This window comes from Pasteurella sp. P03HT, assembly GCF_054052285.1.
This window is the reverse complement of record NZ_JBSIUM010000002.1, coordinates 115,344-230,686: the sequence shown is the minus strand read 5'-3', so window position 1 is coordinate 230,686 and position 115,343 is coordinate 115,344. Positions and strand designations below refer to the sequence as shown.

Genomic DNA, 115,343 nt, shown 5'->3' with positions numbered 1-115,343 from the left:
TGTTGCTTCTAAAATGGGCAAACTTCTTTCTCAATTAACTGTTATTACTTTGGATAAACCTCGTCACCATGAAATGATAAAAAAAATGCAACAATTAGGCGTAAAAGTTCTTGCTATTCCAGATGGCGACGTGGCAGCCTCTATTTTATGTTGTTTGCCTGATGGGGGAGTTGATATGCTCTATGGTATTGGAGGTGCGCCAGAAGGCGTGATTGCTGCGGCTGCAGTACGTGCTTTAGGCGGTGAAATGCAAGCGCGTTTATTACCTCGTCATCAGGTAAAAGGTAACACACCTGAAAATCAAGCGATTGCTGCAGATGAAATTCATCGTTGTCAGGCAATGGGAATTGAAGTTAATCAGGTATTAAAATTAGATGATTTGGTTCGTGATGATAACTTAGTTTTTTCTGCGACAGGTATTACAAATGGTGATTTATTGAAAGGAATTCATCGTAAAGGTAATTTAGCTACAACAGAAACGTTATTAATTCGTGGTCGTTCACGTACTATTCGTCGTATTCAATCTGTTCATTATTTAGATAGAAAAGATACTGCTCTTTATCGTATTATTGGCGCTTAATTATTTTTGAAAAATGAAAAAAAGCACTATTTAAGTAAAATAGTGCTTTTTTTTAAGTTGTTTATGGTATTAATTGTTTTTTTCACAGAAGAACTTATGTAAAAGGTGCATAATTTCGAGCACTTTAGGATCAGCAATATAATATAATCTTTCTCTATGGCGTTTTTCACAATCAATTAAATTATTTTTTCTTAATACGGAAAGCTGATTTGATACCGAAGCTTGCGGTAGGCCTGTTAGTTTGGTGAGATCAGTTACATTGCGTTTTTGGTCTAGAATGCAACATAAAATCATTAGTCTATTGGGATTAGAGAATGATTTTAAAAAAGATGTAGCTTCATCACATTTCGAGAATATTTCTTCCATTATTTTTACTATACTCCAGTATGGTTTTTATTTTCTGTATTCTTTTTCTTTATTAAATAAGCATATTCGACTTTTCTCAAATGGGAATAAATTTGGCTATTTAGATTAATTAAATAGAGTTTTTTATTTATTTTGTTCATTTGATTGTTAATTGAAATTAAGCTTTTTAAACAAGATAGATCAAGATAATTGACTTGCGATAAATCTAAAATAAAACAAACTATTTTTTTATCTTTATTTAAAATGGCATTAATTTTATTTTCGATATAATCAGCGTTAGCAAAATATAAATTACCTTCAATTTTTAGAATAACGCTCTCTTCTTCACAGCAATCATATTGTTTGTATGATATGTCATTTTGGTTAATTTGACTAATTTTAGGTTGGATAGTTCGATAAATATATCCTGCTAAAGAGATGAGCATACCCGTTGCAAGCCCTATTTCCATTCCTTTAATCAGAGTTAAAACAATGGTTGTAAGCATAACAAATCCTTCTATCTTATCGTAGCGAAAGGCTTGTTTTAGTGCTGAATAATCGACCATTGGGATAACCGCAATAATAATAGTCACAGATAGTATGCTTAGTGGCATATAGTATAAGAAGTCAGAGAGCCATAAGATAATCATTAATGTGCCGAGTGCAGTAAAAATACTCGCTAATTGTGTTTGAGCACCAGCTTCTTCATTAACTGCAGAACGTGAAAATCCGCCTGTTACGGGCATTCCGCCACTTAATGCAACGCCAACATTTGCTATACCTAAGCCAAAGAGTTCTTGGTTAGGTTTAATTTGTTCTTGTTTTTTCGTTGCTAATAATTTGCCAATTGAAATACTGCTCGCGAAGCTAACAAGACTAATTAAGAATGCGCCAGGTAAAAGTGCGCTAAGTTTTTCAAGAGAAACGCTATCCCAGTGAATAACATCAAATTTAGAAGGGATTTCTCCAACAATTTTGACATTTTGAAAAAATAGCTGCCAGTGCCATATGAAAAATGAAAGTAGTCCTATTACGATGACAGGTGAAAAGCGTTTTAGACTTTGTGAGAGTGTGTTGTTTGATATATAACGTGAAAAATGCTTGATTGAGTAAAGCAAGCCAAATCCAATCAAACTTAGACAAAACGTGATCCAATCAATATGCTGCAGATCTGCATATAAAGAAACGATAAGAGCGTGTAAGTTATCCCCTTGTGCCTGGATGCCTAGTAAATGTTTAATTTGACTAAAGATAATGATAATTGCGGATGCAGTAGTAAATCCAATATTGACAGGATGACTTAAGAAGTTAGCTAAAAACCCTAGACGCAAACTGCCCATGATAATTAAGATTATGCCTGATAATAGTGCTAATAAAATTACAGTTGTTAAATAATCCGCGGAATTAGGGGCTGCATAAGTACTGGCAATGGAAGCCGTCATTAACGACGTAATGGCAATAGGACCAACAGAAAGTGTACGACTACTACCAAATAAAGCATATAAAAGCAGCGGTGCAATACTGGAATAAAGACCAATGTACGGTGGAACACCTGCCAAAAGGGCATAAGAAAGCGATTGTGGTACTAACATCAGGGTGACCACAATGGCAGCTAATAAATCTTGTCTAAATAGTGTAATATTGTAGTGAGAAAGCCAATGTGTAATAGGCAGATAACGTAACATAGAGAATTAGATAAGAAGAAAGTAGAAGTCGAAAGACTTCTACTTTTTATATTTTTATTGACGATTCCAAGGCATAACCGCTAACAAACGCGCCATTCCACAGAATCCTGTTGCTCCTGCTAATAATAACCCTGCACCAACAAAAGCGCATAAGCCATAAAATGCAGGTGATACTTGCCAACCTAAAATTGCACCAAGTAATGTTAAGCTTCCTGCAGCAATTTGAACTTGTCTCATCATTTCTAAAGGTTGGGAACGATTAAGGCGAGTGGGTTGGTTATTTGCTTTCCAACCATCAATTCCGCCTTCTAAAATAAACGCTTGTTTACCTGAAGTAAGTGCAGAGAGTAAACTGCTTGCTTGCTGTGTACGACGTCCAGAACGGCAATGGAAAATTACTACATCCGCGCTAGCCGCATTTCCTTTTAATCCTTGGCTTTCTAGTTGTGATAATGGTTGAAGCTCTGCCGCTTCAATATTTTCTCTTAAATATTCATCAGGTTGGCGAATATCGACTAATACCGCACCTTGTTTAAGTTTTTCGCATACTTCATTGACGCTAATTGTTTGAATAGTCATATATTTTTCCTATATAAGTTAAGATTTGAATAAATTAATTGGAACTTTGAGATAAACTTGACCATTATCTTCTGCTGGTGGTAGTGCTCCTGCTCGCATATTGACTTGCACTGAAGGAATGATCAATTTTGGCATCGAAAGTGTTGCATCACGATCTTGTCGCATTTTAACAAATTGAGCTTGTTCAATCCCATTATGAATATGGATATTTTGCTCTTTTTGTGCTTTGACCGTAGTTTCATAGCAATATTCTGTCCGACCTTGTGGTAAATAGTCATGACACAAAAACATACGTGTTTGTTCAGGTAATGTAAGCAATTTTTGGACAGATTGGTATAACACATTTGCATCACCGCCAGGAAAATCACAACGTGCAGTACCATAGTCTGGCATGAATAATGTGTCTCCCACGAATACGGCATCACCAATTAAATAACTGACACAGGCAGGTGTATGACCTGGTGTGTGTATGACAGTTACATGAAGATGACCAATTGAAAATTCATCACCATCACAGAATAATTGATTAAACTGACTGCCATCACGAGCAAATTCTGTTCCTGCATTAAATGCTTTTCCGAACACATTTTGTACAGTGGTAATATGTTGTCCGATACCCGTTTTTCCACCTAGTTTTTCTTGTAAGTAAGGTGCTGCAGATAAGTGATCTGCATGAACATGCGTTTCTAAAATCCATTCAACCTTCAGTTTATGTTGCTTAACATAATCAATAAGGTGGTCGGCAGATTCAGTACTGATATAGCCTGCTGAATAATCTAAATCCAAGACTGAATCAATAACTGCACATGCCTGACTTTTTGGATCGCTTACAATATAACTGTAAGTATTTGTGGCTTTATCAAAAAAAGCTTTTACTTCAGGTGCAATGACGTTTTTCATTATCTTGTCCAATCGTTAATCTTATTTACAAGAACAGCGACCTACTTTTAAGAAACCAGCAATGGTATACAATAAAATGGCGCTCCCTAAGAATCCACCAATATAAGCCAAGATAACCAAGATCAGATCGATTGGTCCACCTAAATTGCTAATTGAGGATTCAGAAATTGAAAATAAAAAGAACAGCGCAATGACCCCACCAAATAAACCTAAAAAGCTGCTACCTTTTAAACGGCAAGACACAACGCCTTTTTCTTTGATTAATAAATAAAAGAAAGAACCTAAGACCACCACTACAACGAAGAGAAGTGGCCAAAAGAATGAGCCTAACATAATTTGGGTTACCGCCCACAGTGTATCAAATTGCATTTCTTTCATTGTTAATTCTCCTTAAGCTAATCCGCGTAACATGCCTAAATAAGTTGGTTTTAAACCTAGGGTTTTAATTGCCCATGTTGCCCATAATTCTTCTAATGGGGCAATGACGCCAGGGAAAGATGGAGTCAAATGGTTGTTATAGTCAAATTCAATTAACATTCCTTTACCCAGTTGAGTAATCATTGGGCAAGAAGTGTAACCATTGTAAACTTCATCACAAGGTTTTCCCGCTAACTCGGCTAATAAATGTTCTACTGCAACAGGTACTTGCCATTTAACACTGGCTGCCGTTTTTCCTTTCGGTACACCTGCGACATCACCTACTGCAAACACGTTTTTATAACGGCGATGACGTAGATTGTGTTTTTCAACTTCAACCCAACCATCTGCTGCAAATCCGCCTTCTTGCCAAGCTAGTGGTGAGTGACGCACTGCATCTGGTGCTCTCATTGGAGGTACAACGTTAATGAAATCATAATTAACGTCCACTTTTCCTTCTGGGCTGTTAAATGTTGCAATACGTTTAGCAGGATCAATCGCGGTTAACACGCGGTTATAATCTACGTGGATATTTCTTTCAGCAAAAAGCATTTTTAATTTTGCATCGACGATAGGTACGCTGAATAATGTGTTATTGTGAGCGTTATAAAGCAGTTTAGATTTTTCGAGTGTGCCTCTTCTTTGTAAGTAATCACGAACAATAAAGGCATATTTTAACGGGGCACCAGCACATTTCATTTCTGTTGCAGGACGTAGGAAGACGGCGTCTCCTCCTTTATTTGCAAATTCATCTAATAATTGCCATGTTTTATAGGCACTAGATGGGCTGTGATAAACACTGCCTAATCCATTTTGACCAATGAGATTAACATCCATCCCTTCGATTGCGTCGTAGTCTAGTTTTAAGCCTGTTGCAACAAACAAATAATCGTAAGTGATTTTCTCGCCTGTTGAGGTTGTTAGACTGTTGCTATCTGGATCGAATTCATTCACTGACGCTTGAATCCATTTTACGTTTTCAGGCAAATAGTCGGCTGTTTGAGATACAACGTAATTTTCAGGTTTGATTCCCCCTGCAACAAGGGTAAAACCTGGTTGATAATAGTGTGCGATACGAGAGTCAATTAAGGTAATTTTAGCCGTAGGTTCAAGTCGAGCTGCAAGTCGAGAAGCAATTGTCAATCCTGCAGCACCTGCCCCCGCAATAACGATGTTGGCAGAAGAAGAAATTTTAGGCAAGTTTGCTTGTACACTGGTTGGGACCAGTAGTCCTGTACTTCCAATTGCCCCGACAGTTCCCATTGCTAAACCTGAACGAATAAATTGGCGTTTACTTTGGTTAATCTGATCATATTGACTCATCATTATCTCCTTTTATATAGAACTATTTTAATATGCAGATTCTTAAATATGAAATATATATCATATGAGAATTAAATCAATAGAGATGTAAATAAATTGTTTTAATTTTGTTAATTTTTATTTTTAAAATAATGTTTAGTGGGGATATTATGGGTTTGTCATTGTATTGTTTACATTGAAATAGTACTGCTTCTGTTTTTTTAAACATTCATGGGATTTGTTTCAACATTGCAGCAAAACCGACCGCACTTATTTTTAGCCATTTCTTCAAATTTTTGCTATAATCACAGCAATTTTTTACCATTTTGAAAGAGAGAAACAATGTCAAATAATACCCCTGAAAATTATGGTGCGAATAGTATCAAAGTCTTGAAAGGACTGGATGCTGTACGTAAACGTCCTGGTATGTACATTGGGGATACGGATGACGGCACAGGCTTACATCATATGGTTTTTGAAGTGGTGGATAACTCCATTGACGAAGCATTAGCAGGCTATGCAAAAGATATTACCGTCACTATTCATACGGATAACTCAGTTTCTGTGCAAGATGACGGTCGTGGAATTCCAGTGGATATTCACCCAGAAGAAGGGGTTTCAGCCGCAGAAGTGATCATGACGGTATTGCACGCAGGCGGTAAATTTGATGATAACTCGTATAAAGTCTCTGGTGGTTTGCACGGTGTGGGTGTATCGGTTGTAAATGCATTATCTGACAAATTGCAATTAACTATTCGTCGTCAAGGCAAAGTACACGAGCAAATTTACCATTTAGGTGAACCTGAAGCGCCATTAGCAGCAATCGGTGAAACAGATCAAACAGGAACTTCTGTGCGTTTCTGGCCAAGCCCAACGATTTTCAATAACATCGAATTTGAATACGACATTTTGGCAAAACGCTTGCGTGAATTGTCATTTTTGAATTCAGGTGTGTCGATCAAATTATTTGATAAACGTAACGACCGACAAGATCACTTCCATTATGAAGGTGGTATTCAAGCCTTCGTTGAATATTTAAACCGTAATAAAAATCCAATTCACCAAAAACCATTCTATTTCTCAACAGAAAAAGACGGCATTGGTGTGGAAGTATCAATGCAATGGAATGACAGCTTTAACGAAAACGTATATTGCTTCACAAATAACATTCCACAACGTGATGGTGGTACTCACTTAGCCGGTTTCCGTGGTGCATTAACCCGTAGTTTGAATAACTATATGGAAAACGAAGGCCACAACAAAAAATCGAAAGTGGCTACGTCAGGTGATGATGCGCGTGAAGGGTTAGTGGCAATTATTTCGGTGAAAGTGCCAGATCCAAAATTCTCTTCACAAACGAAAGATAAATTAGTGTCTTCAGAAGTGAAAAGTGCGGTTGAATCAGTGATGAATGAATATTTACAACAATATTTATTAGAAAATCCAGCGGATGCAAAAATTATTGTCGGAAAAATCATTGATGCTGCACGCGCACGTGAAGCTGCACGTAAAGCACGTGAAATGACTCGTCGTAAAGGGGCATTAGATTTAGGCGGATTACCAGGTAAACTGGCTGACTGTCAAGAACGTGACCCTGCGTTATCTGAATTGTATCTGGTGGAGGGTGACTCTGCGGGCGGCTCGGCAAAACAAGGTCGTAACCGTAAAAACCAAGCGATTTTGCCATTAAAAGGGAAAATTCTGAACGTAGAAAAAGCACGCTTCGACAAAATGTTATCTTCTGCAGAAGTGGGCACCTTAATCACTGCACTGGGTTGTGGTATTGGTCGTGATGAATATAACCCTGAGAAATTGCGTTATCACAGCATTATTATTATGACCGATGCTGACGTGGACGGTGCGCACATTCGTACATTGTTGTTGACCTTCTTCTATCGTCAAATGCCAGAGCTTATCGAACGTGGCCACGTTTATATTGCGCAACCGCCTTTATATAAAGTGAAAAAAGGTAAACAAGAGCAATACATCAAAGACGATGAAGCGATGGTGCAATATGAAGTAGCGCTTGCATTAGAAAATGCCGCACTTTATGTGAATGCAAATGCTCCCGCAATGAACGGTTTAGCGCTCGAAAACTTAGTGTCTGAATACAATGCAGTGCAGAAAATGATTGGTCGCTTGACTCGTTATTACCCTGATGCAGTCTTAAAAGAGCTCATTTACCACCCAGAATTCACCACTGGCTTAATGGCGAAAGAAGCTGATGTGGACGCTTGGGCGAAATCATTAGTAGAAAAATTAGTGGCGAAAGAAAGCAACGGTAATCATTACAGCTATCGCACTGTATTTAACAGTGAACGCCAATTATATGAAGCCGTATTAACTGTTCGTACACACGGTATCGATACAGATTACTTCTTGAACTTCCAATTTGCGACAGGTAGCGAATACGGTCGTATTATGAAATTAGGCAAACAGCTTGTGGGCTTAATTGAAGAAGGCGCATACATTATGCGTGGCGAACGTAAACTTGAGATTACCTCGTTTGAACAAGCGGTTGAATGGTTAGTGAAAGAATCTCGTCGTGGTTTAATGGTACAGCGTTATAAAGGGTTAGGTGAAATGAACCCAGAGCAACTTTGGGAAACCACAATGGATCCAAACGCACGCCGTATGTTAAAAGTATCGATCAAAGATGCGGTAGCAGCAGATCAACTCTTCACCACCTTAATGGGTGATGAAGTTGAGCCTCGTCGTGAATTTATCGAAAGCAACGCATTACACGCAAATTTAGATATTTAATCTAAAAATCTGCTTTTCATTTCATCAAGTGCGGTTAAAATAAATGCAATATTAACCGCACTTTTCATAACTAAAAATGCTATACCAAATCATTGCCATCTTTATTTGGGCAAGTTCTTTCGTTGCCGGCAAATATGCCTTCACCATGCTTGATCCTGTTCTCACCGTTCAAACCCGTTTAATCATCATCTCTTTTCTCATTTTTCCTTTATTTCTGCGTCATTGGAAAAAAGTGGATAAAACCGTTCGCCCACAATTATGGTGGCTTGGCTTTCTTAATTACCCTGCAATTTTCTTATTACAATTCATTGGGTTACATTACACTTCAGCTGCCAGTGCGGCGACCATTATCGGCTTAGAGCCTTTACTCATCGTCTTTATGGGGCATTTTTTCTTCAAAGATAAAGCGGCTTGGTATCATTGGTTTTTCGGTGCAATGGCATTTGCTGGGGTTGCGATTTTAATTGCAGGCGGACGCAGTGAAGGGGAGATCACGTTATTTGGTTGTACACTCATTTTATTAGCAGGATTGCTTTTCGCCAGCTGTTTGCGTTGGACAAAATCGATGATCGGGCAAATTACTGCCACCGCCTACACTGCTATTTCAGTCGTATTAGGCACGATCACTTGCTTACCTTTCACGCTGATTTTCACGCAAAACTGGGATATTCACTTCAACTGGCAAGGATTGCTCGGCTTACTTTATCTTGCGATCTTTTGTAGCTGGATTGCCTACTGGCTCTGGAATAAAGGGCTAAACTCCACCAACACCAATTTAAGCGGATTATTGACCGCACTTGAGCCTATTTTTGGTGTTGTTCTAGCAATTTTGCTATTGGGTGAATCCGTTTCATTACTCTCTTGGATCGGCATTTTAATCATCATTGCGGCCACTGTGATTGCTAGTATGATGCCAAAACTCACAGCCAAAAAATAATCTCACTCTTTTACTTAAAAATGACGGCGTATTAAGCAAAATATGCCGTTTTTTTCTGTGTGTTTTTAATAAAACCTATTCTCATTTGTGCTAAAATAGCGCACTTGAAATTCACTCTCAGCTTTTTTAAGGACAAACCTTTTATGATGATCGATAAACGATTAATTAACACGGTCTCCGATAGCAAAAAATGGATTGCTAAAACGGTGTTATGGAACTGGGTTGCGCTGGTGGCAGGCATAGTAAGTGCGGTCATTTTTGCGCTGTGTTTAGAACAAGCCTTTGCGCAAACCTTGACGCTCGGCACGCTATTTAGTTATGCCATTAACCTTGTTGTTGCCCTTGCCGTGCGTGCTTTCGCTGGCAAAATGTCGGTAAAGGCCTCTTACCAAGCCAGCACCAAGGTTAAACACGAATTGCGTACGTTGATTTTCCAAAAATTAGCCGCAATGCCGTTAAACCAAGTCAACCAACAATCCACCTCATCGATTATCCAAGTGGCATCAGAAGGGGTTGAGCAACTGGAAATTTATTTCGGTCGTTACCTACCACAACTGTTTTACAGCCTACTTGCGCCGTTAACCTTATTTATTTTCCTCGTTTGGTTTAGTGCACCCACTGCCTTGATTTTATTGGTGTGTGTGCCATTAATTCCAATGTCGATCATCGCAGTGAATAAAATTGCAAAACGTTTATTACATAAATATTGGTCAATTTATGTGGGCTTGGGCAGCAGCTTCTTAGATAACTTGCAAGGTTTGATCACCTTAAAAATCTATCAAGATGACGACTACAAAGCGAAAAAAATGGATATTGAGGCAGAAAAATTCCGTACCATTACGATGAAAGTACTCACAATGCAGCTCAACTCAGTGTCCTTGATGGATTTGTTAGCTTACGGTGGTGCAGCAATCGGTATTTTGACCGCACTTCTACAATTCCAATCGGATAATTTAGGCGTTTTCGGCGTGATTTTATTTATCTTATTGGCTTCAGAATTCTTTATTCCATTGCGTTTGCTCGGCTCGTTCTTCCACGTGGCAATGAACGGCAAAGCCGCCTCAGACAAAATTTTCACGTTATTAGATACGCCAGTAGAAACCAACGAAAGTGCGGTAGATTTTAACGCAGAAAATCAAGTTCAAGTGGATATCCAAAATTTACACTTTGCCTATAACGCTGAAAAACAAGCGATTAATGGTTTAGATTTGACGATTCAACCAAAACAATTAACGGTGTTTGTAGGTAAAAGTGGCTGCGGTAAATCCACTTTAGTGTCCTTATTAATGGGCTTCCACAAAGCACAGCAAGGCAAAATTTTATTTAATGGACAAGAAATCCAAGACCTCGATCGCCACTCGTTCTATCGTCACGTATCATTAGTCAGCCATAGCTCTTATGTGTTCAAAGGCACGTTGCGTGAAAATATGCTAATGGCGAATTTAAATGCCACAGATGAACAAATTTACGATGTGTTAGAACAAGTTAACCTTGCCAACTTCGTGCGTGAAAACGGCGGTTTAGAGATGGCATTGTTAAGTCGTGGCAGTAACTTATCTGGCGGACAAATTCAGCGTTTGGCTCTTGCTCGCGCGTTATTACACAACGCAAGTTTCTATATTTTCGATGAAGCCACCAGCAACATTGATGTGGAAAGCGAAGAAATTATTTTGAATTTCATTCAACGTTTAAAAGCAGAGAAAACCATTGTGATGATTTCCCACCGTTTAGCGAACGCCGTAAAAGCGGATCAAATTTACGTGTTGCAACAAGGGGTATTAGCAGAACAAGGCAACCACGAAAGCTTAATGGCAGCGAATGGCATTTATGCGGAAATGTTTAATCAACAGCGCAACTTAGAAAATATCCGCAACGGAGGGCAACAATATGCGTAAAAATGGTTTTGCGATTATGTGGCAATTATTGAAGTTAGTGACACCATTAGCCCATATTATGAGCTTCACTATTATTATGGGCGTGCTCGGCTTTTTAGCAGCGATTTTCATTATGGTGCTGGGGGCAATGGGGTTATCCAATTTATTAGAATTTCCAACCCATCTCAGTTTTTCGCAAATTTTGACCGCACTTATCGTGTTAGCCGTGGCGCGCGGTATCTTGCGCTACCTTGAACAAATGTCAGGGCACTACATTGCGTTCAAATTGTTAGCCTTATTGCGTGACAAAGTGTTCAGTGCATTGCGTAAACTAGCATTTGTGAAATTACAAGGTAAGCAATCAGGGCAATTATTGTCCTTAGTGACCAACGACATTGAGTTGTTGGAAGTGTTCTATGCACACACTATCGCCCCAATTATGATTGCGTTTTTAACTTCAAGCATTTTATTGGCCGTGTTTGCACATATTTCTTTGTGGTTCACATTAATTGCCTTTTTAGCTTATATCACCATCGGTTTAATTCTACCGATCATCACCACCAAAATGGCGCGTGAAGACGGTCGTATTTATCGCGAATTAGTCGGTGAAATGAACGATTATTTCCTCGATAGCATTCGTGGTATGAAAGAATTGCAACTGTTTGGCAATGAAAAAGAGCGTTTAACGGGCATTCACCAACGCAGTGAAAAAATCGACCAAGCATTCTTAAAAATCAAACAGCAAGAAGGCAAAGTCCGTTCTTATACTGAAATCGCCGTTTCAGCCTTTAACATTCTGATTTTAGTGGCGGGTATTGTGTTGTATTTGGATCAACAAATCAACTTTGCAGGTTTATTAATCGCAGTGATTTTATTGATGTCGAGCTATGGCCCTGTGATTGCGTTAAGTAACTTATCCAATAACTTGTTACAAACGCTGGCAAGTGGTGAACGTGTACTGGGTTTACTAGCAGAAGAACCACACTTAAAAGACGTAGTGAAAGGCGTTGATTTAAACGATGTACACCAACTTGATGTTGAGCAGTTAAGTTTTGCTTATGATAACGAACAGATCCTTTCTAACGTGAATTTACGTTTAACCAAAGGTGAAATTTTAGGGATTCACGGGCGTAGCGGTAGCGGTAAAAGTACCTTGTTGAAATTGATTATGCGCTTTTACGATCCACAAGCTGGGGCAATCCGCATTAATGGCAAAGATCTGAAAGAGATCAATACCTTAAGTTTGCGTGATCATATCGCTTACATCACGCAACAAACCTATATTTTCAATGAGACTATCTATGAAAATATTTTGATGGCAGACCGTAGCGCAAGTAAAGAGCAAGTGATTGAAGCCGCCAAAAAAGCCTCAATTCACGACTTTATTATGAGCCTACCAGAAGGTTATGACACCAAAGTTACTGAGCTAGGCAGCAACTTATCGGACGGTGAAAAACAACGTATCGGCATTGCGCGTGCGTTCCTACACAATGCACCGATTATCTTGCTTGACGAGCCAACAAGTAATCTCGACAGCTTAAACGAAGCGATTATTTTGCAATCCTTGCTCAATGTGAAATCGGAAAAACTGATTGTGTTAGTCAGCCACCGTGCTTCTACAATGGCAATCTGCGATCAAGTGATTCATATTGAGAACGGACGCATGTCGTAAGCGCACGTCATCATTGTTTCTCAAGTCTTAACACAAGGTGCGGTTTAGTTTTCGATAGGGTGGAAAACCAAACCGCGCCTTCTTTTTCTCCAGTTAAAATAGACTTATTTGTTTTATCAGTTGCCTTTTGAATCATTAAGATCATGTCAGCATGGTACAGGAAGAATGCTGTTGTTATTGCGAGATTTATTTTTCATCAGGTATTTTGTGTGTTATTTTGTCACCTTCCTGCCATGAATTTATTATTGCATTTGGCAGTGAACGTTGACTTATTTACTTTTTATTAACCCGTTATGATCGAAAAATATCAATTAAACCAAGAAAAACTTCTCCCTTTTTTAACAACGCAAGTTGAGCAACAACAAGCATTTACCCTCTTAAATGGGTTGTGCCAATGGTTACGTTTGGGTGGGAAAAAAGAGGCGCCACAACGTTTATCGTATTTAATCCAATGCTTAAATCATGATACGCAATTAACCGAAAAAATTGCCTCATTGTTGTGTCAATGGATCTGCCAGATGCGCTTGTATCCCCTTTTCATTAGCTGTGGCTTACTTGCACGAGAAGGATTTGGACGTGAAATTCAAAAGCGATTATATGAACGTTTTAATCCCTCTTTTAAAGATTTGAATGATTTACGAGATATTTTCTTTGTCCTGTTTTATGAAGAACGTGATGAAGAATGGTTACAAGCAACCGCTATTCAAGATTGGATAACATTATTGGACACCTTGCAGCGACACAGTAGTGAGCGAGAGCGCAAAAATGTGCATAATCATTTACGTTATGAAGGTTTTTTTGCAATTGAAATGTTGGCAATTTGGATTGCTGCAGAAGAGCTGGAACCTGAGTTAATGCGTCTTGATCCAACGTTACTTGATGCCGATTCCCCTTTTGTTGCTTTGCAGCGTGAAGTGACGAATTGGTTGACTGCCCGTCGTCAAGATCGGCAATATGATGATGCCCATTTACAAGTGATGTTCGAGCAATGTCGCGAACAAATTGACCGAATTCATCGTCGCGGTGCAAGTGCAGGCTCAACATTAGGCGTCGCACATTTATTGACACGTTTAGATCAAACATTAACTCGGTTGACGACGTTAATGGAGATTTTTCAACAAGATCGCCTTTTACCACATCGTATCCTTGTTTTTACTGGCGAGTTAGCCGTCGCTTCTGCACGCCGTCATAGTGCGGTCGATTTATGGAAACAAAGTGTCAAAATGCTGGCGCGTAGTATTACACAAAATAAAAGTGATCATGGTGAACACTATATTACACGTGATAGCAAGGCTTATCGTGCGATGTTTTTTTCTGCGGCGGGGGGAGGAATCCTCATTGCTCTGATGGCGTTATTTAAACTTTATCTTGGTGATCTGATTGAAGATCGTGTTTGGCGTGGGATTGCTGAAGGGCTGAACTATGGGATTGGTTTTACGCTGATTTTTATGTTGCATTGTACTGTAGCAACGAAACAGCCTGCGATGACGGCGGCACGTTTTGCAGAGACGGTAGATAGTGGACAAGGTAAAGCTGTGAATATGCAATTAGCACAATTATTGATTGATGTATTCCGTTCACAAACCGTTGCTGTATTAGGTAATGTCAGTTTAGCGATTGGTGTAGCGTGTTTATTGGCTATGGGTTATCAACACTATTTTGGTATGCCATTATTGACTGAGGCAGAGATTGCTTACCAGCAACAAGCCCTTGATCCCATGAAAGGGGCTTTATGGTTTGCAGCCATTGCGGGTTTCTGGCTATTCTTTTCTGGCATCATTTCAGGTTATTTTGATAATCGCAGTAATTATTTGAACTTAACTATGCGATTGCGTCATCACCCGCTTCTACGTTGTGTTTTAACACAGAATCAACGTGATAAGTTTGCAGCATATTGGCATGATAATTATGGTTCAATTATGGGTAATCTCTGTTTCGGGTTATTGCTTGGCTTCACAGGGTTAGTGGGTGATATGTTAGATTTACCGCTAGATATTCGTCACGTGGCATTTTCTTCTGCCAATTTAGGCTATATGGCAATCAGTGGCGAATTTACTTGGCAAATGTTTTTACATGGTCTGATGTTGGTATTACTGATCGGATTGGTGAACTTGATTGTGAGTTTCTTTATTGCGCTATGGGTTGCGCTACGTTCGTTAGAAACGGAAATTGACAGCTGGTGCGATATTGGTCAATGCGTTTGGAAACTGATTAAACAACGTCCTTTATCACTGTTTTTGCCTTAGTTGATGAGGTAATTGCAAGAAAAAAGACCGCTTTTGTTAATGTGCGGTCTTTTTTATTTGCATCTTAATCTTTGACAGCGATCGCTTCGATTTCAATACCAACATCTTTTGGTAAACGAGCCACTTCCACACAAGAACGGGCTGGGAAATTTGGGTGATTGTTTTCTTTGAAAAAACGTTCATACTCAGCATTCACCACAGCAAAATCATTTAAGTCTTTCACAAATACTGTCGTTTTCACAATATTAGCAACACATAATCCTGCTTGTTCAACAATGGCTTTGATATTTTCTAAGGATTGACGTGCTTGTGCCACGATATCTGCAGGGACTTCCCCCGTTTGAGGATTCACTGGAATTTGTCCCGAGGTCAACAGCATATTACCTAACTCTACGGCTTGAACATAAGGACCAATTGCTGCGGGTGCCTTATTAGTATGGATCACTTTAGCCATTTCACTCATCTCCTGTTATTAAATTGAAAAAGAAGGTCATTGTACGATTTTCACAAAAAATTTACAGCGGGTTTAACGCATTTATTAAGCGAATTTCATCAAAATGTGCCACATCTTCGAGCAAAATCGGACATTGTTGAATTTTGTTTTCGGCTAATAATTTCGCCCGTTGTGTTCCAGCCAACAATGGCGTATCAGAAGTGAACCATTGCGCACCTTGACGAAAAACCAAATTGCCAATACTACAATCGGTCACCTTGCCTTGCTTGATGATCATAATCTCGTCGCAATCGCCTTTTTGCTGTAATAAGTGGTTTAAATAAGTCCGATCAGCATATTTCAACCCGTATTCAATCTCATCGCACATCACAGGCTGAAAAGTGCGGTAAGTTTTTCGTTGATAAGCAAAATACTGCACTTGATAATCTTGCTGATTGTAATCCACTCGGCAGCGAATTATCGGCGAATGTTGAGTTTGCTGAAGTGCGGTCGAAATTTGAATAATTTCAGCAAGATCGTGCATTTTCGCCACATTTTCGCCATAAAACTTCGCTAAACTTGCTTCATAACGCTGTTGATGCAACGCAAGCTGTTGAATCTCGCCATTCACAATGGCAATAGTTTCAAATAAAGGAAATGTCATCGCTTATCCTACTGGCACATAGACTTTTTGGATTAACTCTTGGTACTCGTCGTCTAACTCGCTCAAGATCGTGATGCCACCACCACTGCGGAAAAGATATTTCTCGCCCACTTGCTCAATAAAACGAATGGCTACCGCACTTTGTAGCGACTCGCCATCGAAAATACCAAAAATCCCTGTGTAATAACCACGAGGTTGTTGTTCAGCCGCTTGAATAATTTGTACGGTTTTTTCTTTCGGCGCACCGCTAATCGACCCTGCGGGTAATAATGTAGCCAAAATCGTGCCAATGCGTGTTTGCCAATTTTTAGCAAGATTGCCACAAATCTCCGAACTTGTCTGCAAAATCGCGCCTTTTTGCGTATGGATTTTTTCCACATAACGGAAGCGCGTCACTTCCACGTTTTCTGCCACCGTCGCTAAATCATTGCGCATTAAATCCACAATGGTGTAATGCTCTTGACGTTCTTTGTCGGAATCTAACAAGCGTTTTTCCGCTTCAGGCAACGTGGCATCAATCGTGCCTTTCATCGGGTAAGTATAAATTTGATTGTGATGAATATTCACAAAACACTCTGGCGAAAAGCACACAAAGTGATCGCGGTAATACAATTTATAAGGTGCGGTCGTTTGTTGGAAAATCTGTGCAAGACTAAAATTAATATGAATTTCAGTCGGATAAGTTAAATTCAACAAATAGGAATTGCCTTTTTGCAACTCGTCTTGCACCAAGTCAAAGCCACGCTGATAATCCGCTTTTGCCATTGGAAATTTCTGCAACTCAAAAGGCTCACAAGGCATTTCTGCCTGCCAATTCACATTCTGTTGACCTCGAATTTCAAAAAACAATCCCAAATCAGCCGCTTGTTCTAACGGGCAAAGTATCGGTTGTTGCTGTTCAAAATCAATCAGAAAGAAAAAAGGTTGGCGTTGCTCGCCGTAATGATTGGCTTGTTGAATAAAAGAATCGAAGCACATAACTTATCTGTCATTGAAAAAATAAGTGAAAGTTTAACGGAAAATGACACAAAAATCCGCATTTTCCTTTATACTTTGCCTCTTTCCTCACAGAGAATGGCACAGATATGAAACGACTTCTGATTATCAATAATCAAGATTCTTTTACCTACAATTTAGTGGATTTAATCCGCCGATTAGACGTGTCTTTTGATGTGGTTGACGTGCAAGAATTGGATTTAAACGCCGTCGCCAATTACAGCCATATTCTGATTTCGCCAGGCCCAGATGTGCCTCGCGCCTATCCGCAACTGTTTGACATGTTAGAAAAATACTATCAGTCAAAATCCATTTTAGGTGTGTGTCTAGGGCATCAAACGCTGTGCGAATTTTTTGGTGGTGAGTTATACAATTTAGATAAAGTCCGCCACGGACGCATCCAACGCCTCAAAGTGCGGTCAAATTCAGTATTATTTCAAGGACTACCGACTGAATTTCAAATCGGCTTATATCATTCTTGGGCAATTCGTGAGCAAAACTTCCCAGATGCACTCACGATCACCGCTTATTGTCATGAAGGCGTAGTGATGGCATTTCAGCACAATCACTTATCTATTTATGGGGTACAATTTCACCCAGAATCCTTTATGACGGAATACGGCGAGCAGCTATTACGCAATTGGCTAGAACATAAAGTATAAGATTAAATAAGTCCCATAAAAAAGCAGTCAATTTCTCAAAGCCTAAAACTTTTCTGAAATTGACCGCACTTTTTAAGAGTTACACAAGCTGGCTCATTCCAACATTCACAAAAAATCCACCAACAACTAACCAACATAACACCAATGCACCTAAAATCAGCGGTTTAAGACCAGCTTGCTTGATGGCGTTGATATGTGTGGTTAAGCCTAAAGCGGTCATTGCTGCGATTAATAACAATCCGTCGAGTTCGACAATCCAGCGCACAATATCCGCAGGAATGAGAGAGAAAGAGTTGATGATCGCCATTAAAATAAATAAAAAGGCAAACCAAGGAATCGTGATTTTGCGCGTTTGTGGGTTATCGCTTTGTTTTGCAAGTAACCATGAAATAAAGAGCAAGAAAGGCGCAAGCATCATGACACGAATCATTTTTGAAATCACGGCTGTATCCGCTGTTGCAGGGCTAATATTGCCCGCCGCCGCATAAACTTGAGCCACTTCGTGCACGCTCGAGCCGATATAAATACCAAATTGATGTTCACTTAACCACGCCGAGAGATAAGGGTACATCACTGGGTATAAGAACATTGAGATCGTCCCAAAAATCACGATAACCGCCACCGCAACTGATACTTGGTGTGATTCGGCTTTGGTCACTGGCTGCATTGACATAATCGCTGCGGCACCGCAAATACTACAACCACCCGCCGTGAGATAGACAATTTGTTTATCCATTTTGAGATAACGTAGCCCGAGCCAAAGTGTAATCAAAAAAGTCCCAATCAGCATAATGGCATCGGTCAAAATCGCATTCACACCGACCGCACTGATATCTTGAAAGGTCAGACGGAAACCATACAAAATAATCCCTAAGCGCAACAAAGTGCCTTTTGCGAACATCACGCCTTGTGAAGTATGTTGTGAAATTTTGGGATAAAGCGTATTGCCTAAGAGGATACCCAGTAGAATTGCGATGGTGAGGGCGCTGAGTTTTGCATGCACTGCAAATGCGCTTTTGGCAAGCATATCAACAATAAAAGTTAGTAATGCGACAAAAGCCAATCCAATATACATGGTTTTATTTTTCATTAGCATTTCCTTAGTGGATAAGGCGAGTAAAATAAAAGTAATTCAAAAGGATAAAGCGATTTGCGGTGGATGTAAAATTGATTCTATCGATATTTTCAGCAATAATTTGGCAAAAAACAACCGCACTTTGATTTGGACGGTCAAAGTGCGGTGCATTTTTTCATTATTTAAGTGTTAATATTGTTCTTCCTTATAGCCATAGTACGCGTTGGTTAAAATCACTTCCATATCGGCAACAACAGGTAAGCGAGGATTGGCTGGTGAGCATTGGTCTTCAAATGCGAGTAATGCGATTTGACGACGTGCATCCATCCATTCTTTTTCATCAATGTCTTGCTCTTTGAAAGACATTTTGATGCCCACGCGCACTGCTAAGTCGTAGCACGCTTTCGCGAAAGATTTCACGCCTTCTTCTGGTGTTGAACAAGGTAGGCCTAACATACGTGCGATGTCTTGGTATTTCACATCGGCTTTGTAGTAGTTATATTTCGGCCACGTTGCGGTTTTTTGTGGGCGAGTACCGTTATAGCGAATCACGTGTGGCATTAATACTGCGTTGGTACGACCGTGTGGTGTGTGGAAACGGCCACCAATTTTGTGCGCAAGTGAGTGGTTCATCCCTAAGAATGCGTTGGCAAATGCCATCCCCGCCATTGTTGAAGCATTGTGCATTTTTTCACGTGACTCAGGATCTTTCTCTTTCACTGAGCGTTCTAAATGTTCAAACACTAATTTAATCGCTTGTAATGCAAGACCGTCGGTAAAGTCGTTAGCCAGTACTGACACATAAGCTTCAGTTGCGTGCGTTAATACGTCTAAGCCCGTATCAGCAGCAACGTGTGCTGGCACGCTCATTACGAACGCAGGGTCAACAATTGCCACTGTTGGCGTTAATGAATAGTCTGCGATTGGGTATTTTTTATCGCCTTCAGTGATTACCGCAAATGGGGTCACTTCAGAACCAGTACCCGATGTGGTTGGGATACCCACAAAGCGTGCTTTACGGCCTAATTGTGGGAATTTGAATGCACGTTTGCGGATATCCATAAATTTCTGAACTAAATCACGGAAGTCCACTTCTGGTTGTTCATAGAATAACCACATCACTTTTGCGGCGTCCATTGCTGAACCCCCACCTAATGCAATAATGGTATCTGGTTGGTAATTGCGGATTAACTCAGCACCACGACGAACAGTTTCGATTGATGGATCTGGCTCAACATCAGCAAATAATTGGTAAGTCACGTGATTGCCACGAGCGGTAATTTGTTTTGCGATTTTTTCAACGAAACCTAAATCCACCATCGTGCGATCGGTCACAATCACCACGCGCTCCATACCTTTCATTGATTGTAAATATTGGATTGAGTCGCGTTCAAAATAGATTTTTGAAGGCACTTTGAACCATTGCATATTATTTCTCCGTCTTCCCACTCGTTTAATATTTAATAAATTGACCGCACTGACGTTGTTGCCTACGGAGTTTTTACCGTAAGAACCACAACCAAGGGTAAGAGATGGAAGGAAAGCGTTATACACATCACCGATACCACCGAACGTTGAAGGTGAGTTCCAAATCACACGAATCGCCTTCACACGATCGCCATAGGCTTTTGCAATCGCAGCATCTTTAGTGTGAATTGCCGCAGAGTGACCTAAACCGTGGAAATTCACCATGGCTTCTGAAAGTTCAAAGCCGTTTTCAGTTGAAGTAGATTTTAAAATCGCTAACACAGGTGATAATTTTTCACGCGTTAATGGCTCTTTTTCGCCCACTTCTTTACATTCTGCCGCAAGAATGTTGGTTTTTTCAGGCACTTTAAAGCCTGCTTGTTCTGCAATCCAAGTCGCGGGTTTACCGACCACATTGGCATTTAATTTTGCGCCACCGCAGTTTTCACTATGGGCTTTTACGCCAAACAGAAAGGCTTCTAGCATGGCTTTTTCTTTTTTGTTCACGAAATAAACGCCGTAAGATTTCATTTCTGCTACGAATTCATCGTACACCTCCTGATCGACAATCGCCGCTTGCTCAGAGGCACAAATCATACCGTTATCAAAGGCTTTTGACATCACAATATCGTGTGTTGCTTGTTTGATATCAGCCGTTTTTTCAATGTAGGCAGGCACGTTACCCGCCCCTACGCCTAATGCTGGTTTTCCGCAAGAATAAGCGGCTTCCACCATCGCATTACCACCCGTTGCAAGAATGGTTGCAATACCAGGGTGTTTCATTAATGCCGCAGTGCCTTCCATTGATGGATGTTCAATCCATTGGATACAGTCTTTCGGTGCACCCGCTGCAACTGCCGCTTCATAAACGACACGAGCCGCATGAGCAGAACATTGTTGTGCGGAAGGGTGGAAAGCAAAGACGATTGGGTTACGCGTTTTTAAAGAGATGAGGGCTTTGAAAATGGTCGTGGAGGTTGGGTTAGTGGTAGGGGTGATACCGCAAACAACACCAACAGGGTCTGCGATTTCAGTGATACCAGTGACATCGTCTTCACTGATCACACCGACTGTCTTCAGATTGCGCATATTATTGACCACATATTCACACGCAAACAAGTTTTTGGTGGCTTTGTCTTCAAACACACCTCGCCCTGTTTCTTCATACGCATGCATAGCTAATACACCGTGTTGATCGAGTGCAGCAACAGAGGCTTTTGCAACAATATAATCCACTTGTTGTTGGTTAAGCTTGCGAAATGCTTCTAATGCCACTAACCCTTTTTCAACCAGTGCATTCACTTCCGCTTGTGCTGGACTGATATTCGTTTCAGCAGTATGACTCATGATGATTTCTCCTCAATATTGATAAAAATAAATTATTTAAACTTAAAAAATTATAGTCATTTAACTACCTAAAAAGTAGTGTATTTAGGGAAATCAGCCTAAATTGTGATTTTGATCAACTTTTTTTGGTGTGCTGCTTGGCGGTTTATTATTTTTACGTTCTCCTCTTTATTTCTACGAGCAGATCGTTGATACTATCGCCCTTTTTATCACTTGATTTTTTATTTATTTTTAAGGAAACGTTATATGTCATCTGTGAAAAATTATGCCAATCCTGGTCCATTAGGTTTATGTGGGTTTGCTTTAACAACGTGGTTATTAAGTTTAATTAATGGCGGTTTTTTTGATGCACAAAATTTAGGCTTAGTATTCGGTATGGCGTTTGCATTTGGCGGTACGGCGCAAGTTATCGCAGGTATGTTCGAGTTCAAAAAAGGTAATACGTTTGGTTTTACTGCATTTATTAGCTATGGTGCGTTTTGGTGGTCTTGGGCATTATTTGTAATCTTTTTTAAAGGTAATGTGGCGCCACAATTTGTTGGTTGGTACCTTGCCGCGTGGGGCACGTTTACGCTGATGATGTTCTTCGCTTCTTTTAGTAAACCCCGTGCATTGCAAATCATCTTCTTCTTTTTAACTTTGACTTTTTATACGCTTGCAATCGGAGACGCGACCGAAAATCACAGCATTGTCAATGTTGGTGGATATTTAGGATTAGTGACAGCATTGTGTGCTTTTTACTTAGCAGCGGCTGAAATGTTAATTGATTCTTATGGGCGTGAAGTGTTGCCAATTGGATCAAAAAAATTGTGATGTCACAGGGAGGGTAACCTCCCTTTTTTATTGTATGCACGTTTGCCGTGAAAGTGCGGTATGTATTTTCTCTATTTTGAGCCCCTAGCGCCCCTGTCTTTCCGTGTTATTTTATGTGGTAAGCATAGTAAATTGTTTGCTTTATAGACATCACAGGACTATATTGCTTATTGAGAATCGCAGGTTGTATCTCAGCATTGGATGTTAATTCTTTAATACAAGAGGGTAGCATTTATGAAAAAAGTGATTTTAATTTCTAGTGTTATGCTAGGACTTTGTTATTCCGCCTCTGGCTTTGCGTTTACTGAGAAAAATATTGACGTGTACAGCCAATCCATGAATAAGAATATCCCCGTCACTGTTGTCTTACCTGATGGCTATGCCAACACTCAAAAATACAGCACAATTTATACATTACACGGCTGGTCTGGTAATAACCGAAATTATCCAGAGAAAACAGGCTTAGGTGAATTAGCTGACAAATATAATGTGATTTATGTTTCGCCCGATGGTAACTATGACAGTTGGTATCTCGACAGCGAGTTGAAAAAAGCATCGAAATATTACACCTTTGTGTCGAAGGAGTTGGTGGACTATATTGATAAGCACTATGCTACTCACGCGGTAAAAGAACAGCGTGCAATTACTGGATTGAGCATGGGGGGATTTGGTGCACTGTATATCGGCATTAAGAACCAAGACGTATTTGGACAAATGGGAAGTATGAGTGGTGGTGTTAATATTGAGCAATTTAAAAATAATTGGGGGATTTCAGCAGTCGTCAATGATCGTTGGAGCGACTATAACATCAAGGATTTAGCGCATGGACTTTTGTTTACAAAAAGTCATCTGATTATTGACTGTGGTATCGATGATTTTTTCATTGAACCAAATCGAGAACTCCACCGCAAATTACTCGATTTGAATGTCCCGCATCAGTATACGGAAAAACCGGGCGGACATTCTTGGGTATACTGGAAAGACTCAATTGGTCAACACACTTATTTCTTTACACAACATTTTGCACAACATAAAGCAAAATAATCATCTTGATGAGGCACACTTTGTGCCTCTTTCTCGTTATTTTTCATACCAAATTCGGTTGATATACAGCATGATCAAACCCGATGGGGTGTCGACTTTGATTTCATCATCAATTGTTTTACCAATAAGGGCTCGTGCTACAGGTGAATCAATCGAAATCCAGTTTTTCGCGGGGTCAAATTCATCGCAGCCCACAAGACGATAATGCTTTTCTTCACCTGCTTCATTTTCTAGTGCAACCCATGCCCCAAAAAACACTTTGCCTTCTTGTTTTGGATGATAGTCAACGATCTGCAAGACTTCTAAGCGTTTAGTTAAGAAACGCACACGACGATCAATTTCACGCAAACGACGTTTACCATAAATATACTCTGCGTTTTCGCTGCGATCGCCTAATGCCGCCGCATCGGATACAGCCTGTGTGACTTTAGGACGTTCTTCTTTCCATAAAAATTTGAGTTCTTGATCGAGTGCATTCCATCCAGCACGAGTGATATAGTTTGATTTTGCCATCGTATTAACCTGAATAAAAAGTAAGTCAGTGCATTTTACCTCATTGTGTGCAGTCCGACTAAGTGCTAACTATTTTTTATTTTACGCTTTTATGTATAATGCGTATTTCGTGACAGATCACAACGCTCCAATAAAAAAGGAACTTACATGAAAAAAATTATTGCATTAACCGCCGTGTTAGCTTTGTCATTCACCGCGATTAGCGAAGCAAAAGGCGCGCGTGGTGGACGTTCTGTAGGGCATTCTCGCCCTGTTGCGACGAAACCCGCTCCTGTAAAGCAAGCGCAGCAACAGCAGCAAACAACACAACAACCTGATGCGACTTTTAACCAACAAGCGATCAACGCGGCAGCAACCAAAGCACCTGTTGCGAATCAGGGAAACCGTTTAGCAAGCTTTGCAACTGGTGCAGCAGCGGGGTATTTATTAAGCGAAGTGTTAGCACCAACAGAAGCGCATGCACAAACGCCACTCCAGACTAATACAACACAAGATGCATCGTTAGCGACTGCGCCAGCTGGACAGCAGCCTGTGACGACATTCAAAGCATTTGATGCAAGTAATCCTGCTTTAGTTGGTATGACAGGTGAACAAAGTTTGTTCTGTTTAAACGGTGCACTTTATTTAGTGAACAAAAATAATAACCAAATGGGTCCTGTTACGGATAATCAAGCAAAACCAATCGCTTGTAGCGTAGCACAGTAATTCCTTATAAAAGCGGGCTTAGCTCGCTTTTATTGTCTTTATATTCTTCTCAGTTTTTAAAAATTATGCTTAATCAACAAATTAGCCAACTTATTGCAACGGAACTTAGCGTTCAACCCCAACAAATTCTCGCCGCCATTCAACTGTTAGACGACGGTAACACCATTCCATTTATTGCGCGCTATCGTAAAGAAGTCACAGGTGGCTTAGATGACACCCAATTACGCCATTTTGAAACTCGTTTAATGTATTTGCGTGAGCTTGAAGATCGCCGTCAAACCATTTTGAAATCCATTGAAGAACAAGGCAAATTAACAGACGAGCTACGCACTCAAATCCAGCAAGTCCAAAGCAAAACCGAATTAGAAGATTTATATTTACCTTACAAACCCAAACGCCGCACCAAAGGACAAATTGCGATTGAAGCAGGGCTTGAGCCATTGGCTGATTTACTTTGGAACAGCCCAGAAAATGATCCAGAAACCACCGCACTTTCTTTCGTAGACAGTGAAAAAGGCGTCGCTGACAGCAAAGCGGCGTTAGACGGGGCAAGATATATTTTAATGGAGCGTTTTGCCGAAGATGCGACACTTTTAGCGCAAGTTCGCCGCTATTTACAACAAAATGCGGTATTAGTTTCAAAAGTTTTAGAAGGCAAAGAAGCGGAAGGCGCAAAATTCCAAGACTATTTTGATCATCAAGAGCTTTTCAAAAATGTGCCTTCACACCGCGCATTAGCGATGTTCCGTGGTCGTAATGAAGGTTTTTTACAGTTAAGTTTAAATGCTGATCCTGAACAAGAAGATGGTGCGCGTCAAAGTTACTGTGAAGAAATTATCCGCCAACATTTAGGTGTGCGCTTTACAGGGCAGCCAGCGGATAAATGGCGTGAACAAGTGATTGCTTGGACGTGGAAAATCAAAGTGGCATTGCACTTAGAAACCGAATTAATGGGCAGCTTACGCGAAAAAGCGGAAGAAGAAGCGATCGATGTTTTTGCCAGAAATTTAACCGCACTTTTAATGGCAGCACCAGCAGGGGCGAAAAACACAATGGGCTTAGACCCAGGCTTACGTACTGGGGTGAAAGTGGCTGTTGTGGATAACACTGGTAAATTACTGGCAACGGATACGGTTTATCCACACACAGGACAAGCAGAGCGTGCAGCCCTTGCGATTTATCAGTTGGGTAAAAAACACAATGTGGAGCTGATTGCGATCGGTAACGGTACAGCATCGCGTGAAACAGAACGCTTTGCCAAAGACATTATGAAACAATTCACTGACTGGCAAGCGCAAACTGTGGTGGTGAGTGAAGCGGGTGCATCGGTGTATTCGGCTTCTGAATTAGCAGCGGCTGAGTTCCCAGAATTAGATGTTTCCTTGCGTGGTGCGGTGTCCATTGCTCGCCGTTTACAAGACCCATTAGCCGAGTTAGTTAAAATCGAACCTAAAGCCATTGGTGTGGGACAATATCAACACGATGTCAATCAAAGCCAATTAGCCCGTAAGTTAGATGCAGTGGTGGAAGACTGCGTGAATGCGGTGGGCGTGGATTTAAACACAGCTTCTGCGCCATTATTGGCGCGTGTCGCGGGAATGACCAAAACCCTTGCACAAAATATCGTGGCATATCGTGATGAAAACGGGCGTTTCGACACTCGTGAGCAACTGAAAAAAGTGCCTCGTTTAGGGCCAAAAGCCTTCGAACAATGTGCAGGCTTTATGCGTATTGCGGAAGGTAAAAACCCACTGGATGCGTCGGGCGTTCACCCAGAGGCTTATCCTGTGGTTGAGAAAATTTTGCAAGCGACTGAGCAATCAATCCAAGATTTAATGGGCAATGCGAGCGCCGTTCGTCAACTGGATGCGAAGAAATTCATTGATGAACAGTTTGGTTTGCCGACAGTGCAAGATATTTTCAAAGAGCTTGAGAAACCGGGGCGTGACCCACGTGGAGAGTTTAAAACCGCCACCTTTATGGACGGCGTAGAAGAAATCAGCGACTTAAAGCCAGGTATGATTTTAGAAGGGACTGTGACTAACGTGACTAACTTCGGTGCATTTGTGGATATCGGTGTACATCAAGACGGTTTAGTGCATATCTCATCACTTTCTGACAAGTTCGTGGAAGATCCTCACCAAGTTGTGAAAACTGGCGACATTGTGAAAGTGAAAGTATTGGAAGTGGATGTGCCTCGTAAACGTATCGCCTTAACCATGCGTTTAGATGAAAGTGCGGCAAAAAATTCAGAAAAAACGGACCGCACTTTATCGGCAAAACCGCGCTCAAACCAACCTGCGAAAGGGCGTGATCGCTCAGCTGGTAACAATGTAATGGGCAATGCCTTTGCTGATGCGTTGAAGAATTGGAAGAAGTAAGGGGACTGACGTGGACTTAAACAAAATCACCTTCTTCACTCGCTTTGAACAAGACATTGTGGCGGGGCGTAAAACGATCACGATTCGTGATAAATCCGAGTCGTATTTTCAGCCAAATCAAGTGTTGGCGGTTTACACTAACGAGACTGATCGCTTTTTTGCCAACATTAAAGTGTTGTCGGTAACGCCTATTCATTTTGATGAGTTATCTGAACAACACGCCCAGCAAGAAAATATGACCTTGCCGGAGTTGCGTCAGGTGATTAAAGAGATTTATCCACAAGATGAGTGGTTTTGGGTGATTGCGTTTGAGTTAGTGAAATAATTACTCAATATAAATAAAATGCGGTCAAAATTCTTAACATTTCGACCGCACTTTTTATTACATCAGTTGGTGGCTATTTATTTTTCTTCAAAAACGCGACACCAGTATCTGGGAAGTCTGTGAAGACTCCTGTTGCTCCTGCTTTGTTTAATAGTGCATCATACATTTGGTTCACGTCAGTGAAGAATGCAGGTAAGGCATCTTTACGTACGGTGTACGGATGAAGTTCCATTTTGTAGTTGGCCAATTCTTTCACTAATGGCGTGTAAACAATGTTACCCGCTTTTGATTTTTGATCGTCAATCAGCATATACCAGCCTGGACCAACACCATCCGCATATTTTGCGACTTCTGCCATGGCGCCTGGTTTAAACATCCAATCGTAATCGTAGTTCACCCATTTGCCCTGTGCATTTTTCTCTTCAGTTTCGTGCCAATCAGTATAGGCCACTAACTGAACAAGTTTAATGTCCATGCCCATTTTTGGGAGAAGTTCAGTTTTAATACGTTTTAATTCATTAAAGTCGAAGGTTTGGAGGTAAACCATATCGTCTTTAGTATCATAACCATATTGTTTTAGCACTTTTAATGTTGCGGCAGCAATGTCTTTGCCCTCTTGGTGATGTAACCAAGGTGCTTTGATTTCTGGGTAGATACCAATTTTTTTACCTGTTGATTTTTCTAAACCTTGGATAAATTCAATTTCTTCTTCAAAAGTGTGAATACGGAAATGTGATTTCCAAAGAGGGAAACGGTTTGGATACACTTGAACTTGTTTGCCGTTTTCCATTTTGAAGTTTTCAGTCATTTCAAGGCTTTGAATTTCTTTTAATGTGAAGTCAACGACATAATAACGACCATCTTTTCTCGCACGATTTGGGAATTTTTTTGCAACATTGGTTAAACCATCTAAGAAGTGATCGTGAATCACGATTAAACGGTTGTCTTTGGTCATCGCAAGGTCTTGTTCTAAATAGTCTGCTTTTTGACCAAAAGCCAAAGCTTTCGATTCAAGCGTGTGTTCTGGTAAATAACCACTTGCACCACGGTGAGCAATAATTAATTTATCACTGCTGCTCATCATAGATTGGCTTGAACAAGCTGCTAAAGTTGAAACCGCAACAGCGGCTGCGATTGCTTTTAATTTCATAGACGAGTCCTCTTATTTATCGGAAAGTTATTATTTACAGCTTAGGGTGATAGGGTGAAATGCTGCGCGTGATTTCCACGCCTATCGTTAAATGTTTTGACATTTACTCACTTTTTAATCAAATTCATCTTAATTGCGTAAGTGAATGTAGATAGCGAGTATAAAAAAAGGAAGACTATGCTTTTACATATCTTCCTTTTTGTTGTGCTTATTATTTACCGTAGTGATCGTCAAGTTTAGCTTTGTGTTTACCTTCTTCAATCATCGTGATAAACATTAATAGGATAGCTAATACACCGCCAGCAATCATGACATAGAAACCGCCGTCCCAGCCGTAGTATTCTGCTGCCCAACCAACAACTGCAGAGGCTGATACTGTACCACCTAAGTAACCGAATAAACCAGTGAAACCTGCTGATGTACCTGCTGCTTTTTTCGGTGCAAGCTCAAGAGCGTGTAAACCGATAAGCATAACTGGACCATAGATTAAGAAACCGATCGTTGTCATTAGGATGAAGTCCATTAATTGATATGGGTTTTCATACCAAGCATGACCTGCATATTGTGCTAATTCGTGTTCTGGAGTGGCTGGGTTTAACCATAATGCTACTACTGCTGCAGTGGTTAAAATCATGAAAATGAAGCCTGTTAAACCACGTTTACCTTTGAACACATGGTCAGATACCCAACCACAAAGTAATGTTCCTGGAATCGCTGCTAATTCATAAATGGTATATGCCCATGCGGTACCTTTGATGTTGAAGTGTTTAACTTCACCAAGGTAAACTGGAGACCATTTCAATACACCGTAGCGGATTAAGTATACGAAGACGTTAGCAATCGCGATGTACCATAATAGTTTGTTTTTCAATACATAAGTCACGAAAATTTCTTTTGTTGTTAAATCGTGCTCGTATGTTTTTTCATTATAGTCATCTGGATAGTCGTTACGCCATTTTTCGATTGGTGGTAAACCGCAAGATTGTGGAGTATCTTTCATCACGAAATAGATAGGAATTGCAGCGATCATTGCAGCGATACCTGGATAGTAAAGTGCTTGTTGCCATACGTCTTTTGCAGTTGCCTCTACACCGTGAGTGCTGAAATAGATGGCACTTGCGAGTAACACCATCGCACCAGGAACCATTCCCCCTAAGTTGTGAGCGGTATTCCAAATAGATACGATAGAACCACGTTCAGATTTAGACCACCAGTGTACCATTGTACGACCACATGGAGGCCAACCCATCCCTTGAAACCAACCGTTTAAGAAGATCAGTACGAACATGACCGCAATGCCCGAAGTTGCCCATGGCATTAAACCCATCATGGTCATACATAAACCAGAAAGTAAAAGACCAAAAGGTAAGAAGACTTTTGGATTTGAACGGTCAGAAATGGACGCCATAAAGAATTTAGATAAGCCGTATGCTAAACCTGCCCCTGTACCGATAATACCAAGTTCAGCTTTGTTATACATACCTGCTTCAATTAATCCTTTTTGTGCTAAGTCGAAGTTTGCACGTACGAAGTAATAAGCTGCATAACCAAAAAAGATACCCGCAAACACTTGCCAGCGCAAGAAACGGTATCGAGCATCTATTTTGTCCGCAGGGAGCTCCGGAATATGCGGAGCGGGTTTAAATGGACCAAACATACAATTCTCCAATAGGTTAAACAAACAAATAAACAGCATTCTTTTAACAAGAATCTTACACAGATAATAAGGGAAAAGAAAAAAGTGGAAAGGAGAATTGTGCTAATTTGTGAGTGATTTCACAAAAAATATTTCACGGTTGCACATTTTAGAAAATAAATTGTGATATTTGTCACATTTAAACTTTCTTTTTCAATCAAATGATTGTTTGTTTGTGCGTGTTTAGCCTAAAATGTCAGCATAAATATCGTTTTTTTGATCGTTTTGTTGTTTGTTGTGGGAGAGGAAAGATGAAAATATCACCTCAAATGTATAAGAATACCGCAGATACAAGCCCTATTAGTACGGATGTGATTATTATTGGTGGTGGAGCCACGGGTGCAGGCATTGCTCGTGACTGCGCATTACGCGGTATTAATTGTGTGTTATTAGAGCGAAGAGATATCGCGACAGGTGCGACAGGACGCAATCATGGATTATTGCACAGTGGTGCACGCTATGCGGTAAATGATCAAGAGTCAGCGAAAGAGTGTATTGAAGAAAATAAAATCTTACGTCGAATTGCTCGCCATTGTGTTGATGAAACAGAGGGGCTATTTATTACCCTACCTGAAGATGATCTTGATTATCAGAAAAAATTTATCGAAAGTTGTACAGCGTCTGGGATTGAAGCTGTGCCGATTGAACCTGATCTTGCCAAACGTTTAGAACCTTCTGTCAACCCTGAGTTAGTGGGTGCCGTAGTGGTGCCTGATGGCTCTATCGACCCTTTCCGTTTAACTGCCTCCAATATGCTCGACGCCACAGAAAATGGTGCACGTGTTTTTACTTATTGCGAAGTGACGAACTTAATTCGAGAAGGTGGTCGCGTGATTGGCGTGAGCGTTTACGATCATAAATATAAAGTCCAACGTCAATTTTTTGCTCCCGTTGTGGTCAATGCGGGGGGCATCTGGGGACAAGGCATTGCAGAATATGCCGATTTAAAAATCCGTATGTTCCCAGCCAAAGGGGCATTATTAGTCATGGGGCACCGCATTAACAAAATGGTAATTAACCGTTGCCGTAAACCTGCGGATGCCGATATTTTGGTTCCTGGTGATACGATTTGTGTGATTGGTACGACATCAAGTCGTATTCCTTATGATCAGATTGATAACATGATTGTGACCCCAGAAGAAGTGGATATTTTATTCCGCGAAGGTGAAAAACTGGCGCCTTCTTTGCGTCACACTCGTGTTTTACGTGCTTATGCTGGGGTTCGCCCACTCGTTGCAACGGATGATGACCCATCAGGACGTAATGTGAGTCGTGGTATTGTACTGCTTGATCATGCTGAACGTGATGGTTTAGACGGTTTTATTACCATTACGGGTGGCAAATTAATGACGTATCGCTTGATGGCAGAATGGGCAACGGATTTAGTGTGTAAAAAACTGAATAAAACGGCGTCATGTACGACGGCTAAACAAGCATTACCAGGTTCAAGTGAAAGTCGATTAGAAACTAATAAGCGAGTCATTTCCTTACCAAGTACTATTCGTTATTCAGCGGTTTATCGCCATGGCTCGCGTGCAACTCGCTTATTGCAAACAGAGCGTTTGGATCGGACGTTAGTGTGTGAGTGTGAAGCTGTGACGGCAGGTGAAGTGCGTTATGCAGTGGATGAATTAAGTGTTAATAATTTGGTTGATTTACGTCGACGCACTCGTGTGGGGATGGGAACTTGTCAAGCCGAGTTGTGTGCATGCCGTGCGGCAGGCTTAATGTCTCGTTTCGGTGTGGCAACACCTCGTCAATCGACGACTCAATTAGCATCTTTTATGGAAGAACGTTGGCGTGGTATTGAGCCAATTTGTTGGGGAGAGGCAACACGTGAAGCTGAATTTACCTCGTGGGTTTATTACAGCTTGCTTGGTCTCAATAATGTGAAACCGCTTGAACAACAAGCACAGCAAGGGACAGATGACAATGAATTTTGATGTAGTAATTATTGGTGGTGGGCTTGCCGGTTTAACATGCGGGATTGCTCTTCAACAACAAGGCAAAACATGTGCCATGATTAATAACGGACAGGCAGCAATGGACTTTTCATCTGGCTCAATGGATTTACTTGCTCAATTGCCGAATGGTCGTCAAATTCAGAATTTCGAGCAAGACTACACTGCGCTTGATCAACAATTACCACAACACCCTTATTGTATCATCGGTAAAGAAACAGTACTTGCCAAAGCTCGTGAGTTTGAACAATTAGCTCAGACATTACATTTAGGTTTAATGGGAACATGTGAGGAAAATCATTTACGTGTTACTCCATTAGGCAGTTTACGCCGTACTTGGTTGTCTCCAAACAGTGTGCCAACGGTAACAGAAGCAGGCACGTTCCCCCATCGTCAGATTGCAGTGCTTGGGATTGAGGGATATCACGATTTTCAACCACACTTATTAGCTGATAATTTAGTACAAAATTCACAGTTTGCGCATTGTGACGTGACAACGGGTTTTTTGAGCATTCCTGAGCTTGATCATCTGCGTCATCACTCGCGTGAATTTCGTAGTGTGAATATTGCCCAGTTATTAGAGCACAAGTTGGCGTTTCATGATTTAGTCCGTGAAATCAAAGAAGCAGCTCAGGGCGCAAAAGCGGTCTTTTTACCAGCCTGTTTTGGACTAGAAACACAAGAATTTTTTACCGCACTGAAAGAGGCAACAGGACTTGAGTTATTTGAATTGCCGACGCTACCTCCTTCTCTGCTCGGTATGCGCCAACATAAACAGTTAATCCAATATTTTAAACAATTGGGTGGTTTGATGATGAATGGTGACAAAGTGGTAAGAGCGGATGTAGAGAATAATCGAGTTAAACGCGTTTATACACATTTACATCAAGATGTACCGATTACGGCTGAACATATTGTGCTTGCTAGTGGCAGTTTTTTCAGTAAAGGATTAGTCGCAGACTTTGATAAGATTTATGAACCAATTTTTGATGCTGATATCGTTGGTCAGGCGCCATTTGATGTAACAAATCGTATGACGTGGACGCATCATCGTTTTTCTGAGCCACAACCTTATCAAGCAGCAGGTCTAGCGATTAATGCACAATGCCAAGTTCAAAAGGGCGGCCAATTTTTTGAGAATTTATATGCAATCGGAAATATCCTAGGCGGCTTTAATGGCATTGAATTAGGCTGTGGTTCGGGTGTGGCAGTGGTGACAGCATTAGTCGCTGCAGAGCAAATTGGGAGGGCTGCATGAATATTCAACAGTTAATCGAAAGTGCGAAACAAGGGGTTGCTGCGCCAGTAGGACATCAACATGTTGATGAAAGTTTTGAAAGTTGTATTAAATGTACTGCCTGTACTGCTGTTTGCCCTGTTTCTCGTCAAAATCCGTTTTATCCAGGACCAAAACAAGCAGGTCCAGACGGTGAGCGGTTGCGTTTAAAAAGTGCGGAATTGTACGATGAAGCATTAAAATACTGTACTAACTGTAAACGTTGTGAAGTGGCATGCCCTTCTGATGTGAAAATTGGTGATCTTATTGTTCGGGCAAGAAATAATAATCTTGAGCGTCAAAATAAACCTCTCATGCACAAATTGCGGGATGCGGTGCTAAGTCATACGGATATGATGGGGAAAATGAATACGCCATTTGCCCCTATCGTCAATACGATTACAGGTTTAAAAGCTACTCGCTTTTTACTTGAGAAAACATTGAGTGTAAGTCAACACCGTACGTTGCCTAAATATTCTTTTGGATCTTTCCGCAATTGGTATTTGAAGCATGCTATGGAAGATCAGGCTCGCTATCAGGATAAAGTGGCTTATTATCACGGCTGTTATGTCAACTACAACAATCCACAGCTAGGTAAAGAACTTATTCAGGTTTTTAATGCGATCAATATTGGCGTAGTATTGCTTGAAAAAGAAAAATGCTGTGGTTTACCTTTGTCGGTGAATGGTTTTCCAGAGCGCGCCAAAAAGCAAGCTGAATTTAACTTAAAATATTTGGGTAAAACCGTTGATGAACGTGGTTTAGAAGTTGTGGGAACCTCATCCAGCTGTACGATGAATTTACGCGATGAGTATCATCATATTTTAGGTATGGATAACCAAAAAGTACGCCCACATATTCATATCGTGACACGTTATTTGTATCAATTAATGCAAGCGGGTAAAACGTTCCCATTTAAACGACTACCATTACGCCTTGCTTATCACACTGCATGTCACGTGGAAAAAGCGGGTTGGGCACCTTATACTTTAGAAGTACTAAAACAGATCCCTGGTGTAGAAGTAGTGGTATTACCATCGCAATGTTGTGGTATTGCAGGAACGTATGGCTTTAAAGCAGAAAACTACGATGTTTCGCAGGCGATTGGAAACCCACTCTTTAAGCATATCAATGAAGGCGGCTTTGATTATGTGATTTCTGAGTGTGAAACATGTAAATGGCAAATTGATATGTCAACCCATCTCACGTGTTTGCACCCAATCAGCTTATTGGCGATGGCATTAGCGTAATGAATAGGAACTTGACTCAATGTATTGGAGTCATTTAAGGGGGCAAAATGCCCCCTTTTTTTATTATTGGCACACGTGTAGTTTAACGTGGTTCGCCTTTAAAATTTCTAGGATGGGATCAGGCGGTGTTGCATCGGTGAAAACATGTTCAACATCTGCAATTGAGCCTAAACGAACCATGGCACGACGAGAAAACTTAGAATGGTCAGTCACTAAAAACGTTTTACGTGAACTTTCAATGATCGAGCGTTTGACTTGGACCTCATGGTAATCGTAGTCGAGTAGCGATCCATCTAGATCAATTCCGCTGATCCCTAAAATGCCAAAATCTAAACGGAATTGTGAGATAAACGCCACAGTTGCTTCACCAATAATTCCGCCATCTTGGCGTAATGACCCACCTGCTAAAATAATATCAAACGTGTCATTCTGCATAAGAATATAGGCTGCATTGATATTGTTGGTCACAATGCGTAATTTCTGGTGATTGAGTAACGCATTGGCGACGGCTTCTGGTGTCGTACCGATATCAATAAATAAAGATGCACCATTCGGAATTAAGCTTGCGACTTGTTGTGCAATACAATTTTTGCCTTTAAAGAAAAAGTTTTTACGTTCAGCATAATCACTGTTTTCTGCCGTAGAGGGAGAGGCGGCTCCACCATGATGGCGACGAATTAAGTTTTTCTCAGCAAGTTCATTCAGATCTCGGCGAATCGTAGGAGGGCTGACATTTAATAAAGTAACCAGTTCTTCCGTACTGACATAGCCTTTTTGTGTGACTACATCAATAATTTTCTGATGACGAATGGATTGTTTCATATTGCACCTTTCGCTTGTTGAGATTAAATCCGTCGACATTTTATTCTATTTTAGGCATGAGATCATCTTTTTACTGTACGTTTGAAGGTTGCCCAGCCAATGAATAACCCAATTATTAATCCTGTGATATGTGCTGTGTTACCCATCTCAATACCAAAAAATGGACTAATAAATCCTGTTAGAATCGCCACAATCAGCATCATGGCAAAACCAATTGGCAAATTAAAATAACGAGTTGGGCTCAATTTGTCGTAAATCAGAACATAACCAAGGATGGCATATACGACGCCAGATAACCCAAAGAAATAAGGATTTGAGGCGATATTCTGGGCAAAACCAGTGACGAATGCAGAAATGAAAAAAAGCTGCAAGACTTTCCATGTGCCAAAATGACGTTCGATCGTATGTGCAAATAACCACCACCATACTAAATTAAATAAAATATGGAGGGGGGATAAATGTACGAAGGCATGTGACAAATAGCGCCAGCCCTCTCTTGATTCTATGGCATCTTCAGGGTAATGGAAATGCGTCAAAATCCAATCTTCGTAGCCAGTTAGTTGACAGAGGTACACCACAATGCAGAGTATGGTGACTAATAATGTGAATTTTCCTGTGTGTAGCAGCTCATTAAATGAACAGGATTGTAAACCTGATTGGCTTAACATGGCTTTTAATGAGTATTTGCTTGATCGGATATCACCACTAGTCCAGCTAGCTTGTTCGTATTTTTTATTAAACGGGTCAGCAAGAAATTGGTCTTTCTCTATCATGATTTCTTGAAAGTGTGGTGATTCTTCACAAAGAAAAATATCGATGCGTTTTCCTTTTTCATCATTTATTTCACGTAGTTCAACTTCTACATTAAATTGGGCTCGAATATAATCTCGAAAACGAAAGGCTAAAAGTGAGATTTCACTACCAAATAAATATTGCATTTTTGTTCCTTAATTTTATTTTTTGCTACATTTTAAATGTGAGATATTTTGAAATAGAAAACAATGGGAATACCCATTTACATTAACTTGATTATTTTACTGCGTATTGTATATATGAAAACAGCCCAAGATGGGCTGTTTTTGATGATTATTTTTACCAAGCAAAGTTGATTGCTGTATTATACGACAAACGACTGTTTGGACTAAACGCAATTCCAGCACGAGTGGCGACATTACGATTAAAACGGAACCCCATTCCCATCGCTAGCGCAACATCAGTATGATAGCCGCCGAGCGACGCAGTAAAGTTAATCGTATCGTCTTCATTGGGTTGGAATAAACCACTGAGTGCAGATTGTGCAGCAAGACCTGAGTTCAATTTTTTATCAAACTTTCTCATGTTGTGTTGCAATGTTTGAATTTGTTTACTTACTTGTTGCATGATATCTACATGGTCCACTGAAAACGTGTTAAGGGCACGATTAACACCCCAAATACCAGGTAACTCTGGTGATGACGTTTTATCCGCAAGTTGTTCTGTGGTATAGAGTGAAAGTTGTGCGAGATTTTCAGTGTTTTCAGTGATGCGGCTGTTGTGGGAGGCAATATCGGAGGAGAGGTTATTAAGAGTGGTTTCAACGCCTTTCATTGTATTTGATGTATCACGACTGAGCGTATTGACCTGATCTTGTAAGTCTTTCAGACTGTATGCTAGCTCTTTAGTATAATCAGTTAAGGAATCGATTTGTTTGTCTTTAGGTTGTCTTTTTATGTCATTAATTTCTGCAGAAATGGATTGAGTTTCCGTACCATAAGGTTCACAATAGCGCGATTTTTCACACTCATCCATTACGTCGATTTGATGTAACGTATAATCTGGATAATAAGTTCCTGCACTATAAGTTGGTGTTGGTTTAGCAACGAGATGATTTGAGAGTGAAAGGGCTAATAAAAAAGCGGTTTTTGAATGTTTCATTTGCAATAATCCATATTATAAATAATCCATAAATTGTGAGTCTCAGATTATACCATTTTTTTACAAAAAGTGATATTTATTAATATGTTATGAGAGGGAGTTATGAGAAAAGATAAGATGCCAACGGGATTCAGTAGTTTTAGTTGGGCAATTGCCATATTTTGTTTACCCATTTTATTGTGGCCTTTGGCACTAACGATTTCCCCCAATTTGTTAAAAAATCCACGTTTAACAGAGAGTGAAATGACGTTGATGTCAATTTTTTTATGGGTATACCCTTTCTGTTTGGGGGGGATTGCTCGTATTGCATACCGTCTTCATGCCAGCCGTCCTCGCCTTGCGCGCAATGTTTTGCTGGTCAGTGCGGTCTGTTTTTATGGATTTGTGTGTTATGTTGGGAGTGGGTTTAATTAACCCACACTTTCTATTGGCAACCCTGCTCGTTGCCATGCTTCAAAGCCTCCCGTCACGCTGTACACTTCTGTATAACCTTGTTCGATTAAATAAAGTGCAGCCCCTCGACTACTGACGCCATGATAACAGATAACCAGGACAGGATGATCATCATCGTAGTGCAATTCAAATTGACCGTATGTTTGATTGGTTAAATGAAAAGCGTGCTGTGGGTGAGCTTGTGCAAAATGCAGTTCGTTACGGATATCCAATAAGACGGCGTGGCGTTCTTGCATTAGTTGCCAAGCTTGTTCGGGGGAAATTTCTGCGAATTGGGACATGGTTGTTTCTTTATTAGCCGTTAAAAGATTGCAAATATAGCATTTTTTAGAGCAAATCAAAATGTGGTGTCATGATGGAATGAATTTGTGAGAAATTTGCGTTTTTTTACGCGCACTTTTTGACCCTGTTTTATTTTTTTCTTATCATGCTCCCATGATCTTGGGTTAAGGACGATTTACTATGCAATATTTTTTATCGCAAACAGAGCAAGGGCAACAATTAGGCATTACTGCGAAAATGGCGAACCGCCATGGTTTAATTGCGGGCGCAACAGGAACAGGAAAAACCGTGACGTTGCGTACGATGGCAGAGGCCTTTAGTGATGATGGTGTGCCTGTTTTTTTAGTTGATGTAAAAGGTGATCTATCAGGGTTAGTGAATGCGGGGCAATTTCAAGGCAAAATCGCGGAAAGGATCACTCAATTTGGCTTAGGTGATGAAGCCTATTTGAAGGGGTATCCTGTTTCGTTTTGGGATGTGTTTGGTGAAACGGGTATTCCCCTAAGGACGACGATTTCGGAAATGGGTCCGTTGTTGCTCTCGCGTTTGCTCAATCTCAATGCGACACAAGAAGGATTGCTCAATTTAGTGTTTCGTGTGGCCGATGATAAAGGGCTGCTACTCATTGATCTAAAAGACTTACGTGCTATGTTAAAGTACGTAGCAGAGCATGCCAAAACATTCCAGTTGGAATACGGCAATATTTCTGCTGCAAGTGTGGGGGCTATTCAGCGTGCGTTATTAACTTTAGAAAATGAAGGTGCAGCAAATTTATTTGGTGAGCCCGCATTAAACTTAGAAGATTGGTTACAAACTCGTGATGGACGTGGCGTGATCAATGTCTTGAACTCCGAAAAATTAATGAATTCACCAAGAATATACAGTGCCTTTCTGTTGTGGTTAATGGCGGAATTATTTGAACAATTACCTGAAGTGGGAGATCTGGATAAACCGCGTTTTGTGATGTTCTTTGATGAGGCACATTTGTTGTTTGATGGTGCACCTGCGGCATTAGTAGACAAAGTAGAACAAGTGGTGCGTTTAATTCGTTCAAAAGGAGTGGGGATTTATTTTGTGACGCAAAATCCATTAGATTTACCCGATACAGTTTTAGGACAATTAGGTAACCGTGTTCAACATGCTTTGCGTGCGTTTACTCCGCGTGATCAAAAAGCAGTTAAAGCGGCTGCAGAAACGTTTCGTACTAATCCTACTGTGAATGTCACAGAGACAATTACCACACTGGGTGTAGGACAAGCGTTAGTATCGTTCTTAGATGAAAAAGGGATGCCTTCTCCTGTTGAAGTTGCTTATATTTTCCCACCTCGTAGTCAGTTAAAACCCATCACAGAACAAGCGCGTCGTGCTTGGGTAGAGGAAGATGAGCTTTATCCATTTTATCGTGATTTGGAAGATAATGAATCTGCTTTTGAAGTGTTACATCACCAAGCGGATTTGGCTGCAGTGGCACAAAAACAAGCAGAGCAAGCGCAAGCAGAAGAGGAAAATGGACTGATGGGAAGCTTGAGTCGAATGATTTTTGGAACGAAAAAACGCGGTGAAAAACTCACCGTGACAGAAGAGATCGTTAGCGGTGTTGCAAAATCAGTCGGACGCAGTATTCGTAGTCAAGTCACTAAACAAATTATGCGTGGGATCATGGGTGCGTTGAAGAAATAATGTGCGGTTTGATTAACACCAGTTTTCTGAGATGATGAGCGAGAGATAGAAAAAAGCGTGCTGTTCAATTGAGTAGCACGCTTTCTTTTTTATCCTATCTGATTAGAGGAAGAGATTAGCAAAGAGTAGACCAAAACCTAAGCAGAATGCCATACTTAATAAGCCTGGTAACATAAAGCTGTGGTTGAAAATGAATTTACCAATGCGTGTTGTTCCTGTTGTGTCAAAGTCAATAGAAGCAATGATAGGACCGTAGTTTGGAATGAAGAAATAACCGTTTACGGCAACAAATGTCCCAATCAAAATCGGGGCAGGGATGCCTAACGCGATACCGAGTGGGAAGAGTGTTGCAACAGTTGCCCCTTGGCTGTTAACTAATACAGAGAGTGCAAATAACGCGAATGCAAAAGCCCAAGGTGCAGTTTCTACCAAGTATTTCACGGATTCTTTTACTTCAGTCATGTGTGCTTGCATTAACGTATCACCCAACCATGCAATACCGAAGATTGCGATAACCGCACGCATACCCGCATGGAAAACAGAACCTTTGGTTACTGCTGTTCCATCAGGTTTGCAAAGCAACATAATTAATGCACCCGCGGATAACATCACAATTTCAATAGTGTGTGCCATTCCCATTGGTTTGCCATCAAAAGCAGGGCGTAACTCTTTGAATGTTCCCATTAATACGACAAGTAATGCCGCAGTTAAGAAGATGACCACAGAGGTTTTTGCGGTTTTTGAAATTTCCATTTCACCAATGCTAGATTGCATTTGGCTTTCTTTCACATATTCTGGATCTTGAAGTTTTGCTAAATAAATAGGGTCTTCGTGTAATTCTTTACCCATTTTATTGACTAATAGACAAGCAACAAAAATACCTAAGACAGTTGCTGGCATAGTGACGCTAAGTACATTACCTAATGTGATGCCTTGAGGCTCTAAGTAGTTCACTACAGCAACAACCGCTGCGGCAATCGGACTGGCAACAATCGCGAATTGTGAGGCAATAACAGCCATGGATAATGGACGTTCTGGGCGTACACCATTATGGCGACTGACTTCTGCGATAACAGGTAATACAGAATAAGCAACGTGTCCTGTACCTGCTAATACGGTGAATGTCCAAGTAACAGCAGGAGCCATAAAGGTAATATATTTTGGATTTTTACGTAAAATACGTGCTGCGATTTTGATCATGTAGTCTAAACCGCCCGCAGCTTGCATTGCGGCTGCGGCAGAAACGACCGCCATAATCATGAACATCACATCAATAGGTAAACCCGCTGGTTTTAGACCAAAGCCAAATGAGAGAATAGCAAGACCTAATCCCCCCATGACACCAAGTCCGATACCACCAATACGCGCACCGACTAAAATACATAGTAATACTATGCCGAATTGAATAAAGAACATAATGTATCCTTATGTTGTAAGTTTGAACGAAGATTAAGACAAGACATTATAGGTCGTATTCATACTTGCGTAGAATTGTGACTAATATAGCAATAAATAGGTAGGCTATCTATAATATAGATCAATTAAAATTTGAATACTTTCTTTGAAAGATGTATAAACAACGGTTATACTTAAGACCTTATTTTAAAAATTTCACCTTGAGAAAGAACTGAGAAAAACATGCAAGAATTTATTCCAATGGCAAAAGACTTTGCTCAAAATCACACATTAATGGTGATGGCTTGGGTTATGGTTTTTTTGACTGTTATTTATACTTTTATTAAAGATTTTACTTCAAAAGTGAAAGTCGTCACTAACTCTGAAGCCGTCAGTTTAATGAATAATGAAGACGCGGTTGTCATCGATTTACGTTCGATTGATGAATTTGCCCATGGTCACATTATTAATAGTTTGAATGTATTACCTGCAGAAATTAAAAAGCAGAATGTTGGTAAAATTAGCCAACATAAAGACACGCCTGTGATTCTTGTTTGCGCAACAGGCATGAGTGCGACGGCTTCTGCTGAATTGCTAGCGAAACAAGGTTTTAACCGTGTTTATAGTTTAAAAGAAGGCATCGCAGGTTGGCGTGCAGCAAATTTACCTTTAATTAAAAAATAAATCATAAGGACTTAAAAAATGGCTGAAGAAAATAAAGCAGTAGAGAAAGAAGAACAAGAAGTTCAACCCGTATTACAAATTCAACGTATTTATGTCAAAGACGTGTCTTTTGAAGCACCAAATTTACCTCATATCTTTCAACAAGAGTGGGCACCTAAACTAGGCTTTGACTTAAGCACGGAAGCCAAACAAGTCGGAGACGATTTATATGAAGTGTGCTTAAATATTTCTGTTGAAACCACAATGGAAGGTTCTGGTGATGTTGCCTTTATTTGTGAAGTGAAACAAGCAGGTGTGTTCACTATTAGTGGTCTGGAAGATATGCAAATGGCACATTGTTTGACATCGCAGTGCCCGAACATGTTATTCCCTTATGCGCGTGAATTGGTTTCAAGTTTAGTTAACCGCGGTACATTCCCAGCATTAAATCTTTCACCTGTGAATTTTGATGCCTTGTTTATGGATTATTTACAACGCCAACAACAAGCAGAACAAAACACAGAAGAAGAAAACAAAGAAGTTCATTAATCTATCTATTTTCGCTCTCGTTTCGGGAGCGAAATTTTATCACTTAATGTCATTAAGATGATGTCAATTTTCCTCATGCAATTCCATTATTTTTCAGGAGTATAACTATGAATACCACTGTTGCTACTTCTCCAATCACAGTACTTGGTGCAGGGTCTTATGGGACGGCATTAGCTATTGCATTTTCTCGCAATGGTTTTCCTACATATCTTTGGGGACACGATCCTGTCCATATGCAACGATTGCGTGAGGAAAGACAGAATAATGCGTTTTTACCGAATATCGATTTTCCTGATGCGCTACATATTGAAGCGGATCTGGCGACAGCAATCAGCCATTCTCGAGATTTGCTTATTGTTGTTCCTAGTCATGTTTTTGGTGAGGTGATTAGTAATATTAAGCCGCACTTACGTCCAGATCATCGTATTGCTTGGGCAACCAAAGGGTTAGAGCGCGATACGGGGCGTTTATTGCAAGAGGTGATCGAAGAAAAGCTTGGGACACACTATCCCTTAGCGGTGTTGTCGGGTCCGACGTTTGCTAAAGAATTAGCCGCAGGATTACCAACCGCAATTGCATTGGCGTCTAATAATGAACAGTTTGCATTAGAGTTTCAGGCGCGTATTCATTGCAGTAAGCATTTTAGAGTATATATCAACCAAGATATGATTGGTGTACAACTCGGCGGTGCAATTAAGAATGTCATTGCGATTAGTGCAGGGATGTCTGATGGTATGGGGTTTGGAGCAAATGCGAGAACGGCCTTGATTACGCGTGGTATTGCTGAGATCAGTCGCTTAGGGGTGTCATTAGGTGCGAATCCTAATACGTTTATGGGAATGTCTGGCTTAGGTGATTTGGTATTAACTTGTACTGATAACCAATCCCGTAACCGTCGCTTTGGTATTATGCTAGGGCAAGGTTTTTCCGCTCAAACAGCTATGGACAACATCGGGCAAGTAGTTGAAGGCTTTTATAACGCAAAAGAAGCGTATTTATTGGCGCAACGGCAAGGTGTTGAAATGCCAATAACCGAACAAGTGTATCAGGTGTTATTCTGTGGTAAAAATGCACAAGATGTGGCAGCAAGTTTATTAGGACGTGAACGTAAAGGCGAATAAATTCAGCAGTAGAAAGGACGAGGAAAAGAAAAATGCCATTAGAGGTTTGGAACCATATTCGTCAAGAAGCAAAAGAGTTGGCAGAGAATGAGCCTATTTTGGCGAGTTTTTTTCATGCAACGATTTTAAAACATCATAATTTAGGTCATGCATTAAGTTATATTTTGGCGAATAAGTTGGCGAATCCCATTATGCCAGCAATTGCATTACGAGAGATTATTGAAGAGGCGTATCAGGCACAACCCGATATCATTGCCAGTGCAGCCTGTGATATTCGAGCAGTCCGTCAACGTGATCCTGCAGTGGAGTTATGGTCAACACCGTTGTTGTACCTTAAAGGCTATCATGCTTTGCAAAGCCACCGTATTACGCATTATTTGTGGCAGCAAAATCGTAAGGCACTTGCTGTGTATTTACAAAATCAGATTTCGGTTGCATTTGACGTGGATATTCACCCTGCTGCGAAAATTGGCTGTGGCATTATGTTTGATCATGCGACAGGCATTGTGGTGGGAGAGACCTCTGTGATAGAGAACGATGTGTCAATTTTGCAAGGCGTCACACTAGGTGGCACAGGGAAAGAGTGTGGCGATCGCCATCCTAAAGTTCGTGAAGGCGTGATGATTGGCGCAGGAGCAAAAATTTTAGGGAATATTGAGGTAGGGCGTTATGCTAAAATTGGCGCAAACTCTGTTGTTTTACAACCTGTTCCCGAGTATGCGACAGCGGCTGGTGTTCCTGCTCGCATCATTGGACAAGACAAACAAGCAAAACCCGCTTTTGAGATGAACCAATATTTTAATGAGGACGGTGCCTCTAAAGCAGACTAATTAGGATAAAAAGTGCGGTTTGTTTCCGCACTTTTTTTATTCAGTGAGGAAAAGAATATGATTAATAAAGATACACAGCTTTGTATGTCTTTAGCTGGACGTCCTGGCAATTTCGGTACCAGATTTCATAACTATTTGTATCAAAAATTGGGGCTGAATTATATTTATAAAGCTTTTACTACAACAGATATTGAACATGCAATCAAAGGGGTTCGTGCCCTAGGGATTCGCGGGTGTGCGGTCTCGATGCCTTTTAAAGAAAGTTGTATGCCTTTTCTTGATGAGATTGCTCCCTCCGCACAAGCTATTCAATCCGTCAATACGATTGTGAATCATCATGGTTATTTAAAAGCCTATAATACGGACTATATTGCGATTGTGAAATTGATTGAAAAATATCAACTTAATCCAGCGTCATCTGTACTGGTACATGGTAGTGGTGGGATGGCAAAGGCGGTGGTGGCAGCATTCAAACATGCTGGGTTTCAACAAGTTAAGATCTATGCCCGTAATCGTACTACAGGAGCAAATTTATCTGAGTTATATGGTTATACTTATCTCGCTGAGTTAGATCAGCATGCTGCTGATATTTTAATTAACGTCACACCGATAGGGATGTATGGGGCGGTTGAGGAGCAATTACTTGCTTTTCCAGCATCGTTGATTCATCAAGCGAAAGTGGTTTTTGATGTGGTGGCATTACCTGCGGAAACACCGTTAATTCGTTATGCCAGACAACAAGGTAAACAAATTATTTCGGGAGCAGAAGTGATCGTGCTGCAAGCAGTTGAGCAATTTGAGTTATATACTCAACAGCGTCCAAGTGAGGCATTAATTGCGGAGGCTGCGCAGTTTGCTCGATCAGAGCGTTAAATAGCCCCTTTCTTATTGTAATAGTTCCTTTCTTTTTGACGTTGAGCATCTTGTTATGCTCAACGTCTCTATTTTGTTCCATTGTTAAATTTTTGAAAATTTTTTTGTTTTTTGCTTTCCTTTTTATGACTCAAAGAGTAATATGCAAAACTTATTTTTTATAGAAAAATAAGATGACTTTTCTTTATCAATACCTATTTTCTCCTGCGCATTATTTAGAAGGGATTACCATGCAACATCAACAAATTAAGTTTACGTTGAAGCCAATTACGTTATTATTATCCACCTTATTTGCAACCAGTTCAGTACTGGCAGATGTGGGATCTGAGGATGTTATTTCACTTGACGAAATTAGTGTGACTTCACGTGTCGCAACATTTTCGAGCGATCCGTTGTCTGCTGTACCCAAAATGAATGACATTGTGGTCGCGAAACAAGCATTGAAATCACGTTCAAGTACACTCGGTAATGCATTAGCGGGTGAATTAAGCGTACACAGTAATCAATTTGGTGGTGGCTCAAGTGCCCCAGTTATTCGTGGGCAAGAAGGCGTACGTTTAAAAATTTTACAAAATGGTGCGGATGTTATCGATATGTCGCAGCTGTCTCCTGATCATGCGATTGGAGTAGATACATTATTATCAGAACAAGTAGAAGTCGTACGTGGCGCATCAACCCTATTGTATGCAACCGCATCGCCTGCGGGGGTCGTGAATGTGATCGATCGTCGTATCCCAACTCAACTGCCAGCAAAAGGCTATGAAGTGGATTTAAATACGCGCTATAACACTAATAGTAATGAAAAATTAGCCACAACGGGTATTAGCCTTGGTTTAGGTCAGCATATTGCGTTTCGTTTTGAGGGACTTGCTCGAGATTCGAATGAGTACCATGTGCCAGGGATTAATTTAGGACAACGATTGAATTATGTTCCCGATACGCAGAATAAAACCAAAGCCGCAAATTATGGCTTGTCTTTCATTGGTGAGCGCGGTTATTTAGGGTTTGCTTTGAATGAGCGCCATGAAAAATATGGCTTGCCAGGTCATAACCACAAGCTTGATGGTTGTGCGGCACATATTTGGGGCGGTAATTTAAAACATAATTATTATTTATCACTTTATCCGCATTTAATGGATGATACTGATTTAGTAAATACTCACTTCCATTGTGGCTCGAGCCATGAAAACGATGCGAAACACAGCCATGATAATCCTTATGGACATGAACATGACCATACGCTTGGCGGACCATTGGTGACGTCTCATTCTAAGCGTTATGATATTCGTGCAGAGTTAAAACAGCCGTTGAAAGCCTTGGATAAAGTCAAATTAAGCTACTCTTCCACTGCCTATAAACATGATGAAAGTGATAGCAATATTCCAATTAATTTATTTAAAAATAATGGCTATAACCTTCGAATTGAATTTTTCCACACGCCAATAGGTAATTTAACGGGGGTGTGGGGCGCCCAGTATCAAACGCAAACCAGCAGTGCGAATATTCCTCGTATCCGTGCGTGTTCAAATAATGCGTCAGATCCTTGTCACAATAACAAAAAGCGTGATCCTTCTAAAATTTCAGAGAACGATCGTAAACTGTGGGCATTGATTGAAAATACACAGTCACAAGCCAGTTTCTTCTTTGTTGAGCAATTACGTTGGAAGGATTTCTTGTTTGAAGTGGGGGCGCGTACAGAAAAACAAAAAATCAAAATTGATTATGATGTAGCGAAGTTAGCAAAAATAAAAGAAGGGATGGAAGGATGTGATAAAGACAGCTTCTTCTATGACCCAAGAACCTGTAAGCCAGGCAGTTTCCCTGCACCTGATCTTTCACCTTATAATGATCGTGCAAACTCGTATTCTGCCGCGGTTACTTGGAGTGTTACCCCTGATTATACGTTATCGTTTACTTATTCTCATAATGAGCGTCATCCAACGCCAATGGAGCTGTATTATCATGGTAACCATTTAGCAACGGTGTCATTTGAACATGGTAATCGTTATTTGACGAAAGAAATTTCCGATAACTTTGAGGTAGGTTTAGCCTATGCAGGTGAGAAACTTAGCTATAAAGTGAACGCGTATTATAATGATTTTGAGAACCGTATTTTTAATCAAACATTAAGTAAAACAGGGAACTTGTCTTTAAATCGTTACAGTCAATCCAAAGCCACTTACTATGGCGTGGAAGGTCGTGTTGACTATGCGTTCACACCAGAGTTAACGATGGGGTTATTCGGTGATTATGTAAGAGGAAAATTATATGATTTACCGCCAACTTATTATGTTGATCATGCGACTGAGTCCAGAGACCCAGTTCCACAAGCGGATCAAAATGCACCTCGCGTCCCACCAGCGCGTTTCGGTTTCAGAACGACGATGCAGGTTACGGATAATTTAGCCAGCTCATTAGAATATACTTATGTTTATCAGCAACATAAAGTTGCGCCATTAGAAAATCCGACCGCAGCACATAGCTTGTTAAATATGGGGCTGGATTATTCGCGTACTTTTGGTGGTGTAGATTATCAAGTCTTTGTACAAGGTAATAACCTGTTAAATCGTAAGATTTATTCACATACATCATTCTTACCATTTGTTCCACAAATGGGACGTAATGTGACGCTTGGGTTAAATATTCATTTCTAAGTCAGGTCAGCGAGTCTAATCAAAAGCACAGCGTCATTGAGCTGTGCTTTTTCTTTTTTGGATCAACATCCTACTAAGTACGGAAAAATGAGCAAGAAAGTCACTGCACATTATTCTAGTTTAAATGGCGTCGTGTGGTTTGCAATGGTGCGTTTATGTTCGCGAATCAACGCGATAAATGGTTGTGCAAAGCGCTCAAGTTTGATTGTACCTACGCCATTGATTTCCAACATTTCGGCGTTAGTCGTCGGTTGATACTGTGCCATTTCTTGTAATGTCGCATCATTGAACACAATGTAGGAGGGAATATTTTCTTTATCTGCAATTTGCTTGCGTAAGAAACGAAGACGAGCAAACAGATCTTTGTCGTAAGCATTGAGGGCGTGTTTTTGTGGTGCAACCACGGCTTGTAAGGAGGAAAGACGTGGCATTGCCAATTGCAATGGTTGTTCTCCGCGTAAAAAAGGTTTCGCGTTTTCAGTTAATTGTAATGTGGTATTGAAATGATCAAACACTTGTTTGACTAAGCCTAAATGAATCAGTTGGCGAATGACAGCTTGCCAATGTTCTTTGCTTTTTTCTTTACCGATGCCGTATACACTGAGTTGGTCATGTTGATTATCTTGGATTTTTTGATGGCTTAATCCACGTAAAACGCCAACAATATAATGTGTGCCAAAACGTTGTCCGACACGATAAATGGTCGACATCACTTTTTGCGCATCGACTAAACCATCATATTGCTTCGGTGGGTCAAGGCAGATATCACAATTCTGGCAAGGGGTTTGGCGATGTTCACCAAAATAGTTGAGTAAAACTAAGCGACGGCAAGTTTGGCTTTCTGCAAATTCGCCAATGGCTTGTAGTTTAAGTTCTTCAATTTGACGTTGTGCACTTTCTGGTTTTTCTAATAAGCATTTATGTAGCCAAGCATAATCAGCTGGTTCATAAAATAATACAGCTTCGGCAGGTAAATCATCGCGCCCTGCACGTCCTGTTTCTTGGTAATAGGCTTCGATACTGCGTGGCAAATCAAAATGTGCGACAAAACGTACATTAGATTTATTAATGCCCATACCAAAGGCAATAGTCGCGACGACGACTTGTATATTGTCGCGTTGAAATGCACGTTGGACTTGTTCACGCTGACTGGCTTCTAGCCCCGCGTGATAGGCTTGGGCGGAGATCCCTTTATTGCGTAAACTTTCTGCGACACGTTCGACTTTATTACGGCTGTTGCAATAAATAATGCCACTTTTTCCTTTTTGCCCAAGAACAAAACGACATAGTTGTTCCATCGGTTTATATTTTTCGACGAGAGTATAGCGAATATTAGGACGGTCGAAACTTCCAATGTAGACATAAGGTTGTTGCAAATCGAGGTGCAAAAGGATGTCTTGTCGAGTGGCATGATCCGCGGTGGCGGTTAATGCCATGAGAGGTGCGCGAGGAAAACAGCGCTTTAAGCCGCCTAATTGCGTGTATTCTGGGCGAAAGTCATGCCCCCATTGCGAAATACAATGGGCTTCATCAATTGCGATAAAGCTAATATGGCAATGAGAAATTAAATGGAAAAAGCTGGTTGTCATCACTTTTTCAGGCGAGACATAGAGCAATTTTAATGTACCAGACAGGATTTTATTTTGTACTGTTTGTTGCTCTTCAAGGGTTTGGCTTGAATTTAGATAGTCAGCTTCAATGCCATGTACTCGCAATTGGTCGACTTGGTCTTTCATCAAGGATATCAAAGGAGAAATCACTAAGGTTAACCCCGAAAAACATAATGCAGGGATTTGATAACAGAGTGATTTTCCATTGCCCGTTGCCATAATGACAAGGCTATCTTGACCTTGTAAAGCCGCGTGGATCACTTCGGCTTGTCCATGACGAAAGCTTTGGTAACCAAATGTAGCATGCAACACATCAAGTGCGGTCTGTTTTAACGAGATTTCATCAAGGTCGACCGTACTTGTTGTAATTTGCTGTGGTACGGCATCAGAAGACATTATTGAGTGAAATACCTATACCAATCCGCTGAATGTTTTTCTGATAATCGACTAGAGACTCGCCATAGCCCGTATAATATTGCGTATAGAAACGAATATTCGGTGTGATAGGATAGCTGTAACTTGCTTCTAAGCCACCTTTATTGGAGGCGGGATTATAGTGACCCGCAATTTTGAATTGGTGGTCTTGGTAGTAATAACCCAGTGCCATATCCATATAACCACGGTATTTGCTGATGTCAGGGTTGTCGTCTTTTTTCGCTTTTTCAGGAATGCGCCACCATGGTTTCAGTTCAATCGTCCAATTTCCATTTGTTGCTGATGCGCGAGCATACAGGCGGTTCCAGCTACGCGATAACTTTTCTTGATCATCTCGTCCATTTGATTGATGGTTAATCCCTGTTTCAATGTCTTGCATTGTCCAACCAAAAGGTAATGCAGTTTGTGTTTTCCATGCCACAAAAAGTTGCGGCTCATAGTTTGATTCGCGGAAAGGGGAAGAATCATCAACATTACTTAATTGGAACCACGATTTTTGCGTATAAGAGGCGGCTAACACCGAGTCTTGCCCAAAGATACCGCGCCAAAGTGGCAGGGCTAAGCTGATTTTGAATTTAATTTCATCACGGCGTGTTTGGTCTTTTTTCTGAAAATTTCCGTTCGAGTAAGTACCGAGTAAGTAGTTTTCTTCATAACCTAACAAGCCCACAAATTGATCTGATTTGGTTAATAAGACTTGGGTTTTACTTTGGTAGGGACGTGTATGGTCTAGGTGTTGTGCAAAGGCGGTCGTACCGACAAGTGCGGTCATACATCCTACCAATGTAAGCGCGTATTGATTTATTTTCATGCGTTATCCTTAGCGAAAGTGCACTGATTCTCCATGCGCAGCGCACGCTTCTTCTAAACAACGCCAAAACGTTTTACCATCGCTGCTCATCCATTCATTATGTTGGAAACGGAAATGGAAACCACCTACTCGGCTAGCCAACCATAATTCTAATAGTGGTTCTTGCTTATTGATAACAATTTGACTGCGATCAGCAAAGGTAATACTGAAAACTGAGCCTTGCGTATCACAATCTACATCGCAATCTTGTGCTTCCAATTGTTCTTCAATTTCTGTCCAAACTTGCTCAATATTTTGATGAAATTCTGTTACGTTCATAATTCTCTCTTCTTCATCGTGCTAAAATAAAGATTATAAAGATTTTCGCATTATTGTGATAGCACAAAGGCGGATTTAATGGTAAAAAGTGTACTCGATGTGACCAAGAAGGAGAATAAAATGAAAAAATGGGTTTCTACATTACTCGTCACGACAATGTGTGTGTTCAGTATCGGTTGTGGGGTAAAAGGTCCGCTTTATTTTCCAGACAAAACACCAGTACAAGACACAGTAAAATAGCAGGATGTCATGGATTATTTTCAATATCAACAGCAACAATTAATGGCAGAACAAGTTGCGGTACAAAACATTGCACAGCAATTTGGTACGCCACTTTATATCTACTCGCGAGCGACATTAACGCGTCATTGGCATGCTTTCGATCAAGCATTGGGTGATCATCCCCATTTAATTTGTTTTGCAGTGAAATCTAATCCGAATATTGCGATTCTCAATGTCATGGCACAGTTAGGATCAGGGTTTGATATTGTGTCACAAGGCGAATTAGAACGTGTTTTGGCGGCAGGTGGAGATGCCAGTAAAGTGGTGTTCTCTGGTGTGGCAAAAACGAAGGTAGAAATTCATCGTGCTCTTGAAGTGGGGATCCGTTGCTTTAATGTGGAGTCCGTCGCGGAATTGCTGCGTATTAATCAAGTCGCAGGTGAGATGGGTAAAATGGCACCTATATCATTACGTGTGAATCCTGACGTTGATGCACATACTCATCCTTATATCTCTACGGGTTTGAAAGAAAACAAATTTGGCATCAGTGTTGATGAGGCACGTGAGGTTTATCGCTTGGCAAGTCGACTCCCCCATATTCGTGTGACAGGAATGGATTGTCATATTGGTTCTCAGCTCACGGAATTACAACCTTTCTTAGATGCAACTGATCGTTTAATCGTGTTAATGCAACAATTAGAACAAGATGGGATTGTGCTTAAACACTTAGATTTAGGCGGCGGATTAGGCGTAACCTATACTGACGAGACACCGCCTCACCCAACAGATTATGCAGCGGCATTATTAGCAAAATTAAAGCCTTTCCGTGATCTTGAGATTATTCTTGAGCCAGGGCGAGCGATTACCGCAAATGCAGGGATTTTGGTCACCAAAGTGGAATACTTAAAAAGCAATGAATGTCGTCATTTTGCGATTGTGGATGCGGGGATGAATGATATGATTCGTCCAGCATTGTATCAAGCCTATATGGAGATTATTGAAGTAGATCGCAGGTTAGGACGTGAAACGTGCGTATATGATGTTGTGGGACCAATTTGTGAAACGTCTGACTTTTTGGGTAAAAATCGTACCTTGGCGATTGCTGAAGGGGATTATCTCGCACAACGCTCTGCGGGTGCCTATGGGGCAAGTATGTCGTCTAATTATAATTCACGCCCACGTACCGCAGAAGTGATGGTGGATGGTGATCAGGTTCATGTGATTCGTCGGCGAGAAGCATTGAATGAATTGTGGGCTTTGGAACAGCTTTTACCTTAATACAAAGTAAAAAAAGTGCGGTTAAAATCGGGAAAATTTTAACCGCACTTTTTATTTTAACAGCACTTTCTCGGCGTTATGTGTTACATGAGGGCTGACACATATTTTAACATTACACCAGCTGCAATAGCGGAGCCAATCACACCCGCAACGTTTGGACCCATTGCATGCATCAATAAGAAATTTTGGTGATCTTCTTCTAATCCCATTTTGTTAGCAACCCGTGCTGCCATTGGAACTGCTGAGACGCCAGCAGCACCAATTAACGGATTGATTGGGTGTTTACAAATTTTGTTCATAAACTTCGCCATTAATACGCCACTTGCTGTACCGATACCAAATGCGATGACACCTAGTAATAAAATGCCCAGTGTCTGTGGTTGAAGGAACTTATCTGCGACGAGTTTTGAACCCACAGATAAGCCTAAGAAGATAGTGACAATATTAATCAAAGCATTTTGTGCCGTATCATTTAAACGTTCCACTACACCACTGACCCGCAATAAGTTACCAAAGCAGAACATACCTAAGAGAGGTGCTGCATCAGGCAAGAGTAAAGCAACGAGTGTGACTAACACAATTGGGAAGAGGATCTTCTCACGATTGCTCACGTTACGTAATTGCACCATGCGGATTTTGCGTTCTTCTTTAGTGGTCAAGGCTTTCATGATTGGTGGTTGAATCAATGGTACTAATGCCATATAAGAATATGCGGCTACAGCGATCGCACCTAATAATTCAGGGGCTAATTTACTGGCTAAATAAATCGCAGTTGGACCGTCAGCCCCACCAATAATCCCAATTGCTGCTGCTTGTGGTAGGGTAAAGCTAATCACACCTGTCCAGTTTAGCAATAAAGCGCCGATAATTGTGGCGAAAATACCGAACTGTGCGGCTGCACCTAATAAGAGAGTACGCGGATTGGCTAATAATGGACCAAAGTCCGTCATTGCCCCCACTCCCATGAAAATGACCAGTGGCGCAACGCCATAACCAATCGCGACTTTATAGAATAAGGCTAATACTCCCGCGGTATAGCCCATATCTCCCGCCATGATCTCTAACTCATTTTGCACAGATGGCAAGGCGTTATTGAGCGCGGCTTTAATTGCCGCAGGATCTGCCATGGTGTTTAATTTTGCAGCGATGATGGCTAACTGCTCTGTGCTACCGTGGTGTAAAAGGTTGTCTAATGCACTCATCGCGAGCCCAGCTTCTGGGATATTGGATAAGAGTCCACCGAAACCAATAGGTAACAGAAGCAATGGCTCAAATTTTCGGGCAATGGCAAGCCAGAGCAACACTAAGCTTATCAGCATCATAATTGCTTGACCTAGCTCCAAGTGCATAATGCCCATGCCACGTAATAATGAAAGAATACTTTCCATAACAACCTCGTTAGCTTAATGTCATGAGCGTATCACCAACCGCCACGGTATCACCCGCTTTTACACTAATGGTTTGTACTGTACCTGATTGAGCGGCACGAATTTCGGTTTCCATTTTCATGGCTTCTAAAATTAATAATACCTCTCCTTCCGCTACTTTTTGTCCTTCTTTGGCGATCACTTTCCAAATGTTGCCAGACATCGGTGCGGTTACAGGGGTGCCTGTTGCGGCTGGTGCCGCTTGAGGTGTTGCTACTGGAGATGCAGTAGGTTGAGCCGCAGGCACAATATCCCCTACTTCACCGCCATCAGTGACTTTCACAACAAATGATTTGCCATCCAATTCCACTGTGTAGACAGCAGGTCCTGTACTTGCTGCTTTCGGTGCTGGTGCGGTTGGTTTTTCAGCTGATTTGGCTGGTTGAGCGGTTGGCGCTGGCTCAAAGGCGTCTGGGTTGCCACGGTTTTCGAGGAATTTCCAGCCGACTTGAGGAAAGAGGGCGACAATGAGTACATCATCGATTTCATTTTCAGCCAGTTTAATGCCTTTTTCTTTGGCTTGTTGTTTGATTTCTGCGGCGAGTTTGTCCATTTCTGGTGCAATATGATCTGCTGGACGATCAGTGATTGGTTGTCCACCTTCAAGCACACGAGCTTGTAATTCCGCATTTACAGGGGCGGGTGTACGACCATATTCACCTTTTAAAATTCCAGCTGTTTCTTTTGCGATTGTTTTATAGCGTTCGCCCATTAAAACGTTAATAACAGATTGGGTACCCACAATTTGTGAGGTTGGGGTGACCAATGGAATGAAACCTAAATCTTCGCGCACGCGAGGAATCTCTTTTAAGACTTCATCTAATTTATCTGAGGCATTTTGTTGTTTTAATTGACTTTCTAAGTTGGTGAGCATACCGCCTGGGACTTGTGCAACAAGAATACGGCTATCTGAACCTTTAAGTTGCCCTTCAAATTTAGCGTATTTTTTGCGCACTTCGCGGAAATAGGCAGCGATATGTTCCAGTTTATTGATATCTAAGCCCGTATCGTATTGCGTACCTTGTAAAGTGGCGACTAATGCCTCGGTTGATGGGTGACCATAAGTGCCACTCATTGACGAAATAGACGTATCAATACCATCAATTCCCGCTTCGACAGCTTTTAAGAGCGCCATTTCTGCCATACCTGTTGTGGCGTGGCAATGCAAGTGAAGTTGGACGTCATAACGTTGTTTGATTTCGCTAACTAATTTGTAGGCTTCTACTGGGGTTAAGATCCCTGACATATCTTTAATCACAACGGAGTCTACGCCAATTTCAAGGAGTTGTTCAGTAATGTTTAGCCAAGTTTCTAAGTTATGCACAGGGCTAGTCGTGTAACTCAAGGTCCCTTGTGCGTGTCCACCGTTACGTTTTACTGCTTGGAGTGCTTGTTTCATATTGCGAGGGTCGTTCATCGCATCGAAGACGCGGAATACTGACATCCCATTTTTCACTGAGCGCTCAACAAAGCGATCCACGACATCATCGGCGTAATGGCGATAACCTAGTAAGTTTTGACCACGTAATAACATTTGTAACGGAGTATTTGGCATCGCTTGTTTTAGTTCACGTAAGCGAACCCAAGGGTCTTCACCTAAAAAACGAATACAAGCATCAAAAGTGGCACCGCCCCATGCTTCCAGTGACCAATAACCGATTTGGTCAAGTTCATGTGCGATAGGTAACATATCATCAAGGCGCATACGTGTAGCGAAAAGCGATTGATGCGCATCACGTAGCACAACATCAGTAATAGCAATTTTTTTGTTTTGAGTAGTCATTTTTTATTTCCTTTTTAGTTATTTGAGCCCTTGTTGGCGACGATGGTGTGCAATCGCGGCGACGATAACAGGACGTAAATGTGCTAAATCATGCGGATCAGATTGTGTTGTTTTTGTAATCGGTGTGGAAACAGGTTCAGGGAAAAAACGATTGACCAGCTTGGACATAAATTCAATGGCATAAATGAGGATAAAGAGAAATAGCATTACAAATCCGACGCCAGCAAACATCAAGTTTAAGCCTTCTTGCAGCAGTTCTGCATTTGTCATTTTTGACTCCTTTATTGTGATAATAATGTGGAATATTACTTGTTTTTAGTCAGAAAAAAGTTGATGTGAGTCACAAAAAAGAAGTGCGATTCATTTAATCCATGTTTTCTTGGTCTAGGTCAAAATTTAAGCTTGTGGGAATCATCATATTAGTTTCTTATTCTTATTTATTATAATGGCTTGATTTGATTATATTGCATTGAAATGAAAGAAGTTTATTAGCTAAATGCGATATTTTTTAGAGAGAGTTTAGTTTGATTTTTAACCTGTTATTTTTGTGATTACCCTCACAACTTTAATATTTGGGTGATGACAAATTCACCTGTCATGGTTACTTTATACAGGAGATTAATGCTCCCCCATAAGTTGTTATCTTTTACTAAACAAAAGGATAATTTTTATGATGTCAATTTTATCTCCTAATCAAGTTTGGATTATTGTCGATCCCAAATTATCATTCTTTTTCCCCATAATGCACTAGTCCGTTATTTTTTATTTAATTATGATGTTAATTACGTTTTAGAATAACAAGTTGTTTATTCTGTTTTCGTCTCTATGTCAATTTTAAGGATTTGATTATGGAAAACTTTAAACATTTACCTGAACCCTTTCGTATTCGTGTGATTGAGCCTGTGAAAAGAACCACGCGTGCGTATCGTGATGAAGCGATTTTAAGAGCTGGTATGAACCCTTTTTTATTAGATAGTGAGGATGTATTTATTGATTTGCTTACCGATAGTGGAACAGGCGCGGTAACACAAGACATGCAGGCTGCTATGCTGCGTGGTGACGAAGCGTACAGTGGTAGCCGTAGCTATTATGCGCTTGCGAATACAGTAAAAGACATTTTTGGCTATGAATATACCATTCCAACCCACCAAGGCCGTGGTGCAGAACAAATTTATATTCCTGTGCTGATTAAAAAACGTGAACAAGAAAAAGGGCTGGATCGCAGTAAAATGACGGTTTTTTCGAACTATTTTTTCGATACCACTCAAGGTCATAGCCAAATTAACGGTGCGACTGTTTGTAATGTTTACACCAAAGAGGCGTTTGATACGAGTATAAATGATGATTTCAAAGGGAATTTTGATTTAGAAAAACTGGAGCAAGGCATTAAAGATGTGGGACCAGAAAATGTGCCTTACATTGTTTGTACCATCACTTGTAACTCGGCAGGAGGGCAACCTGTATCACTTGCGAATATGCGCGCGATGTATGAGATTGCACAGAAATATGACATTCCTGTTGTAATGGACTCTGCACGTTTTGCAGAAAACGCGTATTTCATTCAGCAACGCGAGCCGGGTTATAAAGCGTGGACTATTGAGCAAATTACCTATGAAAGTTATAAATATGCTGATGCGTTAGCCATGTCTGCCAAAAAAGATGCCATGGTGCCAATGGGCGGTTTGTTGTGCTTTAAAGACAAACGCATGGAAGATGTCTATAACGAATGCCGTACACTCTGTGTAGTACAAGAAGGTTTCCCAACCTATGGTGGTTTGGAAGGCGGAGCGATGGAACGTTTAGCTGTCGGTTTACGTGATGGAATGCGCCAAGATTGGTTAGCCTATCGCATTAACCAGATTGAATATCTTGTGAATGGCTTAGAGGCAATTGGCGTTGTTTGTCAACAACCAGGTGGTCACGCGGCATTTGTCGACGCGGGTAAACTCCTTCCGCATATTCCTGCTGATCAATTTCCTGCACAAGCATTAGCATGCGAATTATACAAAGTCGCGGGTATTCGTGCGGTAGAAATTGGTTCATTCTTATTAGGTCGTGATCCAAAAACAGGTAAACAATTGCCTTGTCCAGCGGAATTACTCCGCTTAACTGTTCCTCGTGCAACGTATACGCAAACGCATATGGACTTTATCATTGAAGCGTTTAAACATGTGAAAGAAAATGCGGAAAATATTAAAGGATTAACCTTTACTTATGAGCCGAAAGTCTTGCGTCATTTCACAGCACGCTTAAAAGAAGTATAAATACTTCATGCAGTTTCTCTGCAATGGGAAACTGCATTTTTTATTTCATTGAGAAGGACACACATAATAAAAAGGCGCCTTTAATTTGGGGGAGTTTGTATTATTCGGTGTCTCTGTTCTGCATTCATCTTCATGGCGCTTTGATTTATTTTCAGTGTATTGAATGTGAATATTGATTTCATGATTTTATGCGTGATGGGGCGATGTTGTAATGAAGGGAAGAAAAGCCAATATGTCCCCTACCAAACAAAATAAAAAAAGGGCAGATAAACTCTGCCCAAACATTGCTATTCATAGCTATTCATAAATGTTCCTAAAATAAAACGCACATTAACGGCGAAAATGCAAATATGTGCTAACTTAAATCCACATCCTTAGTGGCAAAGAAATACGTAGTCACGAAACCTGTAATGTAAGCGACAACAGTACCTAATAAGTAGGTCGCAATCGCAGGGAAGACGCCGAGTGGCGAAGTCATTAACGGTGTAGCTAATAAGCCAGATGGACCAAATACGGTATTCAAGCCCATTGGGTAACCTAAATAAGCTACTAAGCCGATCGTGAAGCCCCCTGCGGCACCACCGATACAAGCTGTAATAAACGGTTTGACACGAGGTAAGGTGACACCATAGATTAAAGGCTCACCGATACCTAAGAAGCCTGGAATAATTGCCCCTTTAATTTGTGTGCGTAGTACTGACGTTTTATTCGCTTTAAAGTACAGGGCTAATGCCGCACCGACTTGTCCCGCACCCGCCATGGCAAGTACAGGGAAGAGTGCGTTGAAACCTTGTGTTTCCACTAGGGCAAAATATACAGGTACAAACCCTTGGTGGATACCGAGCATAACTGAGATTAAGAATAAGCCAGCTAAGACAGCGGTACCGAGTGGGTTACCATTTAAGTTTGAGAATAACCAAGACATTCCATCAAACAAATATACCCCAACAGGCATAATAAAGAGGAAAGTAAAGCAGCCCATGATCAGCAACGTGACAGTTGAGGTCAATGCCATGTCTAAGCTATCAGGAATGAATGTTCTCACCCAACGTTCGACCTTAGCACCGACAATGGCTGCAATTAGCACCCCGATAATGTTACCGCGAGGATCAATGGTTAAGCCAAAGAAGTCGCTTAAACCAGAATAAATGCCTTTTGTTGCTTCTGGGTTATACCCAAGAATAAAGAGCGAGGCTAAAATCGCACCATTGACGCCTGAGCCACCGAAGGCTTTCGCAGCATTGTAGCCAATTAAAATGCTCAAGAAACTAAACAATCCTTTACTGAACACTTTCATATAGGCGATGACATCAACTAAAAAACTATTTGGATTTTCTACACCTGTCACGAAGGCTTGTTGTAAAACTGTTGCTAGCCCAAGCAATAGACCCGCCCCGATAAAACCTGGAATCAGTGGCGTAAAGATCGTGGCAAACTTAGCAAAAAATTGATGGATGCTACTGGTTTGCGTTGATTTGATTTGTTGCTTTTGTTCTCGAGCAATGTCTTTCAGTGAAGGTGAAGTTAATTCGCCGTCGACCATCCCCTTCATCAATTCTGCGGCTTTGGTTGCTTTTCCAGGACCAAGAATAATTTGAAGTTGCTCATCAGCTTCTACGACGCCGAGAACTCCTTCGACTTTCTTGATTTCGTTCATCTCAACAATAGACGAGTCTAGCAACGTGACACGTAGACGTGTCATGCAGTTTGTGACGGTTTTTATGTTGCTCTTTCCACCTAATAACTGCATCAGTCTGTGGATCATCGCATTATCGATTACTGCCATAATCTTCTCCTTATGTTAACTTGCCTTACTTGACTGAAGTTAATGCTTGGTGAATGAAACCGTTGGATTCAGCCAAACAGGTTTTGGCTTCTTCCGCCGAAATATTGAGCAACAGCATCACAATAGCCACTTTACATTGACCACCAGACTGTTCTAATGCCTGCTCTGCTTGATTGCGATCACACTGTGTTACTTGCATCACAATATTCTTTTGCCGTTCGACCAGTTTTGCATTTGTCGCAACGACATCAACCATTAAATTGCCAAACACTTTGCCCGTTTTGATCATCGCGCCAGTTGTTAGCATATTTAAAATCAATTTTTGTGCGGTCCCAGCTTTCATACGCGATGAGCCCGTGATAACTTCGGCACCAACAATCGGAGTAATCGCGATTTGTGCGAGGTTTGCAAGTGCCGAGTCGGGATTACAGCTAATACCAACGGTTATACAGCCACATTGTTTTGCATATTCAATGCCTGCTAATACATAAGGTGTGCGTCCACTAGCAGCAATACCAACGACCACATCTTTTTCAGTTAAATGATGATTTTTGAGGTCTTGCACGCCTGCGTCGCGATCATCTTCTGCATTTTCGACGGCTTTTAAAATAGCCTGATGTCCACCTGCGATTAAACCAATAACTTGTTCATGTGGTGTACCAAAGGTGGGCGGGCATTCGCTCGCATCTAAAATTCCTAAACGCCCAGAGGTCCCTGCGCCGATATAAATTAAACGCCCCCCTTTCATAAAGGCGGCTGCAATCGCATCAACGGCATTCGCGATATCGGGTAAGACTTTTTCAACGGCGGAGGAAACTTTTTGATCTTCTTGATTAATTACTGTTAACATATCCAACGTTGAAAGTTGGTCAATGTTCGTACTAAATGGGTTGCGACTTTCGGTAACTAGTCCATTAATTGAAGTTTGCATAAAAAATTCCTCCCATGGTGTGCACTTGGATTATTTTATTCCAAAATAGAATCATGTGGGGAATTATTTATTCATTCTGTGAGCTCGCTCACTTTTTGTGCGCAATAGAGGAAGAATGCCATGGGATTTTTAATTAAACTTAAGCATGCTTATCATACGTTTTCACCTAATGAACAGCGGATTGCTGATTTTATTTTGAAAAATCCTGCACTAGTTAAAACAGCTTCCTCAAAATCTTTAGCAGCACAAATTGACGTGAGCCAGTCTGCGATCATTAAGTTTAGCCAGAAACTCGGGGCAGATAAATTTAGTGATTTTAAGCTGGCAATCAGTGAGGCGCTTATTCGTCAAGAAGCCCAACAAGAAAAGCGAATTCATCTACATGATAATATTACGGATCAGGATGACTTAGCTGAGATTGCTGAGAAACTTTTTTTAGAAAAGCAGCAAGCATTAAAGGAAAGTTTAAGTTTAAATTCGACGCAAAATTTGGCAGTAGTGATTGAAAAATTATTACAAGCCAAGCGTATTCAATTGATGGGAATTGGCAACTCTGCTTTGGTTGCGAAAGATTTATTTTATAAATTAACTAAAATTGGGTTACCTGCAGTGACAGAAACAGATACCCATGCACAACTTGCCATGAGCCAAAGTTTGACGCCTCAAGATGTGTTGTTTTTGATCTCTTTTTCTGGCGCTCATCGTGAAATTCTTTTAGCTGCAGAAAATGCACGCACACATCATGTCAATATTATTGCCTTGACCGCATTACAAACTAATCCTTTACATCATTTAGCCGATCACGTGCTGTATTCTGTCGCGGATGAGTCCAAATTCCGCAGTTCTTCTATCGCTTCACGTACAGCACAACACGCCATTACAGACTTATTGTTTATGGGAATTGTGCAGAAAAAAGGCGATGCTAATGAATTGATTCTAGAAAGCCGAAAGTTAGTCGGACAGTTAAATAAACATCGTTAAGCATAGAACGCTGCAAAAGTGCGGTCCGTTTTGGTAGCAGTTTGATGGGCGCGTCACTTTCTTTCTTGTGTTAACAATTTCTTTACAAAAAAACACAGTCATGATAAAAAGCAAACGTTTGCATAGGGTAAATATTACATGGATTGCAAATCACCACTTGGTTTACCTACTTATACAACATAGGAGTAATACATGAAAAAGATGAAACTTACCCTCACCGTTGCCGCAACTGCGTTATTTGCCCTTTCCCTTTCTGGTTGTGATGATAAGAAAACTGAATCCGCACCATCAACGAGTACCCCTGCTGCGACAGAAGCTCCAGCGACAGTACAAAGTAAATTTGTTACTATCGCTACAGGTGGAGCGTCGGGTCCTTATAATATTATCGCGACAACGTTATCCGATATTTACAGTAAAACCTTACAAACTAATTCAAAAACACAAACAACAGGCGCCTCAGTAGAGAACTTGAATCTTCTCGCACAGAAAAAAGTCGAAATGGCGTTTGTGATGAGCGATGCGTTAAATGATGCGTTGAATGGTACGGGCAGTTTCCCTGCAAAATTAGACAATGTGAGCCAAATGGCCGCGTTATATCCCAACTATGTTCAGATAGTGACCTCAAAACGCTCTGGTATTCAAACTATTACCGATTTGAAAGGGAAACGTGTTGCAACAGGCGCGCAAAACTCAGGCGTAGAAGTGAATGCGCGTAATTTACTTGCTGGATTTGGCATTACTTACAACGACATTACCGTAGATTACTTAGGTTATGCAGAAGCTGCAGATGCGTTGAAAGCTGGCTCAATTGATGCAGCGTTCTTAACCAGTGGCTTACCAAACTCTTCTTTACTGGAATTACAACAAAGTTTTGATTTGCAGTTAGTGGCGATTCCTGTTGAAGGTGTGCAAAAACTCGCGCAAGAGAAACCGTATTTTAATGCTATGGAGATTCCTGCGAATACCTATGGAAATGCGCAACCTATTCCAACGGCTGCCATTAAAAATGCGCTCGTTGTGCGTAAAGATCTGAGTGATGCAGATGTCTATTTGCTGACCAAAACGTTCTTTGAGAGTTTACCACAATTACAAACCGCACATCAGGCGGCAAAAGCAGTCAGCTTAGAAGGCGCAGTACAAGGTACTGTTGCACCATTACACCCAGGTGCAAAAAAATATTATGACGAAGTGATCAAAAAATAATAGCGGATAATCATGAAGCGGTTCAGTAAGTATGCTTGTGTGCTGGTATGCCTTGGCATGCTTACTGGATTATGTCCAATCACCTATTTGGTGATTCAAACAGAGCAACAGACTTGTTATCTACGCACAACCACATTTAGTTTACAGTGGCGTCACTCTGTTGAACACCAATTATGGCAAGAGCATTATCGTCATGATGGGAAGCGTATATTACTCCACCAAACTTGGCTACAAACATTTGGTGCTGGCACACCTTCCTTCGCTGAACCAGTAAAAAATGTGCCTGCAGGATATGTGGGCTATAAACAACATATTCATTTTCATGAGTTAAATTGGGTGGTATCTCGTCGTATGGAAGGGGTGATAAAGAGTGAAAAAGGTGACATCCCTATTTATCAAACTATTCCAGATTATTCTATGATCACGATAAGACCTGCTCAATCTTTGCTTCTCGTTTATTTATTAGGGAGTTCATGCTATGACTGACAAACTAGATACCACAAGTATCGGTCGCCGCGAACAAGACATTCTAGAAAAATATGATCGTGAATCGGTGACACGTCAATCTACTCACCGCTTTCATCAATGGCTCATTACCCTGATTGCTGTTTTTTATTCTTTATTTCACCTTTATATTACGTTCTATCCTTTGCCAACCTTATTACAACGCGCAATTCACGTTGGTGTCGGGGCGGTGCTGATTTTTCTGATTTATCCTGCTAGCCAAAAACGTCGTCAAGGAAGTGCCGCATGGTATGACTGGATTTGGATCGCTATTGCATTAGCTGGGATGGGTTATTTAATCCATCAATATAACGACATTATGACGATTCGTGGTGGCATTCCGAATACCACAGACATCGTAGTTGCGATTTTAACGGTAGCCGCTGTGTTGGAAGTGACCCGTCGAGTGACAGGATGGATTTTAGTGTTATTTGCCCTTGTCTTTCTGACTTATCCTTTTATCAGTTCAATGGATTTTATGCCAGATCGTTTATTAACTCGTCCTTATGATATTGGTGATATTTTTGGGCAGTTGTACTTAAAAACAGAAGGATTGTATTCTTCTGCAATTGGTGCATCGGTCACGTTCATTTTCTTGTTTATTTTGTTTGGTGCATTTTTAGCAAAATCGGGTATGGGACAGCTATTTAATGATATTGCCTTAGCGATTGCGGGAGATAAACAAGGAGGCCCCGCCAAAGTTGCCGTAATTTCAAGTGGATTTATGGGCAGTATCAACGGCGCAGCTGTAGCGAATGTCGTCAGTACAGGGGCATTTACGATTCCTTTAATGAAAAAAATTGGTTATCACCGTAATTTTGCGGGGGCGGTTGAGGCAAGTGCATCTGTAGGTGGACAAATTTTACCACCAATTATGGGCGCGAGTGCCTTTATTATGGCGGAAACTACTGGTGTGAGTTATGGCACTATCGCCTTAGCCGCACTTTTCCCAGCCGTGTTGTATTATCTTGGTGTAATTGCTCAAGTGCATTTTCGTGCAGGAAAACAAAATTTAAGAGGATTGTCTAAAGATCAATTGCCACAATTCAAAGCCATTATGCGTGCGCGTGGGCACATGTTATTACCGATTGTGGCATTAGTGTGGTTTTTAATTGAGTCTGTGCCGATTGGCTATGCTGCCGCTTATACCATCGCGATTACGGTGTTAGTCAGCCAATTACGTCGAGAAACACGTATGGGACTGAAAGAGATTATTGCTGCCTTAGAAGATGGCGCGAAACAATCCCTTTCGGTGATGGCGGCTTGTGCAGTCGTCGGGATTGTGATTGGGGTTGTTAATTTAACCAGCTTTGGTACGGTGATTACTTCCTCTATCGTTACCTTAGGCGCAGGATCATTATTCTTAACATTATTTCTCACCATGTTAGCTTCGATGATTTTAGGTATGGGGTTACCGTCTATTCCTGCTTATATTATTACCGCTACTATGGCAGCACCTGCATTAGCGACCTTTGATGTTCCTGTATTAGTAGCACACATGTTTGTGTTCTATTTTGGTATTTTTGCGAATATTACCCCACCTGTTGCATTAGCAGCGTTTGCTGGAGCAGGCATTGCACAAGGCGATCCGATGAAAACAGGTTGGCAATCACTGCGTTTGGCGCTAGCAGGGTTTATTGTTCCTTTCATGTTTGTGTACAATCCAACGATGTTGATGATTGATGTCACTCACGTGGCAGTAACCGCAAAAACGTTCCCCTTACCAGATTTCCTCGATATTATGAGCGTATTAGTGTCTTCGACGATCGGCGTATTGGGACTATCGGCAGCAACGGAAGGATTTTTTAAGCAGAGCATACCTCTCTGGCAACGTATTATTTTAGCCGCAGGGTCATTCATGTTAATTATCCCTGAGTTGATGACAGATGTAATCGGAATCGGGCTGGTTACGATTGTGGCATGGCTCAATTTACGTAAACGTTAGTTAGCGTGCTTAATCAACAATAAAGGCTATCTGGAAAGATAGCCTTTTTGTTCTACGTTGAAGAGGGTATGCCGATATAGTGTACGATAAATCCCTTTTTTAGACGACTTGGGTAAAGAAGTCACGGATACCGACCAACATATTATTAATCGCTACTGCAGCAAGAATTAACCCCATTACTCGACTGATCACCGCAGCCCCCGTATTGCCAATTAAGCGTTGAATCCGATTCGCCATCAAAAATAATAAATAAGTAATCAATAAAATAGAAAGCATAATTACTGTCGTGATCGCTTGATCAAAAAAACTAAAACGGTGATTATCAGTTAATAACACAATTGCCATCATCGCACCAGGCGAGGCAATTGAAGGAACTGCGAGTGGATAGACTGCCAATTCACTGAGACTGGAAGACATTCGCATTTCATTTTCTGGTTTGCCCTCTCCAAAAATCATGGTTAAAGCAAACAATAAGAGCACTAATCCTCCTGCGATTTGAAACGCAGTAAGAGGAATTTGCATTGCTTCCAGTAATCCTTGACCTAAGACCAAGAAAAACATCAAGATGCCAGTTGCAATGAGCACCGCTTTTAAAGCAATTTTGCGTCTGTCTTCAATGGATAACCCGACGGTTTTTGTGAGATAAACGGGGACCGAACCGATAGGGTCGATGACCGCCCATAACACCACAAACTGTACGATCAGTGAATCAAACATTGGCAACTCCGATAAAAAAGTAGAAAATACCCCATTCTATAATAAAAGTTGAACGAGACCTACTGAGAAGCTATGCTTTTTTTCACAAATTTAACCTTAAAACGTGGGCAATCTATTTTGCTCGATAATGCGTCTGCCGCGATTAATCCTGGACAAAAAGTGGGCTTAGTGGGCAAGAATGGTTGTGGTAAATCCTCTTTATTGGCGTTATTGAAACAAGAAATTAGTGCAGAGGCGGGAGATGTCAGTTTCCCATCTAATTGGGCGATCGCTTGTGTTAACCAAGAAACCCCTGCATTATCGACATCGGCTTTAGATTATGTGATTGAAGGGGACCGTGAATACTGCCGTCTACAGCAGGCACTCATGAGGGCGAATGAGCAAGAAAATGGACATGAGATTGCGCATATTCATGCGCAATTAGATGCGATTGATGCGTGGACGATTCAAGCACGTGCAGCCGCCTTGTTGCATGGTTTAGGGTTTAGCCAAACAGAATTACAGCAGCCTGTGAAATCTTTCTCGGGTGGTTGGCGTATGCGTTTGAACTTAGCGCAAGCGTTGCTTTGCCCGTCTGATTTATTGTTATTGGATGAACCGACAAACCACTTAGATTTAGATACGGTAATGTGGCTTGAGCGTTGGTTGGTGCAATATAAAGGCACGTTGGTGCTGATTTCTCACGACCGTGATTTTCTTGACCCGATTGTGAATAAGATTTTGCATATTGAAAACCAAAAGCTGAATGAATATACGGGCGATTATTCTTCCTTTGAAGTGCAACGTGCGACGAAATTAGCGCAACAAACCGCACTTTATCGCCAACAGCAACAAAAAGTCGCGCACTTACAAAAATATATCGATCGTTTTAAAGCAAAAGCAACTAAAGCGAAACAGGCGCAAAGCCGTGTCAAAGCACTTGAACGAATGGAGCTGATTGCACCAGCTTATGTGGATAATCCGTTCCACTTTGAATTTCGTGAGCCACTTGCCTTGCCGAATCCATTGCTTTCTATGGAGCACGTCAGTGCGGGTTATCCAAGTGCAGACGGGCAAAGTGCGGTGGAAATTTTAGAAAAAATTAAATTGAATTTAGTGCCCGGCTCACGCATTGGTTTGCTAGGTAAAAACGGTGCGGGTAAATCTACTTTGATTAAATTATTAGCTGGAGAATTGCCTGCGTTATCAGGCACCGTGCAGTTAGCTAAAGGCGTACAGCTCGGCTATTTTGCCCAGCACCAATTAGACACATTACGCGCAGATGAAAGTCCCTTGTGGCATTTACAAAAATTAGCCCCACAACATACCGAGCAACAACTGCGTGATTACCTCGGCGGTTTTGCATTCAAAGGCGATAAAGTGAATGAGACGGTGAAATCTTTCTCGGGGGGCGAAAAAGCCCGTTTGGTGTTGGCGTTAATTGTGTGGCAACGCCCGAATTTATTGTTACTCGATGAGCCAACCAACCATTTGGATTTAGATATGCGTCAAGCTTTAACCGAGGCGCTGGTGGATTATCAAGGGTCGTTAGTGGTAGTCTCGCATGACCGTCATTTATTGCGTAATACCGTGGAAGAATTTTATCTAGTACATGATAAAAAAGTCGAGCAATTTTCGGGCGATTTAGAAGACTATCAAAAGTGGCTGAACGAATTAAATCGTACACCTGATTTGAAAGACGATACCAAAACTGTACAAGAAAATAGCAACAGTAGTGCAAACCGCAAAGAGCAAAAGCGTCGTGAGGCAGAATTACGCCAACAAACTGCACCATTACGCAGAAAATTACAGCAATTTGAAGTGAAAATGGATAAATTGTCTAGCCAGCTTACTGATGTTGAGGTAGAATTAAGTCATGGCAACATTTACCTTGCTGAGAACAAAGAAAGACTGGGTATAATTTTAGCTGAACAAGCAAAAGTTAAAAAGCAGTTAGAACAAGTTGAGATAGAATGGTTGGCCTGTCAAGAAGCGTTAGAAGAGTTACTTTCGGGCTAGATACGCTTATTGCGTTAAAAATATAGGGTGTAGTGAGTCAGGGAGCCATTAGGCTCCCTGATTTTTTTTGTTATTTTTCTACACTTTCCTCTGGATGACTGTTGCATAATATTGTGCTCAATGTAGTGTAATGGCAAATCTTATTCTGTTTTTTACTAGCCAACTACTTGAGGTAAATAACCTGCACGTGTAATAAAGGGGATCACTGTGATTGTGATACCTAACAGTAAAACGAGGAGCAACATCGGAGTACCCCCGATGACTCGATAAGGCAAGTTCGGATGAATTTGGCGGGCTTTCCAGACTAATGCAACAGGTAAAACAACAGCATAGAAAGCAAACATCTGACCCGCGTAGCTTAATGCTAAAATAAACCCTTGTGGATAGAAAAAGGCAAACAATAATGGGGGTAAGAAAGTTAATAAACCGAGACTAATACGCCCAGTTGAAAGGGCAAGAGAACGCTTTAATAAGTCTTGAATACATTCAAATAAACCCAATGCGACGCCTAAAAATGAGGTGATCAAAGCGAGTGCCGAAAAGATTTTTACTGCTTGTGCTAGCATTGGGCTACCCGTGATCTGTAGGCTGGCATTGACTAATCCATTTAGTGTCGGATCTTGTTGTAAAATGTGTAAGAACAGCGTTTGGCTTAATACGCCGTGTGTTGAGAGTTGCCATATGATGTAAAAGACTAATGTGATGGAGGACCCCGTTAAGATTGCGAAACGCAATGCTTTTACATTACCTTGTAAATACGCATTTAAGCTCGGGATCGAGCCATGGAAGCCAAAGGAAGTAAAGAAAATCGGGCTGGCAGACAGCAAGAGTGCTTTATCAATAGGCATTGCCATTAGGTTTGCTAGAGTGACTTTGGGTACCATTAAAAATAGCACAAAGAGAAATGTGGCTAGCATAATAAAAAAGAGAAGACGGTTGATTCCATCAACACTTTTTGTACCAATAATAATGAAAATACCAAAAAATAGCGTGAATAAGCCAATTGCCACATTTGAGGTGGTATTTTCATCCACAATAGTGGGTAAACTGGAGGCAAGAATGCTTCCTCCACCAGTAATGTAAGCAGATAATAGCGCATACAAGAATACCAATAACACGGTTGTCGCAATAATGCGTCCCGTGCGACCAAAATATTGGGCGGCGAGTGTGCCGATACCCGCATCTGCATCGGCTGTTTGATAGACTTCGACAAATAAAAGTGCGGTACAAGTGAGCAATGCCCATAATGCAACCAATAATATTAACGTAAAAGTAAAGCCGATGCCTGCGGATGTGAGTGGCATTGCGAGCATTCCTGCTCCAATCATTGTGCCAGAGACAAGCAGTGTACTGCCAACTGTTTTATTCACAATCTTGTCCTTTTAAAAGTAAATGAAATAGAAAAATGTAAAGATTTTATTACATCTGTTGTGTAAATATACGACTATGTTAGCAATATAGACAGGATAAAGCCAGTTTTATTCTGAATGAGCCGTCATTCAAAATGAGAAGTGTGATCTTTGTGTAACGAAATCTTGACATTGTGACGTTAGGAAATAAAAAAGCCAAAGTAGGTTACTTTGGCTTTTAGCATAAGATTAAATGTTGTTAAAAGTTGACTGCACTTTTGAGTTTTTTCAGTGCGTTAGTCTCAAGCTGGCGCACACGTTCTGCAGAAATGTTGTATTTTGCTGCTAAGTCTTGCAAGGTAGCTTTATTTTCATCGAGCCAGCGTGCTTTGATAATATCTAAACTACGCGCATCCAATCCTTCAAGTGCGATACTTAATTGCTCTGTTGCTTGAGTTTCATAATTTTCATTTTCAAGCTCAGCTGCAAAATTAGAACTTTTATCTTCTAAGTAGAGTGACGGTGAATAAGTTTCTTCACTGTCATCTGTTGGTAAATCAAATGCCACATCAGCCCCTGTCATGCGTGATTCCATTTCGATCACATCTTCAGGTGAAACGCCTAATTCATTGGCGACCATTTCTACTTCATTTTCGTTAAACCAGCCTAAACGTTGTTTGGTTTTACGTAGATTAAAGAACAATTTGCGTTGTGCCTTCGTGGTTGCCACTTTAACGATACGCCAATTGCGCAAGACATATTCATGAATTTCTGCTTTGATCCAATGCACTGCAAATGAAACTAAGCGTACCCCTACTTCTGGGTTAAAACGTTTCACTGCTTTCATCAAGCCGATGTTACCTTCTTGGATTAAATCAGCTTGTGGTAGCCCATAGCCTGAATAGCCACGTGCTACATGAATCACAAAGCGAAGATGAGAAAGAATCAGCTTTTTCGCTGCTTCCAAATCTTCTTGATAATACAAACGCTCCGCTAATTCCTTTTCTTCCTCAGCGGTGAGCATTGGATATTCATTTGCAGCACGAATATAGGCTTCGATACTGCCTTGTGGAACCAACATCATAGTTTGTGTTTCTTTATTCATCGCTTTCCTTCTTAAAATAATGAAAGATAAAATGCCATCTTATTTATAGCATAAAATCCAATAAGAGCCAATCTTTCGAGTGGATTACTATTGGTTGAAAATTAGACTTTAAAAAATGAAGAAAGTTCCAAAGAAATACACATGTTGGGTGAGTCATGGTGTTCGCTGAGATGCAAACCGCACTTTAATGTAAAAAGTGCGGTCTATTTTACTTGTGTTTTGAAAGACACCGAGAGAGGTTATAAAAACGTCGATAAGGCGAGTATCCATAAAATACTTAATACTGGGCCTAAGAAGCCGATGACGACTCCACCTAAACGGAATTCAGCCTGTTTGATCAAGCCTGTACTAAATGCAATCGCATTTGGCGGAGTAGAGACAGGTAAGAATAATGCACAAGAAGCACTGAGACCAATAATAAGCGGTAAAACCATTGGATTGACTTCTACGCCTCCCACCATAGCTAATAATGAAACACCCATCGGAATTAAAATTGTCGTTGCCGCGGTGTTACTCATGAAATTCGACAAAATGACGGTAATAAAACCAAATAAGACCAGTAACATAACAAAGCTAACTTGAATATGGCTGATTTGTTCTACGAAGTGTGCTGCGATGCGTTGCTCTTCAATCGCTAAACCTAATGCAAGCCCTCCCGCAACTAACATTAACGTATCCCAAGGGAGTTGACGAATGTCTTTTTCACCCAGTACACCTGTCATGGTCAAGGCGACAATCGGGATACCAGAAGCGGCAGCGACAGGAATGCCGATCCATTTTGATGTGAGCCAACAGAAGAGGGTGACAGCGAGTACGACTAATACAATTGTTTTGTGTAACATCTCAACACGGTTTGAATGGACGGATGTCGTCTCTTGTAAGAAACTGAAATCTAAGTGTTCTGTTTTATTGACTTGGTATTTTTTGACTAAAACGCGCCAGAAAATGAATAACAAGGCAAATGCAAGAGGAGTGCCAACCATCATCCATTCTAAGAATGAAATTGGGTGACCGAGTTTTTCTAACGCACCAACTGCAATGGCGTTCGGCGCAGAGCCAATAATGGTTCCCATTCCCCCCACTGATGCTGCGGCAGGAATCCCCAATAGAAGTGCTTTTGATAAATTAGAATTTTTGTCTAGTCGTGTGAATAAAGGGCTAATAGTCGCAATCATCATGGCGGTTGTCGCGGTATTACTCATTAGCATCGACATCATCGCAGTAACAAGCATTAACCCCCATAAGACATAGACGGGATTATTGCCGAATTTTGGTAGGACAGCTTTTAGTAATAAGAGGTCGAGTTTGGTTTTTTTCATGGCTTCAGCAAGAAAGAAACCACCAAGAAATAACCAAATTACACTGTCAGACCAAGTTTGCAGGTATTGAATCGCATCATATGCTTCACTTTTTCCCATCACGAAAACAAGAAAGCCGACAATTAAAATACTGACAGAAAAAGGCGGAATGGCTTCGGTCACCCATAAACTAATGGCAAAGAAAAGCAAGAAAAGGACATAATTTTGTACACGGGTAAAACTGGTATCTGACAATAACATTGTCATGATTAAGGCAAAAACAATCGAGAGACAGAAACAAATAAATTGCCTGTTTTTTGCGATTTTTATCATGTGTGAAAATGCGTTGATGTTCATGGATGACCTCTTGAATAAAATAATTAATTAAAAAAACTAAGTCTGATTGTAATCAAAACAATTGCGCCATTTCCTGATCTTGTTCAAAGAAAACATCACTTTTTGAACAGGTACTAAAGAATTTTGTATGAATACACCAAAAAAATGACAAATATAGACCTTTACTCCAAAATGAGTGTGTTTGATTAAGAAGAAGGCGCATGTATTGGTTTTACAATAAGTGTTCGACGGGCAGTAATGATAATAATCGAACAGTTACGCGCTTAAAGAAACTGCTATGGGGTTCTGTTTGATATAAGACGGGTTTTCCATTTTCTTGTGTTGCCCAGTAAATCTGCCCTTGTGGGTTAAGAGAGACCGAAAATGTATAGTTTTGGTGGTGGGTATATAATCCATTGACAAGCATTTGGGCGAGCGTTGGGCTGTCAATGAGTAGTCCCATTTCGGTGTTTAACATAGCTGAACGGGGATCCATGTTAAATGAGCCGACAAACAAATAGCGGTCATCCACACTAAATGTTTTGGCGTGTAAACTCGCCCCACTTCCCCCTTTTAGTAAAGCATGAGGTGTTTCCATGTGTACGGTTGCATCAGGTTTTAATTCGTATAGGCGAATCTGATTTTCAAGCAGTGCTTTACGATATTTGGCGTAGCCTGAGTGCACGATGCTGACATCTGTTGCTTCTAGTGAATTGGTCAGAATTGAGATTTGTGTTCCTTTTTGCGCGATGCGTTTTAAAAAAGCCACCCCAATTTTAGTTGGGACAAAATACGGTGAAATAATGATCAGGTTGTGTTCTGTTGCTTGCATCAGTGGGGCAATATGCGCGAGGACACTGTTTTCTTGGTTAGGCTTGCCCAAGGCTTTTGCTGGGTCATCGCTAATAAATTGTGCTTTTGCCCAAGTAAACGTGAGATCACCTGTTTTTAATGCTTTAGCAAACGGCAATTGGGCTAATTGTGTTAAATACGTTTGGGTAGTTTCATCATCCGATGGCGTACTGTCAAAATCCATTTGGTTTTTTTGAACGATCAATTCGAATGGGTAAACGGATTCACTGTTCCAATAGCGATCAAAATCGTTTTCTATTTGTTCGACAACATGACCAATGACTGAGACATCTAAATCGGCAAATAAGATACCGTTACCCACATCGAAATATTCATCACCAATATTCCGTCCGCCTACGATACTGATTAAGCTGTCTGCGGTGAGAGATTTATTGTGCATGCGACGATTAAGGCGAAAGAAGTCATTGAGATAACCGAATATACGATAATGACGTTGCATAAAAGGATTAAAAAGCCGTACCGAAATGTTTGGGTGGGCATTGATGGCTGCTAATAGGTCATCTAGTCCCTTTGTATTATTGTCATCGAGCAATAACCGCACTTGCACACCCCGTTGTGCTGCATGATAGACACGTTGTAGTAGCAAACGACCCGAAACATCGTGATGCCATATATAATATTGTAGGTCGAGGCTGTGTTGTGCGGATTCGACTAATGCTAAACGCGCTAGAAAAGCATCCCGCCCGTCACTTAATGGGTAAATTCCTGTCCGTTCTGTTTGTTGTGTTATTAATGGGAGCAAGTGTTGTGCAAGTGGACTTTCAGGATCGACCGCACGATATGTTTGTGTTTCTTGATGTGGCTTATTCGGTAAGGCTCGATAAGTGAGTGCTGATAAAATAAGTATGCTGATAAGCAATATTATGAATAACATCATCCACGCTAGAAGCATCATCCTCTTGCCCTCTCTTTCGTCGTGCCTGGTAGGCTAATTTGTTTTTTGAGCTCTATCTCATTGTAATGGTTATGGTTGGAATTGCATCTTTTTTGTACTAGTCAGAGCAGTAAGGGAGAGAGTGAACATCATTGATGTTCACTCAAACGAAAAGCAGAGAGGCTATTTAATAAAAAACTTGCCTTTTAACAGTAAATATATAGTGCTGATTAACATGAGACCAATGCTCAGATTAGCGAACCAGAATAAGCTGAGTCCGAGTCCTGCAAAGAGACTTTCCTGTGCCTGTTGATACATCAGTAAACTGACTTTTGCCATGGAAGCGAGACCGAATGAAAATGCCCACATTGCAGGGGTAAAGCCTTTTGTCACGATCCACGGAAGTAAGCGAAGTAAGAACAGTAATTGTAATAATCCATAGCCGATGAGCATGTTGGCAAAGAGGTCAATTTTCCCGCCATTAATCGCAAGATAAGCAGAGCACCCCACAAAAGCGGGCGCCAGTTGGATCCCCATGCTTGGTCGTAAAGGCTCAGGGATAGGTTGTAATGTACGTAGGCGTTGTAATACGGTCGGTTCTAAAATTAACCAAGAGAAAAACCCAGCACCAAAGAAGATCATACCTAAATCGGCATAACCTAAGGTACCCAAAGCCGTCGCGGCAACAAAGTTTGTTGCAACAGTCGGTAGGTAAATCACGGGGGTCGTCAGCTCGGCCTGATGTGTGCCTCGCCACATTCCTGCAATATAATAAGCGGAAAAAGCCAGTTGACAGAGGATACCGATACCAATTAACAAAGTAGCAAGCGACTTTGTATAAGGAATTGCCCCTATGCCAATTAATGTTGTCGTGATCGGAATCAGGCTCACAAAGCTGCCCAATAAAGGATGTTGAAAATCAGTTTTGGCTTGATCTGGGTGGCGTGTCCATTTCCAAAGGTATGCACATAGGAAACTGATCCAAATTACGCCAGCTAGCCCAAATAAGCTTTCACTCAGGAGTGTTGCCATTGACCAAGTAGATGCGGCATAACGCCAAGCGAGGCTCAGTGCAGATAAGCCGAGAACAATCCCAAAATAGTTAATGGGAATAGGAAATGGTTTATGTAATGGTGTTGTCATGATTGTGGTACTAATTGGTATGTAAGATTGTGTTCAATAATATGCAATAACAAATCAATGTTAGGGTGTTTCCCTTTGTGTTGTTTTGCTTCTTCTGTATGTTCAGCAAACAATTGTAATCCTTTTTGTGCTGAAGTGCGGTCTAATTTCCCATTAAATTCACATGCAAGGGCATAATAAACGCGCAATGAACCGAGTTTTCCTGCTACTGCTGGAATATAATGGTGTTGAGTTGTCCCTTCCATCACCGCAAGACCTGTTAAATGCTCAATCGAGGGTAATGTTGCTAAAATAGTACTGAAATTCATTTGTTTCTCATTAACTAATGGCATGTTCACTGTCCACTTCCCCCATTTCATCGATGAAACGAACCTCAGGTTGTAACCAGACAGCAAAACGCTGAGCAACTTTTTGGCGTACATGATGAGCGAGTTCAACAATGTCGGAGCTGGTTGCATGTTGTTTGTTAATTAATACTAACGCTTGCTGTTGATGTACAGCGGCACCACCGATTTGGTATCCTTTTAAGCCACATTGATCGATTAACCAGCCAGCCGCTAATTTGATGTCCCCATTAGGTTGAGGAAAATTCGGGATATGGGGGTATTCTTGTTGCAAACGTATAAAATCTGTCTGTGACACGACAGGGTTTTTAAAGAAACTCCCCGCATTACCAAAGGCATTAGGATCAGGCAGTTTACTGCGGCGTACAGCACATACCTCATCAAAAATTTGCTCCGCAGTAACAGTATGCTCATCAAAATCGGCTAATGAACCATATTTCAATACAGGTTGCCACGCTTTAGCCAGTTTTAAGCCAATGGCGGTAATCACATAGCTGTTTGCATATTCATGTTTAAAAATGCTATCACGATAGCCAAATTGGCATTGGGCAGCAGATAGGCGAGATAATGTCCCATTTTGTAGGTCAAGTACATCGACGTAATCACACACATCTTTAAACTCGACTCCATATGCACCGATATTTTGAATAGGGGCAGAACCCGCACAACCTGGAATTAACGCAAGGTTTTCTAGCCCACGGATACCTGCTTGTAATGACCATGCTACTAGTTGATGCCAGTTTTCTCCGCCATTTACATGGAGGTAATGAAAATCGTCATCTTCTCGTTGTTCAATTCCGCGTAAGCGATTGAGTAACACCGTCCCTTTGAAGTCGCGTAGAAACAGGACATTGCTGCCTTGTCCTAAAAAAAGGACAGGCTGGTTTTTGGCTTGACACGCTGCCCATTGCTGTTTGAGTTGTGCGAGATCAGTGATTTCAATAATGTTTTGTGCACTAACAGGCAGCGCGAACGTATGAAAGGGCTGCAAACTTTGCATAGTTTATCCTTTAATGTTTAGTTTTTATTTCAATTTGACCATTATGTACCATAATAGCTTGATCATTCGTGATTGGGATTAAATTTAAATGTGAGCCGTATGTTTCCAGTATGTGCTGTGTGGCTTCAACAAATGGAAAATTGGTGTAATGTGGCACAGGATAAAAGTCAACTAAATTTAGCGCATGATAATCCGTTAAGTGAGGTGCCGATGCAGCGTCATCCATTAGCTTTACATACTCAATATCGGCTGCCATGATCATCGCACCAGCCGATTCACCAATATAGCTTTTCCCAGCGTTTACGTGCTGAATAATGCGCTCCCTTGCTCCTGTTCTGTTTAATTCTTGCAATAAAAAGAACGTATTGCCTCCACTGACATAAATGATGTCACTTTTATTGAGTTTTTCATCGATTTCAGTCTGGGTCGCTGTCGTTAACTCAAGCTCGTCCAATTCGGCACCGTTATCGATGAGCGCTTGTTTTGCCTCGTCTACATAAAAACGGATCGTTTCAACTTGACTTGCGGTAGGAATGAAGGTGATTTTTTTTCCTTTGATACTGCCCATTTCTGCCAGAAAAAGATCGATGATATTGGCAAAATAAGCCGTTAAAAATACTGTTCTCATGTTACTTTCCTATTATGGTTTAGTGTGATCTTCACTTCTGTGCCTCCTGTGATGCGGTTGGCAATCTGTAATTGCGCATTTAGCTTGTTTGCTCGCTCGTGCATAATGTTTAACCCATAATGCCCGTCAGGTTCGTCTAAACTTGGAATACCAATTCCATCATCGCGTACGATTAACTCATATTCTCCCTCATCGTTCGTGTGGGCAATTACTTCAATGAGGCTTCCTTTTGAGTGTTTAATCGCATTCAAAACGGATTCTCGTACGATTTGTAAAATGTGAACCAATTGTTGCGCACTAAAACTCTGTGAAGGTAAGGCACACTGCACTGTCATGTGAATCGTTGTTTGATTACGTAATGAGTCAATCACTTGTTCTAGCGCCAGTTTAAGATTTGCCTCTTGTACAGTTAGGCGGAATGTGGCTAACAATTCACGTAATTGCACATAGCCATCACGCAGTGCCTGTTCAAAGTTCGCAATAATCGTGAGGCTTTTTTCTTTCGCTTGGGCATGATCTTGTTTTAAATTGTGTTTTAGTAACGTTAATTGGATTTGCAGGAACGCTAATACTTGTGCCAAAGAGTCATGTAATTCACGCGCGATAATTGACCGCTCTTCCATCAGTAAAAGTTGTTGTTGCTGGCGTTGGGTGCGATGAAAGTAAAGTGTTCGACTGAGTATTTGCGCAATATTACGCATTGTCCGTGGATCTGGGCAAGGTAGCCCAGCTTGCCAGTAAAATGTTGCCAACTTCTCATTTTCAATTGTTAATGCCACTTGCTGACACTCTTGATTGGTTTGCTTTTCACCAACGGTCAGTTGCCAATGTTCTGCGCCTTCGACAACTAAGGAGATATAGCGTAAGTGTTCACTAATAAAGATATTTTTTAATACTTGTTGTAACGTCAATTCGTCAACGGTGTTAGTGGTTAATTGCTGTGAACTTTCGTATAACATCGTCAAAGAGCGATTTGTTTGGCGTAATTTTTGGGTTTTTTCATTTACGCTTTCTTCTAGTGACGAATACAGCTTTTCGAGTTCACTCGACATTTGAGTGAACGCTCGTGCCAAACTGCCTAATTCATCCTGCGTTTCCGTATTTAATTTTACGTGATTAAATTGTCGCATTTGGATTTGAATACTGGCGCGGGTGAGTTGTTTTAGTGGCGTGACAACTTCTCGGCGCGCATACCATACGACGTAGGACACCATAATAATAATCGAGAGCATGGATAAGGAAATGATCAAGACAGCAATAATCCATTTTTTTTCTGCAAAACGCTGTAATGTGAACACAAATTTATCCACCTGTGAGACATAATCTGCAATTTGATTTTTATACGATGTGATATCCCTTTCTCTTGCATAGCGTTCCATGCTTTCCCAACGTTTTATCAAATTGTGATAAGACTGTTTCACTTCATCAGGGACAAACCATTGATGATCAATTTCTAAGAGTGCTTGTGAGTGTAAGCTTACACGATATTGTCGCAAGCTGAGTTCTACGGATTCAGGTTGCTGTTCTAACTCATACAATAAACGATAACTTTGCATTCGTAGCGAACCTGATACGTTGATTGATTCCGCATCTGACTTATTACTCGCCATGATCATCAAGCTTAATGATGTAATGACGCCAGCAAAAATCATGATGATAAATAAATAATTGGCGAGTTTAGTGGAAACCGAATGTTTGATGTTCACAAATGGCCTTTCAAGGTGGAAAACATGACCGTAGTGTAACAAAAAAATGTCTGTTTTTTTACCGCTAAATAAAAATTGATCTAGCACAAGAAAAGTGAACGTTTTTCGCTAAATACTCAATTTGGGTAGTATGAATATTGCCCCCTCTCTTCATAATTGCAGCACTAGGAAAAGCAAAAGAAAAGGAACGGATCATGACTGTTGAAAACTTGCCTCGTCGTCATTTTTTACGTGGACAGTTTTTGACGTCATTGCAATCAGAGCAGGTTAAACAACAAGGTTTTCAAGGCATTCGTCCACCTTGGTCTGTAGAAAATATGCTTTTTATACAAAGTTGTACACGTTGTGATGCCTGCATTCAGGTGTGTGAAACGCATATTCTAATTAAAGGCGACGGTGGGTTTCCTGAAATTCAATTTAGTCGCGGCGAATGTACCTTTTGCCAAAAATGCGTTGCAGTTTGCCAGCAACCTGTTTTTAGACCGCTCAGTGAGTCTGCGTGGGCACACAAGGTTGAAATCACTGCTCATTGTTTGACACAGAAATCGGTGGAGTGCCGAAGCTGTGAAGACAGTTGTGAGTCACGTGCGATTCGCTTTACGCGTCAAATTGGTCGTGTGTCACAACCGATGATCATGCTTGAAGCCTGTAATGGCTGTGGAGCATGCATTAAAAGCTGTCCTGTTTCTGCGATTAAAGTGTTATTGACTGCCGATGAATTGGAGCAACGTAATGACTGAACAAATCACAATGGAAAATGCAAAAGATTGGCATGTATGTGGGCTGATTGTGCAGGGAAATCCAGACAAAATTGAAGAAATTCAGACCGCACTTTTAGCTATGCCGCATACTGAAATTCCTGTCTTTGATGCAGAGAAAGGTAAGTTGGTTGTCGTCATGCAATCTCACGACAAACACCTATTACATGAGCAAATGGAAGCGACAAGAGATATTGATGGCGTAATCGATGTATCACTGGTTTACCATCAACAAGATGAAAATTAAAAACATAACACGATTCAATATAGTGGGGGAAACGCTATGAATATGAAGTTAAGTCGTCGTGACTTTATGAAAACCAATGCTGCGGTTGCTGCTGCAACTGTGGCAGGTTTAGCTATTCCAGTCAAAAACGTGGAAGCAGCGACCGATAAAACAATTAAATGGGATAAAGCACCTTGTCGTTTTTGTGGCACAGGGTGTAGCGTTTTAGTGGGGACGCAAAATGGTCGCGTAGTGGCGTCACAAGGTGACCCTGATGCAGAAGTAAACCGTGGTTTGAACTGTATTAAAGGCTATTTCTTACCAAAAATCATGTATGGTCAAGACCGTTTAACCGTCCCAATGTTACGGATGAAAAATGGTAAATTTGATAAAAATGGTGAATTCACCCCTGTTTCTTGGGATCAAGCCTTTACCATTATGGCGGAAAAATTCAAAAAAGCGCTGAAAGAAAAAGGTCCGAATGGTGCGGGGATGTTCACCTCTGGTCAATCAACCATTTTTGAAGGAATCGCAAAATCAAAATTATTCAAAGCGGGTTTACGCTCAAACAACATTGACCCAAATGCACGTCACTGTATGGCGTCTGCTGCGGTTGCGTTTATGCGTACGTTCGGTATGGACGAACCAATGGGCTGTTATGACGATATCGAAAAAGCCGATGCGTTCGTACTTTGGGGCTCAAATATGGCAGAAATGCACCCAATTTTATGGTCACGTATTTCTGATCGTCGTTTATCTCACCCAAATGTCAAAGTGGCAGTGCTTTCGACTTTTGAACAACGTTCATTTGAGTTAGCAGACTTAGGCGTGATCTTCAAACCACAATCAGACTTAGCAATTATGAACTACATTGCTAACTATTTGATTGAACACAACGCACTTGATAACGACTTCATCCAAAAACACACTAAATTCAAACGTGGTGAAACTGATATCGGTTACGGCTTACGTGACACTCATGCGCTAGAAAAAGCGGCGAAAAATGTAAAAACTGCGGGCAAAATGCACGACAGTGATTTCGAAGAATACAAAAAACTCGTTGCGCCATACACTCTTGAAAAAGCACATGAAATTTCGGGCGTGCCAAAAGATCAGCTTGAAGCATTAGCGAAAATGTATGCGGATCCGAAACTCAACATCGTGTCTTTCTGGACAATGGGTTTCAACCAACATACGCGTGGTGTATGGGCGAACCACTTAATCTATAACATTCATTTGTTAACGGGCAAAATTTCAAAACCAGGTTGCGGTCCATTCTCATTAACGGGTCAACCATCTGCTTGTGGTACGGCGCGTGAAGTAGGGACTTTTGCTCATCGCTTACCTGCAGACTTAGTGGTAACCAATCCAAAACACGTTGAAAAAGCAGAACAATTGTGGAAATTGCCGAAAGGCGTTATCCAAACGCAAGTGGGATACCATGCTATCGCACAAGACCGTGCTTTAAAAGATAAGAAAATGAACGTGTTATGGCAAATGTGTACCAACAATATGCAAGGTGGTCCAAACATCAACCAAGAACGTTTCCCAGGCTGGCGTGATGAAGAAAACTTTGTGATTGTCTCTGATCCTTATCCAACAGTATCGGCATTGGCAGCGGACTTAATTCTTCCAACTGCCATGTGGGTGGAAAAAGAAGGGGCGTATGGTAACGCTGAACGTCGTACTCAATTCTGGTATCAACAAGTGAAAGCACCAGGTGAGTCAAAATCTGACGTATGGCAATTAGTGGAGTTTTCTAAATACTTCACCACAGATGAAATGTGGCCAGCAGAAGTATTAGCTGCAAACCCTGAATACAAAGGCAAAACCCTTTACGAAGTGTTGTTCCGTAATGGTCAAGTGGACAAATTCCAAGTGCCAACAGATAAAGCGGGTTACTTAAATGACGAAGCGGAACACTTTGGTTTCTACTTACAAAAAGGCTTATTCGAAGAATATGCAGCATTTGGTCGTGGTCACGGTCACGATTTGGCAGACTTCGAGGTTTATCACAAAGCGCGTGGCTTACGTTGGCCAGTGGTTGATGGCAAAGAAACCTTATGGCGTTACAGCGAAGGGTATGACCCGTATGTGAAAGAAGGTGAAGGCGTGGCGTTCTATGGTTACCCAGACAAACGCGCAATTATTTTAGCCGTACCTTACGAGCCACCAGCAGAAGCACCAGATGCAGAATACGATTTATGGTTATGTACTGGACGTGTACTTGAGCACTGGCATACCGGCACAATGACTCGTCGTGTCCCTGAATTACACCGTTCATTCCCAAATAACTTGGTTTGGATGCACCCATTAGATGCGAAAGCACGTGGTTTACGCCATGGTGACAAAGTGAAAGTGACTTCACGTCGTGGTGAAATTATTTCTCACTTAGATACACGTGGTCGTAACAAAGTGCCACAAGGCTTAGTATACACCACCTTCTTTGATGCAGGTCAGTTAGCAAACTACTTAACATTAGACGCAACAGACCCGATTTCCAAAGAAACCGACTTCAAAAAATGTGCGGTAAAAGTGGAAAAAGCGTAATTCGTTAACTTTAATGAGGAACGACCGCACTTTCTGTCATTCAGAAAGGTGCGGTTGAAAAATCAAATGAAAAAACCAGTTGTGAATCCCGAACGTCGTCGCTTTTTTAAAGAGGCTACTCGCACTGCCTGCGGGTTGGCGGGGGTTGGCTTGTTACTTGGGTTGCAACAAAAGCAAAGTTTAGCACGTGAAGGTGTGGCATTACGTCCGCCATTTGCCATTGCAAACGATCAAGAGTTTTCTGCGGCGTGCATTCGTTGCGGACAATGTGTGCAGGCTTGTCCATATGATATGTTGCATTTAGCCTCGCTCTTATCACCAATGGAAGCGGGAACGCCTTATTTCATTGCGCGTGATAAACCTTGTGAAATGTGCGAAGACATTCCTTGTGCCAAAGCCTGTCCAACAGGGGCATTAGATAATCAAGCGACAGATATTAACGAAGCTCGTATGGGCTTATCAGTGTTACTCGATCAGGAAACTTGCTTGAACTGGCAAGGTTTGCGTTGCGATGTGTGTTATCGCGTTTGTCCATTAATTGGCAAAGCGATCACCCTTGAAATGCAACACAATGATCGTTCTGATAAACACGCAAAATTTATTCCAACTGTACATTCCAATGCTTGTACGGGGTGTGGTAAATGCGAAGAGGCGTGTGTGTTAGAAGTTGCAGCAATCAAAGTGTTACCGATGGATCTGGCAAAAGGTATGCTTGGTCAACATTATCGTCTAGGTTGGGAAGAGAAAGAAAAAGCCGGTCATTCACTTGCACCAGAAGGCATTATCACCCTTCCAACACGTTTACCGGAGAGTTTGTAATGGCAAATTCACCAAAATATACCGGCAAAGAAGCACGCGAAAAATGGGGCTGGTGGTACGCGAATCGTTTCTTGTTTTGGCGACGTTTAACTCAGCTCAGTATTTTAGCGATGTTTCTAAGTGGTCCTTATTTAAGTGTCTGGATTTTAAAAGGTAATTACAGCGGAAGTATGCTGTTTGATCTGATTCCTATGTCAGATCCCTTGATTATCGCAGAAAGTCTGGCGACAGGATTTCTTCCAACAATGACCGCACTTTTAGGGGTTATCATCGTCATTGCAACCTATGCAATTTTAGGGAGCCGTGTTTTCTGTGCATGGGTTTGCCCATTGAACGTGGTCACTGACACAGCGGCGTGGCTGAGACGTAAACTTGAAATTCGTCAGTCAGCAAAACTCCCACGTGGATTACGTTACGCGATTTTAGTCATGATCCTCGTTGGCAGTGCGGTCAGTGGCGTATTGCTTTGGGAATGGTTAAATCCTGTAGCTGCTTTAGGACGTGCATTGATCTACGGTTTTGGCGCAACAGCTTGGCTTGTACTTGCAGTTTTCTTATTTGATTTATTTATTGTGGAACACGGTTGGTGCGGACATTTATGCCCAATTGGTGCAGCTTACGGCGTGATCGGGGCGAAAGGTATCCTTCGTGTCAAAGTCGAAAACCGTAGCAAATGCGACAATTGTATGGACTGTTATAACGTTTGCCCAGAGCCACAGGTGTTACGTGCACCCTTACACAGCAAGAATAACGAAAGCCCACTTGTGCTTTCAAAAGATTGTATCAGTTGTGGACGTTGTATCGACGTTTGCCCTGAAAAAGTATTTATTTTTACAACTCGATTTAATCATTCAGTTAATCATTCGGGGGAGTGATCAAAATGAAAAAAACTATCTTAATTTTAACCGCACTTTTTGCTTTCTCTGCGCAAGCAAATGAGGTCAAAGTCGGTCATGGTATCGAAGATTCACCTGAGCATGTTGCGCCTGCGTTTCATAACGCCCCAAAAGAAAGTGGATTAGCACCATTAAACTATGTGAATCAACCACCGATGGTGCCGCATGCAACAAAAAATTACCAAGTCACCAAAAATACTAACCAATGTTTAACCTGTCATAGCCCGGAAGCATCGCGTGTGACTGGCGCGACGCGTATCAGCCCAACACACTTTATGGACCGCGACGGTAACATCGTAGGTGGCACATCCCCACGCCGTTACTTCTGCTTACAGTGCCACGTTTCTCAATCTGATGTTGAGCCAATTGTACAAAACGAATTTAAACCCATGGCTGGCTTCGGCAAATAAGTTAAGGATTGAATTATGTTGAATTTGATTAAACGCTTTTGGAGATGGTTTCGTACGCCAAGTCGTATCGCGGTAGGAACCTTAATCACCCTCGCCTTTATTGCAGGAATCGTTTCTTGGGTGGGTTTTAACTACGGTCTAGAACAAACCAACACGGAAGCTTTTTGTGTGGATTGTCATCGTAATGACGTTTACCCTGAATATTTACACACTGCGCATTACCAAAACCGCAGTGGTGTAAAAGCCACTTGTCCAGACTGTCACGTACCGCACGAATTTATTCCAAAAATGATGCGTAAATTACAAGCCAGTCGAGAAGTGTATGCGCACGTCATGGGCTATACCGACACGCTAGAAAAATTTAACTCTCGCCGTTTACATATGGCGGAGCGTGAATGGGCAAGATTGAAAGCCAATGATTCACAAGAATGCCGCAACTGCCATAACTTTGAAAATATGGATTTCAGCCAACAAAAAACCGTTGCTGAAAAAATGCACGCATTAGCAGTGAAAGAAGGCAAAACCTGTATCGACTGTCATAAAGGGATTGCTCACCAATTACCAGATATGAGCGGTGTCGCATCGGGTTTCACTTCTGAACAAAAATAACCCATTCTTGTCTTTCTCCCATTTTTTAATCTGCATCTTATCGGGTGCAGATTTTTTTATTTTTCCGATCTTGTTCACATCTTACGTCCTTTCACATCAGTTTAAACTAGACCGCACATTATGCTCTGTCTTTTTATGAGAGGAGCATGCCATGGAACAGCTGACAACAGCCTTATTACGTCTCGCTCAATTGCCCCGCTTAGGCGCAACAAGTATCCAACGTTTACTGAAACATGTGAGTATCGAGGATTTATTGTATTATGATGCCCCGACATTAAAGCGTATTGGATGGACAGAAGGACAGATTAAACGTTGGTTTCAACCTCATCAGCACCACATTGACTCTGCATTACGTTGGGCGGAAAAGCACAATCATCATATTGTACATTGTTTTGATCCCGCTTATCCTCATTTACTCGCACAAATTGATGCGGCTCCGCCATTATTATTTGTAGCGGGAGAGTTAGCGCTACTCTCTGAACCACAACTTGCGATCGTAGGCAGTCGACAGTGTTCAAATTATGGTGAATATTGGGCAAAACACTTTGCGGTTGAGCTTACACTGGCGGGGTTGATCGTGACAAGCGGACTGGCACTAGGAATTGATGGTTTTTGTCATCAAGCTGTTGTTGAAATTCAGGGTAAAACTATTGCTGTACTTGGGAGCGGTTTAGCGCAGATTTATCCTCGTCAACACAAAGGATTAGCGCAAGCGATTCTTGAACAGGGTGGTGCATTGGTCTCAGAGTTTTTACCTGAACACCCTCCTATTGCAGAGAATTTTCCACGTCGAAATCGGATTATTAGTGGGTTAACACTTGGTACCTTAGTGATTGAGGCAAGTGAACGAAGTGGGTCATTAATTACCGCACGTTATGCGCTCGAGCAAAACAGAGAGGTGTTTGCACTACCCAGTAATATTCAAAATGAAGCCAGCCGAGGATGTCATCAACTGATTAAACAAGGGGCAATGTTAGTTGAAACGGTACAAGATATCGTTGAGAATCTCCCCCCGTATCATGTTATGCCGATGAGTCTACAGTCTTGTTCGACAGCAGATTCCCCACAATTTCCTCATATTTCGTCACCTGCTCATCTCCCCGCACCTGTTTATCCTACGGTCTTTGCAAAGATCAGTTACCAACCGATAAGCATTGATCTGCTGTCACAACAACTGGCTTTACCGATTGATACTTTGTTGGTGCAATTGTTGGAGTTAGAGTTACAAGGATTAATTATGCTTGAGGACGGCGGGTATAAACGGACTTAATATTTTATTTGATATGGGGGGGAGCTAAGGCACAGTTTGTTGTACAGCAAGATGATGTGGCGCGTTAATATAAACTAAGGCACAGTCTGTGCTGTGCCTTATCGTATTACGCTTACTTCGGTTAGTATATGCTAAATGCTTGTAAATAAGGTAATTTTCCTCGTTTTAACATTTTTTCAATGTTACCTTTGTGGTCATTTGTCCCTAAGCCACGTAGTTCAACATTCACCCCGATACTTTTATCATAGACGATTTCATGTTCAGCCTGATGCTGTCTACTGGTCACACTGCGTTTTGCACCCACATTAATTGCCCAGCAACATGTGCTGTACTCTATACCGAGATATTGTTCCACTGGTTTTTTCAAGGCAAGATCTTGATAGTGACGTGCAACCACTGCCCAATGATCAGTGAGTTCCCATGCCAGTGTAATACCAAGTTGTTTAATATCTTGCCCGTAACGGTTTGCTTCTGCAGTCAAGTTCTGGTCGATATATTCTTGACTGGCGTAACGGTAACTTAATTGAATGAGATTATTCTTCATTGGGTTGTACTCAAGGGTAAAGTTGCCCAATGAGGATTTATCTAAGCGTGTATCATATTGATAACTGCCTCGCCAACGCCATTGATCATTAATTTTCCAATTTGCTTCTAATGACCAAGAAGATGAACGACCATACGTACTGTTATCTGGATTTGAGTCAATCCGTGAGTCACGTAAATAATAAATTTGTCCAGCAGATAAATTAAAGCGTTCCTCTCCTGCGGTATCATAAAAGCGTGTCGTACCGCCTAATGTAAACTGGTTAGCCGATGCAATGCGATCTAAACCACTATAACGACGATCACGGAACAAGGCAAAATAGTCTTGTTGCAATAATGAGGAATCATAACCAAAACCTAAATAGGCATTATTTAATTTTGAACCAATATTACTTTGATCTTTATAAGGACGATACAAATATTGTACATGCGGTTCGAGCGTTTGGGTGTACCCGTCAATAACCGTTTGATGGCTTGCTAAGACAGTCTGTAAGTCGATCTTCAGTTGCGGTATCATACGATTAAGCGTGCGTCGGACTTCTTCTGCGCGGCTTTCATCCCCTTCTTGTTGTTGGTAATGGGTAGCATAAAATTTTGTTTCAATATTTAAGCTACCATACTGATTGGAAAGGGGAAGATTTACACTTGGTTCAAGATGAAAACGCCATGCTTTTGGCATTAATGGACTGTCATTATCAAAATGTACTGCTTGGGAAAATAATTTAAAATCCAGTAGCCCATCCAATAAATTATTTTTGTAGTAATTGAAATCAATTTGCGGTAAAGCACGATAAGGTCCGATATCGACTTCGTCAAATATCTGGAATTGTTTTACAGACACCGCCAAGTTGTAGTCTGGTTGATAGTAAGCAATACGGAGATATTGATCGGCATATCCATCGGTGCTTGAACCATAGTTTGAATCAAAATCAGCAAAATAACGTTTATCACTGACTCGCGTATAGTCTACATTCAAACGCCAGTGTTGTAAGAAACTGGAGTGGTGAGTCCAGTAAAAAAGATGGCGTGAGCGGTTATCGTTTTGATAATCCATAAGCCGATCAGAACCAAGATATTCGCCTGCAATTTTGCCTTCACCAATTGGACTTAAATAGCGAAATTCACCATTCAGTTGCCAGCCACGATGTGACATGTATTTGGGAGTAAATGTCGCATCCAGATTTGGGGCAATATTCCAATAAATTGGTTGTGCATAAAAATAACCATCACGGCTTGAGGTTCCAAAATTCGGAATTAATAATCCTGAACGGCGGCGATCGCCAATCGGTAATTGTAAATAAGGTGTATAGAAGACAGGCACGCCTTTTACTTTCAAATGTGCATGCCACATTTCTGCATATTCATCTTGAATATATTGACGAATTTCTTTAGCTTCAATTGACCACGCATTATCATTCGGTAGGCAAGACGTAAATGAGGCATTTTTCATCACTCGGTAGTCATCCCGTAGTGTGACATCTTCTGCCTCCCCTCGTCCTTGTCTATTCACTAACTGATATTTTGCTTGTTTAATATCAGTGTCTTTATTATTTAAGTTAATGCGTGCTTCTTGCCCTGTTAAGTGAATCTGATGATCACGATAATCAAATCCACCTTGTATGTTGACACGACGGTGTAGTGCCTCATTTTCATGCAACTGAGAAATTTCTGCCGTATGTGCTGTTAAGTGACGATTACCTTGCTGAACGTCTACATTACCTTCATAAGTTGCACGACCCGATTGTGTTAGCGTAGCGCGATCTGCTTCAATATATACAGGTAAGTCATTGAGGTTTTCTGTCACGATTTCACCTGAAAAATGAGGCACACCTGCGAGGCATTGCAGTTTAAGATCTGCTCGACTTGCCGTACTATAAAGTGCGCTCAGAATGGCGACAGAAAGGAATGTATAAGAATTTTTTTTCATTGGATAACCGTATTTAAGCTAAAACTGCATCGATTATACTGGAAAATGATCTAAAGGCATATTATTTACACCAACAATCGTTCTGGTGATCATTCACTAACCCCATGGACTGCATAAACGCATAGCAGGTGGTTTCGCCGACAAATACAAAACCACGTTTTTTTAGTGCCTTGGACATCGCAATTGAGGTGGGCGTTTTGGTGGGTACGCAGGATAAGTGCGGCACATCATTGCGTTGAGGTTGATGATGCACAAACGCCCAAATAAAATCGCTAAAATTTTCACCGCACTTTTGCATCTCAAGATAGGCTTTCGCATTGGTGATAATCGCTTCGAGCTTTTTACGATGACGAATCAGCCCTGAGTCTTCCATCAGTTTATCCACATCAAGTGCGGTCATTTTGGCGATTTTTTCGGGATCAAATTGATGAAAGGCATTGCGATAGTTTTCACGCTTTTTCAACACTGTAATCCACGACAACCCCGCTTGTTGTCCTTCTAAACAGAGCTTTTCGAATAATTTCAAGCTATCGTATTCTGGCTTTCCCCATTCTTGATCGTGATATTCGGTATAAATCGGTGTATTTCCAGCCCAAGCACAGCGAATTTTCATCTCTTTTTTCTCCTACTTGATAAGGGATTTTTGTCAGCGTGCGAGCAAGCGTTTGCTCATTAAAAAGGGAAATAAAGATCATTCCATTTTTGCTTTGATATGCTATTGTATACAAGTTAACAGCAAATGAATCGTAATTCAAAGTAGAGGAAAATTATGACTACACAACTTGATGCTCTTCGCAATATGACAGTGGTGGTTGCAGATACTGGTGATATTGATGCAATCAAAACATACCAACCAGAAGATGCAACAACCAATCCGTCCTTAATTTTAAGCGCAGCGGCATTGCCACAGTATGCACCATTAATCGATGATGCCATTGCTTATGCCAAAGCGAAAAGTCAGTGTTCCAAACAACAATTAATCGATGCTGAAGATAAATTGGCAGTAAATATCGGTTTAGAAATCTTAAAAATCGTCCCAGGACGCATTTCAACAGAAGTTGATGCACGCCTTTCTTATGACACTGCAGCAACGATCGAAAAAGCGAAAAAACTCATCGCACTTTATAACGAAGCGGGCATTGCAAATGATCGCATCCTAATCAAAATCGCGTCAACCTGGCAAGGTATCCGTGCGGCAGAAGAACTTGAAAAACAAGGTATCAACTGTAACCTAACCTTACTATTCTCTGAAGCACAAGCACGCGCCTGTGCAGAAGCGGGCGTTTACTTAATTTCGCCATTCGTTGGTCGTATCCTTGACTGGTACAAAGCAAACAGCGACAAAAAAGAATACGCACCAGCAGAAGATCCAGGTGTCATTTCAGTGACTAAAATCTACAACTACTACAAACAACACGGTTACAAAACCATCGTAATGGGGGCAAGTTTCCGTAACGTAGGTGAAATCACTGAATTAGCAGGCTGTGACCGTTTAACGATCGCCCCTGCGTTGTTAAAAGCGTTACAAGAAAACAACAGCCCACTTGAGCGTAAATTAAACTACACTGGTGAAGTAAAAGCGAAACCACAACCATTAACTGAAGCCGAGTTCTATTGGCAACACAATAGCGATGCCATGGCGGTGGAAAAATTAGCAGACGGTATTCGTAAATTCGCTGCTGACCAAGAAAAATTAGAAGCGATGTTATTAAGCAAATTCTAATTTCACACAAAACCCCAAAAAATGCGGTCAAATTTGACCGCATTTTCTTTTTCAGCCCTGCTCGTATGTTGTAAACGGATCACTCAAATGCTTTCAACAACGCAATCGGTGAAAATTCGCCTTTTAAATAATCCTTGATTGACTCAATTACTAATGGACTGCGCTCACATTGACCTTCTTTTTGAATATAGTCATAAAATTCGTCTAAAGTGAGCCATAAACCACGGGTAATGTCGGGATCTTGTGGTTGAATTGGGTACCAATCATCAAGCTCAATAGCAAAAGTAAAACGGAGAAAATCCGTTTGGCTGCGTGGGGCATGCCATTGGTAGATTTTAATTAGGCTTTGCATCTCTGCTTGAATGCCGGTTTCTTCAAACAGCTCACGTTTTGCGCCTTCCAATAGGCTTTCATCTGCTTCTAAATGTCCTGCGGGTTGATTTAAGGTGAGTTTGCCGTGTTCTGCTTCTTCTACAAATAGAAATTTGCCTTTGCAATGTACGACGCAAGCAAGTGTCACATTCGGTTTATGCATGAGATGTCCTTATTTTTTTAATTGTAGTTGGTGGTAAAGTGCGGTCAAGTCTGCTTCAGAAAGTTGGCGGTATTGCCCTTGTGGCAGATTATCTAAAGTCAATAATGCCATTTGATAACGGATTAAACGCAAGGTTGGAAAGCCGATATGGGCTGTCATACGACGTACTTGACGATTACGCCCTTCGCTAATTTTGATTTCTAGCCAACTTGTCGGAATGTTTTTGCGTTCACGAATGGGAGGATTGCGTTCCCATAACCAATTTGGCTCAGAAACTAACCGCACTTTTGCTGGCAATGTTTTACCATCATTGAGCACCACGCCTTGACGAAGCAGGTTTAAATCCGCCTCTTGCGGAATGCCTTCCACTTGGGCGAAATACGTTTTTTCAGTTTTGAATTTCGGTTCGGCTAAACGGTGTTGAATTTCGCCGTTATTGGTGAGCAACACCAAGCCCTCACTGTCTCGGTCTAGGCGCCCAGCAGGATACACATCCGCAATGGCAATAAAATCTTTGAGTGTGGTGCGTCCGTTTTCGTCGCTAAATTGAGTGAGCACATCGTAAGGCTTGTTAAAGAGTATCACTGTGGTGTTCGAAAACCCGCGCGTTGCTTTACTCGGTAAACGACGTGCGCTTTTTTTTCTGGTCGTCACATAGCCTGTCGTCGTGAGTTTAGACGTTCGTGACGAGGTTTTTTGGGGACGCGATACGGGTTTCGCAGTGAATTTTATATTCATAAAAAAGTATTTAAGTTGAAAATGGGATCTAGATCGAAAAACGAAGAAATTTTTTAACAATTTCTTAATAAGTGCTTGCGAACTTTATTCAGTTCCAATAGTTTTGTATGAATAATCTCGTTCGAGCGAGTGTTTATACTATCATAGGCAACAGAATAAGGAAGAAATGATATGCAATCAAAAGTCGTGATCCCACAAGGTGAAAAAATTCAACTTGACGAAAAAGGTGCGCTTATTGTGCCAAATAACCCGATTATTCCTTTTATTGAAGGGGATGGTATTGGTGTAGATGTGACGCCTGCGATGCGAACGGTGATTGATGCAGCGGTAGAAAAAGCATATGGCGGTAAACGTAAAATTGCCTGGATGGAAATTTATGCAGGCGGTAAAGCAAATGAAGTATATGGTGAAAATACATGGCTACCAGATGAAACGATGGAATTTATCCGTGATTATCACGTGGCGATCAAAGGGCCTTTAATGACCCCAGTCGGTGGTGGAATTCGTTCGTTGAACGTGGCTATGCGTCAAGGCTTAGATTTATATAACTGCTTACGTCCGATTCGTTATTACGAGGGAACACCAAGCCCAGTGAAACACCCTGAACTTGTGGATATGGTGATTTTCCGCGAAAACTCTGAAGATATTTATGCTGGCGTGGAATGGGTAGCGGGCTCTGCAGAAGCGAACAAAGTGATTGCGTTTTTACAACAAGAAATGGGCGTAAAGAAAATCCGTTTCACTGAAGATTGTGGTATTGGTATTAAACCAGTTTCAAAACAAGGTACTCAACGTTTAGTGCGTGCCGCATTGCAATATGTCATCGACAATGACCGTAAATCGCTCACCCTTGTGCATAAAGGTAACATTATGAAATTTACCGAAGGCGCGTTCAAAGAGTGGGGTTATGAAGTAGCGAAAGAATTTGGTGCGGAATTGTTGGATGGCGGTCCTTGGATGAAATTAAAAAATCCAAAATCAGGCAAAGACATCATCATCAAAGACAGCATTGCGGATGCCTTCTTGCAAGAAATTCTACTTCATCCAACAGAATATGATGTGATTGCAACACTTAACTTGAATGGCGACTACATCTCAGATGCGTTAGCGGCACAAGTGGGGGGTATTGGGATTTCTCCAGGGGCAAACATTGGTGCAGAAGCCGCGATTTTTGAAGCAACACACGGTACTGCACCGAAAATTGCGGGTCAAGATAAAGGCAACCCAGGTTCATTGATTTTAAGTGGTGAAATGATGTTACGTCATTTAGGTTGGTTAGAGGCGGCTGATTTAGTGGTGAAAGCCGTATCAAAAACTATAGCAGATAAAACAGTCACATTTGATTTTGCAGAAATGTTAGAAGGCGCAAAATTACGCTCAACGTCTGAATTTGCGAAAGATATTGTGGCGAATATGTAATCGAATTTATCAGAATCACATGCCTCATCATGACTTGAAATGATGAGGCTTTTTTATTGGGATATCGCAAAATTTACGTTAATTTGCGGGATAATATGCGGTATTTTTTTTGATTTCGCGGTAAACTATCTACTTTGTGAGTAACTGGCTGAACAAGTATGCGTTTATTTCTTTTTTTATTAGTCGCGGTGTTATTGCTATTCCAATATGATTTTTGGTTTGGCAAAAATGGCTATTTGGATTACAAACAAACGGCACAACAGATCACCCAACATAAACAAGAAAATGAAAAGTTGTCACAACGTAATCAAGTGATTGCAGCTGAAATTAAAGATCTCAAACAAGGGGTTGAAGCCATCGAAGAGCGAGCAAGGTTCCAGCATGATATGGTGAAATCCGATGAAACTTTTTATCACATTGTGAAAGAGCAGAAATAATGAAGCAGGTGATTCAACGTAAAATTGTTGCAGTTGTGCCTGCCGCAGGAGTTGGCAGTCGTATGCAGGCAGATAAGCCGAAACAATATCTGCAAATTCACGGAAAAACGATTTTAGAGCATACGTTATCTGTGTTGTTAACTTATCCTTTGATCGAAAAAATTGTGTTAGCGGTTGCGCCACAGGATCCTTATATTTCTCGTTTATCCTTATTAACACACCCGAAAATCCAAGTGGTTGAGGGCGGTGAAAATCGTGCAGATTCAGTATTAAACGGGATTAATGCAGTAAGAAAGGCGGCACAACATGCAACAGATTTTTGGGTCATGGTGCATGATGCAGCCCGTCCTTGTTTAACTCATCAAGATCTGGATAAATTAGTGCAGGTTGATGATGAAAACGGTGCGATTCTAGCCACACCTGTTACAGATACCATTAAACGTACGTTGGACAATTTACACATTCAGCACACAGAAGATCGTTCACAGCTTTGGCTGGCGCATACGCCACAATTTTTCCCTGTAGAAACTTTAGCACAAGCATTAGAACACGCATTGGCACAAGGGGTATCCGTGACGGATGAGGCTTCAGCGATGGAATTTGCGGGATATCGACCGCACTTAGTCGCAGGGCGCAGTGATAACATTAAAGTGACCCGTCCTGAAGATTTGGCATTAGCTGAATTTTATTTAACCAGAAAAGCACAATAAGAGAAGAAAAAATGATGAATATTCGAATTGGTCATGGTTTTGATGTTCACGCCTTTGGGGGTGAGGGTCCGATTATTATTGGTGGCGTTGCGGTACCTTATGAGAAAGGGTTACTTGCGCATTCAGATGGTGATGTCGCCCTTCACGCACTCACTGATGCGTTATTGGGAGCTGTTGCGCTAGGGGATATTGGCAAGCTTTTTCCAGATACGGATATGCAATACAAAGGCGCGGATAGTCGCGGTTTATTGCGTGAAGCCTATGCTCAGGTACAAGCGAAAGGGTACACTGTGGGTAACGTCGATGTGACCATCATCGCTCAAGCACCTAAAATGCGCCCACATATTGATGCGATGCGTGCCGCCATTGCCGAAGATCTTGCGTGTGATATTGAACAAGTGAATGTTAAAGCGACGACAAGTGAAAAGTTAGGTTTTACGGGACGTGGTGAAGGCATTGCCTGTGAGGCTGTAGCGTTAGTCGTCAAAGCCTAATTTTTTATCAGAAAGTCGTGTTAACACGGTTTTCTCCAATCAGATAAAACAATAAAGGCGAGCCTTGCAGTTCGCCTTTATTACTCTATTAACAAGGAATACATGAAACTCGCTTATTTACAGTCGTCACAATATATGGGAAGTGACGAAAAACAGACCGCACTTCTGAAAGCCGAATGTGCAGATTTTATCGTGAAAGAAGAACTGGGTTATACGCTGTCGGGTGACGGTGAATTTGTCGCAGTGAAAGTACGTAAAACAGACTGCAATACCCTCTTTGTTGGTGAAAAATTAGCAAAATTTGCAGGTGTTTCTGAGCGTAATATGGGGTATGCAGGCTTAAAAGATCGAAAAGCCGTCACAGAACAATGGTTTTGTTTGCATATGCCTGGTCAACCTACACCTGATTTCAGCCAATTTCAGTTAGACGGGGTGGAGATTTTAGCGGTGACTCGCCATCACCGTAAGATCCGTACAGGCAGTCTTGATGGCAATCATTTTGAAATTTTGTTACGCGGCGCGAAAGAAACTGAAGCATTGAACGCGCGATTGGACACACTCAAGGTGTTGGGCTTTCCAAATTATTTTACGGAACAGCGTTTTGGGCGTGATGGTCATAATCTTACGCAAGCATTACGTTGGGCGAGAGGTGAAATTACTGTCAAAGATCGCAAAAAACGTAGTTTTTATCTTTCTGCGGCGCGCAGTGAAATCTTTAATTTAGTAGTGTCAGAACGTTTACGTTTACAGCTGGCGCATCAAGTATTGCCTGGTGATATTTTACAGTTACAAGGTTCACATAGCTGGTTCCAAGCGGATGAGCATGAAGATCTGAATGCGTTACAAGTGCGGTTAGAAAAACAGGATATTTTGCTCACAGCCCCATTAGTCGGGGAGTCACTTCTTCCAGCGAGTGAGTTGGAAAATCAAGTGGTGGAGCAACACGAGGCATTACTGAAATTAATGGCACAAGAGCGTATGAAAGCTGCGCGTCGCCCCATCCTCATGCACCCTCAGGGGCTACGCTGGGAATTTATTGACGCGGGGTTAAAGTTGTTTTTTTATTTACCAGCAGGCAGCTACGCCACGGCATTAGTACGAGAGTTGGTCAACGTACAAGAAGACTGATTTAACACTAAAGGGGAAAGGTCGCATAATCAGAGTTTCCTTCTTCTTGTGAGTTCAGTTTTTAATAGGAAACGCGTTAATAACGCAATGGATAACATAAGGATAAATCATGAAAATTCTTCTCAGCAACGATGATGGTATTCACGCAGAGGGGATTCAAATACTCGCTCGTGAGTTACGCAAATTTGCTGATGTCACACTTGTTGCTCCCGATCGTAATCGTAGTGCTGCCTCAAGCTCACTGACTTTAGTTGAACCGCTACGCCCTTTGCGTTTAGCGAATGGCGATTATTGTTTAAATGGTACACCTGCAGATTGCGTGTACTTAGCCCTGAATGGCTTTTTATCTGGGCAAGTTGATTTAGTGGTATCAGGGATCAACGCAGGGGTAAATTTAGGTGATGATGTGATTTATTCAGGCACCGTTGCGGCAGCATTAGAAGGGCGTTATTTGGGTTTACCTGCAATTGCCGTTTCCTTAGACGGACGTCAACATTATGAAACCGCCGCGCGTGTTGTTTGTGAATTGATTCCTAAATTACATGGGCAAATTTTAAAGTCTCGTGAAATAATCAATATTAATGTTCCCGATATTCCTTATGAACAATTGAAAGGGATAAAAGTATGCCATTTAGGCTATCGTGCCGCTGCTGCGGAAGTCATTAAACAACGTGATCCTCGAGGTGAGACGATTTACTGGGTGGGTCCTGCTGGGTTAGCTGAAAATGAGCAGGAGGGGACAGATTTCCACGCAGTGAAGCAAGGATACGTTTCTTTGACCCCGATTCAAGCCGATATGACAGCGTATCATTCGTTACGGGCTTTACAAGCGTGGTTAGAAAGTGAATAATGGCTCGTTTTTGAGTTTTTAGGAAGAGATAAAATTGAACATCTTCGGCGCAATGTATGATAAAACGATGGAATGGTCAAAACACCGTTATGCCACGTTTTTTCTTGCTTTTACCAGTTTTATTGAGGCAATATTTTTCCCGATTCCACCAGATGTGATGTTGATTCCGATGGCAATGTCAAAACCGCGCATGGCAATGAAACTTGCGCTTTACACCGCCATTGCGTCTGTTATTGGGGGGGCTATTGGCTATGGTTTAGGCTATTATGCCGTCGATTTTGTGCAACATTATGTCCAACAATTTGGTTATCAGCATCATTGGGAAACGGCGATTTCGTGGTTTGAAAAATGGGGAATTTTAGTGGTGTTTGTCGCAGGATTTTCACCTATCCCTTATAAAGTCTTTACGATTTGTGCAGGCGTCATGCAAATGGCCTTTTTGCCATTTTTATTGACAGCATTTGTTTCTCGAGCGGCACGTTTTGTGTTGGTGGCAAAGTTAGCCGCATGGGGTGGTGAGAAATTTGCAGACAAGTTGCGTCGTTCAATTGAGCTAATAGGTTGGTCTGTTGTGGTTTTAGCTGTGATCGCGTATGTTATTTTGAGATAATTGAAGGTTGAAAATGAATAAATTAGTTTTATTGTTGTCTATGATGTTAGTGTTAAGCGCCTGTTCAACAAATGTTCAAGATGAAAGTACATTAAGCCCTGGTATTATGGAGCCAGTCTCAGGTACTGGCGCAGTAGAAGGGGGCAGCTGGCTACCTGAAATTACTAAGCATTAAGCATGAATTTAAAATAAGAAAGAGGAAACTAGCAAATGAAAAAGTCGTTTTTACTTTTGCCTATCAGTATCGCTGTATTAACCGCATGTAATTCAACTGGCCCTGCACCAGTAGAAAGTGCAGATGGCAATTTGACACCAGGTATTATGCAACCAGTTGAGGCGGGTGGAAGCGGTTCTTGGGAGCCTCAAATTCAACAACACGATACTATGCCGAGCGGAATGGGACAACCTACATATCAACCAACGACACCCATCACGCCATCTACTTCAACGTCATCCTCACATTTTGACATTCCTCGTCACCCTGTGACACATCAGCCTGATTACAGCAAAATTGTACGTGGTTCGTATAAAGGAGAAACATATACTGTCCGTAAAGGCGACAGCATGTATTTAATCTCTTATATTTCTGGACTCAGTGTGAAAGAGATTGCAACGTTAAACCATTTGTCAGAGCCTTATCAATTAAGCACAGGACAAGTATTGAAAGTTGCTAATGGTAATAATGCATACGCGACTACGTCTCCTGCAATCGTGGGTACCACGACGACAACGACCACCACGACAACACAGTCTGTGAGTCAAGATTTTAATATTCCTCGAGATCCAACCAATAATCGTCCTGATTACAGTAAAATCGACAAAGGATTTTATAAAGGTGAAACATATACTGTACGCAAAGGCGATACGATGTATCTGATTGCTTATATCTCGGGTTTAGATGTCAAAGAGTTGGCGGCATTAAATAATATGTCAGAGCCTTATCGTTTAAGTGTTGGTCAAACGTTGCGTGTTTCAAATGGTAGAGCGGTTGTGACACCACAACCTGTCACGCAGCCTGTGGTGCCAGCAGTTGATCAACCTAAAACAAAAGAAATAACCTATACACCAGGTCCAAATGGTACACAATATGGTTCTGATGGCACGATTATTGGTCCAATTAAATCTGGCGTTAGTGCATCAACCTCTTCGGCACCAGCGCCTCAACCTGTTGTACAGCCGGTCGTTGATTCTCCAGTTTCTGTTCCTGTGCCGACCACGAAAGCGATGGTATCTAACGTCGCATGGCAATGGCCAACAAAAGGCAGCGTCGTGCAAGGTTTCTCGACGGCTGATGGTGGCAATAAAGGGATTGATATTGCGGGCTCACGTGGACAAGCGGTAAACGCGGCAGCGGCAGGACGTGTGGTTTATGCGGGAAATGCGTTACGTGGCTATGGCAACTTAATTATCATTAAACACAATGATGATTATTTAAGTGCGTATGCGCACAATGAAAGCATTTTAGTGAAAGATCAGGAAGAAGTGAGAGCTGGGCAACAAATTGCTAAAATGGGTAGCTCAGGAACGAACAGCGTGAAACTTCACTTTGAAATTCGTTACAAAGGTAAATCCGTTGATCCAACACGTTATTTACCGAAGCGTTAAGAGGGGTGGGGAAAATAGGACATTATGTGATGTCCTATTTTTTTGTCTTTAGACTTCTAGCCAAAATGTGACGGGACCATCATTCGTTAAACTGACCTGCATATCTGCCGCAAATTGACCGCTAGAAGTTTGAATTTTTTCACCGCACTTTTTCACCACATAATCATATAATTCTTCTGCAAGAGCAGGTGGTGCACCACGAGAAAAACTTGGGCGTAAACCTTTTTGCGTATCAGCGGCTAAAGTGAATTGAGAGACGACAAGCACTTGCCCATGAATTTGTTGCACATTGAGATTCATCTTGCCTTCTTCATCGCTAAATACACGATAATTAAGCACTTTTTCGATTAACCGATCAGCTTTGGCTTGGTCATCTTCTTTTTGTACACCGAGTAACACCAATAAACCTTGTCCAATTTCGCCGACAATTTGATTGTCCACTTCTACTTTTGCCTGCGTAACACGTTGAATCAGTGCAATCATCCTTGTTTCTCCAATAATTGTTTTCTTTGTGCAATTTCTGCTTTGAGTTCTTGTTCAGTTTTTTCGATTTTTTGTTGCAATGCAGGCTCATTAGTGTCCGCTTCTACGAGTTCTTCAACACTCATTTCACCTTGTTTACATAACGTGTAGTCCGCCAATACAGAAGCTAATTGTGCACCAATTAAAATCACCACCCAGCTTAATTGAATCCACAATAACATGATTGGTAACGTTGCCATTGCACCATAAATTAATTGGTATGAAGGGAAAGTGGTCACATACCAAATGAAGGCTTGCTTACCTAATGTGAAGAACACCGCTGCCACTAAAGCACCAATTGCCGAATGAATCATTTTCACTTTTTTATTCGGCACAACGGTGTAAATCAAGGTGAAAATTAACCAAGTTAAAAAGAACGGTACAAAACTCAGCACTTTCAAACCAAATGGCAACGAAATATTGTCATTTAACATCGTGGCGATGTAAGAACTCACACCGATACTTGCGCCAATCAATAACGGGCCTAATGTCAAAATTAGCCAATAAATGGCAAAAGAAAAGACGAGCGGACGAATGGTCGTGTCGTGCCAAATTGAGTTAAGGGTGCGATCAATCGAATTAATCAGCATTAAGGCAACCACAACCAAACTGATCACGCCGACAGCACTCATTTGCTTCGAGTTACTGACAAACTCATCAATATATTGCCCCACCATATCGCTAGCTTGTGGTGCAAAGTTATTGAAAATAAAGCCTTTTAGCTCGCCAGTCACTTCGTTAAACACGGGGAATGCAGAGAACACTGAAAACACCACCATCACGAGCGGTACAAGGGCTAGCATGGTGCTATAAGTCAAATAACCTGCGGCTTGGCTTAATTTATTTTGTTGAAAACGAAGCCAAAACAGTTTCGAGAAAAGTAGAGTATGTTTAAAAACGTTGTTCACAGTAAGCCTCCACAACAATGTTTAAATTTTTTATTTGAACCACAAAGACAGGGCTGTTTCATTGTGGGTAACGGGACTGTTGGATCAACAAAATACCAATGCCCTTCAATATTCACAAACAGCGATTTTTCATGATGCACTTGCGTGCCTTTATCCGTAGCAAAGTGCGCACCAAATTCCACAGTGCTGTGGGTTTTCGAAAGTGGTTCGTGTTTGACAATGGTTAAGCCCACCCATTGCGTGTGTTCTGCCCAGTCTTTTAATTCTGCAATCGGCAGTAAATGCTGCTGACTTGGCACAGTGGTTTGCACAATATAATCAATCTTTTTTAATGCGTAAGCGGTATAGCGAGAACGCATCAATTGCATGGCATTGGCGGGAAGTTGCTGTTGCTGGTGGAATGGCGCACAGCAATCTTGATAAGGTTGACCTGATTGACAGGGACAAAGTGCGGTTAAATTTTCAGTCATTTTGCTCATTTCATTTTCATATTAGGTCAAAATTGTAGCAAAGGCATTGTTGATTGAAAAATAATTTATCTTGTTGCCTTTGCTTCTTTTGATTGATTTCTCGTTATAACGTGTTGAATAACGTGATGCCATAATGCACCAAACTCACCGCAATCGCCCACATAATCACGCCAATCACGAGATCTAAAATACGCCAAGTAATAGGTCTGCGGAAAAATGGAATTAATAATCTTGCGCCATAACCTAGGCTGAAAAACCATAATGCAGACACTGACAATGAACCCACTAAAAAGAACAGTTTTTGTTCAAAAGCCAATGTGCCAGCAATTCCCCCTAAAATCACGACGGTATCTAAATAAACGTGCGGATTGAGTAGCGTAATCAATAACGTCGCAATCACGGCGTGTATGGTGCGTTGTGGTGTATTTTCTTGCTCTTCGAGTGCAAGCGAGGCATTACCTTGATAAGCAGAAAGAAAGGCTTTTAAACCATAAAACAGCAAAAATGCACCGCCTAAAAATGCAAGCACAACGGTTGCCATTGGGCTTTGGCTGATTAGTGAGCCTAGCCCTAATACTCCCAATGAAATCAAAACAATGTCGCAAATAAAGCAGGTTAAAATCACTGCAAGAATATTTTGTTTAAGTAATCCTTGTTTCAATACAAACGCATTTTGCGCCCCGATTGCGATAATCAAACCTGAGGTCACAAAAAATCCTTGTAAAAACTGTTCCATAAAGAATTTCCTTAATAATTCAAACATAAAGTAGTACACTAAACGCAATATTTTCGCTTTGCAAGCGTTTAATTTAACAACTTGTTAACAAGTGAGGTCAACGATGAAACCTTATTTAATTGCACCTTCTATTTTATCAGCGGATTTAGCCCGTTTAGGTGACGATGTTCAAAATGTCTTAAATTCTGGTGCGGATGTTATTCACTTCGATGTAATGGATAATCACTATGTGCCCAATTTAACCTTTGGTCCTGCGGTGTGTAAGGCGTTGCGTGATTACGGCATTACTGCACCCATTGATGTGCATTTAATGGTGAAACCTGTGGATCGCATTATTCCTGACTTTGCAAAAGCGGGTGCAACTTACATCACCTTCCACCCTGAAGCCACAGAACACATTGATCGCTCATTACAACTTGTGCGTGACTGCGGTTGTAAATCTGGGCTGGTGTTTAACCCCGCAACACCGCTCAGTTATTTAGATTATGTGATGGATAAAGTCGATGTGATTTTATTGATGTCGGTGAACCCTGGTTTTGGCGGACAATCTTTCATTCCAAGTACTTTAGATAAATTGCGTGAAGTGCGTAAACGTATTGACCAAAGTGGTTTTGATATCCGTTTAGAGGTTGACGGCGGTGTTAAAGTAAACAATATTGCGGAAATTGCGAAAGCGGGTGCGGATATGTTCGTTGCGGGTTCTGCAATTTTTGATCAGCCAGATTATAAGAAAGTGATTGACGAAATGCGTCAACAATTAGCAACTGTTTAATAAAAAGTGTGGTAGAAAATGACACAATTTAAATTGATTGGCTTTGACCTTGATGGCACCTTAGTCAATAGCTTGCCTGATTTGGCACTCTCAGTAAATTCAGCATTAGCAGAATTTGATTTACCCCAAGCACCGGAAGAGTTAGTGCTTACTTGGATTGGTAATGGAGCAGATATTTTAATTGCTCGTGCTTTAGAATGGGCAAAAGCGCAAACTGGCAAAAGCCTGAATGACGAACAAATTCGTGAGTTAAAACGTCGCTTTGGTTTCCATTATGGTGAAAATTTATGTAATTTAAGCCGTTTGTACCCAAATGTGAAAGAAACGTTGGAACAGTTAAAAGCACAAGGTTACACCTTAGCAGTGGTGACCAATAAGCCAACAAAACACGTTCAGCCTGTGTTAGCCGCGTTTGGTATCGATCATTTATTTAGCGAGTTGTTAGGTGGTCAATCTTTACCAGCGATTAAACCGCACCCAGCGCCATTGTATTATTTATGTGGTAAATTTGGTTTATACCCAAAACAAATTTTATTTGTGGGTGATTCAAAAAATGATATTTTAGCCGCACATTCAGCAGGCTGCCCAGTCGTTGGTTTAACCTATGGCTACAACTACAATATCCCCATTTCAGAAGCGAATCCTGATTGGGTGTTTGATGATTTTGCAGAGATTTTGACGATTTTGAAATAAGGAATAACAATGACAAAACCAGTTGTATTAAGTGGCGTGCAGCCATCAGGCGAATTAACCATTGGGAACTATCTTGGTGCATTGCGTCAATGGGTAAACATGCAAGACGATTACGAATGCCTATTCTGTATCGTGGACTTACACGCCATTACCGTTCGCCAAGACCCCGCGGCATTACGCAAGGCGACGTTAGATGTGCTTGCGTTATATTTAGCTTGTGGCATTGATCCTGAAAAAAGCACCATTTTTATCCAATCACACGTGCCAGAACACACACAATTGGCTTGGGTGCTAAATTGTTATACGTATTTCGGCGAAATGGGTCGAATGACACAATTCAAAGATAAATCGGCTCGCCACGCAGAAAATATCAACGTTGGTTTATTCACATATCCTGTGTTAATGGCGGCAGATATTTTGTTATATCAAGCAAATCAAGTGCCAGTGGGCGAAGACCAAAAACAACATTTAGAAATCACACGTGATATTGCAAACCGCTTTAACGCGATCTATGGTGAGCTCTTTGCTGTGCCAGAGCCGTTTATTCCAAAAGCGGGTGCACGCGTTATGTCACTGCTTGAGCCTGAAAAGAAAATGTCAAAATCAGACGAAAACCGTAATAACGTAATTGGTTTATTAGAAGATCCAAAAGCGGTTGCGAAGAAAATTAAACGTGCAGTGACAGACTCTGATGAGCCACCAGTAGTGCGTTATGATGTACAGAATAAAGCGGGTGTGTCTAACTTGTTAGATATTTTATCTGGTGTAACGGGTAAATCTATTGCAGAGCTCGAAGCAGAATTTGAAGGCAAAATGTATGGGCACTTAAAAGGTGCGGTGGCAGATGAAGTATCTGCCATGCTCACCACATTACAAGAACGTTTCCATCATTTCCGCAATAACGAAGAGTTGCTAAATAAAATTGCTCGTGAAGGGGCTGAAAAGGCGCGTGAACGCGCTAAGAAAACCTTAGAAGCGGTTTACCAAGCGGTTGGTTTTGTAGCATAGTTGATAAGTTAAAAAACTTTTTGATTTTTCACCGCACTTTAAGTGATTAAAGTGCGGTTTTTTTATGACTAAAACGAATATTTTTTAATCCATAACTTGCATTTATTGATAAATATGATTAGATCTTAATGATTTCTATTATCATTTAAAAACAAGAGCAAAAATGGAGAAATTATGCCAAACAAAATCCAATATAGTTTATTGAGTCTGAGTATTTTTTTCGCTTTAGGCGGGTTTCAAGTTGCCTTAGCCCAATCAGATACCAGTAATAAACCAACAGTAAGTAAGTTAGAAACGATTCTAGTAAATGAGAAAGAGGTAGATAGTCGTTATGATGAGAGTTTGCTTAAAACGTATCTTTCTGCGGGGTCTTATTCGTATTTAACTCAGTCAGAGATCTCGACATTTAGAGGCAGTTCTGTGGGCGACTTTTTATCTGGTGTACCTAGTGTCATTGTTGGAAATAAACGGAATAGTGGTGCGTTATCAGTGAATATTCGTGGAATAGCCAATGAAAACCGTGTACCAGTTTGGGTAGACAATGGATTACAGTCCGTCCCTTCTTGGCAAGGTTATGCGGGTTCATCAACTCGTACTTATTTGGATCCAGATTTAATTAGCCAAGTCGAAATAGAGAAAGGACCATCTTTTGCTCATGATGCGGCTGGAGCAATTGGGGGCGTGGTACGAATGAATACACTCAGTTGGAAGGATATTGTGACAGAGGGTAAAGATTGGGGATTACGTGTCACATTGGGTACGATGACAAATACCGTTTCCCCGCCAGCTAATTATACACCAGGTGGCTATCAAACCCGTTATATCAGTAAATGTTTATCGAATACGACAGGTTTATGTAAGGAGCAAACATACGCACCGAATGCGCGTTATTCTTCTCATGGATTCGATTTCAATGCGTATAATTATAGCCTTGCACTAGCGAAAAAATGGGATAATGCTGACATGGTGCTTGCTTATGCAAAACGTAAACAGGGGAACTATTTTGTTGGTCGTCATGGGCAAACACCACAGATTGACTCCATCGAATTTGAAGAGGATTCCGTTGAGGTTATCGAGCCACATCAATATGAAGATATTGAAATTGGCACGCTTTCTTTTAAAGAAAACCACAGTACCTTGTATCGTCCTGGTGAAGAAGCGTTAAACACGTCACAAAATAATGATTCCTATTTGGCTAAAGTGAATGTCTATAATGACGCGCACCGCTTAGGACTGACCTATCGTCATTACCGTAGTCATTTTGGTGAAATTATGAGCTCAATTTTGAATTTTCGTGCTTATGGTGCACTACAGGGAGAAGGAACGGAAGTCAAAGTAGATAACTATCATGTAAATTATCAATACAATCCGAAAACACCTTATGTAAATTTAAATGTCAATGCTTATTATACTCACAGTGATTCATCAAATTTTACGCCACTGATTGAAGAGTATGGTTACTCGTTATCTAGCCGTCATGCCCACTTTTTGATTTCTAAACAGAAAGGGGTGAGTGTTGATAATACGAGCATCTTTCAAGTCAACAACCAGCCTTTAACCTTAAAATATGGTGTGTCACATAATTATGAACGTATTTATCCACCACGTGATGCACAACAACGGGTCAAAGCAAAAGGCTACCCTGATAATGCGATTGCTCCGCTCTATGTGCGTGATGGGAAACGTAAAGAAATGAGTGCCTTTATTCATGCCAATTATCCACTCACTACATGGTTAAAAGCCGATGTGGGATTACGTTATATGCGTTCCACGATCTATGACAATGTTGTGCGCGAAGAAAAAATACATATTGGAGATAAACCTATTCCTCGCCCGGGAGGTGGATTTAATTTTGTGCCGCAGTATAAACATGTAGTACATAAACAAGCACCAATTAAAAATAAAGGATTTTCACCGATCATCATGTTAAGTGCTGATGTGCTGGAGGGTACCCTTCTCTATGTAAAATATGCCGAGGCATTGCGTTCCCCAAGTTTATTCCAAGCTACGAAAGGTTGGAGTATGCAGTCAACCGCAGATAATCTGGAGCAGCTAAAACCAGAAAGAGCAAAAAATTGGGAACTAGGCATTACAGGATTCTATGAACATCTTGGTGGTCGTGATAATGTGATGGGTTTTAAACTCGCTTATTTCCATAATACAGTAAAAGATTATCTCACACGAAGTTTTGATCGCATGAGTGGTTTAACACAAACCTTAAATTTACAAAGTGCGCAATTTACAGGATTTGAGGCATCTGCTTATTATGATATGCGTAAATTTTATGCGAAACTGGCGGGCACTTATTATACGAGAACAAAATTCTGTTTAACGCCTGAACAAGCAGGTAAAGAAACACAGTGTAATTCAGGTTATGTTTATCGGAGCAATTTAAATAATGCTGTCCCACCTCGATTAAATGTACACCTTACATTAGGGTCACGTTGGTTAGACGAAAAGTTAGATATTGGGGCTCGTTACAGCTATTACAGCAAACGTTTAGTGCCAGTGTTGTCTTCCGAACGGTTTGCTAATACATCGAGCATTGAGTGGGCCCCTTATTCGCTCGTTGATTTGTATGCCAACTATCATGTGTCTAAGCAGTTAAAATTGACTATGACAATGGATAATGTATTCAATCGTTATTATTTAGATACGAATAATATGGGATTGAACACAGCGCCAGGTAGAACATTACATTTTGGTGTTGAATATCGCTTCTAGCCATACAAAAGGCTGTCTAACAACCACACACGTGGAGCACGTGTGTGGTTATTTATTTAACTTGAGATTTTTGTTTGACTTTATTATATGATGCTTAACATTTTATAACCTATATGAATGGGAATTATTTACACCCTTCTGTTGTCAAAGCCTGTGCTGATGAATGGCATGTATTAATTGAATAGTGAGGAAAGTGTGGTGAGATTGTTAAAGGTGTTATGTTGTGCAGTGTTATGTTATGCCTCAAATGTCTGGGCAAAAGCGGATTTTAATATTAAATACAGCTCAAATTATTTAATGCCAGCGTATGTGCATTTTAAAGCCGATGGGGCTAAGTATTCCGTTGACGCCAAAATTAATGTTCCCCTTTATAACATTGCGTTTTTGTCAAAAGGCATACAAGGGGCAAAACAGTTCAATATGGTGGATTATCAAGATGTCCGTAACGGTAAACCTTATGCCACTTCAAAAATTCAAGGTGATACGATCGAATATGGCAAAGTCAAAAATGGTTTAACCAAAACCGCGTTGGAATTGCCAACATTTGATTTATTTACAATGGCATTTCAGCTCAGTTATTACGATAAATTGCCGATGAATTTCCAAATTACTAACGGCAAAAAATTGTATCCTATGCGTAATGTATTTGTGAAAAAAAGCGAGAGTGTGGTGAAACATAATGCGCAAGACGTCACTCAAATTACCTACCAATTTAAAACAGGCGAGAAAGATATTGTGGTGAAAAAATTTGCAGGTGAACAATTTCCACGCTTTATTTCTTACAATCGCGATGGCGATAATTATGAATTAACTTTCAGTGATTTTGTGAAATAATCTTGTCTGAACTCAAGCGAAAGTGCGGTAAAAATCACCGCACTTTTTTATTGTTTTTAAACTAAGAAATAACGATAGGCTGGGCTTTCCGTGACATCTTGATAAACGTAGCCAAGTTTTTCTAAATGTTGGTTGAAAGCGTCAAGATCGTCATCATTAAGTTGGAAACCTGCGAGGACGTTGCCGTAGTCTGCTCCATGGGCGCGGTAGTGGAACACGGAGATATTCCAGTGGGTTTGTCCAAGGGTTTCGAGGAATTTCAATAATGCGCCTTTTTGCTCTGGAAATTCGAAGCTATATAAACGCTCTTTAAAGTGGCTATTTGAGCGGCCGCCGATCATATAGCGCACGTGCGTTTTCGCAATATCATCATCAGACAAGTCGATCAAGTCATAGCCATTTTGTTGTAACTGATTGATAATGCTATTTTTCTCTTCTTCACCGCTAATCCGTACCCCCACGAAAATGCACGCTTGAGCATCATCTGCATAACGGTATTTAAATTCGGTTACTGGCACTGCACCTAAAATATGACAGAATTTTAAGAAGCTGCCCGGTTTTTCTGGGATAGTTACCGCAAGCAATGCTTCGTGTTGTTCACCGATTTCGCAACGCTCAGACACATAACGCAAGGTATGGAAGTTTAAGTTTGCTCCAGAAAGCACATTTACTAACGTTTCACCTTGAATATTGTGTTCTTTCACATATTTTTTTAAGCCAGCAAGTGAAAGCGCACCTGACGGCTCTGCAATCGCACGCACATTTTCAAAAATATCTTTTACTGCTGCACAGATTTCATCACCGTCAACAAGTACCACATCATCAATATATTGCTGACAAACGCGGAAAGTTTCGTCGCCAATACGTTTTACCGCCACGCCGTCTGCGAATAAACCCACACGGTCTAACTCAACAGGCTTGCCTGCTTTTAATGCATGATATAAACACGCCGAGTCTTTAGATTCAACGCCAATCACTTTAATTTCTGGCATTAATTGCTTAATTAATACAGCAATACCCGCCGCTAAACCACCGCCACCGACAGGCACAAAAATGCGATCGATGTGTGTATTTTGTTGTAGCAATTCCATCGCCAATGAACCTTGCCCTGCGATCACTGCTGGGTGATCAAAAGGCGGAATAAAGGTCATATGTTTACTTTCAGACAGCTCAATCGCTTTCGCTTTGGCTTCGTCAAAGTTTGCGCCATATAGCAACACTTCGCCACCAAAACCACGTACGGCTTCCACTTTGATGCTTGGGGTATTTTGTGGCATTACGATGAGTGCCCGTAAACCAAGTTGTTTCGCGGAAAGTGCAACACCTTGTGCGTGGTTGCCTGCTGAAGCCGCAATGACACCTGCTCGTTTTTGCTCATCAGGCAATCCTGCAATCATGGCATAAGCACCACGCAGTTTAAAACTATGTACAGGTTGGCGATCTTCACGTTTGATAAAAATGTGATTGCCCAAGCGCTCGGAAAGTTTGGGCATTTCTTGTAAAGGTGTGACTTGTGCCACTTCATACACTCTTGAGCTGAGCACCGCTTTTAAGTATTCGGCGCCAGTAGGTTGGGCGGAGGTGAGGTTGTTCGTCATAAATGATATCCGTTTATTTTATTACTCTAATCTTTCGCCTGAGGGCGAGTTACTTTTCTTTACTCGTGTAAAGCAAAGTAACCAAAAGAAACACGCCCCTGATTTTTCTTCTTCCTTCGCTTATTGCTAACTTTTGGAACCAACTTTCAAAACTCGCTTGCTTGGCAAGCTCAAACACTGAAAGTTGTTCTCAAAAGTTAACGCAACCGCTACGGCGAAAAATAAGGGGAACAGAGTGCGTTATGCTCATTTAGAGACAAATTAAAATTTCTTAAAAAATTACCGCACTTTGAATACTTCTGTTCCTCTTTATAAGATGGCGCTTTTAAATTTTGCTTTTATCTCTTACTGCGCCTTTGTCTGCAGAGGTGGCGAAGTGGCCGTAGACTTTTAAGGCGAAGGAAACTTCGCGTTGGCGGTTTGCAGGTTGCCAGCCGAGTTTGTCTTGCTCCGCGCGACGTTGTGCCAGTGCTTCTTCCGCAACGCATAATTGAATTGAGCGGTTTGGAATGTCGATTTCAATGGTGTCACCATCTTTGACTAAACCGATGACACCACCTGCTGCCGCTTCGGGTGACACATGACCGATCGATAGACCTGAGGTTCCGCCAGAGAAACGTCCGTCAGTTAATAATGCACAGGCTTTGCCTAATCCCATTGATTTTAAATAGCTGGTTGGGTAGAGCATTTCTTGCATACCTGGTCCGCCTTTTGGTCCTTCGTAACGGATGACCACTACGTGACCCGCTTGCACGTTGCCACCTAAAATGCCCGCAACGGCATCTTCTTGGCTTTCAAAAACAATGGCTTTTCCTGTGAATTTTAAAATGGACTCATCCACGCCTGCCGTTTTGACGATACAACCGTCTTGTGCGAGGTTGCCAGAGAGCATGGCTAAGCCACCGTCTTGGCTATACGCAAATTCCTTACTGCGAATACAGCCGTTTTCACGGTCATCATCGACAGTATCCCAACGGCAGTCTTGCGAAAAGGCTTCTGTGGTACGAATACCCGCAGGACCAGCACGGAAGAATTTGTGTACATTTTCATTTTGCGTGAGTTTAATGTCGTAACGTGCAAGTTGTTCCGCAAGGCTTAACCCTAAAACCGTACGGGTATCATTGTGTAATAAGTTGGCACGATCTAATTCCCCTAAAATTGCCATAATGCCACCTGCGCGGTGTACATCTTCCATATGGTATTTTTGTGTATTTGGCGCCACTTTGCTTAAACAGGGTACTTGGCGAGAGAGGCGATCAATATCTGCCATTGTGAAGTCCACTTCTGCCTCTTGTGCAGCAGCTAATAAATGCAAGACGGTGTTCGTTGAACCGCCCATGGCAATATCTAAGCTCATTGCGTTTTCAAAGGCTTTTTTCGTCGCAATTGCGCGAGGTAATACGCTGTCATCCTCTTGTTCATAATAGCGTTTGCATAATTCGACGATTTGTTTGCCCGCATCTAAGAACAGCTGTTTGCGGTCAGCGTGAGTCGCAAGGCAGGAACCATTGCCCGGTAAGCTTAAGCCTAACGCTTCAGTTAGACAGTTCATTGAATTTGCGGTAAACATACCTGAGCAAGAGCCACAAGTTGGGCAGGCTGAACGCTCGATTTTATCGCTGTCTTCATCTGATACATTCGGATTTGCCCCTTGAATCATGGCATCCACTAAATCCAATTTGATGACTTGATCTGACAATTTAGTTTTGCCTGCCTCCATGGGACCGCCCGATACAAATACAGTAGGAATATTCAAGCGCAATGCTGCCATTAACATTCCCGGGGTGATTTTGTCGCAGTTGGAAATACACACCATGGCATCAGCGCAATGCGCATTAACCATATATTCCACGCTGTCAGCGATTAAATCACGAGATGGCAGCGAATACAGCATGCCACCGTGTCCCATGGCAATCCCATCGTCAACAGCAATCGTATTAAATTCTTTGGCGACACCGCCTGCTTTTTCAATTTCGCGTGCTACTAATTGTCCGAGATCTTTTAAATGAACATGACCAGGAACGAATTGTGTAAAGGAATTGACCACGGCGATGATGGGTTTCCCAAAATCTTTATCGGTCATTCCTGTTGCACGCCACAAGGCTCTTGCCCCCGCCATATTGCGACCTTGTGTACTAGTTGCTGAACGTAATTTTGGCATAATCTCTCCAAGTGTAATGTTGTGTTTGTGCGGATTCACTGTTGTGTAATAAGTGTGAGTCAGCACGCTTGTAAATTGCCTATCCTAATGTTTAGGTGGTGTTTTAGTGGGGCGTAATGACCCTAAATAAATGGCTAACATAGTTAAAAGCGCGCCACACCATTGTAACCCATTGATCGCTTTATTGAGTAATAAGTAGTCTATTACTAACGCAGCAACAGGCTCTGAAAGCAGTAACAGCCCTGTGACACTAAGGGATAACAACGGGATCGCGTAAGCGATCATTCCCCAAGCTAAACATTGCATGACTGCACCATAAATCAGTATTAATCCCAGTTGTTCCCAGGTGGTTGGATAAAGTTGAGTGTGATTAAACCATAACGCAGGTACCAACAGAATTAACATTCCTCCTACACTGACGCGAAACATTAATGGAAAAATAGGTGTCACGGCGGCTTGCTGTGTTTTGCGAATATAGACCATCGATAACGCTAACATCAAGCCAGATACGATACCTGAAATAAATCCCCACAACGCATTTTGATTTTGTTTAAACTCTGGGCTGCCAATTAAGGCAACACCAAAGACTGCCAGGCAGAGACTGAATAACTGTAAAGTACTTTGCCGTTCACGAAACCAGAAAAAACCAATTGCAGAGAGCCAGAAAATTTGCAGGCTGTTTAATAACGTGGAAATCCCAGGACCGACAGCATAAATACTCTCATGCCACAAAGCTAAATCTAAACCTAAAAATGCACCAGAAATCAGGGCGTAATGTTTGGCTTTGCTTGAAATGGGCGCTTGTTGTTTCGCGCACTTGGCTAATGTATAAAAAATCATTGCGGCGACAAATAAACGCCAAAATGCAATAGCATAAGCGCCAACGGGGACATAAGCCACAATTAAACTGCCAAGACCAAAAATAATGCACCCCACCACTAAGCCAACCATGGCGGTTTTTTCTGTAAGTGCAATATGCGCCATACTCTTCCTTTAAACAGCCATTATTCCGTGAGAATAAACTCAGCGGCTTTTTGTGCGTGTAATGTGGTGGTATCAAAAAATGGTAGCGTGGCATCCTGTTGATTAACTAGCTGATTGATTAAACTATAATAAGTTACCGTGCTTTCAGGTGACATACCGCCAATAATACCGAGTGTTTTCATGAGCAGCGTCCTTATCTGTTTTATGCTTGAGTATGGTTAATCGTTAAGACATCGTACATTTTACTTAATTGATTGATAAGTAAGCTGAACTCGCGTTCACTTTGCACCGTCATATCACAATATAGGTTGTTCTGTTTTGTTTGCACTTGCATTGCCACAACATAAAAACCGCGATGACGGATCACACGTAAAATACGTTCAAGTGTTTCTGGACGTTGGTTTGCTTCTAATCTGAATTGATACGTTTGCATATAAAAAATTTCCTCAAAATCGACCGCACTTTACATGTTTTCTAACATGTCCATGTTACACGCATTAGGGGGCACTAATGGCCAAACATTTTCATTACTTGGGATACAGACATGTAAGAAATAGGCTTCTTTGCTTGCGAATAAGCGATCTAATGCGCCATTGACTTCTTCCCCTTTGGTAATACGTTCACCTTGGATGCCAAATGCGGCAGCTAACATCACAAAATCCGGGTTATCATCTAAAATCGTGCTACTAAAACGGGCATTAAAGAACAGCTCTTGCCATTGACGTACCATCCCTAAACGTTGGTTATCTAATAACACGATTTTAACAGGGGCTTTACCGCGTTTAATTGAGCCTAATTCTTGAATATTCATCATGATTGAGCCGTCACCCGAAATGACAATGACCTCATCTTCTGGACGTGCTTTCTTCGCCCCAATGGCTGCTGGTAAGCCAAAGCCCATCGTGCCATAACCTGCTGAGGTAATGTAATTTGTTGGTGCGAAGTGCTGCATATGTTGGGCTGACCACATTTGATGTTGTCCTACATCTGTGGTGATCACTGCATTTTGTGGTTTTTTATTGGACAATGTATGTAATAACCAGAGTGGGTTGATAAAAGTATCACCTTGATTTTCGCAATAACAAAAATCATGCTGTTGTTTGAGTTGGACAACACGTTGTTGCCAGTCTGTCAGGGTTAATGGCACGCTAAGAGTAGTTAACGCTTGTGCAATATCACCACACAATGCCACATCTGGACGACGTAACTTTCCGATTTCAGCGATATCAATGTCAGCATGAATCACTTTAGCATGAGGTGCAAAGGTTTCTAATTTCCCCGTGACGCGATCGTCAAAGCGCGCACCAAAAGCAAGCAACAGATCACATTCTTGCACGGCATAGTTTGCGGCTTTTGTTCCGTGCATACCAATCATGCCCATATAGTATGGGTTGTCGGGATTAATCGCGCCCAATCCTTTTAAGGTTGAGACGCTTGGCATTTGAGTGACTTCTAAAAAGTGACGTAATGCAGGAACAGCATTCGCCATGCCGATACCGCCCCCGACATACATGACGGGACGTTTTGCTGATTGTAATAATGCGAGTGCTGCAGATAATGTGTCATCAGATAATGCAGCGGGTTGCTCACGTGCAAACACGACGGGCTTGAGTGTCGTTGGGGCAACTTGTATATCTTTGGGAATATCAATTAACACGGGACCGGGTCTGCCGCTTGCCGCAATATGAAAGGCTTTCGCGATCACTTCAGGTAATTCTTCAATATGTTGCACTAAGAAACTGTGTTTTGTACATGCTAAAGATAGCCCTAATACATCAGCTTCCTGAAAGGCATCCGTACCGATTAAGGATGACGCAACTTGCCCAGTGATTGCGACAACGGGAATAGAGTCCATCAACGCATCCCCCAATCCTGTGATTAAGTTAGCCGCACCTGGTCCTGAGGTTGCGATACATACGCCCACTTTGCCACTGGCTCTGGCATAACCGATCGCAGCCATGGCAGCGCCCTGTTCATTACGGCATAATAAATGCTCTAAACCTGCATCATACAGCGCGTCATAAACAGGCATAATGGCGCCACCAGGATAGCCAAATACCGTTGTGATACCATGCGCTTTCAAACTTTCTGTGACTAATCTTGCCCCATTCATATAAATCACCCTTACAAATTTATCGATAAAAAAACCCTCGTCGATTGTCAGACGAGGGTTATATTTGATCTATTTAGTTGTACTGCTAATCAAACATTAACGCACTCGCCCCGCAGTGATAATGCTCACTACGAGGTTAATAATAATGTTGATTGCAGGGCGTAATGCCATCTTTCACGTCCAAATAGTTAGTATGCTGTTGTGTGTTTTATATTCATATCATATTTTTTTTTCAGCGCAAACCTTTTTTTTAACAAAAGCGTAAAAAAGACGAAAACGTTTTCGTTTCTGAATCAGAACATGGATTTGTTTCCGTTTTATTCGCTAGTGAGCGTCCTTCGCTTATTGTGTTATCATAAGCTCAATTTTTCTGATCATAGGATATGTTATGCAGCCTTTT

Annotated in this window: 106 protein-coding genes and 1 pseudogene (2 of these 107 cut by a window edge); 56 read left to right on the top strand and 51 right to left on the bottom strand. The window is 41.2% G+C overall.

Annotated features, from left to right (window positions below):
- A protein-coding gene (gene glpX / locus ACWIT3_RS03260; protein WP_457161373.1) for a class II fructose-bisphosphatase crosses the window boundary here: on the top strand, window positions 1-580 show its 3' portion. It extends 434 nt beyond the left edge of the window; 580 of the gene's 1,014 nt are visible here — the last part of the coding sequence; the start codon falls outside the window, past its left edge; the stop codon is at window positions 578-580.
- Window positions 581-649: 69 nt separating this feature from the next.
- On the opposite strand, the gene ACWIT3_RS03255 is transcribed toward glpX, so the two are convergent.
- Genes ACWIT3_RS03255 through ACWIT3_RS03230 form a run of 6 tightly spaced genes read right to left on the bottom strand, consistent with a single transcriptional unit; the run spans window position 650 to window position 5,832 of the window.
- Window positions 650-946 carry an ArsR/SmtB family transcription factor gene (locus ACWIT3_RS03255; RefSeq protein WP_457161372.1) on the bottom strand — a complete coding sequence of 99 codons (297 nt, stop codon included), beginning with the start codon at window positions 944-946 and terminating at the stop codon, window positions 650-652.
- A gap of 8 nt (window positions 947-954) precedes the next feature.
- Window positions 955-2,610, bottom strand: a complete 1,656-nt coding sequence (locus ACWIT3_RS03250; RefSeq protein ID WP_457161371.1) for a SulP family inorganic anion transporter — start codon at window positions 2,608-2,610, stop codon at window positions 955-957.
- A gap of 54 nt (window positions 2,611-2,664) precedes the next feature.
- On the bottom strand, window positions 2,665-3,189 hold the full coding sequence (locus ACWIT3_RS03245; protein ID WP_457161370.1) for a rhodanese family protein: 525 nt from the start codon (window positions 3,187-3,189) through the stop codon (window positions 2,665-2,667).
- Window positions 3,190-3,207: 18 nt separating this feature from the next.
- The gene (locus tag ACWIT3_RS03240; protein ID WP_457161369.1) at window positions 3,208-4,089 is read right to left on the bottom strand and encodes an MBL fold metallo-hydrolase; all 882 of its coding nucleotides are present in this window, start codon (window positions 4,087-4,089) and stop codon (window positions 3,208-3,210) included.
- A 21-nt stretch (window positions 4,090-4,110) separates the two neighbouring features.
- Window positions 4,111-4,467, bottom strand: a complete 357-nt coding sequence (locus tag ACWIT3_RS03235) for a DUF5368 family protein (protein WP_049214354.1) — start codon at window positions 4,465-4,467, stop codon at window positions 4,111-4,113.
- Between the two features lie 12 nt (window positions 4,468-4,479).
- Window positions 4,480-5,832, bottom strand: a complete 1,353-nt coding sequence (locus tag ACWIT3_RS03230) for an NAD(P)/FAD-dependent oxidoreductase (protein ID WP_457161368.1) — start codon at window positions 5,830-5,832, stop codon at window positions 4,480-4,482.
- A gap of 318 nt (window positions 5,833-6,150) precedes the next feature.
- Here ACWIT3_RS03230 and gyrB point away from each other — a divergent pair, with 318 nt between their 5' ends.
- From gyrB to ACWIT3_RS03205, 5 genes are all read left to right on the top strand, one after another.
- Complete coding sequence (gyrB, locus tag ACWIT3_RS03225) at window positions 6,151-8,571, top strand: DNA topoisomerase (ATP-hydrolyzing) subunit B (protein WP_457161367.1); 2,421 nt, start codon at window positions 6,151-6,153, stop codon at window positions 8,569-8,571.
- Between the two features lie 76 nt (window positions 8,572-8,647).
- Entirely contained in the window at window positions 8,648-9,508 is an 861-nt protein-coding gene (locus ACWIT3_RS03220) for a DMT family transporter (RefSeq protein ID WP_457161366.1), read from the top strand.
- Between the two features lie 143 nt (window positions 9,509-9,651).
- Entirely contained in the window at window positions 9,652-11,403 is a 1,752-nt protein-coding gene (locus ACWIT3_RS03215) for an ABC transporter ATP-binding protein/permease (RefSeq protein ID WP_457161365.1), read from the top strand.
- On the top strand, window positions 11,396-13,054 hold the full coding sequence (cydC, locus tag ACWIT3_RS03210) for a thiol reductant ABC exporter subunit CydC (RefSeq protein WP_457161364.1): 1,659 nt from the start codon (window positions 11,396-11,398) through the stop codon (window positions 13,052-13,054). The genes ACWIT3_RS03215 and cydC overlap by 8 nt, the downstream gene beginning before the upstream one ends.
- A gap of 293 nt (window positions 13,055-13,347) precedes the next feature.
- The gene (locus ACWIT3_RS03205) at window positions 13,348-15,300 is read left to right on the top strand and encodes a site-specific recombinase (protein ID WP_457161363.1); all 1,953 of its coding nucleotides are present in this window, start codon (window positions 13,348-13,350) and stop codon (window positions 15,298-15,300) included.
- 64 nt (window positions 15,301-15,364) lie between these two features.
- On the opposite strand, the gene ACWIT3_RS03200 is transcribed toward ACWIT3_RS03205, so the two are convergent.
- The 3 genes from ACWIT3_RS03200 to ACWIT3_RS03190 all read right to left on the bottom strand — a co-directional run bounded on the left by ACWIT3_RS03200 (window position 15,365) and on the right by ACWIT3_RS03190 (window position 17,375).
- Window positions 15,365-15,754, bottom strand: a complete 390-nt coding sequence (locus tag ACWIT3_RS03200; protein ID WP_457161362.1) for a RidA family protein — start codon at window positions 15,752-15,754, stop codon at window positions 15,365-15,367.
- 61 nt (window positions 15,755-15,815) lie between these two features.
- Window positions 15,816-16,397, bottom strand: a complete 582-nt coding sequence (locus tag ACWIT3_RS03195) for an aminotransferase class IV family protein (protein ID WP_457161361.1) — start codon at window positions 16,395-16,397, stop codon at window positions 15,816-15,818.
- A gap of 3 nt (window positions 16,398-16,400) precedes the next feature.
- Window positions 16,401-17,375 (bottom strand): aminodeoxychorismate synthase component I, encoded by a 975-nt coding sequence (locus tag ACWIT3_RS03190; RefSeq protein WP_457161360.1) that lies wholly within the window; start codon window positions 17,373-17,375, stop codon window positions 16,401-16,403.
- A 107-nt stretch (window positions 17,376-17,482) separates the two neighbouring features.
- On the opposite strand from ACWIT3_RS03190, the gene ACWIT3_RS03185 reads away from it, so the two are divergent.
- Window positions 17,483-18,055 carry an anthranilate synthase component II gene (locus ACWIT3_RS03185; RefSeq protein ID WP_457161359.1) on the top strand — a complete coding sequence of 191 codons (573 nt, stop codon included), beginning with the start codon at window positions 17,483-17,485 and terminating at the stop codon, window positions 18,053-18,055.
- A 79-nt stretch (window positions 18,056-18,134) separates the two neighbouring features.
- On the opposite strand, the gene ACWIT3_RS03180 is transcribed toward ACWIT3_RS03185, so the two are convergent.
- Window positions 18,135-19,145, bottom strand: coding sequence for a YeiH family protein (locus ACWIT3_RS03180; RefSeq protein WP_457161358.1), 1,011 nt, complete (start codon window positions 19,143-19,145; stop codon window positions 18,135-18,137).
- 174 nt (window positions 19,146-19,319) lie between these two features.
- Window positions 19,320-21,944 (bottom strand): bifunctional acetaldehyde-CoA/alcohol dehydrogenase, encoded by a 2,625-nt coding sequence (adhE, locus tag ACWIT3_RS03175; protein WP_457161357.1) that lies wholly within the window; start codon window positions 21,942-21,944, stop codon window positions 19,320-19,322.
- A 246-nt stretch (window positions 21,945-22,190) separates the two neighbouring features.
- On the opposite strand from adhE, the gene ACWIT3_RS03170 reads away from it, so the two are divergent.
- Together ACWIT3_RS03170 and ACWIT3_RS03165 are read left to right on the top strand one after the other, a co-directional pair.
- Window positions 22,191-22,757: an acetate uptake transporter gene (locus ACWIT3_RS03170; RefSeq protein ID WP_457161356.1), complete on the top strand. Its 567-nt coding sequence runs from the start codon at window positions 22,191-22,193 to the stop codon at window positions 22,755-22,757.
- Window positions 22,758-22,991: 234 nt separating this feature from the next.
- Window positions 22,992-23,801 (top strand): alpha/beta hydrolase, encoded by an 810-nt coding sequence (locus ACWIT3_RS03165; protein WP_457161355.1) that lies wholly within the window; start codon window positions 22,992-22,994, stop codon window positions 23,799-23,801.
- Window positions 23,802-23,837: 36 nt separating this feature from the next.
- Here ACWIT3_RS03165 and greB read toward each other — a convergent pair whose 3' ends face one another.
- Window positions 23,838-24,314, bottom strand: a complete 477-nt coding sequence (greB, locus tag ACWIT3_RS03160; RefSeq protein WP_457161354.1) for a transcription elongation factor GreB — start codon at window positions 24,312-24,314, stop codon at window positions 23,838-23,840.
- 147 nt (window positions 24,315-24,461) lie between these two features.
- Here greB and ACWIT3_RS03155 point away from each other — a divergent pair, with 147 nt between their 5' ends.
- The 3 genes from ACWIT3_RS03155 (at window position 24,462) to yqfB (ending at window position 27,725) form a co-directional block, all read left to right on the top strand.
- Window positions 24,462-25,019: a hypothetical protein gene (locus ACWIT3_RS03155; RefSeq protein ID WP_457161353.1), complete on the top strand. Its 558-nt coding sequence runs from the start codon at window positions 24,462-24,464 to the stop codon at window positions 25,017-25,019.
- 65 nt (window positions 25,020-25,084) lie between these two features.
- Window positions 25,085-27,400: a Tex family protein gene (locus ACWIT3_RS03150; RefSeq protein ID WP_457161352.1), complete on the top strand. Its 2,316-nt coding sequence runs from the start codon at window positions 25,085-25,087 to the stop codon at window positions 27,398-27,400.
- Window positions 27,401-27,410: 10 nt separating this feature from the next.
- A complete protein-coding gene (gene yqfB / locus ACWIT3_RS03145) occupies window positions 27,411-27,725 on the top strand; it encodes a N(4)-acetylcytidine aminohydrolase (protein WP_457161351.1) in 315 nt (104 codons plus the stop codon).
- A 73-nt stretch (window positions 27,726-27,798) separates the two neighbouring features.
- Here yqfB and glpQ read toward each other — a convergent pair whose 3' ends face one another.
- Together glpQ and glpT are read right to left on the bottom strand one after the other, a co-directional pair.
- Entirely contained in the window at window positions 27,799-28,875 is a 1,077-nt protein-coding gene (glpQ, locus tag ACWIT3_RS03140; RefSeq protein WP_046339856.1) for a glycerophosphodiester phosphodiesterase, read from the bottom strand.
- A gap of 211 nt (window positions 28,876-29,086) precedes the next feature.
- On the bottom strand, window positions 29,087-30,532 hold the full coding sequence (gene glpT / locus ACWIT3_RS03135) for a glycerol-3-phosphate transporter (protein WP_457161350.1): 1,446 nt from the start codon (window positions 30,530-30,532) through the stop codon (window positions 29,087-29,089).
- A 290-nt stretch (window positions 30,533-30,822) separates the two neighbouring features.
- On the opposite strand from glpT, the gene glpA reads away from it, so the two are divergent.
- Genes glpA through glpC form a run of 3 tightly spaced genes read left to right on the top strand, consistent with a single transcriptional unit; the run spans window position 30,823 to window position 35,058 of the window.
- Entirely contained in the window at window positions 30,823-32,514 is a 1,692-nt protein-coding gene (glpA, locus tag ACWIT3_RS03130) for an anaerobic glycerol-3-phosphate dehydrogenase subunit A (RefSeq protein ID WP_457161349.1), read from the top strand.
- Window positions 32,504-33,790, top strand: a complete 1,287-nt coding sequence (gene glpB / locus ACWIT3_RS03125) for a glycerol-3-phosphate dehydrogenase subunit GlpB (RefSeq protein WP_457161402.1) — start codon at window positions 32,504-32,506, stop codon at window positions 33,788-33,790. Before glpA ends, glpB begins: the two co-directional genes overlap by 11 nt.
- The gene (gene glpC / locus ACWIT3_RS03120; protein ID WP_457161348.1) at window positions 33,787-35,058 is read left to right on the top strand and encodes an anaerobic glycerol-3-phosphate dehydrogenase subunit GlpC; all 1,272 of its coding nucleotides are present in this window, start codon (window positions 33,787-33,789) and stop codon (window positions 35,056-35,058) included. Before glpB ends, glpC begins: the two co-directional genes overlap by 4 nt.
- A 63-nt stretch (window positions 35,059-35,121) precedes the next feature.
- Here glpC and ACWIT3_RS03115 read toward each other — a convergent pair whose 3' ends face one another.
- The 3 genes from ACWIT3_RS03115 to ACWIT3_RS03105 form a co-directional block, all read right to left on the bottom strand.
- Entirely contained in the window at window positions 35,122-35,880 is a 759-nt protein-coding gene (locus tag ACWIT3_RS03115; RefSeq protein ID WP_457161347.1) for a DeoR/GlpR family transcriptional regulator, read from the bottom strand.
- 62 nt (window positions 35,881-35,942) lie between these two features.
- Window positions 35,943-36,818: a rhomboid family intramembrane serine protease gene (locus ACWIT3_RS03110; RefSeq protein ID WP_457161346.1), complete on the bottom strand. Its 876-nt coding sequence runs from the start codon at window positions 36,816-36,818 to the stop codon at window positions 35,943-35,945.
- A 154-nt stretch (window positions 36,819-36,972) separates the two neighbouring features.
- Window positions 36,973-37,794, bottom strand: coding sequence for a YadA-like family protein (locus tag ACWIT3_RS03105; RefSeq protein WP_457161345.1), 822 nt, complete (start codon window positions 37,792-37,794; stop codon window positions 36,973-36,975).
- A gap of 102 nt (window positions 37,795-37,896) precedes the next feature.
- Here ACWIT3_RS03105 and ACWIT3_RS03100 point away from each other — a divergent pair, with 102 nt between their 5' ends.
- Window positions 37,897-38,208, top strand: a complete 312-nt coding sequence (locus ACWIT3_RS03100) for a DUF5389 domain-containing protein (RefSeq protein WP_457161344.1) — start codon at window positions 37,897-37,899, stop codon at window positions 38,206-38,208.
- Here the strand turns inward: ACWIT3_RS03100 and glpE are convergent.
- A complete protein-coding gene (glpE, locus tag ACWIT3_RS03095; RefSeq protein ID WP_457161343.1) occupies window positions 38,205-38,528 on the bottom strand; it encodes a thiosulfate sulfurtransferase GlpE in 324 nt (107 codons plus the stop codon). The genes ACWIT3_RS03100 and glpE overlap by 4 nt on opposite strands.
- Before the next feature lie 181 nt (window positions 38,529-38,709).
- Between glpE and ACWIT3_RS03090 the strand changes: the two genes are divergently transcribed.
- On the top strand, window positions 38,710-40,209 hold the full coding sequence (locus ACWIT3_RS03090; RefSeq protein WP_457161342.1) for a helicase HerA-like C-terminal domain-containing protein: 1,500 nt from the start codon (window positions 38,710-38,712) through the stop codon (window positions 40,207-40,209).
- A gap of 102 nt (window positions 40,210-40,311) precedes the next feature.
- On the opposite strand, the gene ACWIT3_RS03085 is transcribed toward ACWIT3_RS03090, so the two are convergent.
- Window positions 40,312-41,625 (bottom strand): anaerobic C4-dicarboxylate transporter, encoded by a 1,314-nt coding sequence (locus tag ACWIT3_RS03085; RefSeq protein WP_457161341.1) that lies wholly within the window; start codon window positions 41,623-41,625, stop codon window positions 40,312-40,314.
- 222 nt (window positions 41,626-41,847) lie between these two features.
- Between ACWIT3_RS03085 and ACWIT3_RS03080 the strand changes: the two genes are divergently transcribed.
- The 6 genes from ACWIT3_RS03080 to ACWIT3_RS03055 all read left to right on the top strand — a co-directional run bounded on the left by ACWIT3_RS03080 (window position 41,848) and on the right by ACWIT3_RS03055 (window position 48,294).
- Window positions 41,848-42,288 (top strand): rhodanese-like domain-containing protein, encoded by a 441-nt coding sequence (locus ACWIT3_RS03080; RefSeq protein WP_457161340.1) that lies wholly within the window; start codon window positions 41,848-41,850, stop codon window positions 42,286-42,288.
- Between the two features lie 18 nt (window positions 42,289-42,306).
- On the top strand, window positions 42,307-42,816 hold the full coding sequence (gene secB, locus ACWIT3_RS03075) for a protein-export chaperone SecB (RefSeq protein ID WP_457161339.1): 510 nt from the start codon (window positions 42,307-42,309) through the stop codon (window positions 42,814-42,816).
- Window positions 42,817-42,923: 107 nt separating this feature from the next.
- On the top strand, window positions 42,924-43,937 hold the full coding sequence (gene gpsA, locus ACWIT3_RS03070) for an NAD(P)H-dependent glycerol-3-phosphate dehydrogenase (protein ID WP_457161338.1): 1,014 nt from the start codon (window positions 42,924-42,926) through the stop codon (window positions 43,935-43,937).
- Window positions 43,938-43,969: 32 nt separating this feature from the next.
- Window positions 43,970-44,767, top strand: a complete 798-nt coding sequence (gene cysE / locus ACWIT3_RS03065; RefSeq protein WP_457161337.1) for a serine O-acetyltransferase — start codon at window positions 43,970-43,972, stop codon at window positions 44,765-44,767.
- A 57-nt stretch (window positions 44,768-44,824) separates the two neighbouring features.
- Window positions 44,825-45,640, top strand: a complete 816-nt coding sequence (locus ACWIT3_RS03060) for a shikimate 5-dehydrogenase (RefSeq protein WP_457161336.1) — start codon at window positions 44,825-44,827, stop codon at window positions 45,638-45,640.
- 230 nt (window positions 45,641-45,870) lie between these two features.
- The gene (locus ACWIT3_RS03055; protein WP_457161401.1) at window positions 45,871-48,294 is read left to right on the top strand and encodes a TonB-dependent receptor; all 2,424 of its coding nucleotides are present in this window, start codon (window positions 45,871-45,873) and stop codon (window positions 48,292-48,294) included.
- Between the two features lie 110 nt (window positions 48,295-48,404).
- Here ACWIT3_RS03055 and recQ read toward each other — a convergent pair whose 3' ends face one another.
- Genes recQ through cyaY form a run of 3 tightly spaced genes read right to left on the bottom strand, consistent with a single transcriptional unit; the run spans window position 48,405 to window position 51,468 of the window.
- Window positions 48,405-50,300: a DNA helicase RecQ gene (recQ, locus tag ACWIT3_RS03050; protein WP_457161335.1), complete on the bottom strand. Its 1,896-nt coding sequence runs from the start codon at window positions 50,298-50,300 to the stop codon at window positions 48,405-48,407.
- Window positions 50,290-51,111 carry a phospholipase A gene (pldA, locus tag ACWIT3_RS03045; protein WP_457161400.1) on the bottom strand — a complete coding sequence of 274 codons (822 nt, stop codon included), beginning with the start codon at window positions 51,109-51,111 and terminating at the stop codon, window positions 50,290-50,292. The genes recQ and pldA overlap by 11 nt, the downstream gene beginning before the upstream one ends.
- Window positions 51,112-51,159: 48 nt before the next feature.
- Complete coding sequence (gene cyaY / locus ACWIT3_RS03040; RefSeq protein WP_457161334.1) at window positions 51,160-51,468, bottom strand: iron donor protein CyaY; 309 nt, start codon at window positions 51,466-51,468, stop codon at window positions 51,160-51,162.
- A 120-nt stretch (window positions 51,469-51,588) separates the two neighbouring features.
- Between cyaY and lptM the strand changes: the two genes are divergently transcribed.
- Both lptM and lysA read left to right on the top strand, forming a co-directional pair.
- The gene (gene lptM / locus ACWIT3_RS03035; protein ID WP_457161333.1) at window positions 51,589-51,708 is read left to right on the top strand and encodes an LPS translocon maturation chaperone LptM; all 120 of its coding nucleotides are present in this window, start codon (window positions 51,589-51,591) and stop codon (window positions 51,706-51,708) included.
- A 9-nt stretch (window positions 51,709-51,717) separates the two neighbouring features.
- A complete protein-coding gene (gene lysA / locus ACWIT3_RS03030) occupies window positions 51,718-52,968 on the top strand; it encodes a diaminopimelate decarboxylase (RefSeq protein WP_457161332.1) in 1,251 nt (416 codons plus the stop codon).
- Window positions 52,969-53,051: 83 nt separating this feature from the next.
- Here lysA and ACWIT3_RS03025 read toward each other — a convergent pair whose 3' ends face one another.
- Genes ACWIT3_RS03025 through ACWIT3_RS03015 form a run of 3 tightly spaced genes read right to left on the bottom strand, consistent with a single transcriptional unit; the run spans window position 53,052 to window position 56,448 of the window.
- Window positions 53,052-54,356 (bottom strand): sodium ion-translocating decarboxylase subunit beta, encoded by a 1,305-nt coding sequence (locus ACWIT3_RS03025; protein ID WP_457161331.1) that lies wholly within the window; start codon window positions 54,354-54,356, stop codon window positions 53,052-53,054.
- A 10-nt stretch (window positions 54,357-54,366) separates the two neighbouring features.
- Complete coding sequence (gene oadA / locus ACWIT3_RS03020; protein WP_457161330.1) at window positions 54,367-56,178, bottom strand: sodium-extruding oxaloacetate decarboxylase subunit alpha; 1,812 nt, start codon at window positions 56,176-56,178, stop codon at window positions 54,367-54,369.
- Between the two features lie 18 nt (window positions 56,179-56,196).
- Complete coding sequence (locus tag ACWIT3_RS03015; protein WP_046339836.1) at window positions 56,197-56,448, bottom strand: oxaloacetate decarboxylase subunit gamma; 252 nt, start codon at window positions 56,446-56,448, stop codon at window positions 56,197-56,199.
- 400 nt (window positions 56,449-56,848) lie between these two features.
- Here ACWIT3_RS03015 and tnaC point away from each other — a divergent pair, with 400 nt between their 5' ends.
- Complete coding sequence (gene tnaC, locus ACWIT3_RS03010) at window positions 56,849-56,929, top strand: tryptophanase leader peptide (protein ID WP_080940337.1); 81 nt, start codon at window positions 56,849-56,851, stop codon at window positions 56,927-56,929.
- A 97-nt stretch (window positions 56,930-57,026) separates the two neighbouring features.
- Window positions 57,027-58,442 (top strand): tryptophanase, encoded by a 1,416-nt coding sequence (gene tnaA / locus ACWIT3_RS03005; protein ID WP_457161329.1) that lies wholly within the window; start codon window positions 57,027-57,029, stop codon window positions 58,440-58,442.
- Between the two features lie 355 nt (window positions 58,443-58,797).
- Here tnaA and murP read toward each other — a convergent pair whose 3' ends face one another.
- Together murP and murQ are read right to left on the bottom strand one after the other, a co-directional pair.
- Entirely contained in the window at window positions 58,798-60,228 is a 1,431-nt protein-coding gene (gene murP / locus ACWIT3_RS03000; RefSeq protein ID WP_457161328.1) for a PTS N-acetylmuramic acid transporter subunit IIBC, read from the bottom strand.
- Between the two features lie 25 nt (window positions 60,229-60,253).
- On the bottom strand, window positions 60,254-61,159 hold the full coding sequence (gene murQ, locus ACWIT3_RS02995) for an N-acetylmuramic acid 6-phosphate etherase (RefSeq protein ID WP_457161327.1): 906 nt from the start codon (window positions 61,157-61,159) through the stop codon (window positions 60,254-60,256).
- 120 nt (window positions 61,160-61,279) lie between these two features.
- Between murQ and ACWIT3_RS02990 the strand changes: the two genes are divergently transcribed.
- From ACWIT3_RS02990 to ACWIT3_RS02975, 4 genes are all read left to right on the top strand, one after another.
- Entirely contained in the window at window positions 61,280-62,140 is an 861-nt protein-coding gene (locus tag ACWIT3_RS02990) for an SIS domain-containing protein (protein ID WP_457161326.1), read from the top strand.
- A gap of 192 nt (window positions 62,141-62,332) precedes the next feature.
- Window positions 62,333-63,343 carry a TAXI family TRAP transporter solute-binding subunit gene (locus tag ACWIT3_RS02985; RefSeq protein WP_457161325.1) on the top strand — a complete coding sequence of 337 codons (1,011 nt, stop codon included), beginning with the start codon at window positions 62,333-62,335 and terminating at the stop codon, window positions 63,341-63,343.
- Window positions 63,344-63,355: 12 nt separating this feature from the next.
- The gene (locus ACWIT3_RS02980; protein WP_457161324.1) at window positions 63,356-63,829 is read left to right on the top strand and encodes a DUF1850 domain-containing protein; all 474 of its coding nucleotides are present in this window, start codon (window positions 63,356-63,358) and stop codon (window positions 63,827-63,829) included.
- Window positions 63,822-65,792: a TRAP transporter permease gene (locus tag ACWIT3_RS02975; RefSeq protein ID WP_457161323.1), complete on the top strand. Its 1,971-nt coding sequence runs from the start codon at window positions 63,822-63,824 to the stop codon at window positions 65,790-65,792. Before ACWIT3_RS02980 ends, ACWIT3_RS02975 begins: the two co-directional genes overlap by 8 nt.
- Before the next feature lie 99 nt (window positions 65,793-65,891).
- On the opposite strand, the gene ACWIT3_RS02970 is transcribed toward ACWIT3_RS02975, so the two are convergent.
- On the bottom strand, window positions 65,892-66,509 hold the full coding sequence (locus ACWIT3_RS02970; RefSeq protein ID WP_457161322.1) for a MarC family protein: 618 nt from the start codon (window positions 66,507-66,509) through the stop codon (window positions 65,892-65,894).
- A gap of 72 nt (window positions 66,510-66,581) precedes the next feature.
- Here ACWIT3_RS02970 and ACWIT3_RS02965 point away from each other — a divergent pair, with 72 nt between their 5' ends.
- Window positions 66,582-68,507, top strand: a complete 1,926-nt coding sequence (locus ACWIT3_RS02965; protein ID WP_457161321.1) for an ABC transporter ATP-binding protein — start codon at window positions 66,582-66,584, stop codon at window positions 68,505-68,507.
- 155 nt (window positions 68,508-68,662) lie between these two features.
- On the opposite strand, the gene ACWIT3_RS02960 is transcribed toward ACWIT3_RS02965, so the two are convergent.
- The 9 genes from ACWIT3_RS02960 to narQ form a co-directional block, all read right to left on the bottom strand.
- Window positions 68,663-69,877: an aromatic amino acid transport family protein gene (locus ACWIT3_RS02960; RefSeq protein WP_457161320.1), complete on the bottom strand. Its 1,215-nt coding sequence runs from the start codon at window positions 69,875-69,877 to the stop codon at window positions 68,663-68,665.
- A 238-nt stretch (window positions 69,878-70,115) separates the two neighbouring features.
- Window positions 70,116-70,961 carry an RNA polymerase sigma factor RpoH gene (gene rpoH / locus ACWIT3_RS02955; protein WP_457161319.1) on the bottom strand — a complete coding sequence of 282 codons (846 nt, stop codon included), beginning with the start codon at window positions 70,959-70,961 and terminating at the stop codon, window positions 70,116-70,118.
- 239 nt (window positions 70,962-71,200) lie between these two features.
- Window positions 71,201-72,526 carry an SLC13 family permease gene (locus ACWIT3_RS02950; RefSeq protein WP_457161318.1) on the bottom strand — a complete coding sequence of 442 codons (1,326 nt, stop codon included), beginning with the start codon at window positions 72,524-72,526 and terminating at the stop codon, window positions 71,201-71,203.
- 301 nt (window positions 72,527-72,827) lie between these two features.
- The gene (locus ACWIT3_RS02945; protein ID WP_457161317.1) at window positions 72,828-74,363 is read right to left on the bottom strand and encodes a phospholipase D family protein; all 1,536 of its coding nucleotides are present in this window, start codon (window positions 74,361-74,363) and stop codon (window positions 72,828-72,830) included.
- Between the two features lie 162 nt (window positions 74,364-74,525).
- A complete protein-coding gene (gene tehA, locus ACWIT3_RS02940; RefSeq protein ID WP_457161316.1) occupies window positions 74,526-75,485 on the bottom strand; it encodes a dicarboxylate transporter/tellurite-resistance protein TehA in 960 nt (319 codons plus the stop codon).
- On the bottom strand, window positions 75,482-75,793 hold the full coding sequence (locus ACWIT3_RS02935; RefSeq protein ID WP_457161399.1) for a DUF2322 family protein: 312 nt from the start codon (window positions 75,791-75,793) through the stop codon (window positions 75,482-75,484). Before ACWIT3_RS02935 ends, tehA begins: the two co-directional genes overlap by 4 nt.
- 10 nt (window positions 75,794-75,803) lie before the next feature.
- Entirely contained in the window at window positions 75,804-76,829 is a 1,026-nt protein-coding gene (murB, locus tag ACWIT3_RS02930) for a UDP-N-acetylmuramate dehydrogenase (protein ID WP_457161315.1), read from the bottom strand.
- Between the two features lie 10 nt (window positions 76,830-76,839).
- On the bottom strand, window positions 76,840-77,457 hold the full coding sequence (locus ACWIT3_RS02925) for a Type 1 glutamine amidotransferase-like domain-containing protein (protein ID WP_457161314.1): 618 nt from the start codon (window positions 77,455-77,457) through the stop codon (window positions 76,840-76,842).
- Window positions 77,454-79,163: a nitrate/nitrite two-component system sensor histidine kinase NarQ gene (narQ, locus tag ACWIT3_RS02920; RefSeq protein WP_457161313.1), complete on the bottom strand. Its 1,710-nt coding sequence runs from the start codon at window positions 79,161-79,163 to the stop codon at window positions 77,454-77,456. The genes ACWIT3_RS02925 and narQ overlap by 4 nt, the downstream gene beginning before the upstream one ends.
- A gap of 194 nt (window positions 79,164-79,357) precedes the next feature.
- On the opposite strand from narQ, the gene napF reads away from it, so the two are divergent.
- The 8 genes from napF (at window position 79,358) to dprA (ending at window position 86,701) form a co-directional block, all read left to right on the top strand.
- Window positions 79,358-79,903, top strand: a complete 546-nt coding sequence (napF, locus tag ACWIT3_RS02915; protein ID WP_457161312.1) for a ferredoxin-type protein NapF — start codon at window positions 79,358-79,360, stop codon at window positions 79,901-79,903.
- Window positions 79,896-80,168, top strand: coding sequence for a chaperone NapD (locus ACWIT3_RS02910; protein WP_457161311.1), 273 nt, complete (start codon window positions 79,896-79,898; stop codon window positions 80,166-80,168). Before napF ends, ACWIT3_RS02910 begins: the two co-directional genes overlap by 8 nt.
- A 42-nt stretch (window positions 80,169-80,210) precedes the next feature.
- The gene (gene napA, locus ACWIT3_RS02905) at window positions 80,211-82,697 is read left to right on the top strand and encodes a nitrate reductase catalytic subunit NapA (RefSeq protein WP_457161398.1); all 2,487 of its coding nucleotides are present in this window, start codon (window positions 80,211-80,213) and stop codon (window positions 82,695-82,697) included.
- 66 nt (window positions 82,698-82,763) lie between these two features.
- Window positions 82,764-83,516: a ferredoxin-type protein NapG gene (gene napG / locus ACWIT3_RS02900; protein WP_457161310.1), complete on the top strand. Its 753-nt coding sequence runs from the start codon at window positions 82,764-82,766 to the stop codon at window positions 83,514-83,516.
- Window positions 83,516-84,391 (top strand): quinol dehydrogenase ferredoxin subunit NapH, encoded by an 876-nt coding sequence (gene napH, locus ACWIT3_RS02895; protein ID WP_457161309.1) that lies wholly within the window; start codon window positions 83,516-83,518, stop codon window positions 84,389-84,391. The genes napG and napH overlap by 1 nt, the downstream gene beginning before the upstream one ends.
- Window positions 84,392-84,396: 5 nt before the next feature.
- Window positions 84,397-84,822, top strand: coding sequence for a nitrate reductase cytochrome c-type subunit (locus ACWIT3_RS02890; RefSeq protein WP_457161308.1), 426 nt, complete (start codon window positions 84,397-84,399; stop codon window positions 84,820-84,822).
- 15 nt (window positions 84,823-84,837) lie between these two features.
- On the top strand, window positions 84,838-85,431 hold the full coding sequence (locus tag ACWIT3_RS02885) for a cytochrome c3 family protein (RefSeq protein WP_457161307.1): 594 nt from the start codon (window positions 84,838-84,840) through the stop codon (window positions 85,429-85,431).
- Between the two features lie 151 nt (window positions 85,432-85,582).
- Entirely contained in the window at window positions 85,583-86,701 is a 1,119-nt protein-coding gene (dprA, locus tag ACWIT3_RS02880; RefSeq protein WP_457161306.1) for a DNA-processing protein DprA, read from the top strand.
- A 121-nt stretch (window positions 86,702-86,822) separates the two neighbouring features.
- Here the strand turns inward: dprA and lptD are convergent, their stop codons facing one another.
- Both lptD and ACWIT3_RS02870 read right to left on the bottom strand, forming a co-directional pair.
- The gene (gene lptD / locus ACWIT3_RS02875) at window positions 86,823-89,171 is read right to left on the bottom strand and encodes an LPS assembly protein LptD (protein WP_457161305.1); all 2,349 of its coding nucleotides are present in this window, start codon (window positions 89,169-89,171) and stop codon (window positions 86,823-86,825) included.
- A 61-nt stretch (window positions 89,172-89,232) separates the two neighbouring features.
- Window positions 89,233-89,784 (bottom strand): DNA-3-methyladenine glycosylase I, encoded by a 552-nt coding sequence (locus ACWIT3_RS02870; protein ID WP_457161304.1) that lies wholly within the window; start codon window positions 89,782-89,784, stop codon window positions 89,233-89,235.
- A 156-nt stretch (window positions 89,785-89,940) separates the two neighbouring features.
- Here ACWIT3_RS02870 and tal point away from each other — a divergent pair, with 156 nt between their 5' ends.
- Window positions 89,941-90,894, top strand: coding sequence for a transaldolase (tal, locus tag ACWIT3_RS02865; protein ID WP_457161303.1), 954 nt, complete (start codon window positions 89,941-89,943; stop codon window positions 90,892-90,894).
- Window positions 90,895-90,973: 79 nt separating this feature from the next.
- On the opposite strand, the gene ACWIT3_RS02860 is transcribed toward tal, so the two are convergent.
- Both ACWIT3_RS02860 and ACWIT3_RS02855 read right to left on the bottom strand, forming a co-directional pair.
- Window positions 90,974-91,429 carry an NUDIX hydrolase gene (locus ACWIT3_RS02860; protein WP_457161302.1) on the bottom strand — a complete coding sequence of 152 codons (456 nt, stop codon included), beginning with the start codon at window positions 91,427-91,429 and terminating at the stop codon, window positions 90,974-90,976.
- 9 nt (window positions 91,430-91,438) lie between these two features.
- Complete coding sequence (locus ACWIT3_RS02855; protein ID WP_457161397.1) at window positions 91,439-92,083, bottom strand: rRNA large subunit pseudouridine synthase E; 645 nt, start codon at window positions 92,081-92,083, stop codon at window positions 91,439-91,441.
- A 255-nt stretch (window positions 92,084-92,338) separates the two neighbouring features.
- On the opposite strand from ACWIT3_RS02855, the gene icd reads away from it, so the two are divergent.
- From icd to nlpD, 9 genes are all read left to right on the top strand, one after another.
- Entirely contained in the window at window positions 92,339-93,586 is a 1,248-nt protein-coding gene (gene icd, locus ACWIT3_RS02850) for an NADP-dependent isocitrate dehydrogenase (protein ID WP_457161301.1), read from the top strand.
- A gap of 158 nt (window positions 93,587-93,744) precedes the next feature.
- Complete coding sequence (gene ftsB / locus ACWIT3_RS02845) at window positions 93,745-94,023, top strand: cell division protein FtsB (RefSeq protein WP_046339800.1); 279 nt, start codon at window positions 93,745-93,747, stop codon at window positions 94,021-94,023.
- Window positions 94,023-94,733 carry a 2-C-methyl-D-erythritol 4-phosphate cytidylyltransferase gene (gene ispD, locus ACWIT3_RS02840; protein WP_457161300.1) on the top strand — a complete coding sequence of 237 codons (711 nt, stop codon included), beginning with the start codon at window positions 94,023-94,025 and terminating at the stop codon, window positions 94,731-94,733. The genes ftsB and ispD overlap by 1 nt, the downstream gene beginning before the upstream one ends.
- Before the next feature lie 14 nt (window positions 94,734-94,747).
- On the top strand, window positions 94,748-95,227 hold the full coding sequence (gene ispF, locus ACWIT3_RS02835; protein ID WP_046339798.1) for a 2-C-methyl-D-erythritol 2,4-cyclodiphosphate synthase: 480 nt from the start codon (window positions 94,748-94,750) through the stop codon (window positions 95,225-95,227).
- 102 nt (window positions 95,228-95,329) lie between these two features.
- Window positions 95,330-96,355, top strand: a complete 1,026-nt coding sequence (gene truD / locus ACWIT3_RS02830) for a tRNA pseudouridine(13) synthase TruD (RefSeq protein WP_457161299.1) — start codon at window positions 95,330-95,332, stop codon at window positions 96,353-96,355.
- A 109-nt stretch (window positions 96,356-96,464) separates the two neighbouring features.
- Complete coding sequence (gene surE, locus ACWIT3_RS02825; protein WP_457161298.1) at window positions 96,465-97,205, top strand: 5'/3'-nucleotidase SurE; 741 nt, start codon at window positions 96,465-96,467, stop codon at window positions 97,203-97,205.
- Window positions 97,206-97,239: 34 nt separating this feature from the next.
- The gene (locus tag ACWIT3_RS02820) at window positions 97,240-97,815 is read left to right on the top strand and encodes a YqaA family protein (protein ID WP_457161297.1); all 576 of its coding nucleotides are present in this window, start codon (window positions 97,240-97,242) and stop codon (window positions 97,813-97,815) included.
- A 13-nt stretch (window positions 97,816-97,828) separates the two neighbouring features.
- The gene (locus ACWIT3_RS02815) at window positions 97,829-97,990 is read left to right on the top strand and encodes a hypothetical protein (RefSeq protein ID WP_457161296.1); all 162 of its coding nucleotides are present in this window, start codon (window positions 97,829-97,831) and stop codon (window positions 97,988-97,990) included.
- Window positions 97,991-98,025: 35 nt separating this feature from the next.
- Window positions 98,026-99,420, top strand: a complete 1,395-nt coding sequence (gene nlpD, locus ACWIT3_RS02810) for a murein hydrolase activator NlpD (protein ID WP_457161295.1) — start codon at window positions 98,026-98,028, stop codon at window positions 99,418-99,420.
- A 48-nt stretch (window positions 99,421-99,468) separates the two neighbouring features.
- On the opposite strand, the gene dtd is transcribed toward nlpD, so the two are convergent.
- The 4 genes from dtd to ACWIT3_RS02790 all read right to left on the bottom strand — a co-directional run bounded on the left by dtd (window position 99,469) and on the right by ACWIT3_RS02790 (window position 102,056).
- Window positions 99,469-99,903, bottom strand: a complete 435-nt coding sequence (dtd, locus tag ACWIT3_RS02805) for a D-aminoacyl-tRNA deacylase (RefSeq protein ID WP_457161294.1) — start codon at window positions 99,901-99,903, stop codon at window positions 99,469-99,471.
- A complete protein-coding gene (locus ACWIT3_RS02800; protein ID WP_457161293.1) occupies window positions 99,900-100,850 on the bottom strand; it encodes a virulence factor BrkB family protein in 951 nt (316 codons plus the stop codon). Before ACWIT3_RS02800 ends, dtd begins: the two co-directional genes overlap by 4 nt.
- Window positions 100,847-101,320, bottom strand: a complete 474-nt coding sequence (locus ACWIT3_RS02795) for a YchJ family protein (protein WP_457161292.1) — start codon at window positions 101,318-101,320, stop codon at window positions 100,847-100,849. The genes ACWIT3_RS02800 and ACWIT3_RS02795 overlap by 4 nt, the downstream gene beginning before the upstream one ends.
- A 103-nt stretch (window positions 101,321-101,423) precedes the next feature.
- Window positions 101,424-102,056 (bottom strand): LysE/ArgO family amino acid transporter, encoded by a 633-nt coding sequence (locus ACWIT3_RS02790; RefSeq protein ID WP_457161291.1) that lies wholly within the window; start codon window positions 102,054-102,056, stop codon window positions 101,424-101,426.
- Between the two features lie 103 nt (window positions 102,057-102,159).
- On the opposite strand from ACWIT3_RS02790, the gene rpe reads away from it, so the two are divergent.
- The 5 genes from rpe (at window position 102,160) to ACWIT3_RS02765 (ending at window position 108,087) form a co-directional block, all read left to right on the top strand.
- A complete protein-coding gene (gene rpe, locus ACWIT3_RS02785; protein ID WP_457161290.1) occupies window positions 102,160-102,828 on the top strand; it encodes a ribulose-phosphate 3-epimerase in 669 nt (222 codons plus the stop codon).
- An 18-nt stretch (window positions 102,829-102,846) separates the two neighbouring features.
- The gene (locus ACWIT3_RS02780) at window positions 102,847-103,521 is read left to right on the top strand and encodes a phosphoglycolate phosphatase (protein ID WP_457161289.1); all 675 of its coding nucleotides are present in this window, start codon (window positions 102,847-102,849) and stop codon (window positions 103,519-103,521) included.
- A 9-nt stretch (window positions 103,522-103,530) separates the two neighbouring features.
- A complete protein-coding gene (trpS, locus tag ACWIT3_RS02775) occupies window positions 103,531-104,529 on the top strand; it encodes a tryptophan--tRNA ligase (protein ID WP_457161288.1) in 999 nt (332 codons plus the stop codon).
- 174 nt (window positions 104,530-104,703) lie between these two features.
- Entirely contained in the window at window positions 104,704-107,253 is a 2,550-nt protein-coding gene (locus ACWIT3_RS02770; protein WP_457161287.1) for a TonB-dependent receptor domain-containing protein, read from the top strand.
- Window positions 107,254-107,451: 198 nt separating this feature from the next.
- Window positions 107,452-108,087 carry a hypothetical protein gene (locus ACWIT3_RS02765; protein WP_457161286.1) on the top strand — a complete coding sequence of 212 codons (636 nt, stop codon included), beginning with the start codon at window positions 107,452-107,454 and terminating at the stop codon, window positions 108,085-108,087.
- A 56-nt stretch (window positions 108,088-108,143) separates the two neighbouring features.
- On the opposite strand, the gene ilvA is transcribed toward ACWIT3_RS02765, so the two are convergent.
- From ilvA to ilvG, 6 genes and pseudogenes are all read right to left on the bottom strand, one after another.
- Window positions 108,144-109,685 carry a threonine ammonia-lyase, biosynthetic gene (gene ilvA / locus ACWIT3_RS02760; protein ID WP_457161285.1) on the bottom strand — a complete coding sequence of 514 codons (1,542 nt, stop codon included), beginning with the start codon at window positions 109,683-109,685 and terminating at the stop codon, window positions 108,144-108,146.
- Window positions 109,686-110,010: 325 nt separating this feature from the next.
- Complete coding sequence (ilvD, locus tag ACWIT3_RS02755; protein ID WP_457161284.1) at window positions 110,011-111,846, bottom strand: dihydroxy-acid dehydratase; 1,836 nt, start codon at window positions 111,844-111,846, stop codon at window positions 110,011-110,013.
- Window positions 111,847-111,930: 84 nt separating this feature from the next.
- A complete protein-coding gene (locus ACWIT3_RS02750; RefSeq protein ID WP_457161283.1) occupies window positions 111,931-112,830 on the bottom strand; it encodes a DMT family transporter in 900 nt (299 codons plus the stop codon).
- 98 nt (window positions 112,831-112,928) lie between these two features.
- Window positions 112,929-113,012, bottom strand: a pseudogene (locus ACWIT3_RS02745) (aspartate/glutamate racemase); the annotation flags it as partial.
- Between the two features lie 20 nt (window positions 113,013-113,032).
- The gene (ilvM, locus tag ACWIT3_RS02740; protein ID WP_457161282.1) at window positions 113,033-113,263 is read right to left on the bottom strand and encodes an acetolactate synthase 2 small subunit; all 231 of its coding nucleotides are present in this window, start codon (window positions 113,261-113,263) and stop codon (window positions 113,033-113,035) included.
- Between the two features lie 30 nt (window positions 113,264-113,293).
- Window positions 113,294-114,943 carry an acetolactate synthase 2 catalytic subunit gene (gene ilvG / locus ACWIT3_RS02735; RefSeq protein WP_457161281.1) on the bottom strand — a complete coding sequence of 550 codons (1,650 nt, stop codon included), beginning with the start codon at window positions 114,941-114,943 and terminating at the stop codon, window positions 113,294-113,296.
- Window positions 114,944-115,331: 388 nt separating this feature from the next.
- Between ilvG and ACWIT3_RS02730 the strand changes: the two genes are divergently transcribed.
- Window positions 115,332-115,343, top strand: the 5' end (the start) of a protein-coding gene (locus ACWIT3_RS02730) for a Cof-type HAD-IIB family hydrolase (protein WP_457161280.1). 804 nt of this gene lie beyond the right edge of the window; only the first 12 of its 816 coding nucleotides appear in the window; its start codon is at window positions 115,332-115,334; the stop codon falls past the right edge of the window.

Coding starts and splice junctions, on each gene's coding strand:
- ACWIT3_RS03255 (WP_457161372.1), bottom strand. CDS start 946: ATGGAAGAAATATTCTCGAAATGTGATGAAGCTACATCTTTTTTAAAA.
- ACWIT3_RS03250 (WP_457161371.1), bottom strand. CDS start 2,610: ATGTTACGTTATCTGCCTATTACACATTGGCTTTCTCACTACAATATT.
- ACWIT3_RS03245 (WP_457161370.1), bottom strand. CDS start 3,189: ATGACTATTCAAACAATTAGCGTCAATGAAGTATGCGAAAAACTTAAA.
- ACWIT3_RS03240 (WP_457161369.1), bottom strand. CDS start 4,089: ATGAAAAACGTCATTGCACCTGAAGTAAAAGCTTTTTTTGATAAAGCC.
- ACWIT3_RS03235 (WP_049214354.1), bottom strand. CDS start 4,467: ATGAAAGAAATGCAATTTGATACACTGTGGGCGGTAACCCAAATTATG.
- ACWIT3_RS03230 (WP_457161368.1), bottom strand. CDS start 5,832: ATGATGAGTCAATATGATCAGATTAACCAAAGTAAACGCCAATTTATT.
- gyrB (WP_457161367.1), top strand. CDS start 6,151: ATGTCAAATAATACCCCTGAAAATTATGGTGCGAATAGTATCAAAGTC.
- ACWIT3_RS03220 (WP_457161366.1), top strand. CDS start 8,648: ATGCTATACCAAATCATTGCCATCTTTATTTGGGCAAGTTCTTTCGTT.
- ACWIT3_RS03215 (WP_457161365.1), top strand. CDS start 9,652: ATGATGATCGATAAACGATTAATTAACACGGTCTCCGATAGCAAAAAA.
- cydC (WP_457161364.1), top strand. CDS start 11,396: ATGCGTAAAAATGGTTTTGCGATTATGTGGCAATTATTGAAGTTAGTG.
- ACWIT3_RS03205 (WP_457161363.1), top strand. CDS start 13,348: ATGATCGAAAAATATCAATTAAACCAAGAAAAACTTCTCCCTTTTTTA.
- ACWIT3_RS03200 (WP_457161362.1), bottom strand. CDS start 15,754: ATGGCTAAAGTGATCCATACTAATAAGGCACCCGCAGCAATTGGTCCT.
- ACWIT3_RS03195 (WP_457161361.1), bottom strand. CDS start 16,397: ATGACATTTCCTTTATTTGAAACTATTGCCATTGTGAATGGCGAGATT.
- ACWIT3_RS03190 (WP_457161360.1), bottom strand. CDS start 17,375: ATGTGCTTCGATTCTTTTATTCAACAAGCCAATCATTACGGCGAGCAA.
- ACWIT3_RS03185 (WP_457161359.1), top strand. CDS start 17,483: ATGAAACGACTTCTGATTATCAATAATCAAGATTCTTTTACCTACAAT.
- ACWIT3_RS03180 (WP_457161358.1), bottom strand. CDS start 19,145: ATGAAAAATAAAACCATGTATATTGGATTGGCTTTTGTCGCATTACTA.
- adhE (WP_457161357.1), bottom strand. CDS start 21,944: ATGAGTCATACTGCTGAAACGAATATCAGTCCAGCACAAGCGGAAGTG.
- ACWIT3_RS03170 (WP_457161356.1), top strand. CDS start 22,191: ATGTCATCTGTGAAAAATTATGCCAATCCTGGTCCATTAGGTTTATGT.
- ACWIT3_RS03165 (WP_457161355.1), top strand. CDS start 22,992: ATGAAAAAAGTGATTTTAATTTCTAGTGTTATGCTAGGACTTTGTTAT.
- greB (WP_457161354.1), bottom strand. CDS start 24,314: ATGGCAAAATCAAACTATATCACTCGTGCTGGATGGAATGCACTCGAT.
- ACWIT3_RS03155 (WP_457161353.1), top strand. CDS start 24,462: ATGAAAAAAATTATTGCATTAACCGCCGTGTTAGCTTTGTCATTCACC.
- ACWIT3_RS03150 (WP_457161352.1), top strand. CDS start 25,085: ATGCTTAATCAACAAATTAGCCAACTTATTGCAACGGAACTTAGCGTT.
- glpQ (WP_046339856.1), bottom strand. CDS start 28,875: ATGAAATTAAAAGCAATCGCAGCCGCTGTTGCGGTTTCAACTTTAGCA.
- glpT (WP_457161350.1), bottom strand. CDS start 30,532: ATGTTTGGTCCATTTAAACCCGCTCCGCATATTCCGGAGCTCCCTGCG.
- glpA (WP_457161349.1), top strand. CDS start 30,823: ATGAAAATATCACCTCAAATGTATAAGAATACCGCAGATACAAGCCCT.
- glpB (WP_457161402.1), top strand. CDS start 32,504: ATGAATTTTGATGTAGTAATTATTGGTGGTGGGCTTGCCGGTTTAACA.
- glpC (WP_457161348.1), top strand. CDS start 33,787: ATGAATATTCAACAGTTAATCGAAAGTGCGAAACAAGGGGTTGCTGCG.
- ACWIT3_RS03115 (WP_457161347.1), bottom strand. CDS start 35,880: ATGAAACAATCCATTCGTCATCAGAAAATTATTGATGTAGTCACACAA.
- ACWIT3_RS03110 (WP_457161346.1), bottom strand. CDS start 36,818: ATGCAATATTTATTTGGTAGTGAAATCTCACTTTTAGCCTTTCGTTTT.
- ACWIT3_RS03105 (WP_457161345.1), bottom strand. CDS start 37,794: ATGAAACATTCAAAAACCGCTTTTTTATTAGCCCTTTCACTCTCAAAT.
- ACWIT3_RS03100 (WP_457161344.1), top strand. CDS start 37,897: ATGAGAAAAGATAAGATGCCAACGGGATTCAGTAGTTTTAGTTGGGCA.
- glpE (WP_457161343.1), bottom strand. CDS start 38,528: ATGTCCCAATTCGCAGAAATTTCCCCCGAACAAGCTTGGCAACTAATG.
- ACWIT3_RS03090 (WP_457161342.1), top strand. CDS start 38,710: ATGCAATATTTTTTATCGCAAACAGAGCAAGGGCAACAATTAGGCATT.
- ACWIT3_RS03085 (WP_457161341.1), bottom strand. CDS start 41,625: ATGTTCTTTATTCAATTCGGCATAGTATTACTATGTATTTTAGTCGGT.
- ACWIT3_RS03080 (WP_457161340.1), top strand. CDS start 41,848: ATGCAAGAATTTATTCCAATGGCAAAAGACTTTGCTCAAAATCACACA.
- secB (WP_457161339.1), top strand. CDS start 42,307: ATGGCTGAAGAAAATAAAGCAGTAGAGAAAGAAGAACAAGAAGTTCAA.
- gpsA (WP_457161338.1), top strand. CDS start 42,924: ATGAATACCACTGTTGCTACTTCTCCAATCACAGTACTTGGTGCAGGG.
- cysE (WP_457161337.1), top strand. CDS start 43,970: ATGCCATTAGAGGTTTGGAACCATATTCGTCAAGAAGCAAAAGAGTTG.
- ACWIT3_RS03060 (WP_457161336.1), top strand. CDS start 44,825: ATGATTAATAAAGATACACAGCTTTGTATGTCTTTAGCTGGACGTCCT.
- ACWIT3_RS03055 (WP_457161401.1), top strand. CDS start 45,871: ATGCAACATCAACAAATTAAGTTTACGTTGAAGCCAATTACGTTATTA.
- recQ (WP_457161335.1), bottom strand. CDS start 50,300: ATGTCTTCTGATGCCGTACCACAGCAAATTACAACAAGTACGGTCGAC.
- pldA (WP_457161400.1), bottom strand. CDS start 51,111: ATGACCGCACTTGTCGGTACGACCGCCTTTGCACAACACCTAGACCAT.
- cyaY (WP_457161334.1), bottom strand. CDS start 51,468: ATGAACGTAACAGAATTTCATCAAAATATTGAGCAAGTTTGGACAGAA.
- lptM (WP_457161333.1), top strand. CDS start 51,589: ATGAAAAAATGGGTTTCTACATTACTCGTCACGACAATGTGTGTGTTC.
- lysA (WP_457161332.1), top strand. CDS start 51,718: ATGGATTATTTTCAATATCAACAGCAACAATTAATGGCAGAACAAGTT.
- ACWIT3_RS03025 (WP_457161331.1), bottom strand. CDS start 54,356: ATGGAAAGTATTCTTTCATTATTACGTGGCATGGGCATTATGCACTTG.
- oadA (WP_457161330.1), bottom strand. CDS start 56,178: ATGACTACTCAAAACAAAAAAATTGCTATTACTGATGTTGTGCTACGT.
- ACWIT3_RS03015 (WP_046339836.1), bottom strand. CDS start 56,448: ATGACAAATGCAGAACTGCTGCAAGAAGGCTTAAACTTGATGTTTGCT.
- tnaC (WP_080940337.1), top strand. CDS start 56,849: ATGATGTCAATTTTATCTCCTAATCAAGTTTGGATTATTGTCGATCCC.
- tnaA (WP_457161329.1), top strand. CDS start 57,027: ATGGAAAACTTTAAACATTTACCTGAACCCTTTCGTATTCGTGTGATT.
- murP (WP_457161328.1), bottom strand. CDS start 60,228: ATGGCAGTAATCGATAATGCGATGATCCACAGACTGATGCAGTTATTA.
- murQ (WP_457161327.1), bottom strand. CDS start 61,159: ATGCAAACTTCAATTAATGGACTAGTTACCGAAAGTCGCAACCCATTT.
- ACWIT3_RS02990 (WP_457161326.1), top strand. CDS start 61,280: ATGGGATTTTTAATTAAACTTAAGCATGCTTATCATACGTTTTCACCT.
- ACWIT3_RS02985 (WP_457161325.1), top strand. CDS start 62,333: ATGAAAAAGATGAAACTTACCCTCACCGTTGCCGCAACTGCGTTATTT.
- ACWIT3_RS02980 (WP_457161324.1), top strand. CDS start 63,356: ATGAAGCGGTTCAGTAAGTATGCTTGTGTGCTGGTATGCCTTGGCATG.
- ACWIT3_RS02975 (WP_457161323.1), top strand. CDS start 63,822: ATGACTGACAAACTAGATACCACAAGTATCGGTCGCCGCGAACAAGAC.
- ACWIT3_RS02970 (WP_457161322.1), bottom strand. CDS start 66,509: ATGTTTGATTCACTGATCGTACAGTTTGTGGTGTTATGGGCGGTCATC.
- ACWIT3_RS02965 (WP_457161321.1), top strand. CDS start 66,582: ATGCTTTTTTTCACAAATTTAACCTTAAAACGTGGGCAATCTATTTTG.
- rpoH (WP_457161319.1), bottom strand. CDS start 70,961: ATGAATAAAGAAACACAAACTATGATGTTGGTTCCACAAGGCAGTATC.
- ACWIT3_RS02950 (WP_457161318.1), bottom strand. CDS start 72,526: ATGACAATGTTATTGTCAGATACCAGTTTTACCCGTGTACAAAATTAT.
- ACWIT3_RS02945 (WP_457161317.1), bottom strand. CDS start 74,363: ATGATGCTTCTAGCGTGGATGATGTTATTCATAATATTGCTTATCAGC.
- tehA (WP_457161316.1), bottom strand. CDS start 75,485: ATGACAACACCATTACATAAACCATTTCCTATTCCCATTAACTATTTT.
- ACWIT3_RS02935 (WP_457161399.1), bottom strand. CDS start 75,793: ATGAATTTCAGTACTATTTTAGCAACATTACCCTCGATTGAGCATTTA.
- murB (WP_457161315.1), bottom strand. CDS start 76,829: ATGCAAAGTTTGCAGCCCTTTCATACGTTCGCGCTGCCTGTTAGTGCA.
- ACWIT3_RS02925 (WP_457161314.1), bottom strand. CDS start 77,457: ATGAGAACAGTATTTTTAACGGCTTATTTTGCCAATATCATCGATCTT.
- napF (WP_457161312.1), top strand. CDS start 79,358: ATGACTGTTGAAAACTTGCCTCGTCGTCATTTTTTACGTGGACAGTTT.
- ACWIT3_RS02910 (WP_457161311.1), top strand. CDS start 79,896: ATGACTGAACAAATCACAATGGAAAATGCAAAAGATTGGCATGTATGT.
- napA (WP_457161398.1), top strand. CDS start 80,211: ATGAAGTTAAGTCGTCGTGACTTTATGAAAACCAATGCTGCGGTTGCT.
- napG (WP_457161310.1), top strand. CDS start 82,764: ATGAAAAAACCAGTTGTGAATCCCGAACGTCGTCGCTTTTTTAAAGAG.
- napH (WP_457161309.1), top strand. CDS start 83,516: ATGGCAAATTCACCAAAATATACCGGCAAAGAAGCACGCGAAAAATGG.
- ACWIT3_RS02890 (WP_457161308.1), top strand. CDS start 84,397: ATGAAAAAAACTATCTTAATTTTAACCGCACTTTTTGCTTTCTCTGCG.
- ACWIT3_RS02885 (WP_457161307.1), top strand. CDS start 84,838: ATGTTGAATTTGATTAAACGCTTTTGGAGATGGTTTCGTACGCCAAGT.
- dprA (WP_457161306.1), top strand. CDS start 85,583: ATGGAACAGCTGACAACAGCCTTATTACGTCTCGCTCAATTGCCCCGC.
- lptD (WP_457161305.1), bottom strand. CDS start 89,171: ATGAAAAAAAATTCTTATACATTCCTTTCTGTCGCCATTCTGAGCGCA.
- ACWIT3_RS02870 (WP_457161304.1), bottom strand. CDS start 89,784: ATGAAAATTCGCTGTGCTTGGGCTGGAAATACACCGATTTATACCGAA.
- tal (WP_457161303.1), top strand. CDS start 89,941: ATGACTACACAACTTGATGCTCTTCGCAATATGACAGTGGTGGTTGCA.
- ACWIT3_RS02860 (WP_457161302.1), bottom strand. CDS start 91,429: ATGCATAAACCGAATGTGACACTTGCTTGCGTCGTACATTGCAAAGGC.
- icd (WP_457161301.1), top strand. CDS start 92,339: ATGCAATCAAAAGTCGTGATCCCACAAGGTGAAAAAATTCAACTTGAC.
- ftsB (WP_046339800.1), top strand. CDS start 93,745: ATGCGTTTATTTCTTTTTTTATTAGTCGCGGTGTTATTGCTATTCCAA.
- ispD (WP_457161300.1), top strand. CDS start 94,023: ATGAAGCAGGTGATTCAACGTAAAATTGTTGCAGTTGTGCCTGCCGCA.
- ispF (WP_046339798.1), top strand. CDS start 94,748: ATGAATATTCGAATTGGTCATGGTTTTGATGTTCACGCCTTTGGGGGT.
- truD (WP_457161299.1), top strand. CDS start 95,330: ATGAAACTCGCTTATTTACAGTCGTCACAATATATGGGAAGTGACGAA.
- surE (WP_457161298.1), top strand. CDS start 96,465: ATGAAAATTCTTCTCAGCAACGATGATGGTATTCACGCAGAGGGGATT.
- ACWIT3_RS02815 (WP_457161296.1), top strand. CDS start 97,829: ATGAATAAATTAGTTTTATTGTTGTCTATGATGTTAGTGTTAAGCGCC.
- nlpD (WP_457161295.1), top strand. CDS start 98,026: ATGAAAAAGTCGTTTTTACTTTTGCCTATCAGTATCGCTGTATTAACC.
- dtd (WP_457161294.1), bottom strand. CDS start 99,903: ATGATTGCACTGATTCAACGTGTTACGCAGGCAAAAGTAGAAGTGGAC.
- ACWIT3_RS02795 (WP_457161292.1), bottom strand. CDS start 101,320: ATGACTGAAAATTTAACCGCACTTTGTCCCTGTCAATCAGGTCAACCT.
- ACWIT3_RS02790 (WP_457161291.1), bottom strand. CDS start 102,056: ATGGAACAGTTTTTACAAGGATTTTTTGTGACCTCAGGTTTGATTATC.
- rpe (WP_457161290.1), top strand. CDS start 102,160: ATGAAACCTTATTTAATTGCACCTTCTATTTTATCAGCGGATTTAGCC.
- ACWIT3_RS02780 (WP_457161289.1), top strand. CDS start 102,847: ATGACACAATTTAAATTGATTGGCTTTGACCTTGATGGCACCTTAGTC.
- trpS (WP_457161288.1), top strand. CDS start 103,531: ATGACAAAACCAGTTGTATTAAGTGGCGTGCAGCCATCAGGCGAATTA.
- ACWIT3_RS02770 (WP_457161287.1), top strand. CDS start 104,704: ATGCCAAACAAAATCCAATATAGTTTATTGAGTCTGAGTATTTTTTTC.
- ilvA (WP_457161285.1), bottom strand. CDS start 109,685: ATGACGAACAACCTCACCTCCGCCCAACCTACTGGCGCCGAATACTTA.
- ilvD (WP_457161284.1), bottom strand. CDS start 111,846: ATGCCAAAATTACGTTCAGCAACTAGTACACAAGGTCGCAATATGGCG.
- ACWIT3_RS02750 (WP_457161283.1), bottom strand. CDS start 112,830: ATGGCGCATATTGCACTTACAGAAAAAACCGCCATGGTTGGCTTAGTG.
- ilvM (WP_457161282.1), bottom strand. CDS start 113,263: ATGCAAACGTATCAATTCAGATTAGAAGCAAACCAACGTCCAGAAACA.
- ilvG (WP_457161281.1), bottom strand. CDS start 114,943: ATGAATGGGGCAAGATTAGTCACAGAAAGTTTGAAAGCGCATGGTATC.